Raw genomic sequence first — 115,343 nt, 5'->3', positions numbered from 1 at the left:
TAAAAATAACTCTTCTAAGTTCTCCTCCACACCATGAAATGAAACAATATCCAGACCATGAAGCATATCAATCATGCTTTTTATATCATGACCTACACAAACTTCACATGTAGCATCAGTTAATTTCTTTACCTGCGGATAGCTTAATAAGCGTTTTATATCTTCTTCGGTTCGTAAGGTCACATGAAACCGTTGCTTCTTTTCTCTCTGAAATGTTTTCATATCATTTTCTATAACGATACGACCATCCTTAATCATGGCTGCACGGTCGCAGGTTTTTTCCATCTCGCGGAACATATGTGAAGACATAAAGATTGTTTTACCACGTTGCTTCTCTTCTAAAACTAATTCTACAAACCTTTGTTGCATCAACGGATCCAAACCTGAAGTCGGTTCATCTAAAATATAAACCTGCGGGTCATGCATAAATGCAGCGACGATTCCTACTTTTTGCTTCATACCCTTTGACATTTTACGTATAGGTGTATCTGGATTAAATTCAAATCGCTCAATTAATTCTGACTTACGCCGCGTATCACCTATAGCTCTCATGCCGTCCATCATCATTAAAAATGAGGTACCGGTCATCCCTTCTATAAATGCAATTTCACCTGGTAAATATCCTACACTCCGTTTCACAGTTGTAGCATCATTCCAACAATCAAGCCCGCAAATCGTAGCTTTACCCGAATCAGCTTTCATAAATCCCATGAGATGTCTTATGGTTGTAGATTTCCCCGCCCCATTCGGACCTATAAAACCAAATACTTCGCCTTTTCTCACTTGCAAAGACACATCAAATATGCCTCTTCCATTTGAAAAGCTCCGCGTTACCTGTTCTAAAACAATCATGTCTTCACCCCCATTTTTGAAATAAAAATAAAAACTTATTTCAAAACTAATATACTCCTTTTCATCTTACATGTAAATAGGTTTTGAAATGAATGTTATAAAATATTTCAAAACATGGTACAATAAAAAGGGAGGTGACCGGATTGGACGGTTTTACAAAACGAACACAGCAAAAAATGGAACGCATTGAAAACGTAGCAGCCGCCATGCTTCCACTGCCGCTTGCAGACATTAAAATAGCCGACATTGCAAAGCAAGCCGGCGTATCTCAAGTAACTATTTATAATTATTATGGAAGCAAAGAAAAATTGTTACAGGTTGCAACAGAACGCGTCGTTGATCATCAATTACAACAATTTAAAGAAGTCATTACAGGGAGCCTCTCCTTTGAAGAGAAGTTAAAGCAAATTATTTTATTAAAAAAACAAAGCGCACATGTAATTGACTTACATACTTTCAACGAACTCATGCAGATGGACGATATATTTCGCGAAAAAATGTTAAAAAAACAGCAAGAGCAATCCATGCCACTTTTATTTCAACTCATTGCAGAAGGACGTGATAAGCAGCTTATTCGTCCCTCTGTACGTGATGAAACCTTATTATTTTATCTTAATATGATCTCACAGGTCTTTACCCAATTGGATACCATTCAAAAAATGCCTTCTCCTATAGAAACCTTAGTTGAAGACTTCTTAAATATGTTCTTTTACGGGATATTGCGACAAAGCGAGGGTTAACACCTCCTCGCCTTATCCTCCATAACCTGGCGAACCGGTTCCAAATCCTTTTTGTGCTGTTCCACCACTTGTACCATATTTAGTCCGGTACATAGAAGCTGCTGCTAAAGACGTAAAGAACAAACCATTGTGATGTACATAACTGTAATATGGAGAGGATTCGTCTTCACACACCTCAAAATCTTCTTCTATCTCATAATAACCACACGCTTCATATGAATCGGAGATACCTTCTTCTTCCTGCAATTCAGGTACTGGCTCAGTTTCTGTTATTGGCGCTGGCTCAATTGGTGTAGGTTCCTGTACTGGTGGTGCTGGCTCAATTGGTGTAGGTTCCTGTACTGGTGGTGCTGGCTCAATTGGTGTATACGGTTGTTGCACATATTCTGGTTGATTTTCTTCACTGCATGCACCCAAGGTCATTGCAGCAATTAAAACACCATACATGACGCGTTTTGTTTTCATAGCGCTGCCTCCATCTTAAATATATGTTCTATAGAAAGACTTCAAAACGCTCCTGTACTTGTTTCACCCTCTATAGCAAAACATGTAAAATCGGTATATACTTCAATTGGCTCAGTTTTTAATAATATAATCTCAGCTATGAGCCATCCTTTTTGTAGCCAATCTGTATGAGCGAAACGATAGCGGACTTTTACATTAGTGTACTGTTCCTGCTTCATTGCACTCATAACTTCTATGTCACTTGGTACCATTCCACATTCTTCATGTTCTAATAAGTAGTAAAACAAAAAGCTTTTTACTAAATGTTCCATTTTATTCCCTATTGGATACAGATATGCTTTGTTCTTTCGGTGTAACTCTGTGTACAATAAATAAGCTGATTCTATATTGGTTGCACAAGAAAACAAGCACTCTTGCTCCACAGCTATCCCTAAATGAATAAGGGTGCACACACCATATGTGCGAATGACAGGATCCTTCAAATTTAATGTTTCCATGAGCAATGCTTCTACTTCTTCCCTTGTACAATGTCCCATCATACGAATATACAAACATAATTCGGTTCGAACAGCCAAATAACTTGCACGCCATGCGTGATATACAAACACCTCAGAATAGGCCTCATTGTACTCCATAATACTGTAGAGAAGTTTCTTATACTTTTCATATATCTGATAACGTACTTCATGTTGTTGAATAGAAAAAGCACCTATTTCTAATGCTGCTTCAAGTAATTGATGAAAAGCAAAACTATAATAAGGATCATCTATATAAGATATACACATTGGAACTAATTCAGATAACCAAGACGGTTGCATCATAAGTTCAGAAACAGGCAAGCGGACCTGCTGTGTTGGAATATACATTTGTAGCATATAAAGCATGCTGCTTTTCGCTTTTTTGGGTCCTAGGCGGCAAGCATATAGCATGACTAAGTCTTGACCTGCGGAACTGAACCTTGGGTAGTATCTTGTAAGCAAAGGCAATAAAGCTTCATCTTCATACTGACAAACGAACTGCAATAATTGTGCACAAGGATCATCCCATTTTGCAACCGATTTGGGAAATGAGGATGCGGCTTCTTTTATAACACGCCGTAAAATGGACGTGTTTACAATAGCAAGATCGAGTCTTTGTATAGCCATTATGGCTTGTAATCTCACTTGTACATCTTCATTCTTCATTTTTTTTACAATGGTGCGTATTGCTTGCTGTATGCTGTTCATGAAGAATTCCTTTCTTATTTTAAGATAAAACCTACTTTGTTATTTCTAAATCATATCCTATATGTGCTTTATTTACCTATACAGAAGGAGCAAATATATTCATAGATTTTATCCAGAATCATTTTCTTAATTTTTACACGATTCCACCCTTTAATTATACAAAAAATGTATGATATATTCAATATTCCCATTAGTACTATACGAATATATAACATGTGTTATAAAATTTAAGTATGCTATTATTTTATCTCTCTTTATAACATAGCATTCATTATAAAGAACGAAAGTGAGGATTTATATTGAGGATTATACGGGTTATGACTACATTAGCTTTCTTTGGTATTATAGGGTGGATTGTATATTTTCTCTTCTTTGAAGAAATTGCAACAATGTCCACAAACACCCATTCCGTTGAAACCACCAAAAGCGTAAATGCAAATCAGGTTACACAAATAGAAGTACATACTGATTCAGCGGATATTCATATTACTCCTACAAGCAACCAGCAGCAAATTGTCGCCACTTTAACGGGGAAGATTTCCGATACACACAAAGATCGCTTCGCTATTCACATGTTGCCATCTGGTGATAAATTGCAGATAAATATTAAAGAAAAAAAGAAATGGGCCATTGGTTTTCACATAAACAATGTCCAAGTCGAATTGCAAATCCCACAAAAAATCTATGAGACCCTTACCCTCAAAACGAATAGCGGTGGCATACACGGCGACAGCTTACAGACAAAAAAACTCGTTGCGGTAACAAATACAGGTGCTGTTCGTATAAAAAATATTTCAGGGGAAACAATCAACCTTCAAACTAAACAAGGAGATCTCGCTTTAACGTCAGCACTTGTTACACACACAAAACTTGATACAAAATCAGGCGATATAATTGCTGACTTTATTCAGAATGAGAACATTCATATCTCATCTATATCAGGAGATATCAAACTTCGTGAAATCAAAGGCAGTACCGTAATCCAAACAAAATCTGGAGATACTCTGTTTAAGCAGCGAGAGTTAACTAACCCGATTAGTATCTATAGCGAAAGCGGTGATACAGAAATTGCAGCCACCAATGTTCCTGCCGTTCAATTTCGTGTTACAAGTAAATCCGGTACCTACAATGTACAAGGTTCTTCTCTTCAATACCAAGAACAAACTCCCCATCGCCTACGTGCAAGCGCAGGGGAAAATGGACCTGTCATTAAGATCAAGAGCGATTCCGGTAACTTCTTATTTCATTAATTTTGCCATATAACAAGTAGTGTTCTTACATATATACGGGGGAGGAAACGCTTCGTTAGCCTTATTAACGGAGCGTTTCTTCTACTTCATCCAATTGCTCACGCAGTTTTTTTACTTGATAAAACAAGCCAAATGCAACTAATAAAAACAGGATAATAGCTCCCATCATCACATACAGCTGCAATGCTTCCTTATCACCATTTGGAATAAGTAAGCCTGTCATCAAAATGGTACTTAGCGCTAACAAAACCTGAGCAAAACGGGTATAGTCATCTATTTTTTGACGCAATTGTTTCATTCCTAACACCACCTATATCGGTTCATATTGTTTTCCACACATGTAAACAGTCAAGAAGCAAGATACCGAGATAACTTACTTCATATTTATGGTCTGACTCGGTCATTTCTTCTCTATTATCCAGACTTTGCTAAAGTTCGTTGTTGATTTCCGTTAGGGGAATTCGCTTTCCGCAGGGGGTCAGGGAGACTCCATGAACAAGTGCCAATTAGCAACATTAGGCTTTAACACAGCCATTATCAAAAGAATGCTTGTTCTTCTATCTCTACTGTAACATACTCTACTATCCTTTTAATCAAGTAAATTCAACCAATATAACCAACTGTTTTCATAGAAATATTAGGACAACATATAATGCATAGAGGGGAGGAAAAAATGATGTACAACCATAGCAAACAGAAATTTAGAATGTATGTAATTCATTCCTCCAAACTAAAAACATTTTTCATCGTTGCTGTGGCTATCGGCACTGCTATTTACTATATACTTGCTCCCTATTTATCGATTGTATTTTTAGAGACTATTGGAAGCATAGTTATCATTAAAGGATATAAAAGATTACAAAAGCAAAAAAAAGACACCATTTAAGGTGTCTTTTCTGCTTATGACAATGCCTGCGTCAAATCTTCAATTAAATCTTCTCCGTCTTCAATTCCAATTGAGATTCGAATTAATGTATCCGTGATGCCAAGTTCGGCACGACGGTCTGCCGGAATAGACGCATGTGTCATTTTAGAAGGAACAGAAATTAAGCTTTCTACTGCTCCAAGACTCTCTGCCAACGTAAAGTACTGCAGACGTTCCATAAGATTTGTTAATGTTTCTTCGCTGTCTACATCAAAAGAAACGATAGCCCCAAATCCTTCTGCTTGTTTTTTAGCTACATCATGATTGGGATGATTTTCTATACCAGGATAGTATACCTTTGTTACTTTCGGATGATTTTGCAAGAATTTTACAATCGCATGTGCGTTTGCTTCATGCTCTTGCATACGTACACCCAGTGTTTTCAAACCGCGAAGCAACAACCAGCTATCTTGCGGCCCCAAAACGCCACCTGTAGAGTTTTGAACAAAATGAAGGTCTTGTGCCAATTCCTCGGAATTTACTACAACAACACCCGCTACAACGTCACTATGACCCCCCAGGTATTTTGTGGCGCTATGAAGAACGATGTCCGCTCCTAAAGAAATTGGTGTTTGCCAATATGGTGTCATAAATGTATTATCTACAATTGTTAGTAAATTGTGTGCCTTAGCAAGTGCAGACACTTCACCAATATCAGTGACTTTTAGCAATGGATTTGTCGGCGTCTCAATATAAATCGCTTTTGTGTTCGGACGAATGGCAGCTTCTACTTCAGCCAAGTTTGTTGTGTCAACAAAAGTATGCTCGATACCAAAACGATTTAATACTTTAGACATCACACGATATGTGCCGCCATATACATCATCTGTTAAAACAACATGATCACCGCTTGAAAATAGCATCATTACTGCCGTAATTGCTGCCATCCCAGAACCGAATGCAAAACCAGCATGACCGTTTTCAATGACTGCCATCATGTCTTCTAGTGCATTACGAGTTGGATTACCAGTACGAGAATATTCATAACCTTTATGTTTTCCAATCGCTTCTTGTTTATACGTACTCGTTTGGTAAATAGGTACTGTTACCGCACCCGTCAAAGGGTCTCCTATATGAATACCATGAATTAATTTTGTTTTTGCCTTCATTATTCCCACCCCTTATATATTCGTTTACTTAAATAACGTTCGCTACTGTCCGGGAAAATAGTCACAATATGTGTACCCGGCTTTGCCTGTTCTGCTTCTTGTAAACTGGCATGTAATGCAGCCCCGGAAGAACTTCCCACCAACAATCCTTCTTGCTGTGCTAGCTCCTTTACACGACGAAATGCATCTTTGTCTAATACAGTATGAATGCTATTAAAATATGATTGATCCATAAAAGGCGGCAAGAATTCCATACCAATTCCCTCTGTTGCATGCGAGCCAGGCTCTCCGCCGTTCAAGATGGACCCCTCAGGCTCGACAATCACTGTTTTTACATTGACATTTTTCTCTTTTAAATATTGAGCAGTTCCCATAAATGTACCACCTGTACCTGCGCCTGCAACAAAGATGTCTATTTTACCGTCTAAATCTCGCCACAATTCAGGTCCTAACGTATGATAATACGTGATTGGATTTGCGTCATTCGCAAATTGTTGCGGACAATATGAGTTCGGAATTTCCTGTAACAATTCCCTCGCTTTTGCGATTGCACCTGTCATCCCCTGCTCTGTTGGCGTATTAACGACAGTTGCACCTAATGCACGCATTAAGTCCTGCTTTTCCACACTAAACTTTTCCGGTACGCATACAAGCACGCGCAATCCATATTGTTGCGCCGCAAGCGCTAAACCAATTCCTGTATTACCAGCCGTTGGCTCAATGATTGTGCCACCTGGCGCAATAAGACCTTTTGCTAAAGCATCTTCAATCAAGTGCTTACCAAGTCGATCTTTTACACTACCGCCGGGATTAAAAAACTCAAGCTTTGCAAATAACCGCACATCCTTTGGGAGCGGAAAACTTGTAATCTCAACAAGCGGTGTATTACCAATTAACTCATGCACGTTTTTATACACCTTCATCTATTCAACCTCCATTATGAAGGAATTCCTCTTCCCGTAAAGAAGCAACTGCCAGACCTTTTCATGTGACAGTTGCTTCTCTCACTCTTACTTCAATTCGTTCAGCATGTTCACAATAAATGCCGTAGAATGGCGTGCTGCTTGATCTAGAAACTGATCAAAGGAAACATGTGATTCTTTTCCAGCAATATCGGACAGTGCACGGACAATGACAAACGGTACTTCATATTGATGACACACTTGTGCTACAGCTGCCGCTTCCATTTCAACAGCATATAAATCAGCAAACTTGCCGCGAATATAATCTACGCGCGCCGGATCATTCATAAAGGAGTCACCCGTTGCGATTGTTCCTTTTACAGCCTGCACACCGCTCATCTTCATGCAGCGCTCTGCAAGTGCTACAAGCTCTTCATCTGCTTTAAAGGCTGCTGGCATACCTGGAACTTGTCCGTATTCGTAATTAAAGGCAGTCACATCTACATCGTGATGACGTACTTCTGTAGAAATTACAACATCTCCTACATTCAACGCATGATGAAATCCGCCTGCTGAGCCTGTATTAATAATTTTTTCAGGTTGATAACGCTCAAGCAAAATTGTTGTAGACATTGCGGCATTTACTTTACCAATTCCAGACTTAAGCAATACCACTTCATGTTCTGCAAGCTGTCCCAATGTGAACTCGCATCCAGCTACAGTCTCTGTACGAGCACCTTCTAGCTGCTCACGTAAAATGCGTACTTCTTCTTCCATTGCTCCAATGACTGCAATTTTCAAAACGTAATCCCTCTTTCTTAGTTCTTTACAGCCTCCATCACCCAAACAAAATGATTATAACGTGTAAAGTTGACTGTAAAGCCATTATTTGTAAAGATAGCTTCCATAATCGGGATACGTGTATAGTATTCCGATTGCAAATCTTTTGCCAAATTATGATATCCCTTCGCAATTGCTTCTTCAACAGTCTTGTCAAATGCTTCTTGATTTATGAATATCGTATCGGCGAATACTATTTTACCACCTTTTCGAAGCATTTGCCCATACTTCTCTACAGCTGTATTCTTCTCTTCATCCACTAGATGGTGAAACGCATACGTACTTACAATTGTATCGACCTGTTCAGGTACATGAAAGTCTAAAAAATCACCTTCGCTTACAGAAACATGCTTCGGTAGCTTTTGTTTGGCGATTGCACGCATTTCTTTAGATGGCTCAATACCGTACACACGATGGCCTGCCTCTAATAATTTATTTGTTAAGTTTCCAGTGCCGACACCAAATTCTAATACTGTGCCTGTAGATTTTGCGACAACATCATTTAAAATTGCTTCATAATTAGAAAATACTTCTTTATATTCATCGTCTTCTCCCGCAACGAAAGAATCATAAGTATGTGCCCATTCATCAAATAGTTGATTAAACTCTGTTCCCATTATGCTAATTCCCCTTTTTCTTATCGGATTTATCAGTATAATATGCTGATTTGCTTCAAAAGTCAACTTATCCATACTATGAATTCTTTTCCAAATGAGAAAAGCTGAAACAGCTCGTTTAGTCCCAAAGAACAGAAGTTCTCTGAACCAAGGAGCTAGACAGTTTATACAAGTTCGTTGTGAATTTCCATTATAGGGATGGCTTTCTACGGGCGGTCAGGGACATTCGCTGTTTCCATAGGCGTCTCAATCCCTCTACTCTAATTAACTGAGTATCAGGCTTTAACACAGCCATTACATAAAAAAGACGAGCAAGTTAATATGCTCGTCTTACATTAATTTATGAACCAGTGTCGGTTGCCAACCTTGTCCTTCTACCCATTCAATATATACTTTGAATCTTTCTTTTGTATCCTTTGCCTGCACCGTTCCAATCGCTTTATTTGGACCATTATTGCCAAGGAACAAAATAGTTAATGTATCTGCAGGAATATCAAGCGCATAAGAAATGGCCTGGGTCATCTCTTTCCAGTCTTGAGAAGAAGAATCAAATTTGGTAACATGGGGCTCACTTTGTACAGTACCAATTGGCTTCCAAGAAGGATTTGTATATGCTTCTGCAACACCAGGACTTTGAGACTCAGGAACTTGTACCTTCTGATCTTCTACGACAGGTGCCGGATTTTCAGTTACTGTTTCTTTTGGCTTAGATTTAGAAGAACCCTCTTTTTTCGGTGCTTGTTCTTTCTTTGACTCTTCCTTCTTTGTTACCTCTTTTTTCGATGCTTGTTCTTTTGCCACCGGTGCGGCAAAAAAGATTTGATATGCAACTGTAACAGCTGCAAGCAACACAATTCCGATAAATATGTTTAAAAACCATGCTTTTCGGCGTTTTTGTCTTTTTGTTTGCAATCTTGAATTGTCTTCTAACTGCGGCATGTTTACAACCTCCATCAACAATCATTCAACGTTCATTGTAGCACTATTTTGAAAGAGGTTGAATAAAATTTTGTCGATTGTTATAAAACAAAAACATTTGTTACATACCCTTGTTAGCGATTGCTTCTACATAATCTGCAAATACTTTCCCTGCTAAATTGTCAACTTCGTTCGTATACAGTTCTACGCTCACCAGCGCATATCGAGGTGCTTCGTAAGGAAAATAACCTGCAAACCAACGATTTACATAATCATCATTCCCCGTTTCTGCAGTGCCACTCTTACCTGCGACTGTGACAGGAAGACTTTGGTATCGTTTACCCGTTCCTTTTGAGGAAGTAACAACACTTCGCAGAAGCTGCTGTAATTGTTCCATAACACGTTGACTCAATTGCGACTGTACTTCATGTACAGGAAATGCATGCATAACAGCGCCATTTTTATACTGAATTTCTTTAACGGCGGTTACCTCAATGGTCTGTCCCCCGCGTGCAATTGTTGCCATCATATTAGCGACTGCAAGCGGAGAAACCCGAACATTTTTTTGACCAATCGCAGTCTGTGCAATTGCCTTATTAATATGTTTGTCTGATTGCTCCTTCCAAATTTGCCTCGCTTCTTCCTCAGGAAATTGCTTAAATTCGGTAAAATGAAAGACATTTCCCTTCCATCCCACAGTTTGAGACAATCCTAGCATCTTCGCATATCTCTCTAGAACATCTTCGTCCTCTTTGATTAGTTCAGAAGCAATCTTTGCAAACGTATAGTTACAGCTCTGTGCAAAACTCTCTTTAAATGTTAACATCCCCATTTCGTGTTCTGGCGGACCTTCTCCATATAAATCCTGGTCACAATTAAACGCACCGCTTGTTTTTCTTTTATCAATTGCAGCAGCAGCTACTACAGTTTTAAAAACAGAACCCGGAATATGAGCAGAAAGCATTTGATTTTTAGCTCCTCTGGTATATGCGTGCTGAGAATATGTAGCAAGACTCGGTTTGCTTACCATTGCCAAAATTTCACCGCTTTGCACATCCAATAGAACAAGACCACCTTTTTTCATTCCAGAGTCATCTACTACTTTCTCAGCTAGTTGTTGTAATTCTTTATCTAAGGTTGTACGAATGACAAGCGGATAAAAGGGATTTGCCGTACTACTATACTTCACTGTTTTTCCAAACATCGGCTCACCTGTTCGATCCACATGATACAATAACTTTGACTCTCCGCTTGTTACTAAAAATTCATCAAAGGCACGCTGCAGCCCAGATATACCAATAGGAGTATGCGGCGATATAACCCCTTCCTGTATTTTATTTCCATATCGTGCCCGGACCTGCGTGTCATTTTGTCCTGTAATACCGATGAGATGGTCTGCAGTTACTGCTCCACCGGTTTTGGCGTAAACAGCAACTACCCCCGGTACTTTAAGATGATTTATATCCTCTACTTGCTTTGCAGATAACTGCAACACTTTTCCATTCTGCTTTAATATAACCGGCTTCTGTGTAAGTTGTAGCATAATGTGTTGAGGGGAAATATCTAAAATATGTGCCAATTGCTCTACTGGCCAATCTACATACTTTAGAAAAGGAAATAACACCACACTGCCATGCACATCGTCCACTAGATGTTTACCTGTTCGGTCCACAAAACTGCCTCTACCATCATGTATAGATACAGCATGTACACGTTGCATAACACTTTCTTCTAACAAATTTATATTCCGCTTAGAAAATGATTCCGTTTCAAATAACTGAATTTGCACCAGCCTCGCTAGCAAAAGCATCATTCCGCCTGCTATACAAATAAGAAATATATATATACGTTTTTTTTGCATATAAAACACCTCGTCAACAGTGTTGACGAGGTGTTTTATATTTCATACTTTTATTTTACAGAAACAATTTTTACTTTCATATCTCCGCCCGGTGTTTGTACTATTACTTCATCACCTATTTGTTTACCAAGAACACTTCTTGCAATTGGAGAATCATTGGAAATTTTACCTTCAAACGGATCTGCTTCCGCACTTCCCACAATTGTATATGTTTCTTCTTCTCCATCAGGTAACTCTACAAAAGTCACTGATTTACCAAGTGTTACAACAGAAGATGTTTCTGCATTTTCTTCAATAATAACCGCATTGCGAATCATGTTTTCAATTTGTGTTACACGACCCTCAACGAATGCTTGCTCATCTTTTGCTGCATCATACTCAGAGTTCTCAGAAAGATCGCCAAAGCTACGTGCAATTTTAATGCGCTCAACAACCTCTTTACGTCTTACCGTCTTTAAATATTCTAGTTCCTGTTCTAGTTTTTCTTTTCCTGCTTGTGTCATTGGATACGTTTTTTCCATTGCCATGTTTTCCACTCCTTTTATGTATGCCGATTCCTCGCACGGAGGAGTTGTTCCATATAAAGACATCCTCACCCGTTTCCGGGTGAGGCTTGTATGCTCCATTTTATTCGCTATACGGGAATGAAATCCCTTCTAATGGACGTCTTTTTCTATACTATTACAAAACTGTAATTTGTTCAAGGATTGTCCCAATTTTTGTTACCATTAAATCGATGGCAACATGATTTTGGCCACCTTCTGGGATAATAATATCCGCATATTTCTTGGATGGTTCAATAAATTGATTATGCATAGGACGTACAACATTCACATACTGTTCAATAACGGAGTCCATAGTGCGACCACGCTCTTCAATATCACGTTGCATCCGACGCAAAATGCGAATATCCGCATCTGTATCAACAAACAATTTAATGTCCATTAAATCACGCAGACGTTTATCCTCAAGTACAAGAATGCCTTCTAGAATAATAACATCCTTCGGTTCTACAGGAATTACTTCAGCAGAACGAGTATGAATTTTATAATCATATACAGGCTTTTCAATTGGTTTATATTGCAACAACTGTTTAATATGTTCAATTAATAAATCATTATCAAACGCTAACGGATGATCATAGTTGGTTTTTAATCTTTCTTCAAACGGCAAGTTACTTTGATCTTTATAATAATAATCCTGCTCCAGCATTAAAATGGAGTGGCCTTTGAATTGATCAAAAATGGCTTTTGTCACACTCGTTTTTCCCGAACCAGAACCTCCCGCGATCCCAATTACAACCGGTTTTTTCTTCCCCATTAATCGTACCACTCTTTCTTATTGAAATCTTTTTCTCATCATGTCATAAGGACGTACAGGACTCGCTACTTTTATCTTTACAATTTCAAGCGGGTGTCTTGCTGCATCTAGCTCTGTTCCTTCTTCATTCCAAATTGTTCCTACTGTTTGTGTAAAGTTATCCATATCCGGTCCGAAAAACTCTACTTCTTGTCCAGGTTTGAAGTGATTACGTTGCTGAATTGTTGCAATGCCTGTTTCTTCGTCGTAAGCCAGTACCAAACCTACAAAATCATATGTTGTCTTTTTGCTGTGCTTGCCGTACATTTGCTCTTCAAAGCCCGGTACACCTTCAAAGAATGCTGATGCTGTATCGCGGTTTGCGCACTTATCAAGCTCGGCAATCCACTCTTGCTTAAATACAAAGTTGTCAGGATCTGCACAGTATGCATCGATAACCTTACGGTATACACTTACCACTGTTGCAACGTAGTGAATGGATTTCATGCGCCCTTCAATCTTCAAACTATCCACGCCAATTTCAATCATTTTCGGAATAGACTCTACAAGTGTTAAATCCTTCGGGCTCATTGCAAACGGTGCATCACCTTCAGCAAACAGCGCTATTTCGGGCGCATTTTTATCTTGTGACAATGTTTGAATTAAATCATAGTCCCAGCGGCAAGATTGACAACACCCGCCACGGTTACTATCTCGTGCTGTCATATGGTTACTTAATGTACATCTACCAGAATACGCAATGCACATCGCACCATGAATGAAGGCTTCAATTTCAACATCTACTTTTTCTTTAATTTCTTTAATTTCTTCATAGCTTGTTTCTCGTGCTAATACAAGGCGATGCAAACCTTCTTCTTTCCAGTATTGTGCCGCTTTCCAGTTGGATAAGGATTGCTGGGTGCTCAAGTGAATTTCAATAGAAGGTGCAGCTTCTCGACATGTTTCAATAATAAGCGGATCTGCAACAATAATACCAGTTACACCAGCACGTTCAATACCTTGCAAGTACTCGCGCAAGCCGTCCATATTTTCATTATGTGCAAAAATGTTCGTTGTTACATATATTTTTGCGCCGTATTGCTTCGCAAATGCAACACCTTCTGCCATTTCCTCTAGGGTGAAATTATCAGCATTAGAACGCAGACCAAACTCTTGGCCCCCAATAAACACTGCATCTGCACCGTAGAGAACAGCAATTTTTAACTTTTCTAGATTGCCAGCAGGCGCCAACAATTCCGGCTTTTTCACAATAACACGTTTGCCGTCTACAACTTTTGATATCTCTCGTACAACTGTCATGCTATCGCCTCCTTAATATACTGTTTCCTTATAGAAAAAGCCTGTATCCAGCGGTCTGTTCACCGGTTGTAGCTCTTCAATTTCTTTATATAAACGATCTTTTACATCATAGTAAGCGTCACGATCTTCTACACATAAATCGATTGCTTGTCTGTATTTTTGAGTAACATCAATAATATAAGAAGCGCTTTTTAACACACCGTCAATTTTAAAAGAATCCACGCCTGCATCAATAAGTTCTTCTAATTCGTCAATGATACAAATATCATTTGGACTCATAATATGCGTACCATTCACATCTTCAAATACAGGATATTTGTTATTTCGCTCTTTGTCATACAAGAACATATTTTTTTCAAGTTTTTTCTTTTCAATTTCCATTTCGCGACCTTGGTATTCAAAATAGTTCCCAATTAAAGATCGCTTGGACTGGAACATGCATGTCATACCGTGCACTTGTACTTCAATTTCAACTTCTGCGTGCTCTTTAATTTCAAGAATAGCATCAAAGCTTAACTCACGCGCCAACACAGCACGCTTTGCGCCTTTACGGCCCCAATAATTACAAGTAAACCAATTTGTTGCTGTTGTTTCTGTATTCCAGTGCAATTTCATATCAGGTGCCACTTCACGCGCAGCCATCAACACAGCAGGATCACCAAATACAATTGCATCTGCACCCGCTTCTTTTACAAATGCGGCGTACTCTGTTAACGCTTCTACTTTCTCGTTATGAAATAATGCGTTCATCGCAACATATACTTTGACATTGTTTGCATGCGCTACTTCTACAGCACGCTTCACGTCTTCACGCGAAAATTCGCCTGCCAAACGAAGTCCAAATTGTTGTTCACCAATAATAATTGCATCTGCACCCGCTTTTGCTAATGCTTCTATATCTTCCACCTTAGTTGGTGTTACCAATAGTTCAGGTTTTTTCATTTGTGTTCACCTCTTTTTTTACTTACAGCTACACCATCGCCAATGGGAAAAATCGTCGTGTGATACCCAGGGTGAGCCATTAACCATTCATTATAGCTCTTTATCTTTTTCACTAAACTTCGCATCCGTTTGTTTTCAATAGTTTCTTCTGCTACAAGACCGCGAAACAACACATTATCAGTCAGAATAACACCGTCATCTGCAAGAAGCGGCTCATACATTTCAAAAAAGCGCTGATATTGACCTTTTGCAGCATCTATAAAAATAACATCGAACTTGCCGTATGCTTGCACTTGTTCCCCTGTTTCCAGTGCGTCACCAAACAAAAGGGATATAGAATTTGTTAAATTCGCTTTTTCTATATAAAATACAGCTTTATTGTACCGTTCTTCGTCGCGCTCAATCGTAACTACGCGCGCATCCGTTGCCTTTACCATACAAATGGCTGAATAACCAATCGCCGCGCCAATCTCTAAAATCGCTTTGGGCTGAATCAGTCGAAGCAACTGCAACATAAATTCCATGCCCAACTTGTCCATAATAGGAACGCCGTGCTCTGCTGCAAATTGTTCTATTTCTTGAAGCAACGCGTCGTCCTGCTTGACTAGCGAAAGCAGATATTCTTGTACTTTGTCCATATGAAGAAGTTCCTTTCATCAAGCATTACGTTTGCACACTATAAAGAAGCCCGGCAATTACTCCGGGCAATCTGAATTATACAGGCAAATGTACGATATGCAAAGATTATATCCTAGTTTTTAACCCGATATATTTTACCATATATAAATGAGAGATGCGAACTTTTTATTGCGCATCTCTTTGTATCAACGCTGTGACGTAATGTGTTTTTCTTTTAATGCATTGTGCTCCGCTAATGTTTTTGCGAAAAACACCTCTCCATTTAAAGCTGCCAAGAAATAATAATAATCTGTTTGTTCTGGATCAAGAGCGGCTTTCATAGAAGGCTCTCCGGCATTCGCAATAGGACCTACCGGTAATCCTGTTACGACGTATGTGTTATAAGGTGACGCTATCTTCAAATCACTGTACAAAACACGATCCTTATGTTTGCCAAGCGCATATAACACTGTTGGATCAGTTTGCAAAGGCATGTTTGCCTTTAAGCGATTATAAAAAACACTTGCGATTTTGCGGCGATCCGTCATTGCTGTTGCTTCCTCTTCAATTAGCGAGCTCATTGTTAGAAACTGATGCACATCAAAGCCTAACTTCTCAATTGCAGGCTTGTTTGCCGTTACGTATTGATTTGTTTTTTCAAGCATCGGTGCCACAATTTCTTGTAGCGTATTTTCTTTTTTATAGTACGAATATGTTGCCGGGTACAAATATCCTTCTAATTTATACGTGATAGCTGGGTTTTGTAGCTTATCGGTTATAAGCTGTGGATAGTTTTTTTGTAGTTCCGCCAGAAAATTCCCATCATTTAACTGTCTCAGTACCTCCTCTTCCTTAAGCTTAAATTCATTGGCAATGATTTTAACAATATCCTTTAGCTGTGAGCCTTCTGGAATGGTTATTTTATATCGCGCAGGATTATATACGCTTCCGCTTGTAATAATCGTCGCAATCTCTTTTACGCTCATGGAGGGACTCAATAAATAATTTCCTGCCTTTAAACCGTTTTGGAAATTTGCTTTTACATAATATTGAAACACGGTACCATTTTTAATAATTCCGTTTTTCTGAAGCAATTTACCAATTCCCGCTGTTGAAGTGCCCGATGGAATTTCAATTTCTTTTTTCTCCGCAGTATCAGCCACCGGCTTTAGGGCAGATGCAATGTATCCATAGCCACCGATTGCGATTGCAATAAGCAACACAATAATTATGGCAACAATTCTTCTTCGCTTTTTCTTTTTTGCTTGCTCGTTCCAACTCATCAAATACCATGCCCTCCTTTTCATTGGTCTTATTATACTACAACCAATCGACCGTTTTCGATATTATTCTACACCAAAGAATGATAAAGCTATCTTTTATACCATTTTAGCCGAGAAAACCCTACTTCAAGCAGTATTAGATTGTAGACCGTGTATTTTCATAACATATAAAAAAACGGACTGTTGTAACAGTCCGTCTCTCTTATAGCTCTTCTTCATCCATTAGTGTGTTAAATAGTTCTTGCACCATTTCCCACTCTTCTTCGTTTTCAATTGGAGCCAATCTTCCGCCTTCTTCATCATCCTCATCCGGCTCTACGATAGCAGCATCGTAAATTGGATCACCATCTTCGTCATATTCACCGATTGGCGAATACACGACATACATTTTGTTACCGAAGCGATCGGATTCAAATGTTGTAATGATGTCACATAAATGCTCGTTGCCATTTTCATCTACAATTGTAATTTGATTCTCATCCACGATATCGTGCTTGTCTGTCATTGTTCTTCACTCCTATTGTTTGCTGTCTAAGTAACCTTGTAAAATGACAACCGCTGCCATTTTATCAATTACTTGTTTGCGCTTTTTCCGGCTTACATCTGCAGAAATTAAGAATCTCTCTGCTGCCATAGTAGACAGACGCTCGTCCCACATGATGACTTCAAGACCGAATAATGCGCGCAGATCCTCAGCGAACTTTTGGCAAGCTTCGCCGCGAGGACCGATTGTGCCGTTCATATTTTTCGGCAACCCTACCACTATCTTATCCACATTGTACTGTTTTACTAACTCCGCAATACGATTAAATCCAAATTCATTACGCTCTTGATTGATTTTAATCGTTTCAATACCTTGAGCCGTCCAGCCCATTTCATCACTAACCGCAACGCCGACCGTTTTCGTGCCGACATCTAAACCAAGTATGCGCATGCTTAGTCCTCACGATGATGCTTTAAATACGACTTTACCAATTCTTCAATTAGTTCATCACGTTCAAGCTTACGGATATTGTTACGTGCGTCTTTATGACGAGGTATGTACGCAGGGTCGCCGCTCAATAAATAACCCACAATTTGATTGATGGGATTATAACCTTTTTCTTGAAGTGCATCATACACCGTAAATAATACTTCATTCACTTGGACACTTTGCTTTTCTTCTTGAAACGTAAACTTCATCGTTTTATCGAACTGGTCCATAGTAAGCACCTCGCTTTAAATAGGGATAGGGAGATTTCTCTCCCTATCATTGTACACCAAACTAGTCTTAATTTAAAACAGATTTAACATACTCGGTTGCATATGAAATCGCTTCATCTACTTTATTAGGGTCTTTTCCGCCCGCTTGTGCCATGTCCGGACGACCACCACCGCCGCCGCCGCAAATAGAAGCTGCGCCTTTTACAAGGTTCCCTGCATGGAATTTGCCCGTAAGATCCTTTGTAACACCCGCAAGCAAGTTTACTTTTCCTTCGTTAACAGCCGCAAGTAAAATAACGCCGGAACCGATTTTATTTTTCAAATCGTCCATCATCGTACGCAAGTTATTTACGTCCGCGACGTTCACCCTGCTTGCAAGAACACTTACGCCATCAACTACTTGTACTTGATCTGTTAAGTTACCTGCTTCAATGTTGCTTAGCTTCGCTGCCAAAGACTCGTTTTCTTTTTGCAGTTGTTTTACTTCCGCAAACAAGCCGTCTACTCTTGTTAAAATATCTTTCGTGTTCGTTTTCAACTTGCTTGCTGTTTCTTTCAGTAGCGAAACTTGACTGTTCATCATTTCATAAGCAGCCTTGCCTGTTACTGCCTCAATACGACGCGTACCTGCGCCAATACCTGATTCAGATACAATTTTAAAGATGCCAATAGACGATGTATTATCAACATGACAGCCACCGCAAAGCTCTAAGCTGTAGCCTCCAACTTGTACAACGCGAACGACATCTCCGTATTTTTCACCAAACAACGCCATTGCGCCCATCGCTTTGGCTTCTTCAATTGGCTTTTGAGAAATAGCAACCGGGATACTGTCCCAAATCTTTTCATTTACAATACGTTCAATTTTCTCAAGCTCTTCTGCTGTCACTTGACCAAAGTGAGAGAAGTCAAAGCGTAAGCGCTCAGATGTTACAAGGGAACCTGCTTGATTAACATGTGTACCTAGTACATCTTTTAACGCCTGATGTAAGATATGAGTTGCTGTATGGTTCTTAATTACGCTTGCACGATTTGGAGCATCAACCACAGCTGTTAGTGTTGCACCTTCTTGTAATGTACCTTCTAGTACAACCACTTTGTGCAGGTTTTGCCCGTTTGGCGCTTTTTGTACGTCCTTCACTGCAACCTTAACACCCTCAGCAATTAATTGACCTTCGTCTGCAATTTGACCGCCGCTCTCTGCATAAAACGGTGTGACATCCAAAATGAGTTGTGCCTCTTCACCCGCATTTACAACTTGTGCGTACTCGCCGTTTTGTAGCAATGCTACAACTGTGCTTGTTGCCTGCAATTCATTATATCCTACGAATTGGCTCTCCACTTTAATTTCACCGAGAATACCGCCTTGTACTTGCATGGAATCTACATCTTGACGAGCTGCTCTTGCGCGCTCGCGCTGCTGTTCCATCTCTGCTTCAAAGCCACTGTGATCTACTGTCATACCCGCTTCTTCCGCATACTCATCCGTTAACTCAATAGGGAAGCCGTATGTGTCATACAAGCGGAACGCATCTGCACCGGAAAGAACTGTACTACCTGTTGCTTTTGCCTTTTCAATGACTTGCGCCAAAATTGCTTCTCCTTCGTGAAGTGTTTCGTGGAAGCGCTCCTCCTCATTTTTAACAACGCGCTGAATGAATTCCGTCTTTTCTTTCACTTCCGGATAGAAGTCTTGCATAATCTCTCCAACAACCGGTACTAGCTCATACATGAAAGGACGATTCATATTTAATTTCTTTGCATATCGTACTGCACGGCGCAATAAACGACGCAGTACATAACCACGACCTTCATTAGAAGGTAGCGCTCCGTCTCCAACCGCAAACGTTACCGTACGAATATGGTCAGCAATTACTTTAAATGCTGTGTCTTTATCTACATCGCCATCGCGGTACTTCTCACCAGAAATTGATTCTGTCGCACCAATGATTGGCATAAACAAATCTGTATCAAAGTTTGTTGGTACATCTTGCACAACCGAAGCCATACGCTCAAGACCCATTCCTGTATCAATGTTTTTCTTTGGAAGCGGCGTATATGTACCGTCTGGATTATGATTGAATTGGGAGAATACTAAGTTCCATACTTCAAGATAACGCTCGTTTTCACCACCTGGATATAACTCTGGATCAGACGGATCGTTACCATAGGCTTCACCACGATCATAGAAAATCTCGGTATTTGGACCACTTGGACCTTCGCCGATATCCCAGAAATTTTCTTCTAAACGAACGATGCGCTCTTTTGGTACACCAATTTTTTCATTCCAAATTTGGAATGCTTCGTCATCTTCCGGATGAATCGTAACAGAAAGCTTTTCTTTATCAAAACCAATCCATTTTTCACTTGTTAAAAATTCCCAAGCCCATGTAATAGCCTCTTCTTTAAAATAATCACCAATCGAGAAGTTTCCCATCATTTCAAAGAATGTATGATGACGTGCTGTTTTTCCAACGTTTTCAATGTCATTTGTACGAATGGATTTTTGCGCATTTGTGATGCGCGGATTTGCTGGAATTACACGACCGTCAAAGTACTTTTTCAATGTTGCCACGCCGCTGTTAATCCATAGTAGAGACGGATCTTCATGTGGAATAAGAGACGCGCTCGGCTCTACAGCATGTCCTTTTTCTTGAAAAAAATCTAAAAACATTTGACGAATTTCTGCTGCTTTTAACTTCTTCATGTATACTTCCTCCTTATTTTTTAACAAATAAAAAACTCCCGCCCCCATAGCAGGGACGAGAGTATACTCGCGTTACCACCCTGATTATGGACCGGAGTCCATCACCTCAAGTTGCCGTAACGTGGCAAGACGGCAGGTGTTAGCTGCTCTCAGGATTAGCGTTCCGTCACTCTTCATCTGAAAGTCCTTTCAGCCTAAGGGACCTCTCTCTGGAAAATGGGCTGTGACGTACTCGATCCGTCATAGATTTATGTATTCAAGCGAATTATAGCCTACAATTTATAGCGTTGTCAACGCCTTGCCAGCAGGGTTTTAGAATGAATAATAATAGTGCGTAATACCGCAAGTACCGGCACCGCAAGCAGCAAGCCAGGCAGGCCGGCAATCTCACCGCCTACTAATAAAGCAAACATAATCACAACAGGATGCATCCGAAGCGATTTGCCCACGATATATGGCGATAATATATTACTTTCTAAGAACTGCAAAATAGCAAGCGCCACCCCGGCTTTAATTACCATGTTCACCGATACGGTGGCGGCAACAATAAGAGTTGGAATCGCTCCTAAAATAGGACCAAAGTACGGAATAATATCTGTAACACCTATCAAAATTCCAAGTAACAAGGGATATTTTAATCCAATAATCCAAAATGCAAATGCAGCAACTCCAGCCAATACAGCACATACAAATAGCTGACCACGAATATAGTTTCCCAATGATTTATCAATGTCATCTACAAGCTTCTTTCCCTCTACACACCACTTCCCCGGTACACACCGCCAAAAAAAGTGATACATGCGATCGTAGTCTTTAAGCAAGTAGAATACGATGAATGGAATAAGTACAATAATTAACAGAGAATCTAATATTCCCTGTGCTGTACTCATCATCCGATCCAAAAAAGATTGAAGCTTAGCTTCAACTCCAAGAAACGCCTCTCTTAGCTTATCTGTAACAAATTCTGGAAAATTAGCTGTTCTTGTTTCTACTTGTTTTGTCCAGCTTTCATACATATCGATAAATTGCGGGAAATTGCGGTTCATGTCCTTTAATTGAGAGATCGCTGCCGGAACACCTTTATATATTCCATAGCCTACCCCTCCAAAAAACAAAAGGTATATGAGTACAATAGCAAGAACCCGCGGCATTCCTCTCTTATGAAGCTTCTCCACAAGTGGATGCAATAAGTAAGCGATAAAATAAGCTGTTAAAAACGGAACCATCACCAATTTCATTAATTGTAAAATAGGAAGCCACATTGGCCTTAGCTTCCAAAATACAAGCAAGCATAAAAATAACAGCAAAAGCAGGGCCAAACGGTAAATCCAAATCAGCTTAATATTTTTCACCGCACATCCCTCCGTTTCTCTAGTTTGAGAAACATATGGGCTCTTTATGCAAATTCATTACATACAAGGTCTGTGTTAAAGTAAGAGGTTGATAATTGATCGTTGTTCATTAGAGGTGAGACGCCTGCGAGAAAAGTGAGTTAAAGGGAGACCTCGCAGGTGTCTAGCACCGAGGAGGCTCCATGACTGCCCACGAAAAGAGAACACCCGTAACCGACATTAACAAAGAACTTTAACAGAGCCAATACAATAAAAAACAGTACGGTAAACCGTACTGTTTTTTACAAATAGGATTTCATCATTTTCTTCGCTTTTTTCATGCTTTTATAAGAAAGCATATTATTTTTGCGTGCGTAATGATAAGCCGCGGCACCTAAACTAAATGCCAACAGTGAAGATTTCATGTTCATGCGTGTCACTCCTTACATGCTGATTGTTCTTTCATCATCATCAAACAAATCATCAAGCGAACTTAATGAACCATCCTCTTCAACTTGATGTGTAAAAATTTTCCCCTTTGTCACAGACAGCTCAATATAACAAGTCCAGCAATAAAATTGGTTCACGCCAATTTTACCGATATCCTTTCCTTTACAGTTTGGACATATTAACAAGGCGTAATCACTCCCGTACCTTTTTCTATTACGCCAGTATCGTCTAAACTGAAAGAGTTTAAACAAGGACTAAGAAATTTCTTCACTGTCCTTTTATAACTTATGCTATTTTATAAAAAATCATAAGGAGAAAGTTCTTCCACGTCATCTTCTTCCTTCAACACAGTCCGTTCTTTTAACCTCTCGCATAGCGTCGTTTGCCGCACCGCATCATCCATTCGATTAATGCCAGATTGAAAAGCATCCGGTTCACCGCATAAAATTAAAAATTTCTTACTGCGAGTAATTGCTGTATAAAGAAGGTTGCGACGTAACATACGGTAATAGCTTTTTACAACCGGCAAAATAACGATTGGAAACTCACTTCCTTGTGACTTATGGATGGAGCAGCAATACGCATGTGTAATTTGGTTAAAATCCGACTTCGTATACGTTACCTCAATACCGTCAAAGGACACGACAAGCATATCCTGTTGCTCTACATTTTCTTTTGCATAAAAGATAGATACGATTTCACCGATATCGCCGTTAAATACTTGACTTTCCGGCTGATTGACAAGTTGGAGTACTTTATCCCCAACACGATATACTACCTCACCAAAGATAATTTCTCGTCTTTTCTCACGAGCTGGATTAAACACTTCCTGAAGTGCCTGATTCAGCATATTAATACCTGCCGGACCACGATACATCGGCGCGAGCACTTGTATGTCTTTTGCTGTAAATCCTTTTGTTTGTGCATTCTCACATACTTTCTTAACCACATCAACAATTTGGCCGCCACTGCACATAATAAAAGAACGATCGCTTTTTTGCACAGCAATATCTTCCGGTACTTTCCCACCTTTAATGGTATGAGCAAGCTGAATCACGGATGACCCTTCCGCTTGTCTGTATATCTCCGTGAGTCGTACCGTTGGAATAATTTCCGCTGCTAGCAAATCCTTTAGCACTTGACCAGGTCCTACAGAAGGCAATTGATCTTCATCCCCAACAATAATAACCTGCATATCAGAAGGCAATGATTTAAACAACTGATTTGCAAGCCATATATCCACCATGGAAAATTCATCAATGATAAGCAGCTTTCCAGCTACTGGTTCATGCTCATTACGCTGAAAAGATCCTTCCGGCGTCCATCCAAGCAAGCGATGAATTGTACCTGCAGGCAATCCTGTCGCTTCACTCATGCGCTTTGCCGCGCGACCTGTCGGAGCTGTAAGCAAAATAGGAAACGGATTTTTTTCGTTATAATCTTTTGCATCTAAAGACAAACCATTCATCGCGGCGTACATTTCAACGATACCGTTAATTACTGTTGTTTTGCCTGTACCCGGTCCACCCGTTAAAATCATCACAGGATGCGTAAGCGCTGTTTGTACCCCTTCCCTTTGTCGCGATGCATACTGCACACCAAGCTTGTCTTCAATCGAGCCGAGCGTCATAAGAAAATCAGCTTCCGAAAAAGATTCTAGTTCTCCCTTTCCCATTAGCCGAAATAACGAAGTAACAAGTCCTTGCTCTGCATAATATAGCGATGATAGATATGCCCTATCTTGCTCAATAATGAGTTTGTCTTCTCCTTGTAAAAGTTCCAAACATTGCGTAATATCAGCCTCTGAAACAGTATGTTCATGATGATTTAGCAGTTCTATTGTTCGTCTGATTAGTTGCTCTTTTGTAATGTATACATGTCCTTCCTGCAAGGATACATTTTCTAAAGTAAATAAGCACCCCGCTCGAATTCGATCGGGATGGTTACCTGATATCCCAAAGGCTTTTCCAATTTCATCAGCACGTCCAAAGCCAATACCTTCAACATCTTCAATCAGCTGATATGGATTGCTGCGGATGATTTCTAATGTTTGCTCTTTATACTTCTGATAAATTTTAATTGTTAGTTTGGTGCCAAAACCATAACCGCCCAAAAAACTCATTACTTTTTCAAGCCCTTGATGCTCAAGAATTGTTTGATAAAGCTCCTGTGCTTTATCCTTCTTCACAATGCCGTCTAACACTGATGCATCGTCCAAGATTTTAGAAATTGCTTGTGAGCCGAGTTTTTCTACAATGCGTTCAGCCGTTTTTTTACCGATGCCTTTAAATAAATCACTAGATAAATACTGGACAATTCCATTCTTTGTTTGCGGAAGTTCTTTTTTAAACATTTCTACATGATACTGCATGCCATAACGATGATGGTCTTTAAATACACCGTTTAGTGTGAATATTTCTTCCTCATGCATGCGCGGAAAATAGCCAGTAATCAGAACTTCTTTTTCTTCGAATACTTCGTTCGTTTCTAGCACCTTCATGCGCACAACAGAATACAAATTGTCTTCGTTATGAAAAATCGTATGAAGGACTTGGCCTTTTATGTATTTGTGTTCCTCTTTAAACAAATCCATTGTGTCCTGCATACTTCACGCCCCTTTGCGGTTAGTCCTGCTCAAGCAAGCGAATACCGTTGCCCGCAAGAAAATGATCCGGTTGCAACTTAACAGCCTGTTTAAAGAATTCCAGCGCTTTTTCATTGTTTTCTTCAAATGCGTATGCAACACCAAGATTATATAGTGCATCTGTATGTGTCGGATCTAATTCCAGTACCTTTTCAAACACCGCTTTTGCTTCTTTCACATGCTCTAAACGCGCTAAACAAAGCCCATACTGAAATGCAGCCTCCGCATCGCTATCATTCAACTCCATCGCTCTTTGCAAATGCGGCAGTGCCATTAAATCCTTACCGAGCTCTACATAAGTAAATCCGAGCATAAAATAAACATCTCCAGATTGTAAACCACACTTCATGGCCTTTTCAAACATCACCTTGGCATCTTCGAACTGCTCCTGTTCATAACAAATCGTGCCTAAGCCGTAATACGCTGTTGCTAACGTATCATCTATCTCCAGTGCTTTTTTATAAAAGGTTACTGCCCGTTCTGCTTCTCCAAGAACATCCAACAAATTTGCAAAATTCACATAACCGAGCGGATTGTTCGGCTCTTCTTGAATCGCTTCTGTTAATAGCTGGGCCGCTTGCTCCCATTTTCCTTCCTGCATCATCGCAATGCCTTGTTCTAGCTTTGCCATACTTATCACCTCTTCATTAGACTCTATATTCATCATAAAAGAAACCTCGGCTCATGAAAAGTCCGAGGTTTCTAAATCACGCCAAGTAGGAAAGCTTATTTCCGGCGCGGAACACTTCATCAATCGTTCCCCCGCCCAAGCATACTTCGCCATCGTAAAACACAACAGCTTGTCCTGGTGTAAGTGCACGAATTGGCTCATCACAAAAAATGCGAACATTTCCACCTTCCATCACTTGTACCGTCACCTTGTTATCAGCTTGACGATAACGGAATTTTGCCGTACATGTAAATTCCGATACTTTTGGCTCATTTACCCAGCTTACATCGACTGCAACCACTTCATCACCGTATAGCAGCTCATTATGAAAGCCTTGTTCTACATATAAAATATTGTCTTGTAGGTTTTTACCAACAACAAACCACGGATCTCCATCACCACCGATACCAAGACCATGACGCTGTCCAATTGTATAATACATAAGACCATCATGCTTGCCTTTTACTTCACCGGACAATGTTTGCATCAATCCTGGCTGTGCTGGTAAATAGTTGCTTAAAAATTCTTTAAAGTTACGCTCACCGATAAAGCAAATGCCCGTACTATCCTTTTTCGTTGCCGTTGCAAGATTTGCTTCCTTGGCAATTTCACGAATTTGCGGTTTTGTTAAGTGTCCGAGCGGAAACATTGTTTTTGATAATTGCTTTTGATTTAATTGATTTAAGAAATAAGTTTGGTCTTTGTTGTCGTCAACGCCTCGCAGCATTTTATATACGCCGTCTTCGTAAACTACACGTGCATAATGACCTGTAGCTACATAATCAGCGCCCAGTGCCATCGCGTGATCCAAAAACGCTTTAAATTTAATTTCTTTATTGCACATCACATCTGGGTTTGGTGTACGTCCAGCTTTATACTCTTCCAAGAAGTACGTAAATACTTTATCCCAATACTGCTTCTCAAAGTTCACGGCATAATAAGGGATCCCAATTTGATTACATACTTGAATCACATCGTTATAATCTTCTGTTGCTGTGCAGAATCCATTTTCATCAGTGTCATCCCAGTTTTTCATAAACACACCGATTACTTCATAACCTTGTTGCTTAAGCAAAAGAGCCGCCACTGAAGAATCAACACCGCCTGACATGCCAATTACAACGCGTGTTTCATGAGGTTGTTTGTTCATCTTCTTCACCTCCGTTTATTAATTTTGTGCTAATCGCTTCACGATTTTCACAGTTTCGTACGCTGCTTTTTCGACCTGCTCTTTTGTATTGCCAAGACCAAAGCTAAATCGTACGGATGAACGTATTTTATCAGAGGATTTTCCAAACATCGCCACAAGAACATGTGATGGATCAATGGAACCAGCTGTACAGGCTGAACCGCTCGATACAGCAATTCCCGCTAAATCCATATTTACAAGAAACGACTCAATATGCATGCCTGTAAAGCTCACATTGAATACGTGTGACAAGCTGTTTTCTCCTCCGTTGACCTCAAATTCTATGCCTTCATTTACGAAGACAGATATCATTATATCCTTAAATAATCGGTATTGTTGATTTTTTTGCTCACGTGCTGCTTCTGCAAGCAAAATCGCTTGATGAAATCCAACAATACCAGGCACATTTTCTGTGCCTGCTCTTCTCTTACGCTCTTGCTCGCCTCCAATTAATAGAGGAGCAAATGCGACATGTTTAGCTGCATACAAAAAGCCTACACCTTTAGGACCGTTAATTTTATGAGAAGAAACGGACAGTAGATCAATTCCTAACTTCTTTACATCAATCTCCACTATACCATATGCTTGTACAGCATCCGTATGAAAATATGCTCTATGTTCCCGAAGCAACGCACCAATTTCTTCTATTGGCTGTACTGTACCTACTTCATTATTACCATACATAATTGAGACTAAAATCGTTTTTTCTGTCAATGCCTCTTGTACGTCTTGCACATTCACACGTCCAGTTTCATCAACCGGCAAATACGTTATCTCAAACCCCTCATGTTCAAGCATTTTACATGTATTTAAAATAGCATGGTGTTCAATTGCTGTTGTAATAATATGGTTGCCTCGCGCTTTGTTCGCACGAGCAACACCTAATAGTGCTAAATTATCGGCCTCTGTACCACCGCTTGTGAAAATAATTTCATTGGGCGTCGCACCAATACTGCTTGCACAAGCCCGTCTTGCTTCATCAACCGCATGTCGCGCTTGTCTGCCGTAAAAGTGGATACTCGAAGGATTACCGAACATCTCCATCATGTACGGAATCATATGTTCCACAACCTGTGGGTGCGTAGGAGATGTAGCTGCATGGTCTAAATATATACGCTCCATTCATACAGCTCCTTTCTTAAATATAAAACATATATCCATGTCCGTGCTCTTCATCATACTTCACTAAGTCTTCAAGTGTCGTGCTATCTAGTACTTCTTGTACCGCATCGCGAATACGCGTCCAAAGCTGTCTTTGTGCAGGACGTTCTTCTTCAATCCCCTCAACTACACTGATTGGTCCTTCTAATACACGAATTACATCTCCAGCTGTAATATTGGAAGGCGGATCAGCCAGTACATATCCGCCATAGGCGCCGCGTGTACTTTTCACAAGACGTGCGTTTCGCAGTGGTGAAATCAATTGCTCTAAGTAATGCTCAGACAATTCATGTGCCTGTGCTATAGATTTTAATGAAATGGGACCTTCCCCATACTTCTTTGCCAAATCAATCATAATTGTTAAGCCGTAGCGGCCTTTTGTTGAAATTTTCATCCAAGCACCTCTTTTCATTCTTACCTAAGTAAGCCTATAAGATTATATCATAAATTCACATGTGAAGAAATTTCATCTTGAAACGAGAACATGATACGATAAACACACAACACACACAGGAGAGATTGTATGAAACAACCACTTGCACATCGCATGAGACCAACAACAATTGAAGAAATAATTGGTCAGTCTCACCTCGTTGGAGAAGGCAAGCTTCTCCGCCGTATGGTGGAGGCTAAGCACCTGCAATCTATGATTTTATATGGGCCGCCGGGCACGGGAAAAACCTCTATTGCCCGTGCTATTGCCGGCAGTACCGGCACGCCGTTTCGGCTTTTAAACGCTGTTACACATAACAAGAAGGATATGGAGATTGTAGTTGAAGAGGCAAAGATGTCGCGTCATCTTATTTTAATTTTAGACGAAGTACATCGCCTTGATAAGGGCAAACAGGATTTTTTACTTCCGCATTTAGAAAGCGGATTACTTACAATGATCGGCGCTACGACAAGTAATCCTTTTCATTCTATCAACTCCGCGATTCGGAGTCGCTGCCAAATTTTTGAGTTACATGCATTAACAGAAGCAGATATTTTAATTGGCCTGACCCGGGCTCTTAGCACTCACGAAAAGGGACTGGCTTCTTTTGAAGCAGAAGTGACTAAAGACGCGCTACAACATTTTGCAAGAGCATCAGGCGGCGATCTCCGTTCTGCTTATAATGCGCTTGAGCTCGCGGTATTATCTACGTTACCTGTAGATGGCGTTAGAACCATTACACTTGAGATTGCTGAAGAATGCTTGCAAAAAAAGAGCTTTGTCCATGACAAAGACGGCGACTCTCATTATGATGTATTATCCGCTTTTCAAAAAAGTATTCGCGGCAGTGATGTAAACGCCGCTATTCATTACTTGGCACGCCTCATTGAAGCTGGTGATTTAACTAGCATTGCAAGACGGCTTCTTGTGATCGCCTATGAAGATATTGGTCTTGCAAGCCCGCAGGCTGGCCCTCGCACCCTTGCCGCAATTGAAGCAGCAGAGCGCGTCGGATTTCCTGAAGCACGTATTCCACTTGCCAATGCGGTTATAGAGCTTTGTCTCTCACCTAAATCTAACTCGGCTTATCAAGCCATTGATGCAGCACTTCATGATTTACGTACAATGCGTACAGGTGACGTGCCAAAACATTTAAAGGATGCACATTATAAAGGGGCACAAGCATTGGGGCGCGGTATCGGCTACTTATATCCGCATGATTATGAAAATGGCTGGGTAAAGCAGCAATATTTACCGGATCAAATTAAAAATAAAGAGTACTATACACCAAAACAAACCGGGAAATTCGAGCAGGCCCTCGCAGCTGTTTATCACAATCTGCAAAACTCAAAAAAATAGTATAAAATGATGCACATGGGAGACAATAAGCAAAAAACCATTGGGAGGCTTGCTATGAAAGTGCGTCAGGATGCCTGGACCCCGGAAAATGATTTACTTCTTGCAGAAACAGTATTGCGGCATATTCGAAGCGGCAGTACACAAATAAAAGCATTTGATGAAGTAGGAGATATACTAAATCGAACATCAGCTGCTTGTGGTTTCCGTTGGAATGCCGAGGTACGTAGCCGTTATGAAGAAGCAGTGCAGCTTGCCAAAAAACAGCGTAAGGAGGCAAAACGAGCACAGCTACAGCAGCCGCAAAAGAAGCTTATTACACCTCATTTAAGAGCAGAAGCCATTGAAGCTGAATTTTCAGAAGAACCACATGTCTCTTCTCTTTGTATGCAGGATGTAATCCACTTTTTGCAGCAATTTCAGCCAGATACAAAAGATATTATTAGACTGCAAACAGAAAACGATGTACTTCGCTGTGAAAATGAAGCTTTGCGAAAAAAACAACAGAATCTACAAAGAAAGCTAGAACAGTTGCAAAGTGAACAAGGAACAATTCAAGAAGACTATCAAAATCTCGTTCGAATTATGGATCGCGCTCGTAAAATGGTGTTATTTGATGAAATGGAAGAGCGAATTGCACCAATCTTCAAAATGGATAAAAACGGGAACTTAGAGATTATTTCACAGTGAGTAAAAGATATTTTCTAGGTGAGAAAGAAGAATGAGCAATGTGCAGTTGTAATCAGACCTAAGAGCGCCTCGTGCCTGATCCTACTAGGTGCATAAAGTAAGTCGTTTTTACTTTTCCACGGCTGTTATGTTAGTTACACGTATATATGATAAAAAACCTTCCGATCGGAAGGTTTTTTATCAATCCTGCCCTACTCGATTCACTTTTATATTCTTCAGTAGTTGACGGACAACATAGCTTGTCATAATGAGTCCAGCAACAGATGGAACGAAAGCATTGGAGGAAGGCGGAAGCTTTGCTTTGCGAATCTTTGCATTTTCATCTGGTACAATTTCTTTGCGAATTTCCTCACGAATTACAATTGGACTTTCGTCTGAGAACACAACCTTAACACCTTTTTTAATCCCTTCTTTACGAAGCCGTGTACGCACAACTTTTGCAATTGGATCAGTGTGTGTTTTAGAAATGTCTGCAATTTTAAAGCGGGTTGGATCCATTTTATTCGCAGCACCCATACTCGAAATAATTGGGATTTTACGGTGCAAGCATTCCTTAATCAAATGAATTTTGTAAGAGATGGTATCCGATGCATCAATAACAAAATCAAGACCATAAGAAAAGAATTGCTCATATGTTTCTTCTGTATAAAACATTTGAAGTGCAATGACTTCACAATCTGGATTAATATCAAGAATGCGTTGTTTCATAAGTTCAACTTTAGATTGCCCAACCGTCGACATAAGTGCATGTACCTGACGATTTATGTTAGTAATATCTACCACATCTTTATCAACAAGCACCAGTCTTCCTACACCAGAGCGCGCCAACGACTCTGCGGAGAAAGAACCAACACCGCCAATGCCAAGTACACCGACTGTACTATTTTTCAATATTTCAAGACCTTCCTTACCGAAGGCTAACTCATTACGTGAAAATTGATGTAGCATGCTTTCACTCTCCTACTGCAAATTAGTCCAATTTGTATTCTACCTTCTTTTCCTACTATTTGTATAGAAAAAATTATATTTTAAAGAAAAACCATATGAACATAGTATGTCCATATGGTCGTTACTTACATTTATTCTTTTGTAACTTTCAACTGTAAATGCAATTCATCCAGTTGTGCCGTAGCGACTTCACCTGGTGCATCCGTCAACAAGCAACTTGCACTCGCTGTTTTCGGGAATGCAATTGTATCACGAAGGTTTGTGCGACCCGCAAGCAGCATGACGAGGCGATCTAAACCAAGCGCGATTCCGCCATGCGGCGGTGTACCGTAGTCAAATGCTTCTAACAAGAAGCCAAACTGTTCTTGTGCTTCTTCTTGTGAGAAACCAAGTACACGGAACATTTTTTCTTGTACATCTCGCTCATAAATACGTAAAGAACCACCGCCTAATTCATAACCATTTAATACAAGGTCATATGCTTGTGCGCGCACTTGACTTGGATCTGTATCTAGAAGCGGCAAGTCTTCACGGAACGGCATCGTAAATGGATGATGCGCCGCGAAATAACGACCTTGTTCTTCATCGTACTCAAGAAGCGGCCAATCTGTCACCCATAAGAAGTTGTACTTGCTTTCATCAATAAGACCCAGCTCTTTACCCAGTTTTAAACGAAGTGCCCCTAAGCTATCCGCTACTACACTTTTCTTATCAGCTACGAATAGAAGTAAGTCTCCAACTTCTGCTTCTAACAAGCGAATGATTGTTGCACTGTCTTCTTCACCAAAAAACTTCGCAATTGGACCTTTCAGTCCATCAGCCTCTACTTTCAACCAAGCAAGACCTTTGGCACCATAAATTTTCACAAACTCAGTTAACGCATCAATGTCTTTACGGGAATACCTATCAGCAGCACCTTTGGCGTTGATTGCTTTTACTTGGCCACCTGCTTCTACCGCACTTGTGAATACCTTAAAGCCACAGTCCACCGCAAACTCAGATAAATTTGTCAGTTCCATTCCAAAGCGCGTATCCGGCTTGTCAGAACCATAACGGCTCATAGCCTCATCATATGTCATGCGCGGGAACGGCAGGATCACTTCTACACCTTTCGCATCACGCATAACACCGCTCATCATTCTTTCCATCATTTCAATAATTTCTTCTTGCGTTAAGAAGGATGTTTCAATATCGATTTGTGTAAATTCCGGCTGGCGATCCGCACGCAAGTCTTCGTCACGGAAACAACGAGCTACTTGATAGTAACGCTCGAAGCCGCCAACCATTAACAGTTGCTTAAAAATTTGCGGTGATTGCGGCAATGCGTAAAACTCACCTGAATGTACACGGCTTGGCACTAAGTAGTCACGAGCTCCTTCCGGTGTACTTTTTGTTAAAATCGGTGTTTCTACTTCAATAAACTGTTCTCCGTCCAAGAAATCACGCATTGCTTTCGTTACTTTATGACGAAGTTTAAACGTCTCCAACATCACCGGACGACGCAAATCTAAATAGCGATATTTTAAGCGCACATCTTCAGATACATCTGTTTTATCTGCAATTGTAAAAGGTGGCGTTTTTGCCGTATTTAAAATACGAACGTCTGTAGCTTGTACTTCAATGTACCCAGTTGCCAAGTTTTTGTTGATTTGTCCTTCTGCACGTTCAACAACTGTACCTTTTACATGCAACACATATTCATTACGAATTCCTTCAGCAAGCTTTAATGCTTCTGCTGATGTTTCAGGTGTAAATACAACCTGCACAATCCCTGTACGATCGCGCAAATCAATAAAGATAAGTCCACCTAGATCGCGGCGCTTTTGCACCCAGCCCTTTAGCTGTACTGTACTTCCTGCTTCTTGCAATGTTACTTCCCCACAATAATGCGTTCTCTCAGCCATGTTCTCTTCCCCCTTATTGTACTTTCTCTGCTATATAAGTAACGAATGTATCTAAGGCAACCTCTGTTTGGTCACCTGTACTCATATCTTTTACATTAATAACGCCTTGCTCTAGCTCGTTCTCTCCTAATACCGCTACATATTTTGCTTCTGAGCGATCTGCTGCTTTAAATTGGGCTTTAATCTTGCGATCTAGATAATCTTTCTCCGCATTCAAGCCAGCCTTGCGCAAATCATGTACAAGCTTTGTCGCTGCATCCTTCGCTCTTTCACCTAAAGCTACAACGAAGCAGTCCATCTCAAAGGAAACCGGCAACGTAACTTTCTCTGCTTCAAGCGCCATTAGTAAACGCTCAATACTCATAGCAAAGCCAATCCCCGGTGTTTCAGGTCCTCCAATTTCTTCAACAAGACCATTATAACGGCCGCCGCCGCTTAGCGTTGTGATTGCACCAAATCCCTCTGCCTCGCTCATGATTTCAAATACAGTGTGTTGGTAGTAATCCAAGCCTCGTACAAGATTCGGGTCCTTTTCAAACGGAATATCCATCATTGTCAGCAGCTCTTGTACTTTCTCGTAGTAAGCCTGTGAGCTTTCATTGAGATACGCTGTAATAGATGGTGCTGTACCCATCAATTCATGATTACGGTCTTTCTTACAATCCAAAATACGAAGCGGGTTTTTATGTAAACGTGATTGACAATCGCTACAAAACTCATCGATGCGTGGTGCAAAGTGACTTACGAGCGCTTCACGGTGCGCTTGACGACTCTCTTTATCTCCAAGACTGTTTAATACTAGCTTTACATCCTTCAATCCAAGACCTTTATAAAAATCCATTGCCAGTGCCATTACTTCTGCATCGATAGCTGGATCATTGCTGCCAAGCGCTTCAATACCAAATTGAACGAATTGACGGAAGCGACCGGATTGCGGCCTTTCATATCGGAACATTGGTCCAATATAAAATAACTTCGTTGGTTGGGTCGCATCGCCATACATTTTATTCTCAACATAGGAGCGTACAACAGCTGCTGTTCCTTCCGGACGAAGCGTTAGACTACGTTCACCGCGATCAGTGAAAGTGTACATCTCTTTTTGAACAATATCTGTTGTATCACCGACCCCTCGTAAAAATAAATCAGTATGCTCAAAAATTGGTGTGCGAATTTCTTTATAATTATAGCGGCGACAAATATCACGCGCCTGCTCCTCAATATACTGCCACAGCTCAACCGTGCCGGGACGTATATCCTGCGTTCCCCTTGGAATTTGAATCAACATAAACCTTCCTCCTTTTATTTAGAAAAGCGTAGATGGCTCGTTCAGCTCCATAGGGCTGAGGTTCTCTACCCATAAAGGCGCTTTTTGCCTTTTTGAAAAGAGGTTCTCCGCCCGGAGGAACTAGACGCCATAGCTAGATAAGAAAAGCGTAGACGATTCTAGATAAAGCTAGATACTCAAGTATACCTACTCTCTTTTCTCTATACACAAAAAACTCCCGTTCCTACTGTAACAGTAGGGACGAGAGTTTAATACCCGTGGTGCCACCCTAATTGAAGCATTACGCTTCCACTTTTTCAGTAACGCCTGAACGCGTTCTTCTCCTACTCATGTTCAGAGAGAAACCTCCGGAGTGTTCATTCGACAAGTCATCATGCAGAAACGCTTTCAGCCCAAGGCGTTTCTTCTCTTTTCATGTGCTTCTTGTGTACTGTGCTCCATCATCAGTTCAATATTTTGTTAGAAATATGAATTTGTTTACTAATATACGTTTCTTCACGTTGCTTGTCAAGACCGGTCCATATGTTTCTTTAGCTTTTTTACATCATGCAGAGAAATCCCAAACTCAGATGCCAACTCCATATACGTCATATCGCTTTCTTTTGCCAAAAAATCATGAAAACTCACATTAAAGAGCTGGTTTACACTGTTTGTTGCATAATTCATTTTGTTGTTCATTCTCATCAGGTTCATTCCTCACATTCTGTAGCAATCTGTTGATAGTGTTACCAGAATGGAGCGTTTGTATAACTAAACGAATACGAAAAAACTAAAGGACGAGCGTTTGCTCGTCCTTTAGTTACTTTCTACAATGAGTGTCACAGGGCCATCATTGATGAGTTGTACATCCATCATGGCACCAAACTTGCCGGTCTCCACATGAAGACCTTGCTTTTTAAGTTCCTCATTAAAAAAATCATACAGCGGTTTAGCATGCTCCGGCCTCGCAGCTTCCATGAAGTTTGGGCGCCGTCCCTTTCTACAGTCTCCGTACAAGGTAAATTGTGAAATAGATAAAATAGCCCCGCCTTTGTCTTTAACAGATGCATTCATCTTGCCACTCTCGTCTTCAAAAATACGTAAGTTTGCAATTTTTTCTGCCACATACGTTGCATCTTGTTCTTGATCTTCGTGCGTGATTCCCACTAAAAGTGTTAAGCCAAACGGAATACTTCCTACGATAGTTCCATCTACTGTTACAGATGCTTCTTTTGAACGTTGGACAACTACTCTCATTACAATCTCCTTTTAATGCATTAATCGGCGTACTGCATAAATATCATGCACACGTTTGATTCGTTCTACCACCTTCTGCAGATGATGAACATTTTGAATAGAAATAGACATATGAATGGTTGCCATTTTATTTCGATCACTTCTTCCGGAAACAGCCGATATATAGGTTTTCGTCTCATTCACAGCCTGCAGTACCTCATTAAGCAAACCACGGCGGTCATAACCGGAAATTTCAATATCCACATTATATTCTAATTCTTTTTGTGGATCATTTTCCCATTCTACATCCAACAGACGCTCTTTTGCTTCTTCCGTATGAATATTTACACAATCGGAACGGTGAATGGAAACACCTCTTCCTTTTGTGATATACCCGACAATATCATCACCAGGGACTGGGTTACAGCATTTCGAAACGCGAATTAACAAGTTGTCAACCCCGCTTACCTTAATGCCCGAATCGCGCCTGCGAATTTTCATCGGCTTGCGCACTTCGGTCATCGTCTCTTCTAGTAGCTGTTCTTCTTCTCGTTTTTTACGAAACTTATCTGTTAACCTCGTCACAATTTGTGCTGCCGTAATGCCGTTATATCCTACCGCAGCATACATTTCCTCATCATTCGGAAAATTAAATTTATCAGCTACACGCTTTAAATTATCTGCGCTTAATACTTCTTTTAAATCATAATCTAAGTTGCGCAATTCTTTTTCAATCAACTCTTTCCCTTTTTCAATGTTCTCTTCACGACGTTGCTTTTTAAAGAATTGGCGAATTTTATTTTTGGCATGAGAAGTTTGAGCAAGCTTGACCCAATCTTGGCTCGGTCCATACGAATGCTTAGATGTTAAGATTTCAACAATATCTCCTGTCTTTAGCTTATAATCGAGTGGTACCATTTTTCCGTTAATTTTAGCCCCGATTGTTTTACTGCCAATTTCAGAGTGAATGCGATACGCAAAGTCAATCGGAACAGAGCCTAACGGTAGCTCAATCACATCACCTTTTGGCGTAAAGACAAACACCATATCTGAAAACAAATCGATTTTTAAAGATTCCATAAATTCTTCCGCATTGGAAGCATCTTTTTGCCATTCTACAATTTGACGGAACCACGCCAACTTCTTCTCTAAAGGTGCATTTTCCGGTGCTGCTTCAGCTCCCTCTTTATAAGCCCAGTGCGCAGCAATTCCGTATTCGGCAATGCGATGCATTTCCTTCGTACGAATTTGCACCTCAAGAGGATCGCCCTTAGGACCAATCACCGTTGTATGCAAAGACTGGTACAAATTTGCTTTTGGCATTGCAATATAATCTTTGAAGCGACCTGGCATTGGTTTCCAACACGTGTGAATAATACCAAGAACAGCATAGCAATCTTTTATGCTATTCACGACAACACGAACTGCAAGAAGGTCATAAATTTCATTAAACTGCTTATTTTGTACGGCCATCTTTCGATAGATACTATAAATATGTTTAGGTCGACCTGACATATCTGAATGAATAGACACATCATCCAATTTGTCACGAATATCTTTCATTACTGTTTCTAGGTACTCTTCACGTTCCGCTCGCTTTCGCTTCATTAAGTTAACAATACGATAATACTGCTGGGGGTTAAGATAGCGTAATGACGTATCTTCAAGCTCCCATTTAATCGTGTTAATTCCAAGACGATGCGCAAGTGGTGCAAAAATCTCCAAAGTTTCCGTGGCAATTCGCTGTTGTTTTTCAAGGGGCAAATGTTTGAGTGTTCTCATGTTATGCAAACGGTCAGCTAACTTAATTAAAATGACGCGAATGTCTTTTGCCATCGCAACAAACATCTTACGGTGATTTTCTGCCTGTTGTTCTTCATGAGATTTATATTTAATTTTTCCCAGCTTCGTTACGCCATCTACCAGCATGGCAATCTCTTGATTAAATGCTTTTTCCATATCCTCCAGCGTTACATCAGTGTCCTCAACAACGTCATGAAGGAAGCCTGCTGATACTGTGGCTGGATCCATTTTTAAGTCAACAAGGATACCTGCAACTTGAATAGGATGAATAATATATGGTTCACCTGATTTTCTATATTGTTCACGATGTGCCTCGTACGCAAATTCATAGGCACGTTTCACAATCTCCGCGTCTTTATCTGTTAAGTACGTTCTTGCTTTTTCCAGCACCTGTTCTGCTGTAAGCACTTGTTCATTCGCCATGGAATCACCTTTTTATCATAATTAATCCTATTGCTTATAACTGTATTTCACCATTATAACGCAATTATGCATAATTGTGAAAAGGAAAGAAATTGTATTGCCGAAACCTTTTGTGCGTCCGGTTATACACACCGTCTAGAGAATAGCAATAACAACTATATAAACTCATTTACCGGTATGTGCTACTCTTTAGCACGAACCACAATCATCTCTTCTCTCCTACTTCCAATTTTTCATTCATACTAATAGGCTAGGTTAACGCTCTTTGTTAATTTTCGCTGCAGGGTTCGCTTGCCGCGAGCGGTCAGGGAGTCTCCTCAGCGCTACACGCTTGTGCGCTTGTTTCACAGAAGTCTCACCCCTTCACTCTAATTAACAAGTGCCAATAATCACTACCCTTTCTCACAGCCTATATAAAAAGAGCACTCTTATCGAGTACTCAATAAATGTTAGTATGTCATTAACGTTAATACGTCGTAATCACCAATTACCTTGCGACCATCTAAGTAAGACAACTCAACTAAGAATGCAATACCAGCAACAATGCCTCCAAGCTCTTCAACAAGCTTGATTGTTGCTTCAATTGTACCACCAGTTGCAAGTAAATCATCCGTAATTAAAACGCGCTGTCCCGGACGAATTGCATCTTTGTGAATGGTTAAAACGTCCTTACCATATTCTTTGCCGTAGTCGACTTTAATTACTTCGCGTGGCAATTTCCCTTCTTTACGTACAGGCGCAAAACCTACACCTAGCGCGTAAGAAACCGGACAGCCAATAATAAATCCGCGTGCCTCTGGTCCAACTACAAGGTCAATTTGCTTTTCTTTGGCAAATTCTACAATGCGGTCTGTTGCCGCTTTGTAAGCTGCACCGTCATTCATCAAAGGGGTGATGTCTTTAAATACAATCCCTTCTTTTGGATAATCCGGTACAATCGCAATATATTGTTTCAAGTCCATTACCTAAGTGCCTCCTCATGTGCAGAACCGTCTTTCATATGTTGAAACCACATTTTTAATTGTTGATACGTGGAATATACCAATTCTTTTTCAAGTTGTAATTGATTTACTTTTTCGCGATACGTTGCCGATTCTGTTAAATCTCGTTTTTGTGTTTGATGAGCAATAAAAATCACACCATCTTTTATTTTAACAAATTCTAATTCAAAAAACACCATTGTCATGAAATTTACTGTATCTTTTGACCAACCTTTATGCGCACACAGCTGTGCACCATGCTTTACAATTGAAAAAGGCGCTTGTTGACGAAGAAAAGAATAATACCATTTAAAATGTTCTCTTGTTGGAATTGTGCTGAAAGTATGCTGCATTTCTTGATAAAAAACCGCATAAATGCGTGCGGGAAAAGCATTTATAAACATTTGCCGTAAATGCTCGGTTGTAGGAGGCATATCTAATAAAATGACATAGTTGCCTTCCATATGCGACGATGCTTTAGCAGCGGGAATTAGATAATCTCTATATTCATCCACTGAAAACTTTTCAAGCGTTTCTGGACGAAAATAAACAATTTTTACTTTATTCTTTGGCAGCATAGCTATATGCTTTTCCACATTTCTCATGCTGCGCCAGTCAAATAGCTGCCAATCTGTTACAGCAATATCAGCAATCATAATTTGCGGCTTTCTTACATTGTTCCATTCATTAATAGACGCCTCTCCTACAATTGATACTTTTGAAATCGGCGATATTTCCTCCGCCGCCTGCCCAAATCCAAAGCCAACACCGTCAAGCTTTACTTCTTCATCCCTCATTGTCAGCTTTAAATGCGAACCATCTGCCCCGATTTGTCTGATACTTTCTAATGATGCGTCTTCTATGAGCAATCTCGGTTTGGGGTTTCCCACTCCAAATGGTGCCAGCATAGACATTTCTGCAATGGAAGACAGCGTGATATCACGCGGCTGACACGTTACGTCAATTGCAGTAACTGGCAGTAAATCTTCCGGCATTAACTGTATGTCAGCCAACTTATTAAGGCGTACCCGCAATTCATCAACATCCTCTAATTGCAATGTCATACCCGCAGCCATGGGATGACCACCAAAATGTGGGAGTATATCACGGCAATCGGAAAGATTTGCAAATAAATCAAAGCCTTCTATACTTCGAGCCGATCCTTTAGCAATTCCTTTATCACGATCGATACTCAGTATAATGGTTGGTCGATAAAAGCGCTCTACCAGCTTGGACGCCACAATACCTACAACGCCGGCATTCCACCCTTCACGAGCAATCACCAATACCTTATTTTGCTCTGGTGGGTACAGTTCCTCTACTTCTTGTATGGCTTCCTGTGCAATTTGTTTGACAATTTCTTGCCTGTGCTTATTTAATACATCAATCTCTTCTGCTAAGGCCTTTGCTTCCTCCATATCTTTTGTTAAAAGCAAATGAACCGCCGGTGCAGCGTCTTCTAGGCGTCCCACTGCATTAATGCGAGGACCAATCGTAAATCCAATGGTTTCTTCATTTGCTTCTTTTGGGTTGCTGTTTGCTAGTTGTAAAAGTGCAAGAAGCCCTGGTCTTTTCGTTTGACGTAGCTTTTCAATCCCGCGCTTTGCAAGCAAGCGATTTTCGCCGTGCAGGGGCACAAGGTCCGCAATTGTACCAATAACCGCAATTTCAAGCAAATGCTCCGGCACACGTCCTAACAACGCGTGTGCTACCTTAAACGCCACCCCCACGCCAGCTAGCTCTTTAAATGGATAATCATCGAGCTTCGGATGGATAATGGCATATGCGTCCGGAAGGTGCGGCGGCGGTTCATGGTGATCCGTAATAATAAGATCGATTCCAAGTTCTTTTGCCAAATTTGCTTCTTTTACTGCCGAAATTCCGGTGTCCACTGTGATAATAAGAGAAAAACCTGCCTCTTTTGCCCAGCGAAAGGCACCTTCGTTTGGTCCATATCCTTCTGTAAAACGATTCGGAATATAAAACTCGACCTGTGCACCGAGCTCTTGCAAGGCTTCATATAAAACCGTGGTACTGCTCACACCATCTGCATCATAATCACCAAATATCAAAACATGTTCTTTCTCTTTAATAGCTCTGTATATTCTATCTGTTACCTTTTTCATATCCTGTAGTAAAAAAGGATCATGAAAATCTTGCTTTTCTGTATACAAAAAATTGGTGATTGCAGTTTCTGTTTGTAATCCTCTGTGGACCAACAAAGCCGTAACAAAAGGTGTTAAACCGAGAGAATGTGAAAGGTTCTCGATAAGTTCCTCGTTACCAGTCTTTTGTCGCCAACGCGTTTTCGCTTGTAACAACGAAATCACCCCTTAACCAATTTATTATACTAAATTGGCCAAGACTTTTCTATTATTCTTCAGATGAATATGGGTTGATGTGCACAAATACATTTTGTACGTTCGCCTGTGTCATCAAAGCTTCTTTTACTCGTTTGCCAATACGATGTCCCTCTTCTACAGTAATATGAGGATCAACGGAAACTTTAATATCTACAATAACATAATGCCCATGTTCCCGTGCATACAAAGCGTCAACCTTTTTTACCCCTTCCACACCAGAAACAATCTGATACATAGGAGCGATATCTTCTTCGTGCAATACATGATCTAGTGTGCTATGAATGGCTTCCTTTCCAATTGACCAAGCCATTTTAATGACAAGCAAAGATACAAACAATCCAGCAACAGGGTCTGCATAAACCAGCCACGGTATACCAAACCGCCCACCAAGCATAGCTGCACCAATACCGACTAGTGCTGCTAAAGAAGAAAATACGTCTGAACGATGTTCATACGCATTAGCGATAATAGCAGCGCTATTGATCCGTTTTCCTAAGTTATATTTATAGCGAAACATCGCCTCTTTAATAAAGATAGAAAAAATAACCGTCAAGAGTGCGATAAACTTAGGAATTTCCACCTCTCCTTTAAATGCTTCAATAGACGACATAGCAATCTCAAAACCGACGATTGCTAGTAAAACGGCAACAATAATAGCGGAGATAGGTTCTGCTTTGCCGTGCCCGTACGGATGATCTTCATCCGGCGGTCGATTTGCGGCGCGAATACCAAATAAAACCGCTAAAGACCCAACAACATCAGAAGCAGAGTGAACTGCATCAGCAATTAAAGCTGTACTATTTCCCAAAAACCCCACAATCGCTTTAATTGCCGCTAAAATCACATTTCCAACAATCCCTACAATGGCACCAATTTGAGCTTGTTTTAACCGTTGTTGGTTTTCCATACTCAACTTCCCTTCTCTTCTGAACAGCTTTAAACGCTAATACTCTTTATATATTATGAAAAAACACTTGTTTTTAAGCAGAAAAGGATGCTCCGCTATGGAGCATCCTTTTTACACTTGTAATTCCGGTTTTGTTTCTTCTTCCTCTTTCTTTCCTTTGCCTTTCTTCAAACGACTCTTTTCTAAGAGCAGCCAAATTTGTGAAGCGACAAATACAGAAGAATAGGTTCCCACAATTAATCCGATAAACAAAGCGATTGAAAAGCCTCGTAATGAATCACTACCAAAAATCAACAAGGAAATAACAGGTAACAATACAGTTAATACAGTGTTTACAGAGCGTGCCAATGTTTGACGCACACTTAAGTTTACAATCTCCTCTAAATCCTGTATGGTGCGAATCTTGCGCTTTTTGTACAACTCACGGTTACGATCAAATGTAACAATAGAGTCATTAATAGAATAGCCCACAATTGTCAATACAGCCGCAATAAATGGTAAGTCCACCTCTAAACGCAACACACTAAATGCAGTAATGATAAAGAACGCATCATGTAACAAAGCAATAACGGCAGCTACGGCATACGTAAAACGGAAGCGTAAACTTACATATAGGATGATACCTACGGATGCAATCAGTACAGCAATAAGTGCATTTCGTGCTATTTCTTTTCCAATTGTAGGAGACACAGTACTCACACTTGGCTCATTACCATATTTATCCTTCAATTCACTCTTCACTTTTGCAATTTCGTCTTTCGTTAACACATCTTTCAAACGAACAGCAGCACTGTCATTGTTCGTCCCTGTTAACACGATGTCTTGCGCAACAATATCTAGAGCTTTTAAATCTGCCTTCAGCTCAGATACATTCATTACAGCATTGCTCTTTACATCAATACGAGAACCGCTAGAGAAATCGATGCCTAGGTTTAGTTTAAAGATAGACAATACAATGATACCTATTACAGTGAATACAATAGAAAACGTTAAAAACGATTTGCCCACTTTCACAAAGTCAATCTTATCAAACTTCGTCGGCGCATGTTCTACACCTTTTGAAATTGGAATAATATCTTTTGCTTTAACACCAAAATAACCAATTTTTTTATCAAAATAACGGCTGTTTACAAGAAGTCCGAGCATCAGTCTCGTTCCACCTACGTTTGTCGCAAAACCTACGATTAAGCTGACCATTAAACTTGTAGCAAAACCCTTTACGGCGCTTGTTCCAAAAATAAACAACACAATTGCTGCTAGCATCGTTGTGATGTGTGCATCTAGTACCGTTAAAAACGAATGGCGATTCCCCGCACGATATGCAGCCATCACAGATTTACCGATTTTTAGTTCATCTTTAAAGCGCTCATCCGTGATGATATTCGCATCTACAGCGATACCAACCCCTAGTACAAGTGCCGCAATGCCCGGCAATGTTAACACTGCGTTCATCCAATCAAAGATAAGTAAGGTCACATAAATATACATCAACAAGTTAATAACTGCGACAATCCCAGGTAGTCGATAGTACACAATCATAAACAAGAAGATAAGTGCAATACCGATGATACCTGCTAGGATTGTTTTTTGTAGCGCTGTTTCCCCAAACTTCGCCCCAACAGATGTAGAATACATTTCTTCTAGCTCGACTGGAAGCGCACCAGCATTTAACAGCTTCGCTAGATCTTTCGCTTCTTCCGGCGTAAAGTTACCTACAATCGACACTTCCGTTTGATTAAAGACTTGGTCTACACTTGCTGCGGATAGATATTTGGGATTTGGTTTTCCAGCTTCCGCTTTATAAGAATCTTTTCCTTCTTCAAAATCAAGCCAAATGACCATGAAATTCTCTGGCTTCATTGCCAATACCTTTTCAGTTACACTGCGAAACTTCTCTGCACTTTTTAGTGTTAGTCCCACACTTGGTCGATTTTGTTCGTCAAACGTTTGCTTCGCTCCATTTTCTTTTAAATCTGAACCGTCCATGAGCAAATTATCATTTACATCACGAAACGTTAATTTTGCCTGTGTAGATAGAACTTCCCGCGCCTTATTTTGATCTTTAACGCCTGCTAGTTGGACGCGAATACGGTCTGTTCCTTCAATTTGAATGTTTGGTTCGCTAACCCCTAGAACGTTGACACGATTTTCAAGGGCATGCACCGTGCTGACAAGCACATCACGTGTAATTTTGTCCCCTTCTTTAGCCGGCTTCACTTCATATAAAACTTCAAAGCCGCCGCGCAAATCGAGTCCGAGATTAATGTTTTGTGTGATATTCTTTGTTGTCGCACCCATCAATGCGCCCACTATTAGGACGATTAAAAAAAACGCGACAATTCTGCTGCTCCGCTTTGCCATGAGTATAGACTTCCTCCTTTTGTTTGTAACGAGCTGTAATTGTACATCATCAGTTGTTCTCGTATTCTTCAAAAGACCTGAGTGGTGCTTTATAGGCCTCCATTGTCAAATATGTCATATAGTCGCTTGATGAGAGCGCCAACACGTCGTTGACTAGTTGATATAATTTTATTTCTTCCGGTTGCTTCCACTTCTTACTCATTAAGCAATCCCATATTTCTTGCGCCGTTACCTGATCATAGCCTAATAACTTAAACTCATCCGCCTTGCTTTCAAGCACAACTTGAAGCTGTTCTCGATACGCATTCACAGGATGTTCCTTCACACCCATCCAGAATCCTCCTTCATTTTTGAGCGCTATACATATTTGCACGAGAATTTTTGAAAGGTTTTGAAAAAACCTTAGAAAAAAATGCTTGTACATATACTTGTCATGCTTGCCTTATGTATGTGCATATAGATTATTGTAAATCATTCTATGGCTTTTGAGAAGGTGGGAACGAAATGACAAAGCAGAGCTTTTTACGTGGCACGCTAATTTTAATAGCCGCCGGTTTAATTACAAGGGTGCTCGGCTTTATCAATCGAATTGTAATGGCGAGAATTCTTGGTGAAGAAGGTGTTGGCTTATACATGATGGCTGTACCGACTTTTATCTTAGCCATTACTGTCACACAAATGGGACTTCCTGTTGCCATTGCAAAGCTGGTTGCAGAAGCCGAGGCCTTACACGACAAAACACGTGTCAAAAAGATACTTGTTGTTTCTTTAAGCATTACATTATCACTTAGTTTTATTTTTACGATTGGGTTATTGTTCACTGCACCTATGCTATCTCAGAAGCTATTAACAGATTCTCGCACATTATATCCGCTTGTTGCCATCTTGCCGGTCGTTCCGGTCATTGCTGTATCATCTGTGCTACGGGGCTATTTCCAAGGAAAACAAAATATGAAACCGAGTGCTTACGCACAAGTAATTGAACAAGTTGTCCGTATTGCACTCATCGCCTTTTGTATTAAAATTTTTCTACCGTTCGGCATTGAGTATGCCGCTGCTGGCGCCATGGTATCGGCCGCAGCAGGAGAACTTGTTTCACTCTTATATATGCTGATTATCTTTCAGAAACAAAAAACATTTTCAGTACGTCATCGCTTTTTTACGACTGTAAAAGCAGGAAAAGACACATTGCATTCCCTAATGGGTATCGCCTTACCGACAACAGGTAGTCGAATCATTGGTTCTCTTTCCTATTTTTTAGAGCCCATCGCCGTCACACAAAGCTTAGCAATTGCTGGTGTAACAGCCGCAGTAGCTACCAAGCAGTATGGGGAATTGACTGGGTATGCATTGCCACTGTTATTTTTACCGTCTTTTATCACCTATGCTTTATCAACCTCACTTGTTCCTTCTGTGAGTGAAGCTGTTGCAAAAAAACAACCACATCTCGTTGAATATCGCCTACAACAAGCTCTTCGTCTTTCGTTTATATCAGGAGGGTGGTCGGTTGTAATTTTATATATCTTTGCATCTCCTATTTTGACGTTAATGTATGGAACGGATCATGCTGCACCGTTTATACAGCTATTAGCACCTTGTTTTATTTTTTATTACTTTCAAGGTCCTCTTACCTCGATGTTGCAGGCATTGGACTTAGCAAAAGCAGCCATGTTAAATAGCCTAGTTGGATCAGCAGTCAAAATTGCAGGTATCTTTTTGCTCGCCTCAAGAAGTGAATTTCAAATTATGGGCGTAGCACTTGCCATTGCTGCTGGTCTTGTGACGGTAACATTGCTCCATTATGCGACCGTCTTGAAGAAAATCACGTTTACCATCTATGCTCGTGACTATCTGTTGGGGGTAGCGGCCATCTTTATTGCCGGAATGGCAGGCCGCTTATCAGAGACACACCCAATATTTTCTTCCCTTGGGGTGCAAACGTTATTTTCTATTACATCTATCACACTTTTATATATAGTTTTACTACTTGTACTTGGATTAATCCGCAAAGAAGAGCTTGCTCGTATTCCATTCCTACATAAACTCATGAGAAAATAACACAGCCACGATGGCTGTGTTATTCGTCTTTTAGATCTACAAAAAATTCATCATTTTGTACCGTACAGTACGAAATTTGAGTAATATCTTTATAACCAAGCTCACGTAGCTTTTGGCGCAACCACAAGTTTGTTTTTCCTATTTTTTCTAAATGATCATCTTGAATTGTACCATCAATAATGAGAGGCAGCGCGAATACAGCTTTTGTATCTACGTTGCCTTTTTGCGGCTTCCTAAATACTGACAATTTGCCGGAAGGTTCTAAAATAGCATATTCCACATCTCGAATATCACCTATATCCTTTTCTCGGAGTTGCATAAGTAAATCATCAAAATTATAACGCTGTTTTCTCATTTGCACTTCATCAACTTTTCCGCCACGAATTAAAATAGACGGTTCTCCATCTAACATCTTGCGCGCTTTTTGGCTTTTAAGAGATAGAAAAGCTAACACAATTTGCAACACCATAAGTAGAATCATTGGTGTAAGTTGATGCACGATTGGCTTATCAGGTTTTTCAATTGCGACGACTGCCAGTTCACTCAACATTAAAAAAACAACTAAATCGAGAACGTTGAGTTCGCCAATTTCCCGCTTGCCCATTAAGCGAAAAATAATGATAATTACACCATACAATACGACTGTACGTATAGCAATCTCTAATAAGTCCACCGAGATCCCTCCGTAAATACAAATATACCTGTACTATAATGCCCATTTTCACATGAAACTATCACTTTACAGTTCGAATGTACAACAAATCATATGTACTTATATATCATACGCAAGCAGGAAAGTTTATTTCTACTTCTCTAGTCTAACTTGTACGTTTCAGAAATATGCTTGTATTAAGGAGGGGATAAAATGTCCGGAACGAAAAAACTATCCACAGCTGTTCTATTCGGTCTCAGTACAGTCCTTGTGCTTGCTGCCATCGCGAGCTTTGGAATTGCATTGCTGGCAAAGCTCACAAATATAAGTGATTCTTCTCTCGTTGTTATCATATTTATACTTGCTATCATCTCAATGCTTGCCTCAGGCTTTGTATCTGGCATGAAAGCAAAAATGAAAGGGTGGCTTGCAGGGGGCGCAACAGGTATTTTCTTTTCTTTATTTGTATTTCTTATTAATTATTTAGGTTATTCCCAAGGCCTCTCAAAAGAAAGCATGGTATACCATCTGGGGCTTATTGCGGCGAGCACAATCGGCGGTATCTTTGGTGTGAACACTGCTAATAAAAACTAAAAAGACTTGGCATATGCCAAGTCTCTTTAGTTTGTTACCGCTTCTTTCTTCGCCGTTACTTCACGGACTGCGTTGCGCTCAAATGTTAAATGAGAGCCATCACCTGTTTTAATCACAACTGTTGTATCAGAGACAGAATCAATTACACCGTGCAAGCCGCCAATTGTAATAATACGATCACCTTTTTGTAGACCGCTTTGCATAGCAGCAACTGCTTTTTGACGTTTTTGTTGCGGACGAATTAGCAAAAAATAAAATACCGCAAACATAAGAACCAATGGTAATACTTGTGTCACTAAAGCGTTCATGAGTATACCTCCTTATCTATTTAGAAATTCTTAGCGTTCGGTTTGTTAAAGCCATATTGCTCAAAAAACTCCTCACGGAAATCACCGAGACGATCTTCACGAATGGCCTGACGAACCTGCTCCATTAATTTTAGCAGAAAATGCAGGTTATGATAAGATGTTAAGCGAATTCCGAATGTTTCGTCACATTTTAACAAGTGGCGAATGTAAGCACGTGAATAGTTTTTACATGTATAGCAATCACATTTTGGATCTAGTGGTCCAAAATCTCTTGCATACTTCGCATTTTTAATTACGACACGCCCCTCACTTGTCATACATGTGCCGTTTCGTGCGATACGGGTTGGCAATACACAGTCGAACATATCAATACCACGAATGGCACCGTCAATTAAAGAATCAGGTGAGCCCACTCCCATTAAATAGCGCGGCTTATTCGTAGGTAACCAAGGCGTTGTGAAGTCCAGTACACGATTCATTACGTCCTTCGGCTCTCCTACTGACAATCCACCAACTGCATAGCCCGGGAAGTCCATAGACACCAAATCCTGCGCACTTTGGCGACGTAAATCCTCATATTCACCGCCTTGTACAATTCCAAACAGCCCTTGATCATGCGGTCGTTGGTGCGCCTTTAAGCAACGTTCTGCCCAGCGGCTCGTACGCTCCACGGAACGCTTCATATAGTCGTACTCAGCAGGGTACGGCGGACACTCATCAAATGCCATCATAATGTCGGAACCGAGGGCATTTTGAATTTCCATCGCCTTTTCAGGAGAAAGAAACAGCTTATCACCATTTAAATGGTTACGAAAGTGAACGCCTTCTTCTTCAATGCGACGAAATTCACTCAAGCTAAATACTTGAAAGCCACCAGAATCTGTTAGGATTGCGCGATCCCAGTTCATAAATTTATGAAGACCACCTGCTTCACGAACAATTTCATGACCCGGACGAAGCCATAGGTGATACGTATTACTTAAAATAATGCCCGCATCCATTGCTTTTAGTTCTTCCGGTGCCATTGTTTTGACTGTTGCTAAAGTTCCAACCGGCATAAATACTGGTGTTTCAAAGGAACCATGCGGTGTATGAACACGACCAAGACGCGCTCCCGTTTGTTTACAAGTTTTAATTAATTCATATGTGATTGCCATAAGAGAAACTCCTTTCTTATGCTGCTTATAAAATCAGCATTGCATCTCCAAAACTGAAGAAGCGGTATTTTTCACGAACTGCTTCATTGTAGGCATGAAGTACATGCTCTCTTCCAGCTAAAGCACTAACAAGCATAATTAACGTAGATTTTGGCAAGTGAAAATTTGTAATCATACCGTCAGTGGCTTTAAAGGTGTACCCAGGATAGATAAAAATACTCGTCCAGCCTGATGCTGCCTGGAACGTACCATCTTCCGCCGCAATGGTTTCGAGTGTACGTGTTGATGTAGTTCCTACCGTGATGATGCGACCGCCTTCTTCTCTTGTGCGATTTAATAAAGCAGCCGTCTCTTCAGACATATAATAATATTCCGCATGCATATCATGCTCTTCAATATTATCCACTGAAACCGGTCTGAATGTACCAAGACCTACATGCAAAGTAATAAAAGCAATATGTACACCCTTTGCACGCAGCTCGTCTAAAATAGCATTTGTAAAGTGTAACCCAGCAGTTGGTGCGGCAGCAGAACCAACTTCACGAGCAAATACTGTTTGATATCGATCACGGTCATCTAATGTCTCCTTAATATACGGAGGCAGTGGCATTTCACCAAGCTCGTCCAAAATTTCATAAAAAATACCCTCGTAGGAAAACTTCAGCTTGCGTCCGCCTTGTTCACTTATACCAATGCACTCTGCACGAAGCTTGCCTTCACCAAAGGAAAGAACCGTTCCTTCCTTCACACGTTTTGCCGGTTTTACAAGCGTTTCCCAGCAATCATTCTCTTCTTGCTTTAAAAGTAGCACTTCGATATGAGCACCCGTATCATCTTTTACCCCATGCAAACGTGCAGGCATCACCTTCGTTTCATTTAAAACGAGTGTATCCCCCGCTTTAAAATAAGAGGTAATATCGTAAAAATACTTATGAGAAATTTCTCCTGTTTCACGGTTTAACACCATCAATCTGGAACTTTCTCGGTTTTCAAGGGGAGTTTGTGCAATTAACTCCTCTGGCAAATGAAAATCAAAGTCATTAATGTTCATAATTTCACCTGTTTCATTTCTCATGTAAATTTAATTGCTGTTTAGTCAACTTAATTCTATCGAAACTTGCTTAATATATACAAAATGAGAGATATCACAACACTGAGAACAATTGAAGTTACAATTGGAAAGTAAAAGGTTACATTACCTTTTTTAATTAAAATATCACCTGGAATCTTACCAATAAAACGCCACAATAAGCCCATGACAATAAAGACAATACCTACTGTTAGAAACAGCTTTGACATGTCCATTATTGCGGCACCTCTATTCCGAAATGTTGATACGCAAGCGGCGTTGCAATACGGCCGCGTGGTGTACGTTGCAAAAAGCCTATTTGCAATAAATACGGTTCATATACATCTTCAATTGTATGGGCTTCTTCTCCGATGGTCGCCGCGACGGTTTCTAGGCCGACGGGGCCGCCTCGGAATTTTTCAATAATCCCGAGCATGAGCTTATGATCAATATGATCGAGTCCTAAACGGTCCACCTGAAGCAATTCAAGTGCTGTACGTGTAATATCAATTGTAATTGTTCCATTTCCGCGTACCTGCGCAAAGTCGCGAACACGCCGCAATAAGCGGTTGGCGATACGAGGCGTTCCGCGTGCGCGTTTCGCAATTTCGACTGCCGCATTTCGATCAATTTCAATCGCAAATACTTCGGCTGTTCTTGTTACAATATCTGAAAGTTGATCAGTTCCGTAATATTCTAAACGCGCCAATACACCAAAACGATCTCGCAGCGGTGACGAAAGTGCACCAGCTCGTGTAGTCGCACCAACAAGCGTAAAAGGTGGCAGATCCAATCGAACCGACTTAGCAGTAGGCCCTTTACCAATTACAATATCTAAACAAAAATCTTCCATTGCCGGATACAACACTTCCTCTACTGACCGCGGCAAACGATGAATTTCATCAATAAACAGCACATCCCCAGGCTGCAAAGCTGTCAGCACGGCTGCCAAGTCCCCCGCACGCTCTATAGCAGGACCTGAGGTAGTTCGAAGATTCACTCCCATTTCATTAGCAATAATCGAAGCTAATGTCGTTTTCCCAAGCCCTGGTGGCCCGTACAAAAGCACATGATCTAGCGTTTCTTCCCTAAGCTTAGCTGCTTCTATAAAAATCTCAAGATTATGTTTTACTTTCTCCTGACCGATATACTGCCGCAGGGTTTGGGGACGGAGTGAATATTCAAAATCCACGTCCTCGTATATCGACTCTCCTGAAACAAGACGTTCATCCATGCTACTCACCTCTTACCGTTTAATAGAAGTTGCAACGCCTTTTTGATATATTGATCGGTAGATAACGCTTCTTTGATAAGATCAGGGACAACACGAGCAATTTCTCTTTCTGCATAACCAAGAGCCTTTAATGCCTCAAGTGCTTCATCCAGTTCTACAGATACACGCTCAGACTTTTCAAATGCATCCGGCGCAGAAAATAAGTCAGGCAACGCATCAGGGACAAGATCATTCAGCTTGCCTTTTAAATCTAAAATCATTTGCCGCGCTGTCTTTTTCCCCACTCCAGGGAACTTAACCAAAAATTTCTCGTCTTCTTGCTCGACAGCCTGTACAACTTGTTTCGTTTGTCCCGCTGCTAAAATAGCAAGCGCTCCCTTTGGTCCAATTCCAGACACACTAATCAGTTTCATAAACAGCGCACGCTCTTCTCGCGATTGAAATCCATATAGTGCAAGAATATCTTCTCTTACATATTGATATGTATATACGCGAATTTGTTGTTCACTTTTACGGAACATATAAGGGTTAGGTGTTAATAACTGATAACCAATTCCATTATGGTCCAAAACAATATATTCTGGCCCTACAAACTCAACACTACCTGTGATATATTCAAACAACCTAAGCTCTCTCCCTTTTTAGTCATGTATTCCATTTTACCACAAGGAAGCCGTACAAAAAAGAATGAGACTAGCCTTGGCTAGTCCTTTTTCATAGAATAGGGTTTCATCGTTTTAATTACTTCTTCATATTGCTTTTTCGACTTGACACGAATACCACGTTCTAATTTCTCTCTTTGGTAGCTCTTCAGCTTCTCCATATCAATCTGAAAAAACGAATGAATAGCATTTTTTTCATCGGGTATACCTTTAAAGATCTGTAAAATACCTTCCTTGGAAACGCCAAAATAACCACTTGTCTTAAGTAAAGGAGATATATCGTTCACACGCTTTTGCAGTACAATTTGCACGTCATCTCGATCTACTAATTGCCAATTTTTATAGCGGCGCAATGAATCTTCGAGACTCACCGTATCCACGCGAAACATCTCTTCACTTACTTCCCCGTCCAAATATGTGCGTTGTAAGATAATAGTTACAGTAGGTTTCTTAGTCGGTCCAACCATGTCGTTCGGAATTTTTGCTTCATACGAAGTAGGAATTAATAAGCCCGTAAAAGAGCAGCACACAAACGCGGTTAAGATTGCCTTCACTAGGAAGCTCATTGCCTTCACCTCTTTGCACATGGTAACTTCTGTTAGATAGGATTTCCTAAACTTCAAAAAATTATCCTTATCTATTATTAAGAAAAAGCTTTGTTTCGTGAACAGTCAATACAAGTGGTGGTATTAATACAGAAAATGCTCGTTTAAACACAGAATTCGTTCCTACTTCTCCAATACCGTAAAACAAATAATCCTCACTCAGTGCCTGAAGCAACAAGCCTCGTAATTCTTTTTCACGAAATACACCATTGGTAATCCACTTCGCCAATGTACTGTAAATTAAATGATCACGTAATTCTGCATCAGTTGATCCAATAGCATCTAACATCCATTGTGCGTATGGATACGCATCTACATCTTCCGGCACAGCATAATGATTTTCCTGAATAGCCTGCAGTTCTCTTTTTAACTCCTGTTCGTTTGTCATATGTATCCATCCCCCTACATTTCTTAATATAATTGTACCATGTCTTTACATGACAAAGGGAGAAGCATAATGCTTCTCCCTTTGCTTTTTTAGCGTGTCATACGATTGTAATCGGAACGTACAGAACGGAACATATCTTCTAAATCTTTGTTCATATCGTTTGTCATCGTACCATCACGCAAATTAGTATTCATTTTGTTCACGCGGTTGTACATACTTTCGCTTACTGTAACTTGTACGTTTCTTCCCTTTGCATATGGCATTGCTACTTGACGGATTTTATCTTTGAGTTTACCTTCACTCATTGTTCCGTCAGACTTAACGGCAACTAACACATCATTTCCATATACAACGGTTGAGACACGATCGATTTCATGTAATCGCTTTACACGATTGGTAATTTTTTCAGAAGTTGCGCCGTCTCCGTTTGTATAATATCCATTCATAGTAACATTACGTGTAGAATAGGAGTTATCAAGGTGATTGTGAAAATTCCGGTCACCATAGTAATTATATCCCACTTTGTCTTTGTTTTTATGAATTTTTTGGTTTATCTTTGTATACTTTACATTGCCGTAATGATCTGTTTTTGGCTCACGATATGCTACACGATTCATGTTTAAATCGCTATAACGGTCCGTAATGCTGGCTGGCCTTGGAGCATATCCATAAGAGTTTGGATAATTACCAAAGCCATAATAAGACGTACGCTCATACGCAAAATCATCTGCTGTTTGTTCTTTATATCGTTCCATAGCGGTGTCTTTTTTATCTGTATTACAAGCTGCCAAGACGCCCACCGCCAACAACGAAGTTGTCACAATCTTAAGTTTCTTGTTCAATACAAAGACCCCCTCTGCAAAATCGAGCCAAGAAAATGGCTCTGTATTAGCTTGCGCTTTAGAAGGGGTTTTAATCTGTCAGTATTTAACTTGATTTGCACGTTGTAACAACTGTCTTAAACATGATGTACGCTTTTCATAATGCTCTATGGTGAACGTAATGATTTTTTCTTCAAATAATGTTTTCGTTTCTTCAGGCAATAATATGAAGTACTGCCACTCTCGTAACAGGTCTTCTGGAAATATCAAGCCCAGTAAAAATACTTTTATATTCATAAAAGTATACTCTTTGTATTCTTCACAAATCGCTTCATAATCCCAGCTCAAATTAGGCATCAAGGCATGAAAATACTTAATATAATCATATATACAGGGTCCGTAGCTTACACAATCAAAATCAATTAGGTAAACCTGGTCTGCTTTAATAAAATTATGCGGTACTACATCACCGTGGAGAACGCATGATGATAAACGACGTATATCTTCCATACATAATTCTCGTAGCGCAGTATATGCCCAACCTAAGATATCATTTACAACTTCCGACCCTACATATCCTGAAATTTCATCTCGAGAATGAAAAAACGTTCGCAAACGCTTCTCCCATTTCGCAAGCCAATCCAGCTTAGGTACCATAGAACGTATATGCTGCGGCAACAACTTTGCATATTGATGATATTTCGTTAACACTCGAAGTCCCGCAAACCGATTGTCTTTTTGTGAAAGCGTAAATAATTCTGTATGACCAATATAATCCATCACTAACCAATATACACCTGAGAAAGGTATATATAATACATTAGACACAAAGGGCCGTATACATGTTGTTTGAGAAAAGCCGACCTGTTGTAGCTCGCTTAACAACAAAGACTGTTGGTGGACTTTATATATATCTTTGTAACCCTTTACAATATATATATGTTCTTCTGTATACACCATATATACAAACGCCTTAAGCTGCACAATACGGTAAACCGGCATATATGTGCGTAAGAATGAAAAAAGGCGCGCGGTAAACGCATCGCCTTTTTCTTGTTCATTCTGTATCATCGTCCGCGCTTGGCACACCAAACATTGCAGCTTGATCCGGGCGATAATACGGCGCCATCGGTTGCGGTGCGTACGGTACATATGGCATAGACTGATAATACGGTGCCTGTTGCGGGTTGAATGGATAATATGGTCCACCTGACATTGGTGGAGGTGCATACGGATAACTTGATTGCTGATCGTCGCATCCGCAATCCCCTTGTGCCTGTGGTGGATAGTTATCCATTCCAGGTGCAGCGTTTGGCATATACAATGATGATGACTCATAAGGCGCATGATGATTTGGTTGCATTAAGGAAGATGACTCTTGCATCACACCTTGCACATATTCCGGATATGGCATCGGATATTGCGGCGCAGGTGGCATGTATGGCATCATACCTTGCGGTGGATACTGCGGCGCATAAGGCATTGGCGGCATATATGGCATCATCCCCTGCGGTGCATATGGCGGCGGGTATGGTGTAGGCGGCATATACGGCATCATACCTTGTGGCGGATACTGCGGCGCGTAAGGCATTGGCGACATATCGTATGGCATTGGGTATGGATTCATATCGTATGGCATCATCGGCGAACCATATTGCGGATAACCTGGATTCATATACATACCAGGATCAACAGGCGGCATATTATTATAAGACGAATACGGTTGTTGCACATCCATTTGCCCCATTACACCGGGGATTGCTTCTGGAGCCGGTGGTGCTACCGGTTCGTTCATAACCGGCATCGTTTTATCTGTAACAGGCGCAGTAAAGTTTGGCGCATTCATAATTGGCATTGCTTTGTTTGCTGCTGGTGCTGTAAAGCTCGGTGTCTCCATCATTGGCATTGCTTTGTTTGCTGCCGGTGCTGTAAAGCTCGGTGCCTCCATCATTGGCATTGCTTTGTTTGCTGCCGGTGCTGTAAAGCTCGGTACCTCCATCAGCGGCGTTGCTTTGTTTGCTGCTGGTGCTGTAAAGCTCGGTGCCTCCATCATTGGCATTGCTTTGTTTGCTGCTGGTGCTGTATTTTGGTTATCTTTTGCAGCTTGCACAGCATCTTTTTTTGCTTCAAAGGCTGGTGCCACAACGTTATCCTTTTGTGCAGCAGGTGCTATCGTATTGTCTTTGTTTGCCGGCTTTGTTGCGATAGGCTCTGTTTTAGTTGCCGGTACTTTAAACTCGTTTGCCATATTAAAGGTCTTAGATGGTGGCTGCGGTGGTTGCGGTAAAATGTTGACGGAAAACTTCGTTACATCTTTAAGAGGAGATTCCGGCTTTTGTGCTGGTTTAGCAGCAATTGGTGCCTCTGGCTTTTGTGCTGGCTTCGCAGCAATCGGCGCTTCTGGTTTTTGTACAGTTGGTGTCACCGGCTTTTCTTTTTGCGGAGTTGTTATCTGCGTTTCTTTTTGCACTGTCTGTAACTGTGTTTCCTTTTGCTTACTCATTGGCATTTGCATAGCTGGTTGTTCAGAAGCTGGGCCAGTTTGGGCCTGCTGTTCATCTTCGTCCAAAATTGTTAAATTTTGTGATTGAGCTGGTATTGTCTGCTTCACATACTCTTTTGGAGGTGCTGATCCTCCTCCGGCGTATTTGGCACTAGTCGATGGTACTTTAATCTTCATGCCAGGCATAATTAAGTCCGGATTACTCAGTTGTGCATTAGCTTGCTTTAACGTTTCTGAGTCTACCCCATATTTTTTCGCAATCTTCCACAGGGTATCTCCTTTTTGTACGATGTGAATTTTCACATTTTCCCCCTCCTGTACGACTTCTCTATGATAGAAACGGTATGTTCAGGCAAGTTGCTACTTCATCACAATGTATGCGCGGAGAAATACATTTATGTACATGTGAAATGAGAAAGGACGAAAAAGCATGAAATGAACGAAATAAAAAAGGTAGCAAACATTTCGCTACCTTTAAGAGATGATTATGCGCGGGCCAACATACGATTAAGTGCCAATGTTGCTTCTGCTGCAATTGTCTGATCTACCTTAATAATATTGACTTCCTCACCTTTTTCTAAAGACTCTAATGCCCATAACAAATGCGGTAAATCAATTCTGTTCATCGTTAAACACGGACACATGTATGGGTTTAGAGATACAATATGCTTATCAGGATGCTGCGCAATCATGCGTTTGACTAAGTTCATTTCAGTTCCTATTGCCCACTTGCTACCCGCCGGTGCCTTTTCAATGGTTTCAATAATATATTTCGTTGAACCTGCATCATCTGAGGCTGCTACAACTTCTCGGCAACATTCTGGATGAACAATGATGCGCATATCAGGATGCTGTTTACGTATATTTTCAATATTATGCACTGTGAAATTTTGATGAACTGAGCAATGCCCCTTCCACAGAATTACCTTAATATCTGCAAGGTTTCCTTCATACTCTAGCGTATCTGTTTGCGGATCCCACACCGCCATATGCGCAAGTGGTATCCCTAAATCATACGCAGTATTACGTCCTAGATGTTGATCTGGTAAAAAGAAAATGCGTTCCTTTTGTGTAAAAGCCCATTCAACCATTGCTTTGGCATTAGATGATGTAACTGTCGCGCCCCCGTTGCGGCCACAAAATGCTTTAATAGCAGCTGTTGAGTTTACGTATGTTAATGGAAGCATCGTATCGCCAAACAGTTGCTGCAATTTCAGCCAAGCTCTTTCTGTTTGCTCAATATCAGCCATATCAGCCATAGAACAACCTGCACGCATATCAGGTAATATGACAACCTGTTCATCTGTTGTTAAAATATCTGCTGTTTCTGCCATAAAATGAACACCGCAAAATACGATATATTTGGCTTTTTTATTTTGCGCAGCAACTTGTGCTAATTGTAAGGAGTCGCCTGTCGCATCTGAAAAAATAACCACTTCATCTTTTTGATAATGGTGTCCTGGGATAAATAATGTTTCACCGAAATGTTCTTTAATCTCTGAAACGCGCGCTTCCATTTCTTCTCTCGTCATTTGGCTATACCTTTGTGGCAATGTGACTTGCACACCCTGAGCCAACTCTAAAATGTTCATAGTCATATCCCCTTTTATACCTCAATATTAAAACTAATATCTAGCGCTTTTACAGAATGTGTTAGCATGCCTAGAGAAATATAATCCACACCCGTACTACCGTAATCCTTTAGGTTTTGCAGTGTAATACCGCCTGACGCCTCAGTTATGATATTTGACGGAACAAGCTCACACAGCGTACGTACTTCTTCCGGTGTACGATTGTCAAACATAATAATATCCGCACCTGCTTGAACCGCTTCAAGCACCTGCTCCTTCGTTTCCGTTTCCACCTCTACCTTTACCATGTGACCTAGCTCTTTCTTTACAACTTCCACTGCTTTTGTAATGGAACCGGCAAATGCAATATGATTGTCTTTAATCATCACACCATCATATAAACCAAAGCGATGATTAAAGCCTCCTCCACACGTGACTGCATACTTGTCAAATATTCGTAATCCCGGCAACGTTTTACGTGTATCGCAAATACGAGTGTGTTTGCTATCTAAAGCTTGAACTGCCTTTTGTGTAATCGTAGCAATACCACTCATTCGTTGCAGCAGGTTTAAAATTACACGTTCTCCTGTCAATAATGTTCGAATTGGTCCATGTACAACAGCAATAACATCACCATACTCTACTCTTTCCCGGTCTTGTTTATGTAACTCCACAACAACATCATCACTTAACAATTTTAATCCCGTAGCAATAATCTCCACGCCAGCTAGTATGCCTTCGTCTTTTATCAAAAAGGTTCCCTTTGCTTGCAACTCTTCGGGAAAGATAAGATCTGTTGTGACATCTCTCTCTCCAATATCTTCTACAAAAAACTGCTCTAATGCTTGTTTTAGCTTAATCGTATTCATATCTGTACGCTCCTTTTAGATTGTGACATGAAGCTCAGACGCCTCTCGATGAGGAAAATCCTTTCTGAAATGACCGCCAATACTGTTTCTTCTGTTTAAAGCTGCGGTAACAATGAGCCATGCCACTAGTAACATATTTTTCATTTTCATTTGCTCGTTTGTAGGCTCTATAGCATTCTCTGTATGAGCTGTATATTGGTTCAACCATCGCTGCGCATGCTGTAACCCTTCTTCTGTTCGGACGATACCTGCATAAGTCATCATCATATGTTGAAGTTCTTCTTGCTTTGGAAAAAGGGTATTACAATACAAGACCTCTTTATGAATAGGTAAAGAAAATGGTTCTTCTTGTTTTTGCAGAAGATATTTACCTAGACGTCCTCCAAATACAAGACCTTCAAGCAAGGAGTTGCTAGCTAAACGATTTGCCCCATGAACCCCATTACAAGCAACCTCACCTACAGCATATAAGCCTGGAACACTTGTTTCTCCATCCAAATTGGTAGCTATCCCCCCCATATGAAAATGGGCACCTGGTACAACAGGAATTTTTCCGTGAGCAATACACACACCATACTCGTCACAAAGTGCAGAAATACTTGGAAACCGCTCTACAAATCCAGCAACCGGTGTAATGTCCAGATATACCTTTTCACCTTGTAGCATCTGTTCGTGTATAGCTCTTGATACAACATCTCGCGGAGACAAGTCACCTTGTGCATAGCGTTTCATGAATTGCTCTCCTTTACTATTACGTAGCACCGCTCCTTCACCCCGAACAGCTTCGGAAATTAATCCTTTACAAGCTCCGTCTACATACAGCATGGTTGGATGGAACTGAACAAACTCTAAGTCCGCCAACTTTGCGCCGGCCCGATAAGCCATGGCAATACCGTCTCCTGTAATGGTGTTTTGATTAGAACTGAATGCATACAATGCACCTATTCCTCCCGTTGCCAAAACAGTATGAGGTGCATAATAATAAGTGACCTGCTGATTGTCTCTTGTGATAATTCCTTTACATATCCCCTCTTCTATGATTAAATCCAATACCATTTCGTGCTCAATAATAGTGACATGTTTTTTAACTTTCTCCAGCATATGCTCTAGTAGATATTTCCCCGTCGCATCACCGCCTGCATGCAAAATACGCCTTTTCCCGTGCGCACCTTCACGACCTAAGCTTAAACCGCTTTCATCCTGATCAAATAGCATACCTTCTCGAAGCAACTTCCGAATCTCACTTGAACCTTGCTGCACGAGATAAGAAACAGCTTCAGGATTATTATGATAACAGCCGGCTTCCATTGTATCTTGATAGTGATAGCACCAATGATCGTCTAGTGCAATCGCTGCTGCAATCCCCCCCTGCGCCATATATGAATTATTATCCTTTATGCTTCTTTTTGTGATAATTATCACATTCTTTTGCTGACAAAGTTTTTCTGCGGTACAAAGAGCCGCAAGTCCGCTTCCTACAATGACAACATCTGCGTTAGGCATATAAGTGCCCCCTATTAATCATAATTTAACATTGCCTGCACATTTTAAATGTCTTGACACCTATATTTACATATATTTAAACTGATGACAAGACATTTTTTTATGAATCTACCGATCAGGAAAAAAGTGTAAGTGTATATACTAAGAAACAAACGAGTTATGATACACTATATAGATATAATATAGGTGTCCTGCAGATAAAAAAGAAAAACAAGTATACATGTAACCATCTGTCATATCATGCTACATTGTTGTCCAAGGCACGAGCCTTTTATTTATACTGTTCTTTTGTCAAACTTTAATATATCAAGGGGAATATGCTATGATTTATTTAGATTATGCAGCCACAACACCGATGAGCGATGCAGCTTTGCAGACCTTCTTACATGCATCCAAGCAGTATTTTGGAAATGAGCAAAGTTTGCATGATATCGGTTCCAATGCTTCTGTTTTACTCAACGTTTGCAGACAAACGTTAGCAAACCTATTTGGTGGTAAAGAACAAGGCGTCTACTTTACAAGCGGCGGTTCAGAAGCAAATTACCTTGCGCTACATTCGTTGATTATTGCACATCAGCATAAGGGTAAGCATATCATCACTACTCCTATTGAGCATGCATCCATTCGCAATTATTTTCACGAGCTTACGAAAAAAGGATTCACCGTCACATACGTGCCTGTTGATAAACATGGAATCGTACTAATACAAGAGTTACAGAAAGCAATTCGTCCTGACACAATCTTAGCAAGCATTCAACATGGTAATTCTGAAATTGGGACAATACAGGATATCCGCGCAATTGGTCACTTGTTACGTGAGCATGATATTCTATTTCATACGGACTGTGTGCAAACCTTTGGAAAAATTCCAATTCATGTACAAGATATGTGCATTGACAGCTTATCTATTTCTGCCCATAAATTATACGGTCCAAAAGGAGTAGGGGCTTGTTATATCAATCCGCGTGTTCGTTGGCAACCTATTTTTACAGGTACCTCTCATGAAGGAGGGTTTCGCCCTGGTACAGTGAATGTTCCCGGTATCGCAGCTTTTTTAACAGCTGCTCAGGATGTCATAGAGGCTCAAACAAAAGAGACTACAAGACTATACACACTGCGTGACTTTTTCTTGCAAGGATTGACAAATATTACACACCCAATCCATATAGAAGGCCATCCATCCGCCAGCTTACCTCACATCGCAGCAGCAAGAATACAAGGTATTGAAGGACAATACACGATGCTTGCGTGCAACCGGCACGGTATTGCAATTTCAGTAGGCAGTGCCTGTCAAATTGGCAAACAAGAACCTTCTAAAACCTTGCTTGCAGTTGGAAGAACAGCAGAAGAAGCAAAACAATATATTCGATTTTCGTTCGGAAAGCATACAACAAAAGAAGAATTAAAGACCACACTGCATATTTTACAAACCATGATTGATGAGTATAAAGGAGTCGTTTCGCAATGACAGATCAAGATAAAAAGAAAATTTTAGGAGAGGAACGTAGATCGCTTATTTTACAGTGGCTAGTGGAAGCAACGCGTCCTTTATCAGGAAGTGAGCTGTCAAAAAAGACAAATGTAAGTCGTCAAGTAATTGTCCAAGATATTTCCCTGTTAAAAGCGCGAAATGAACCAATTATGGCTACAGCACAAGGATACGTGTATTTGAAACCTATTTCTAAGCTACCAAAATATGAACGTGTAATTGCTTGTAATCATACGCCAGAGCAAGTAAGTGAAGAGTTGTCACTTTTAGTAGATCACGGTGTTACTATTAAAGATGTAAAAGTAGAGCATCCAGTATATGGAGATATAACAGCACCAATTATGGTAAGCAATCGTTATGAAATTGGACAGTATTTAAACAAAATCGCGGAAACAAATGCCTCCTACTTGTCCCAGCTTACAGGCGGCGTTCATCTGCATACAATTGAAGCAGATACGGAGGACAAGCTGGATGCTGCTTGCGAGGCACTCGCTTTCGCCGGTTTCTTGATTTCCTGATTCACTCGAAAAAAGGTGCAGCAATTGCTGCGCCTTTTTAAAATCGAAAGCACGAATACGTTCCCAATAAAGTAACAGAGCAGCCCAATGCTTCTAGCTCCATCTTCGCGCCGTTCTGTAATACTTCTGCATAACTTCCCTCCACATCAATTAAGAAAAAATATCTCCCGAGTCCTGTTTTCATAGGACGTGATTCAATTTTAGAAAGATTTAGCTTGCGCCATGCAAAAGCCGCTAGAACCTGGTAAAGAGCCCCGGCATAATCGGATGGCATCGTTATCATCCAGGTTGTTTTTTCCCCATAAGGCTTGTGTTTTGCAGGTAAATATGACTGCTGTTTATGCAATACGATAAACTTTGTATGATTATTCTGATGCGTGTGGATATCTTGTCTCACAACAGATAATCCGTATTTCTCTGCCGCAGCCTCGTTAGCAATTGCCGCAATATGCTGCTCTGGGTTTTCATGCACAAATTTTGCGGCTGCACTTGTTGAAGTCATGTCCTCTGTACGCACACCCTTTAGTTCACTGTTGAGAAACTTATGACATTGCGCAATTGCATGTGGATGAGAATATACAGCACGTACTTGCTTCCATGTCTCTGCTCGGTCAGGATGCACGAGTAGGTGTTGCCGAACAGGCACGGTAATTTCGCCTACAATCGTCAATGGTTGCTCATGAATTAAGTAATCAATCGTAATATTAACCGAGCCTTCAATCGCATTCTCCAGCGGGACAACCGCATAATCAATCTCCCCGTTCGCTGCCGCGTCTATACAGTCAGGAATGGTCGCATAAGGCACACGTATTTCATTTGGAAAAAAATGATTTACCGCCATATGCGTAAACGTTGCCTCCGGTCCTAAATAACCAATTTTATTGCTCATATCCTCACCTCTTTTATATATCTTTTATTTATAACATGTCACATACGTTTTCGCTATATATTTTAGAATATTCAAACAAAAAGAACGAACATTTACCAAATCGCATCTCTTTATTTCTTTCCCTATTATTCCTATACGTATAAAAAGGATGATATTGCAGGTGATCTCTCTCAATATCCGAGAACAACGTAACCTACTCACCACTTAGATTCTCTTGAAGTGGGAGACTTCTTTCGGAATTACGTTAAAATATCGTTATATTCTCTATTCCTTATTCTATTATAATGGAAATTTAAGCAACCAAAGGTTTTATTGTGCACAACATACAAAAAAGCTGCCAAATTTGGCAGCTTAATCAATAAATTCAAATTCATATTCCATAATTTTAACAATATCGCCATCTTTCGCACCGCGTTCACGAAGTGCTTCATCGATACCCATACCGCGCATTTGACGCGCAAAACGACGTACAGATTCCTCACGGCTGAAATCTGTCATCTTAAATAGCTTTTCAATCTCGCCGCCGGATACAACGAAGGAGCCATCACTTTCACGAGAAATAAAGAAGTTACGCTCATCTTTTTCAAATTTGTACATAACGCGCGCAGAACCTTCTTCCACTTCATGAAGCGGGAATTCAGGTGTGGTCTCTAACAAATCAGCTACTGTAAACAACAGGTCACGTAGGCCTTGTCTGGTAACTGCAGAAATTGGAAAGACTTTTACATCTGGTCCTACTTTGGACTTAAAAATTTCCAAATTCTCCTCTGCCTCTGGAATATCCATTTTGTTCGCTACCACAATTTGTGGGCGCTCTGTTAAACGGAGATTATATTCTTTTAACTCATTATTAATAGTAATGTAATCTTCGTACGGGTCACGTCCCTCCATACCGGACATATCAATCACATGAACAATTACGCGTGTACGCTCAATATGACGAAGGAATTGATGGCCAAGCCCCACACCTTCATGCGCACCTTCAATTAATCCTGGTAAGTCAGCCATAACAAAGCCTCTACCGTCTTCTGTTTCTACCATACCAAGATTAGGAACAATTGTTGTAAAATGATATGCTGCGATTTTGGGACGAGCAGCTGAAACAACTGATAGCAAAGTAGACTTACCTACACTTGGGAAACCTACCAAGCCAACATCGGCAAGCACCTTTAACTCTAGAATGACATCGCGCTCTTGCCCTGGCTCTCCATTTTCAGCAAGCTCTGGGGCTGGATTTGATGGTGACACAAAACGGCTATTACCACGACCACCGCGACCACCACGTGCGATAATGGCTTCTTGACCATGTGTTACCAAATCAGCAATCACTTGGCCAGTAGCTGCATCAGTTACCACCGTTCCTGGTGGAACCTTAACAATCATATCTTCCGCATTTTTACCATGCTGTCCTTTACTCATACCGTGCTCTCCGCGCGGCGCTTTAAAATGACGTTGATAACGGAAATCCATCAATGTGCGCAAGCCTTCATCTACTACAAAAATAACATTGGCACCTTTTCCACCATCTCCGCCTGCCGGACCGCCGTTTGGCACATATTTTTCACGACGAAAGGCAACCATTCCGTTTCCGCCGTCTCCGCCTTTGACGTATACCTTGACCTGATCTACGAACATTATTTCACCCCTCTTTGGTTAGTTGTATTTCAATTGATATCTCTTCTGGTGCAATATGAGAAGAAACAATATTATTACTTCTGTGTATAACCCAGTTTTTTATTTCATCTATATTTTCTAGTTTGCCACGAAAATCAAAAAAGAAACGAGCAAACCGGTCATCCTGCTCAATTGTAATACATAAGTGATTCTCTGCATGCACATCAACTACTTGATGAAGCATGCTAAAAAAATGTAGTGTCCATGTATACATTACTTCATCATACTTCGTTAGTGTATGTACATCACCCAGCACTTCATATTCTAAGTTGCAAGGTGGATGACTCCATGTATATGTTAATAATAATTCTGTGAATAGAGGCATTTTTACATTCATAAGACGTGACTCTTGTTGTGCTTCCCCTACAAATTCATGAATGAGCTCTTGTACTCGTGCTTCGTTTCCAAGAGAAAGGTGAGCTTTAATCAATTGCAGACGATTCAGCCAATCATGACGTGAATGCCGCAAAGCGTCAACAACCGTCCATTGTGTTTTCATCTGAATACCCCTTTAATATAGAAAAGCTCTAACCTGCACTCAGGTTAGAGCTTTCCGTGAGTTTCATTATGCTTCTTGAGCAACAGGATATACACTCACTTGCTTACGGTCACGACCAAGACGCTCAAAGCGTACAACGCCGTCAACCTTCGCGTATAGAGTATCGTCACCACCGCGGCCAACGTTTACTCCAGGATAAATTTTCGTACCGCGTTGACGGTAAAGGATAGAGCCACCAGATACGAATTGACCATCTGCACGCTTAGCGCCTAGACGCTTCGCAATAGAGTCACGACCGTTCTTTGTGCTACCTACACCTTTTTTGGATGCGAAAAACTGAAGATCTAATCTTAACATAGTTTACACCTCCTGCATGATTTCTTTTATGCGAATGTACTTACCATAGTCCATTTCGATTGTTCGTAGCGAAACTAGCATACCTTCAAGAAGCAACTGCGTTTTTTGAAACGTTTCATTATCCAATTCAGGCAATCTATACGTTAAAAAACCACCGTTTTTTCCAAGGTTGATGTTCGCCTGCACATGACAAAGTGCTTCAATCGAATTGATGGAACCGAACACAACTGCTGATACGCCGGCACAGACCAAGTCTTTACCATGCTCTGCAAAGTTGGCATGTCCCGTCATTTCAAACGATTGAATGCCTAATGATGTGCGATGTATCGTAACTTTAATCATTTCAACCTTACGCGTTGATTGCTTCAACTACAAGCTTTGTGTATGGCTGACGATGACCTTGCTTACGACGGTTGTTCTTTTTAGCTTTGTATTTGAAAACAATGATCTTTTTAGCGCGACCTTGTTTTTCAACTTTCGCAGTAACAGTTGCACCTGCTACAAGCGGGCTACCAACTTTAACATCTTCGCCGCCTACAAAAAGAACTTTGTCGAAAGTAACTGTGTCACCAGCTTGTGCATCAAGCTTTTCTACATAGATTACTTGACCTGCTTCAACCTTGATTTGTTTACCACCAGTTTCGATAATTGCGTACATAATTGCACCTCCTCATAATTTATAAGACACGCCATAGACAGGCAGAGCTATGTCATTTAAAACCTGTTATGTGCGGTTGCAGCGTATAGCCAATTAGGTGCTATAAACCATAACAAAAAGATGTTATCATGAACAAACCGCAATGTCAATAACGGTTATTGGTTTTTCAGTCGTAAAACCTCTTCTTTTGTCCCGAGATGACGAATGGTAAAACCATGTGTCATACGAGTCGTAAAATGTACATCTAGTACGCTCTGAAGTGTTTGAAACACTTCTTGTATATGAGTATTTGCCTCTACTAACGCTGCCTCATAATCGCTGCCACGATATTGTAACAACTCTCGTTCTAGCTTATATGCAGCTGTTTGCGCAGACATGACAAACCCTTCTTTACAACAATCACAAGTTGCAAGCAAATAATCACGTAACGATTTTCGCTTTCTTCTTCTCGTCATCTCTAGTATACCAAGCGCTGTAAAAGAGAATACTTTTGTAATTGCACCATCTTTCAAAAGTTCATCCCTAAGTACCTGTTTTACCTGTTCTTGATGATGCTTCTCTTTCATATTAATAAAATCCACAGCAATCATACCGCCGATATCACGCAGGCGAAGTTGCCTTGCAATCTCTTTTGCTGCGTATATATTTGTCTGTAAATTCGTATCTTCTTGCCTGCCTTTTCCAATGAATTTTCCCGTGTTTACATCAATGACTGTCATTGTTTCGGTTTGCTCAATGAGTATATATGCACCATTATCCAGCCAAACAATCTTTTTTAATGCTTTTTCGATTTCACTCTCAATATGATAAGCAGAAAACAATGATTCCTTGCCGCGATAAAGAGTTGTTATATCGCTTTTTGTTTTAGTCTGAATCAATTGCTGCATCTCGATATGGTCCGTTACGATATGAGAAATGGTATGAAGCGGAATTTCATGAAGAATTCTGTCTAAAAAAGACTTAGCTTGATGCAATAACATAGGTGGAGATCCGTTTGTTGCACATATGGCTTTGTATAACGCTTGCAGTTGCTTCATCTCTTTCTCAATAATTGATAAATCCGCATTTTCACAGGCGGAACGAAAAATAAAACCACCGCTCATTCCATTACCTAATTCTCGCAGCGCCAGTTTGCGCTCTTGTTCTTGAATATTGCGGGACACCGCAGACATATTTTCATGCGGCAAATACACAGTATATACACCTGATATTTCGATTTTAGCTGTTAGTTTCGGGCCTTTTGTGTCGATAGCCTCCTTTACAACTTGAATGACTACAGCTTGTCCTTGATGAACGAGCTCATGAATCTGTTTTTCTTCTCCCCCAGGAATAGCGCTTTTGTGTAAATATCCCTGCTTGTCTAATCCTACATCAACAAAAGCAGCATCCATTCCAGGCAGCACTTTCGTCACTCTTCCTATGTATATATTACCGACAGGATTTTCTTCTCCTGGCCGCTCCATAAATACTTCTACAACACGGTTATTTTCTACAACAGCAACACGCTTCTCTGTTCCTACTGCATTTACGTATAATGTTCTCAAATCTGATAGCCTCACTTTTATCTCGGTGTACTTAAGATACAAAAAGGCTAGTGCCGATGTCAACACTAGCCAATTAACTCTCCAATGGAAGAGGTAATCCGTTTTTCAGTAAAATACGCATATAATAATTCATTTTCATCAAGTGTAAACTGTTCCCGCCGCCCTTTGATTACCACTGAGTGCTTATAGCCACGACGAAACTGTTCAAAAATCGTATATAAGGGCATCGTTTCATTGACGGTAATTACATTGATCTTCTCAATGGCACGCTTACCTCCATAGTAGCGATCCAGTAAAAAACGCATAAACGCATATTTCCGTTGTTTCCACTCGAGATAAATTGAAGTAGCGAGAAAACATAGCATTATCCACATGGTAAGGTTCAGTGTATTGAGAACTAAGCTACCAAGCGCAATCAGAAAAAAGAAAGCACTGGATGCCAACAACATGCGACGGTGCGCTTCAAGGAACGGCCATTTGGTGGAGAAAACATTGAACATAATCTTACCTCCATCAAGCGGCCAAATTGGCAATAGATTAAATACCAACAAACTGATATTGCTCCAAAAAAAGGTTGTATATAAATAAGAAGATAGCATCCCCATCTCATATAAAGCATAAGCCGCTCCCATCATCCACACGTGTTGTATGGGACCGGCAGCTATGACTACCAACTCTTCTTTTAGCGACTTATTTCCATGCTCTTCAAGTTCTGCGACACCGCCAAACGGCAACAATTGAATTTGTTTAATACGCCACCGGTAATGAGCGGCTGCAAACGCATGACCTAGCTCATGAATAAAAACGATGCTAAACAGAATTAAGATTTCTCTAAAGTGTGCAGTTATGACTCCAACAGCAATAAGCACCCAGAACAGAGGGTGAATGGATAGTTTTGTGAACACATCCATGTATCTATTCAAATGAAATCACCTCAATTGGATCTACAAACACATTACCTTTTTTAAACGCAAAATAAAATTGTCCATTTTTACCGTCCGCACTATTTTGCACCACGCCAATTTTTTGCTCTTTCTTGACATAGCCGTATAAGGTTACAGAAACCTCCGCTAAATTACCGTACCAGGATTCCGTACCATCCGTATGTTGAATGATAACTGTATTCCCTAAGTCCTGCTTTGTCCCTACAAAAATAGCAACTCCCTCATTCACTGCATCCACAGTTGCATTTACATTTGTTTGAAACAGTACACCTTGCCCATTTGTTTTAAAATTTTGCAATACTTTTCCTGATGCCGGAACTGCATACGTATTTTTGACTTTATCTACTTTTTGAGAAGATGGAAGCAGTGTTAATGGCTTACCAAATTGCTTTTCATACCAATTGGTAACGGTCGCAAACTGAAACTCCTGTTGCATAACTGTTTGCGCTGCGGAACGCACAGGCTCAAGTGCAGCGGAGGGCTTTTTAAAAGCAACCGCAAGAAGAAGAACCAAACAGGCAGCGCAAAGTGTTTTCAATAAGAATACTTCTTTTCGGAACAACGGGTGTACTGTGCGTTCTTCCTCTTCAAAAATAACAGGTGCTGTATACTCTTCATCTGGTAGCAAGAACACATCTGCATCTTTTTCATATGTCTGCTTTTGCTGCGCTGCCTTACGTTTGGCAATACGCTTACGAATTTCATCCACACGCCGTTTTTTCAAGACACCTTCTCCTCTCTTTCGTCTGTACGCATACTTATCCGTACTCTCATACACGCTTACCACGATGCCAACACGCAACTTGTACTCTAATATGTATGAGTTGTCCTATGGAGATAGACCAGAAAAGCGCAAGCCTATGTTCTTCATAAGCTTAGGGATTTCGTTATACAAAAAGCACTTCATCAAATGATGAAGTGCTTAACGGAAACCAAAGAATTTTTTTACTTTTGAAAGTACATTTCCTTTTTCTGTTCCTAAGTTTTGTAAAGGAATCTCTTCGCCAAGAAGCCTTCTCGCAATATTGCGATACGCTAAAGAAGCTTTACCGTTTGGATGTAAAGCCACAGGCTCTCCCGTATTTGTAGCTCTAATTACCGCATCGTCATCTTCTACAACACCGATTAGTTCAATAGAAAGTGTTCTTGCAATATCATCTACACTTAATGTTTCTTCTTGTTTTAACATATGGCTACGCACGCGATTAATAATGAGCTTTGGCGGTTCGATATCTTCTTGCTCCAATAAACCAATAATGCGGTCTGCATCACGCATAGAAGAAACTTCAGGCGTTGTCACTACAATTGCTTTATCAGCTCCCGCAACAGCATTTTTAAATCCTTGCTCGATACCCGCTGGACAGTCAATTAATATATAATCAAAGTCTTGTCGTAATTCTTGAATAATTGCTTTCATTTGTTCCGGTGTGACCGCTGATTTATCTCTAGTTTGCGCAGCAGGTAATAAATATAGTTCTTCAAAGCGCTTGTCTTTAATCAGTGCCTGCGGCAAGCGACAGCGTCCCTCCACTACATCCACCAAATCGAATACGATGCGGTTCTCTAGTCCCATGACAACGTCCAGGTTGCGCAGACCGATGTCTGTGTCTATTAAGCAGACCTTTTTCTCAGATAAAGCCAGAGCTGTCCCAAGATTTGCGGAGGTAGTTGTTTTGCCGACTCCGCCTTTTCCAGATGTAATAACAATTGCCTCTCCCACAGCTATACAATTCCCCTTTCTAGCCTTGTTAAATTAGGTCTGAGATGAGTGAGAAGTTGAATGCGGTCCACAACAATTTGCTTGTCTTGATTTATATAAGCACATTCCATGGTATGCCCATCCCCTTTTGCATCAGGCGCCCTATTCACAATATCACCAATTTTAAGTTGCATCGGATTCATAAGCGAAGCTGCAATAATTGCTTCGTCATTGCCACGAGATCCGGCATGGGCAATACCACGGAGCGCTCCAATAATGAAAATGTTCCCACCAGCAATAACAGTACCACCGGGATTCACATCTCCAATCAATAATAAGTCTCCCTTTACCTCCAAGCATTGACCAGAGCGGATAATTTTTGTTACAGATACAATCTCTGTCTCACTTTTCCATTGGATTGCCTGCTCTTTTGTCATCACATTGCTTTCAATGGTATCTACAACTAAATTCTTTTTATTACGGATGAGAGTTCGAAGCATTTCCTCCTGCTTGGTTGTCACATAACGATTCCCCACCCTAACTTGAACTTCAATAAGCGAACGATCATCGCTATCGTAGTAACTTGTCGAAAGTTTTTCATCGATTTCTTGTAACAATTCCTCAAATGAACAAGCATCATCCAAATGCAACGTCAATCCGTCTTTTGTTCCTTTAATAGTTACGTATTGTTGCTTCACTAAAACTCACCCCATCGATTCAATTCGACATAAAGACAAAAAATCCTCTTTATTTTTCTTCTGTAACCGCAAGAAGTTTTAATAAATATTTTCGTAGCGGAATGCAGAAAAGGATGAGGAAAATTAAATTCAATAACAATGTTGGCAATAAACGCTGCATGGTGAACAGTCCCAATGATAAATGGGCCCTTCCTAAAAGGGATAAGAAACCGTACACATAGTACTCAAGCGCTGTTGTACCTAGCAATACCAGAATTGACACAATGAATACGTTTATCTGCAAAATACGCATTGCGTTGAAAACAATATAAACTAAAATGGGGTACGCAAATAAATATATCCCAATCAATTCTGTATACACCATATCAAATAGAAATCCGAAGATAAGCGCAAAATATATCCCTTTTCCGGAGTTATAGTAAATTGTGATAAACACCAGTACTGCAAATAAAAAATGCGGCGCGGCGATTGTATCTTTTTTAAATAAATCGGTCGGTATAACTGAGGAAAACAAACTTTCTAAAATAAAAATCAGCAACAAAAAGAGAGGAAGAATAAACTTTTGCATCGTACTCCTCCCTTTATCGCAATTCTTCCTGCGCCGCAAGCATGGTACGTCTCGCCACAATGACATTATTTACATCATTGAGATTTGCCGCAGGCTTTACATACGCAGTTTGGGTTAACCCATATTCATCGGGTTTTGCATCTATTACTGTTCCAATTACAAGTCCATTTGGAAAAATGCCGCCAAGTCCTGATGTTACCACGATTTGATCTTTTTTAATAACCGCATCTGATGGAATTTTGGTGAAGATAAGTGCTTGTTTATTTTTGTCATATCCTTCAATCAAACCAAAAATAGTTGTATCCTCTTGCACAAACGCAGAAATACGATTGGTTCGATTCAATGAACTAAGCAGCTCTACGGTAGCTGTAAATTGCGAAACACTCTTTACCTTTCCAATCAAACCTTTATCAGTAATCACTGCCATATCTTTTTTTACGCCTTGTTGGGCACCTTTATCAATAGAAACCAAATCGTACCACTTATCCGGATTTCGTCCGATCACTGTCGCATGAAGCGGATCGAATTGACGAAGAGATTGCGCTTTCCCTAGAATCGCACGAAATTCTTCATTCTCCTTTGTCAACTCTCCTACTCTTGAAGAAAGTTCGGCATATTTATCCAGCTTTGCCTTTAGTACTTTATTTTCTTCATATGTACGCTTTAAGTCTTCAATATCTTGAAATAAGCCCGCCACAGCTTGTGCGGGCTTATTCAACACTCGTTCTACGACACCAACAGCATCTTTAATAAACTGCTCCGGCCAAGTGAGTTTTTGGCGTTCCTTTAAAGAAATCCCAATTAACGTTACAAGTAGAATAATACTAACCAGTAATACAATTAAACGTTTATTGAAGAAAAACTGCGGCACGCCTACACCCTCTTAAATCAGCTTAATTTTGTTTTGAATAAATCAATGTTATCAAGCGCTTTTCCTGTTCCGATTGCTACGCAATCCAAAGGATTTTCCGCAACTAATACAGGCATATTTGTTTCTTCACTGATTACCTTATCTAAGTTACGAAGCAATGCACCACCGCCAGTTAATACAATACCACGGTCCATAATATCCGCTGCTAGCTCAGGTGGTGTTTTTTCTAATGTATTCTTCACAGACTCCACAATTGCAACTACCGTGTCACGCAGTGCCTCTGCCACTTCTTCTGGTTGAATTAAAACAGTTTTTGGCAGACCTGTAATTAAGTCACGTCCACGGATTTCCATCGGCTCAATACCTTCTGGGCTTCCTGCAGATCCAATTTCTAATTTTAATGCTTCGGCTGTACGTTCACCAATCATTAAGTTATAGTTTTTCTTAATGTATTGGATAATGGACTCGTCCATTTCATCTCCAGCCACACGAATAGATTGGCTTGTTACGATACCGCCAAGAGAGATAATAGCAACTTCTGTTGTACCACCACCGATATCTACAACCATGCTACCTGTTGGCTCCCATACAGGTAGATTTGCGCCAATTGCAGCTGCAAACGGCTCTTCAATCGGATATGCATCACGTGCACCCGCTTGACGTGTTGCATCAATAACAGCGCGCTTTTCTACCGCCGTAATACCCGATGGTACACATACCATAACGTATGGCTTACGTGAGAAAAAGCCATTCGATTTTTGTGCTTGCTTAATATAATATTTCATCATGGTAGCCGTTGTTTCATAGTCAGCAATAACACCATCACGCATCGGGCGCAGTGCCACTACATTTCCTGGTGTACGACCAATCATCTTTTTCGCATCGTTACCAACCGCCACAATTTGCTTTGTGTCTGTTTGCATAGCCACAACTGATGGCTCACGCACTACAACACCTTTTCCTTTCACATATACAAGCGTATTTGCAGTACCTAAATCTATTCCAAGGTCACGAGTAAAACCGCCAAATCCCAACATATTCTGTATCTTCCTTTCTAAAACGAAAATACTTTGCTTTTATTTAAAAAACAAAACGTTTCAACATTTCACTTATCTTATTGTTAGCTAAAGCCTATAAAAAACTCATAAAACACATTATAAAACAAAATGAAACAAATGAATAGTATTAAATATAACCTTTTTCCTTTAAGCTGACAAATTTATGTTCGCCAATAATGATATGATCAAGTAACTCTACCCCCATAATCTTACCACATTCAGTTAAACGTTTGGTAACCTCGATATCTTCTCGGCTTGGCGAGGGGTCGCCGGATGGATGATTATGAAGGCATATTAAAGAAGCCGCCGAACGGCGCAATGCTTCGCGGAAGACTTCGCGCGGATGTACGATGGAGGCATTTAAACTACCGATAAACACCGTTTGTCGATGGATAATTTGGTTTTTGGTGTTTAAATATAGACAAACAAAGTGCTCCTGCTGTAAAAACCGCATTTCTTCCATCATATACTTGGCACAATCTTCTGGATTTCGGATACTATAACGCTGTTTATATTCAAGTCGTACCATTCTGCGCCCAAGCTCAAAAGCAGCCATAATTTGAACCGCTTTTGCTGTACCAATACCATGAATTTCAGTAATTTCTTCCACTGTTGCGTCTTTTAACAATCTCAATCCGTCAAAATGATGTAAAATTCGATTTGCTAATGTCAGAACACTTTCCTCTTTTGAACCCGTTCTTAGCAAAATAGCAAGCAGTTCTGTATTAGATAAACTGCTTGCTCCTTCTGTTAGCATTCGTTCACGTGGCTGATCTTCTCGCACCATGTCACGAATACCGCTCATATAAAAAACCTCTGTAGCTCTCTTGCTACGCGAGCAATCGGTAAACCAACAACTGAATAGTAATCCCCGGCAATTTTTCGTACCAATACAGCGCCTCTTCCTTGGATTCCATAGCTTCCTGCTTTATCAAACGGCTCTCCGGTTTGCAGATAAGCCGTGATATCTTCTTCTGTTAGCTCATAAAACGTCACTTCTGTACGTTCGTAGAATGTTGTCGCTTTTTCCCGGGAAACAATTGCAACACCTGTGAACACCTCATGTGTCCTGCCGGATAACCGCCGCAGGGTTGCAGCCGCATCTTGTCTATTCTCAGGCTTCCCAAGCACCTGTCCGTCAATTACCACAACTGTGTCCGCACCTAATACAATGGCATCCTTCATGTTACGAGCTACATCATGAGCTTTTTGGAGTGCAAGCGACATTACAATGTCCTCAGGCAAGCTTGTTTCATCCACAACTTCTTCCACCTTGCTAGCACAAACCTCAAAAGGGATATCTAAAAGGGAAAGCAACTCGTTACGACGGGGAGAACCAGATGCCAATATTATTGGTTTCAATGTTATCACCTTTCTTTCTTTTCGTTTTAGAAGGAAGATATCGTCATCGTATCAAAATTTCTATCCTGTCACAATGTTGGAAAAATGTCTTTTTTCTCTTCCGTAAACATAAAAAAGAGAAGAATACTCCCTTCTTCTCCTACACGTTTTCACCAATATACACTTATGTGGTCGTAACAATGGTCTCGTATGCGAGTAGACCATCCAATAAAAGTTGTTGCAGCTTAACCAAGGTAGCTGCTTCTTGCTTTTGGCGGTAGCTTTTTAGTGTATCAAACGCCAACGAAGTGTACGTTGTAAGCTTTTTAAGTTCATCATCTTCAATGCTTTTTTCCTGCTTTTTTATAGTATCTATCTCTTTTTCAAGTTTTTTCCACGTTGCCTCATCTACCTTTCCGGTCGTAAAGCACTGAGACGCTTGTTGTAAGAGAGCATTTAGCGCTTGATTTGCCTTAATAATAACTGTAGCTTGTTTTTCATATGTTTTTGGTACGTTTTTTGCTTCAATGAGCCATGGCTTGTACAAACCTTTTATATTTTCCTTTTGTCCAATTCCTTTGGCTGTTACCTCACTGTCTGCAACGGATACGAATACAAAAAACTTAGCACCGGACGCTCGTAAAACCGCTGGAATACCTTGTTTTTTCCAATCTGACACGGCTGTATTTCCCTGCTCTTTCGTCGAAAAGGCCGCAGCTTGCATCACATGCGCTTGTACAGGTGTTAACTCTTGTACAGAAGTTTGTAAAGCGCCAGAAGAGGGTGCAGATGTTGTAACCGGGGCTGAAGCCACTTTTTTTGATGCGACCTCGCCACTGCCCATCACTTGCAGTACGGTTACGCCAAAGCCTGTCCCAATTAAAACCGCAGACCCTACGGTTAACAGTAATTTTTTATGAGGTACAATTCGTTTTTTTGAAATTGGCGCCTCATATTCTCCTCGAAACGGCAGCACATTATCGACCGCAGACGACAAGGTTGCGGCACTACCTTTTTCCATGTAATTCGCTTCTGTTCCATTGACTTTAATCGATATTTTCGGAGACTGCTTGTCCACAACCCCATCCCCTTTCTATCCAAATCGTAACATGTCTCCCTTGAGAAATAACATGAGATTTGTCGGTAAGAGTTCGTCATTTTCCCTTATATCTCATGTATATTCGGCTAGAAGGAGTTGTAGAACTGTCGAACTGTCTTCTTTACCGTGACCGCCAATATTTTCGCACCTCTGCGATAAAGTAGAGAGAACCTGTTATTACAAATACGTCTTCTTGCGTCAAGCGACCATATACTTCTTCAATGGCCTCTTTCCAGTTATGATAGATAATTGGCTGTTTACTGTATACAGCCAGCAGTTCAGGGCTTGCAGCACGCGGAAAGTCAAATGTCGTAAAAATCATTTGATTTGCGATGCCTTCAAGCGCTGCAATCATGCCCTCAACCTGCTTATCCCCCAAAGCGGTAAATAAAACTGTGATACGCCGGTCACCATAATGTGTTTCTAATGTCTTGACCAGACCGTTTACACCTTCCGGATTGTGGGCACCATCAAGAATCACATCTGGTTTAGAGGCAACAATTTCAAAACGTCCCAGCCAAAACGCTTGACGTAGTCCTTTTTCTATATGCTGATTTGTAATATTAAATCGGTGGTGATCGCGTAAGTATAATACACCTCGCAATGCTAAGGAAGCGTTATGTACTTGATGCTCTCCCTTCATAGAAATAATCAGTCTTTCCCATGAGTCTTTTTCACTTGTAAACGAAAACACTTCTCCTTCTTCAGAAGAAGCAATGTATCGGCTGGTAAAATCGGTATGTAGCTGATATACCGGTGCTTTCTGACTAGATGCTTCCGCCAGAATAACTTCTACAGCCTCTGGCTGTGAAACACCTGTAATAACAGGGACGCTTTGTTTAATAATGCCGGCCTTTTCTCCTGCAATTGCCGCGAGTGTTTCACCAAGGATATGCATATGATCGTGACCAATCGTTGTGATAACACTAAGCAACGGATGGACAACGTTGGTTGAATCATAACGGCCTCCAAGTCCTGTTTCTAGCAGCACTACATCACAAGCTTGAACAAATCCAAAATAGTAAAAAGCCATTACCGTAATAATTTCAAACTCGGTTGCCGCTCCTAGATTTGTTTGCTCTAACTTGTCCACAGCTGGCTTCACCATCTGTACCAAATAAGTGATATCCTCATCAGAAATCGGTGTGCCATTTACACTAATCCGTTCGTTAAATGTTTCGATGTAAGGTGAAGTAAACGTCCCAATTGTATAACCAGCTTCCTGCAAAATTGTACGCATATAAGTAACAGTAGAGCCTTTACCATTCGTACCAGCAATGTGAACACATGCTATTTTTTTGTGCGGATTTCCAAGCTCATTCAGCATCCATTCCATTCGTTCTAGCCCAGGTTTAATACCAAATTGCAGGCGACTGTGAATCCAGTCGAGCGCTTCTTTATATGTACGCATAAAAAGTCCCCCCTATAAAAAAACCCAACAAGGGCTGTTCAGCTTCTGAACCTATTATATCCTTGTTGGGCTATGCTATTATTTCTTGATTTCCGCTAAGCGTGCACGAACCGCTTCACGTTTTTCCATGTAGTCTTGCTGCTTCTTACGTTCTTCTTCGATTACATGAGCCGGTGCTTTCTTCACAAAGCCTTCATTACCAAGCTTTTTCTCAACACGTTCCACTTCGCTATCTAGCTTTTTCAACTCTTTCTCCAAACGGCTGATTTCTTCGTCTAAATTCAGTAAGCCTTCTAGCGGTAAGAACAACTCTGCTCCTGTCACAACAGCTGTCATTGCTTTTTCCGGCGCCTGTATATTCGTTGCAATTGTTAAATCGCTTGGATTACAGAAGCGCTCAATATATGCACTGTTTGCTTGCAAGCTCGCAAGGATTTCTCCATCCTTTGCCTTGATTTGCATCTGAATCTTTTTGCTAAGCGGTGTGTTTACTTCCGCACGAATGTTACGAACAGAGCGAATAATCTCCACAAGAAGATGCATTTCTTCCGCAGCTTTGCTATCAGCTAAATCTTCACGTACTGTCGGCCACTTTGCAACCGTAATGGATTCGCCTTCATGTGGAAGGTGCTGCCAAATTTCTTCTGTTACGAACGGCATAAATGGATGTAACAACTTCATTGTGCTTTCCAACACATATGCGAGTACCGAGCGTGTTGTGTGCTTAGCGGCTTCATCTTCCCCGTAAAGAGGTAGCTTTGCCATTTCAATGTACCAATCACAGAAATCGTCCCAAATGAAGTTATATAGTGCACGACCTACTTCACCAAGCTCGTATTTATCAAGGTTCTTTGTTACGTTTTCAATTGTCTCATTCAAGCGAGTCAAAATCCATTTATCCGCAACAGACTTTTCACCTGTCAAATCGATATCTTCATGCTTCATTTCACCTAAGTTCATCAATACAAAGCGAGAAGCATTCCAAATCTTATTGATAAAGTTCCATGTAGATTCTACCTTTTCCATACTAAAGCGTAAATCTTGCCCTGGCGCACTTCCTGTAGATAAGAAATAACGCAGTGAATCCGCACCGTACTGTGCAATAACATCCATTGGATCTACACCGTTACCAAGAGATTTACTCATTTTACGCCCCTGTGCATCACGAACAAGTCCATGAATCAATACATCCTTAAATGGGCGCTGTCCTGTAAATTCTAAACCTTGGAAAATCATGCGAGATACCCAGAAGAAGATAATGTCATATCCTGTTACTAATACATCAGTTGAATAGTAGCGTTTGAAATCTGTAGCATCTACGTCCGGCCAGCCAAGAGTTGAGAATGGCCACAGCGCTGAGCTAAACCATGTATCTAATACATCATTATCCTGTTCCCAATTTTCAATATCAACCGGCGGTTTTTCATCTACATACACTTCGCCAGTTTCTTTATGATACCAAGCTGGAATACGGTGTCCCCACCAAAGCTGACGAGAAATACACCAGTCACGAATGTTTTCCATCCAGCGCAGATATGTTTTCTCAAAACGTTCTGGAACAAAGGAAACTTTTTCTTCTTGTTCTTGAAGTGCAATGGCTGCATCCGCAAGAGGCTGCATTTTCACAAACCATTGTGTGGACAAATATGGCTCGACAACTGCATCACTGCGCTCGCTGTGGCCTACAGAGTGCATATGCTCTTCAATTTTGATTAGTACGCCTTGCTCTTGTAAATCTTTTACAATCTGCTTGCGACAAGCAAATCGATCCATTCCCTCGTATTTGCCTGCTTTCTCGTTCATTGTACCATCTTCATTCATCACAAGAATGCGCGGTAAGTTATGACGGTTTCCGATTTCAAAGTCGTTCGGATCATGTGCTGGCGTAATTTTAACAGCACCAGAACCAAATTCTTTATCTACGTATTCATCTCCAATAATTGGAATCTCACGACCGATGATTGGTAGAATTGCTGTTTTCCCAATTAAATGCTGATAGCGTTCATCTTCCGGATGCACCGCAATTGCTGTATCTCCTAGCATAGTCTCAGGACGCGTTGTGGCAACTTCGATGTAACCGGAACCATCCGCAAGAGGATAACGCATATGATAGAACGCACCCTGTACGTCTTTATAAATAACTTCAATATCAGATAATGCTGTTTTGGTGGCCGGATCCCAGTTGATAATATATTCACCGCGGTAAATGAGACCTTTTTTGTACAGTTCAACAAATACACGTTTTACAGCGTCAGATAGACCTTCATCCAGTGTAAAACGCTCACGAGAATAGTCTAAGCCCAGACCTAGCTTTTCCCACTGCGCACGAATGTGAGAAGCATATTCCTCTTTCCATTCCCACGCTTTTTCTAAGAATTTCTCACGACCTAGGTCATAGCGGCTCAAGCCTTCTTCACGAAGCTTTGCTTCTACCTTCGCCTGCGTTGCAATGCCCGCATGATCCATACCAGGTAGCCATAATACATCGTAACCTTGCATACGCTTCGCACGTGTAAGAATATCTTGTAATGTTGTATCCCACGCATGTCCTAAATGGAGTTTACCTGTTACGTTCGGCGGTGGAATCACAATTGTGTAAGGTTGTTTCTCCGCCTCACCCTTTGCTTCAAAGTATTTGCCCTCTAGCCACCATTTATAGCGACCTTCCTCGACGGACAAATGGTCGTATTTTGTTGGTAAGTTTTTTTCCGTCATATCATTTCCTCCTTTAAAAATGGCTCTGTGAAAGTTCTTTGTTGATCTCTGCTACAAGTGAAAGCCTCCTCGACGTTACGTACCTGCATAATTTCCCTTCGATTCGCTTTTGTCCCTCTTTCACTCCAATTAACAAGTGCTGATTATCAACATCACGCTTTGACACAGCCTTAAAAATAAAAAAACTCCACTCATCCCTTATAAAAGGACGAATGGAGTTATATTCGCGGTACCACCTTTTTTTGCAGACTACGCCTGCACACTCAAATACGTAACGGGTTACACCGGCTTCTCCTACTGCAAGTTCAAAGAAGCTGCTCAAGGGCGACCTTCAAGTGCTGTCATTTGAAAAACCTCCCACCAATGGTTTCTCTCTCTGAAAAACGCAAACACACTCTACTCTTCCCTGTCTAAGCATTTCATATGATATACACTATAGTCTAAAAAAGAAAAGCTTAATCGTCAATAAGGTTAGCCAAGTTTTTTATAATATATGCATAGGAAAGAAAAATGATTATGTTTACACCCTAAGAAAGAAAACAACGTATTGTTTTATTGCTGAGATTGTTGGGCTTGCTGCTCTGCTGCTTGAATTTGTGAAACAAAAAACTCAGTATTGTTGATAAGCCAATGCACTTGTTGCAGTTGGGTGACAGATTCACGTTCGTTGCGATCATTGCGACTCGGCTGTGCCGCATAGGTAGCTACTTGCTTGGTAAATAAACGAGGATATGCTAAATAGGCCAACATCAACTTTTTTTCTTCAGATGTGAATGGAAAGTTTTTTTGATAGACTTGAAACCATTCGTATCTGTCATTACGTGCAATTGGATACGTTTGAAACGAGCGAGAGTAAAATTGGACAAGGTCTTGAACAGGTGTGGAAAATTGAGATCTTTCTAAACTGATAAAATATCCGTTTCGTTCATGATCAAATAAAAAATGATTCATGGACAAATTACCATGAATTAGTGCAATACGTGTAGTCTCCTGCTCCTTCATAGCTTCATGCCATTCTTCAAGCTTTTTGGAGGCAAATTCATGCGCACGTATGGCCTGATGAAAATACGTACAGTATTGCAACTCAAACGGAGACATATACCATCTGCTCTCGCAATTTACCACAAACTCTTCCAGTGCATTTCGTTCTCTTTCCCAAAGTCCTGATAAAGTATCGTAATGATTATCAAGCACGTCCTCTGTCAACTTTTCTTCGCGCAATGTTTTTTGATGCATACTTGCCAAGGTTTGAAACATTTTATGATACTCATCATTTTCTTCGCCCTGCGCATGTGCTTCAAGCCATGGCATCAAATAGTATCGATATTCAGAATCCGATAAAATATACTCGCCAACTCCGTTATGATAAATAGGAGCAAAATTGGTGAAGCCCTTCTCCGCCAAGAGTTGCAAATGCTGCATAAAATTACTTCGTTCCAGCCTCGCCGGTTCCAGCTTTTTCAAAGCATATGCTCCCTGGCTCGTATGCACCTTAACCACACTGCCATGCTCTTCTATATGCTCTGCCTGCAACCGATAAGATTGCAGCAGCGGCTCATATCGTTCTCGCACCGTTCGTTCCATAGAGACAACCCTTTCTCGTAAAAATAAAAAGAGGTGAGGAAGAAAATTCTTCACTCACACTGCTCTTTTACGACTTCGCTTTTGGCTTGACTATCGGAATGTATAAAATCTTTCCTTCCTGCAAATATCCTTCGTCAATTTGGTTGACACGTGTTAATTGTTGAGAAGTGATATTATATTTTTCAGCAATCGATTCGGTTGTGTCACCTTGCTGAACAAAGTACATCCGCATTTTTGTAAACTCTTCGTCACGCTCTTTTGTGAATAACTTTGTTAAATACAGTGCATTTTCGTCACGCTGAGAATATTCATAAGTTTCTTCTTCCTCCCTAAATTTCTGAAAAGAAAAGGTGGCGGGTACTTCTTCTGCTGGCGGTTTTTTTGCTTCTAATTGAAACGGCTCTAATGTTAGCTCTTTAAAATGAGGTGCCTCGTATACTTCATCTTCCTCACGTGCATCCTCATTATAATAAGCATCCCACTCATTCTCTTGAGATTCATCGTAATGCACCTCTATTTCATCTCGATCACAAAGACCACCGATTGCAATATCTGCGATAAGCTGTAAACAGCCACGTTCAGGTAACTCATAATCAAATGATTCAATCATCACATATAAGTCCGCTGCATCCCTGACACGTTCACGAGGAATCGAAACTTCGAGCGGAAAAGCATGAGAGATTTCATTAACACCGTCTTCTCTTGTAAAAATTGCATCTACTGTATGAACTGGCGATAAATCGCGTAAAGAAAATCCTTCTTCCTCCGGCTCAGGTACATATTCACCTGTTAATTGTAGCTCTCCTCTTACCACTACCTCATAATCCTTCTCCTGCACAGAAATATCTGGATCTAACGAAATGGAAATTAACTCCGCTACTTCCTGTCCTTTTTTAAACCATATAGACTCCTTTAACGAAAAGCGCAATGATGTTTGATTATCCAACGTCACTTGCGTTTCCCCCTCTCAACACAGTATATGACATTACAGATTATGTGCGGGGGCGATCATTTATGAATGAAAATAAAAAACGAGGGTGTCGACACCCTCGTTTTTTATTTAAGCTTAGAAAATGCAATTTCCGCAGCAGCAATTGTTTTTTCAATATCTTCATCGCTATGTGCAGTTGATAGAAACAAACCTTCAAATTGAGATGGTGGTAAAAATACCCCTTGCTCAATCATTTCACGATAATATGTCGCAAAATAAGCAAGATTGGATGTTTTGGCCGTTTCATAGTTAATCACTTTCTCGTCTGTAAAGAACAAGCCCACCATGGAACCTGCGCGATTTACACAATGCGGAATGCCGTGCTTTTTCGCCGCAGCTTTCAAGCCTTCTTCTAGTTTCATTGCTTTACGTTCAAACTCTTCGTAGGATTCCGGAGAAAGCTGCACAAGCGTTTCATATCCGGCCGTCATTGCTAATGGATTTCCAGATAACGTACCAGCTTGATAAATAGGTCCACTTGGCGCAACCTGCGCCATAATTTCCGCCTTGCCTCCATATGCACCTACAGGCAAACCACCGCCAATTACTTTACCAAGACATGTTAAATCCGGAATCACGTTAAAATAGCCTTGACCGCAGTGATAGCCAACACGAAAGCCAGTCATCACCTCATCAAAAATTAACAGTGCCCCGTATTCAGATGTAATCGTACGAAGACCTTCTAAGAAACCTGGAAGCGGTGGTACTACACCCATATTGCCTGCTACTGGTTCTACGATTATCGCAGCAATATCGTCACCGAACTGTTCAAATGCAACACGCACGCTTTCTAAGTCATTATATGGCACTGTGATGGTATTACGAGCCACTCCTTCCGGAACACCCGGACTGTCAGGCAAACCCAGTGTCGCAACACCAGAGCCCGCTTTAATCAGTAAAGAATCACCATGTCCATGATAGCAGCCTTCAAATTTTAAAATCTTATTTCGCCCTGTGTAGCCGCGTGCCAAGCGAAGCGCGCTCATTGTCGCTTCTGTACCTGAGTTTACCATGCGCACAACCTCTACAGATGGAACACGTTCAATCACCAATTTGGCTAATTCGTTCTCAATTTCAGTTGGTGCACCAAAGCTTGTACCTTTTTCCGCAACTTGTTTTAGACCTTCGACTACTCTGTCGTTAGCGTGACCGTGAATAAGCGGACCCCAAGATAATACATAATCAATATATTCATTGCCATCAATATCGTATACTTTTGAGCCTTTGCCATGGTCCATAAAAATGGGGTTCATCCCTACAGATTTAAACGCGCGCACAGGACTATTTACACCGCCTGGCATCATTTGCTTTGCTTCTTCAAATGCTTGAATTGATTTCTCGAAACTTCTCATTACATTTCCTCCTCAAGCCATCTTGCAGCATCTTTTGCGAAGTATGTTAAAATTAAGTCCGCTCCGGCACGCTTCATGCTTAGTAATTGTTCCAATACGATTTCCTTTTCATTAATCCAGCCGTTTTGTGCAGCAGCCTTGACCATAGAATACTCGCCGCTCACATTATAAGCAACCACCGGCAAGTTGAAGTTATTTTTCACATCGCGAATAATATCTAGATAAGAAAGCGCTGGCTTTACCATTAAGAAGTCGGCGCCTTCTTCTACATCAGATTCCGCTTCTCGAAGTGCCTCTAAACGGTTTGCTGGATCCATTTGATATGCTTTACGATCACCAAACTTAGGTGAGCTGTGTGCTGCATCGCGGAACGGACCGTAATGAGCAGAAGAATATTTAACCGCATAAGACATGATAGGAATATGCGTAAAGCCGTTTTCATCAAGCGCATGGCGAATTGCGGCTACGAAACCGTCCATCATATTAGAAGGTGCAATAATGTCTGCTCCGGCTTGTGCCTGACTTACAGCTGTTTTAGCTAGCAGTTCAAGCGATTCATCATTTAGAATAACACCATCTTCTACAACGCCGCAATGACCGTGGGATGTATATTGACATAAACACGTGTCAGCTATTACAACCATCTCAGGAAAGCTCTCTTTAATCAAAGTAATCGCACGTTGTACAATGCCATGGCTGCAATAAGCCGATGAGCCAGCTTCGTCCTTTTCTGCCGGTACACCAAATACGATAACGGACTTAATACCTAAATCAACTACTTCTTGTATATCAGCATGTAACAAATCTAATGAGATTTGCTCCACACCCGGCATAGATTTGACAGGGTTACGTTTATTTTCCCCTTCCACCACAAAAATCGGGTAAATGAAATCTTCTTTATGTAAAAAGGTTTCACGTACAAGTGCGCGCATCCCTGCAGATTGACGCAATCTTCGGTGACGGTTGAATTGTAATTGCTTCATACTTCTTCGACTCCTTTTTCTTCTTTTTCCACTATACACTGAAGCAACGCAGCTATTGTGTACGTATTAGGCATTACCACAGTTTTAAAATAGGGAAGTGCCTCTCGCTTCGTAACAGGACCTATACATCCTATCGTACATGTTTTTAACCAGTTCTTCCACTCTGTACCCGCAAGCAAAGTTACAAACCCCTGCACAGTAGAAGGACTTGTAAATAAAACGACGTCGACTCCCTCTGAAACTGCTTGTATCAGCGCCGGGCGCATGTGCCGATTAATTTCTGTTTTATATACGATTATATCTTGTACAAATACGCCTTGAGAACGCAATGTGGTCGAAATCACATCTCGTGCTCGATCTCCTTTCGGGAACAATACACGCTGGCTGTTCTTTACAACCTGTGAAAATTCTATAGCAAATACTTCTCCCACATAGGCACTTGGCATAAAAGAAGCATGATAGCCCATTTCTTCTAAAGCCAGCTTTGTTTTCTCTCCCACAACAGCAATACGAACATGAATAGGTAATGTATAGGACGAAAAAAAACACCGCACAGCATTTTTGCTCGTAAAAATAACCCAATCGTAAGTAGCAAGGGAAAGATCTATCGTTGCTTTCGGAACAATATGAAGAAGCGGCACAGAGATTGGTATACCTCCGAACGACATAATAGCTTCCTCCACCTCTCTCATTTGTCCCTTTGCCCGTAGTGAAAGAACTTTCTTACCAGCGAGACGTTTCACTGTTGTTCCTTCGCTTCTAAAATGAGTTCTTTTGCACCTTTTGCAATTAAGCGATTCGCAGCTTCTGTCCCTACTTTATCCGGCTCAGTACCTCGTACAGTCTCTTTCAGTAAAATCGAACCATCCTTTGAACCAACAAGTGCTGTCAGCTCGATTTCTCCTTCTTTCATTACGGCATAACCAGCAATCGGTACTTGGCAACCACCTTCTAAACGATGTAAAAATTCACGCTCAGCAGCAACTGTTTGCTCTGTAATTACATCATTAAATAAACGAAGTGCCGACAACAGCTCTTCATCATCAGCGCGACATTCAATGGATAAAGCACCTTGACCAACAGCTGGCACGCATTGATCTGTCTCCAAATAACCTGTAATTACATCTTCGGCCCAGCCCATGCGCTTTAAACCAGCTGCCGCAAGAATAATGGCATCATAATCTTCTTCCTGTAGCTTGCGAATACGTGTGTCGATATTTCCACGAATCCATTTGATTTGCAAATCGGGGCGTTCAGCCAACAATTGCGAACTGCGACGTAAACTACTTGTCCCAATTACGGCACCTGCTGGTAAGTCCGAAAGAGATTTACCGTTTTTTGTAATAAATACATCGCGTGGATCTACTCGCTTTGGCACACAACCAATTGTTAGACCGTCCGGCAATACAGCCGGCATATCCTTCATGCTGTGCACAGCCATATCAATTTCCTTATCCAGCATAGCCTGTTCGATTTCCTTTACAAACAAACCCTTTCCGCCCACTTTTGACAGAGTAACATCAAGAATGACGTCTCCCTTTGTAACAATTTCTTTGACTTCAAATTCAAAAGGTAAGCCGCATTGTTTTAACTGTTCAATCACCCAATTTGTTTGTGTTAAAGCTAATTTACTCTTTCTTGAACCTACAATAATTTTACGCATACGTGACCTCTCTCGTTTGTTACTTCTCTTTCATTGTTCATTCTACATACCGATGTTCGCTTATAAGTTCCAAAAATGAAACGAAGATAAGCTACTGAGTAAAAAGATGTTAATAAGTAATGTTAAAAAAGCACCTACATTCCAATGTGCAATTTGCTTTCCCTGCAATTTCCCAGAGGTATACAGATATAAACCTGTACAATATACAATAAATACAACAAAAGACCCAATTACCTTAGGGTCATACCAGTGAAAATTTTCAAGCTTTGTGTAAGCCCATATGCAGCCAAGTAAAATGGCAAACAAAAAGAATGGTGCTGCAAATATATTTAAAACATAAGATAACGTATTTAGTTTAGGTAGGTTTCCTAAGCGTCGCAAACGAACCGTCCATTTCTTTTGCTTTAATAGTCGATACTGCAACAAGTACATGAGTGAGAAAATAAATGAAACTGTAAATGTTGCATACGATAAAAACGCCATCCCAACATGTACGTACACTAGCTCTGAAACTAAACGATTTGCAAGAACAGGCGGTGTTTTACCAAATGGTGTAAAAATGGAAAGCGCGCTAATGCTAAACGCCAGTACATTCGTAAAAAACACCAAAAAATCAATGCGCTGCAACCGATTTAAGATAAGAGATAGCGTTATTAACAGCCATACATAAAAATAGACACCTGACACAAGTGTGAGAATCGGATTAGCATGCGTTTCGACAGCACGAATGCACATAAATACCGTTTGTAGCAACCATACAATAGCAAGCAACCAAAAAGCTGTTCGATTTGCTTTTTGATTGCTTTGTAAAAAATCAATACAATACAAACTCACACTGCATGCATAAAGGATGATCGCTACATGATAAATAATACTGTTATTAAGCAGTTCCATACCTGTTATAAGGGACGCGCGGATAATGCCGGAACTGCATGTACTTGCTCTACTTTAGATGCTTGCTGATTTACATCTAAATTAAATATTTTTGCGAACAGTTCCAAGTGTTCCTTTGCATCAGGCTCCGCCGCCAATTCCTTTGCCATTAAAATAGGATCTTTCAACATTTGATTGATAATACTTTTTGTATGCTTGCTGATAAGTTTACGCTCTCGCTCTGTTAAATTCGGCATTTTCCGCTCTAAGCTTTTCATTGTTTCACTTTGAATAGATAGTGCTTTCTCTCTTAGCTGCGAGATAAGTGGTACAACACCAAGCGTGTTCATCCAGGCTTTAAATAGGACAATCTCCTCTTCAATCATAAGACCTATTTTTTCCGCCTCACGTAAACGCTCTTCTTTATTTGCTTCCACAATGCCTTGCAAATCATCAATATCATATAAAAAGACTGATTCCAACTCCGCAATTTCCGGTGATAAATCACGCGGAACAGCAATATCCACCATAAAAATTGGACGACCACGGCGCATCTTTTCTACTTTTATCATCATATCTTTTGTTACGACATACTCTGAAGCACCAGTGGAGCTAATTAAAATATCTGCTTCCACTAAGGCGCATTGTAATTCGTGTAATGATTTGGCTTGCCCCATATACTTCTTTGCCATCGCTTCCGCTTTTTCAAACGTGCGATTCATCACGGTCACTTGTCCTACACCGTTTCCGTATAGGTTTTGCAGTGCCAACTCCCCCATCTTGCCAGCACCTAAAATAAGAACATGACAATCTTGTAGGCTACCGAAAATCTTTTTGGCAAGTTCAACAGCTGCATAGCTTACAGAAACGGCATTTCCACCAATTGTTGTTTCTGAATGGGCACGTTTAGCTAACGTAATAGCTTGCTTAAACAACTCATTAAACACGGTTCCTGTTGTTTGACCTTGAGCTTGTAAAAAGCTCGTACGAATTTGTCCTAGAATTTGCGTTTCACCAATCACCATAGAATCCAAACCACTTGTAACTCGGAACAAGTGCTCAATTGCCCCATCTTCCTCCCATATGGACAAGTAAGAAGAAAACGCATCTATCGGGAGCTGAAACCACTCAGATAAAAACTTTTTAATATAATATCGACCTGTATGCAGTTGGTCGACCACTGCATAGACTTCCGTTCGATTGCATGTCGATATAATAATATTTTCCAATATACTCTTTTGTTGCTGCAGCTGCAGCATCGCTTGCTCCAAATCTGTCGGTTGAAATGAAAGCTTTTCGCGAATCTCTACAGGGGCAGTTCGATAGTTAACACCCACTACTAGAATATGCACTTTACGTGCCCCCCTTCATTCTTATCCAAATACATATTGAGTGCTTTGCGCAAACAAATAACTGTATCTATAATACACAGCTATATTCACATTTGTTTTCCTATTTCTCGTACTTCATCCTACATGTATATAATGTTAATGATAGTACATCCCACTTGTTTTAAATCTGACAATAATGTGAACATCTGTATATGTGCTAAAAAAGTCCCATCCCCATATAATATGACTTTTTCGTTCGAACATAGACTCTATCTTGTACGTTATCAAAAAAATGATAGTGAAGCAAGCAATGCAATCTATATTCCCTTAAAATAACCCTTCCTTTATTTTCCCATTATATCAATTTTTAAACCGCTTTCATATATAAATCTTTCTCCATTTTCTCTAATTAATAATTGCCTATTGTAAATATTAAGCTGTAACACAGCTAACATAAAAAAACACGTGAATCAAACTCACGTGTTTTTTGTATTAGTAAAATAATGAATAGCTGACCAGGCCTCATCTTTTCCAAGACCTGTTTCAGAAGAAAATAACACGAGACGATCTCCCGGCTCAATTTCAAGTTTTTCTTTTACTACCTTAAGATGTTTATCCCATTTTCCTTTTGGAATCTTATCAGCCTTTGTCGCAACGATAATAACCGGGATTTCATAATGCTTTAAAAAATCGTACATCATGACATCATCTGCAGTCGGTGGGTGACGTAAATCAACGATAAGAACAACCGCCTTTAATTGTTCTCTTGATGTAAAATACGTCTCAATCATTTTCCCCCAAGCTTCACGCTCTTTTTTTGACACCTTTGCGTATCCATAGCCAGGAACATCGACAAAGTGCATCATCTCATTGATGATATAAAAGTTTAAAGTTTGTGTTTTTCCAGGCTTGGAGGAGATACGCGCCAGTCCTTTTCGATTTAGCATCTTATTAATGAACGACGACTTTCCTACATTTGAGCGACCGGCAAGCGCAATTTCCGGCATATCCTCTTGTGGGTATTGTGCCGGCTTTACGGCGCTAATTACAATTTCTGATTTTGTTACTTTCATTCCTTCACTCCTACTAAAGCGTGCGCAAGCACTTCATCGAGATGAGAAACCGGGACAAATGTAATGTTCTCCTTTACACTATCCGGAATGTCATCTAAATCCTTCTCATTTTCTGCTGGCATAATGACCTTTTTTAAGCCAGCGCGATGTGCACTTAGAGATTTTTCTTTTAGACCGCCGATTGGAAGAACGCGCCCACGTAGTGTAATTTCTCCGGTCATCCCTACTTCTTTACTTACAGCCTTACCTGTTAAAGCGGAAATGAGTGCTGTCGCCATGGTAATACCAGCTGACGGGCCATCTTTTGGAACCGCTCCCTCCGGTACATGAATATGAATATCATTCTTCTCGTGAAATTCTGGATCAATGTCCAGCTCACTCGCTCGGGATCGAATGTAACTAAATGCTGCTTGCGCAGACTCCTTCATCACATCACCTAATTTCCCCGTTAAAATCAACTTACCTTTACCGGGATATAGAGACACTTCAATCGGGAGCGTATCACCGCCAACGGATGTGTATGCCAACCCTGTTGCTACCCCAACTTGATCATGCGCTTCTGCTTGCCCGTAGCGGTACTTCTTCTTGCCTAAAAACTCTTCAATATTTTTATCAGTTACAACGACTTTCTTCTTAGCTTCTGTAACTAGAATACGCGCCGCTTTTCGACATATCGTTGCGACTTGTCTTTCTAAGGCACGAACACCCGCTTCTCTTGTATAATAACGAACAAGTGCAACTAAACCATCTTCACGGATTTGTAGCTTTGATTTCCCAAGGCCATGTTCTTTCATTTGCTTTGGAACTAAGTGATCACGCGCAATATGTATTTTTTCAATTTCGGTATAACCTGCAATATTAATAATCTCCATACGGTCAAGAAGTGGTCCTGGAATCGTAGCCAATGTGTTGGCTGTTGCGATGAACATCACCTTGGATAAATCGTAAGGTTCTTCAATATAATGATCACTAAAATTTCGGTTTTGCTCAGGATCTAATACCTCTAGCAATGCCGCAGACGGATCACCGCGGAAGTCATTGGACATTTTATCAATTTCATCTAGTAAGAATACCGGGTTAATTGTTTTGGCCTTTTTCATACCTTGGATAATCCGTCCAGGCATAGCACCAATGTAAGTGCGTCGATGACCGCGTACCTCCGATTCATCGCGTACACCACCGAGTGAAACCCGTACAAAATTTCTACCAAGCGATGTCGCAATTGAACGAGCCAGTGATGTTTTACCAACGCCAGGCGGTCCTACAAGACAAAGAATTGGTCCTTTTAATGAGCGTGTGAGCTGCTGAACAGCCAAATACTCCAATACGCGTTCCTTTACCTTTTCTAATCCGAAATGGTCTTTGTTTAAAATCTCTTCTGCACGTACAACGTCTAGAATATCTTCTGTTGCTTCTGTCCAAGGCAATGTTAATAGCCAATCTATATAATTTCGAATAACACCGCTCTCTGCCGAACTAGAAGGCAATTTCTCATACCGACCCAATTCACGTAGCGCCACATCTTTTGTTTCTTGAGGCATGCCCGACTGTTCAATTTTAGTACGCAGCTCTTCAACTTCACCGGTTTTCCCCTCTTTATCGCCAAGCTCTTTTTGAATAGCTTTCATTTGCTCGCGTAGAAAATACTCCTTTTGCGTACGCTCCATGGATTTTTTCACACGCTGACTAATGGTTTTCTCCAAATCGAGCAACTCTTTTTCGTCTTGAATAAATGAAATAATTTTACGCAAACGCTCTTTTGCATCTAAAATTTCCAGCACGTCTTGCTTTTCTTTAATTTTAAGCGGTAAATGAGAGGCAATTAAGTCCGCCAAACGTCCCGGTTCCATTATATCCACCACTGTTGCAAACGTTTCATTGGATATTTTTTTGGACACTTTAATATATTGCTCAAAATCTTGTGTTAGTGTGCGCATGAGTGCTTTCTCTTCCAAGTCATGCGCTTCCTTATCTTTTAATACTTGTATGTTCACATTTACTACATCTTCTTGCTCCTGCAGATGTAAAAGCTCTGCTCTATGTAATCCTTCCACAAGCACTCGAACGGTACCATTTGGTAGCTTTAACGTTTGTTTTATCTTTGCTAATGTACCGATTGTATATAAATCCTCTGCAGTCGGTTGATCGACATTCACATCTTTTTGTGTGGCCAAAAAGATAAGATTTTCATCAAGTGCCGCATTCTCAATTGCTCGTATCGACTTTTCACGTCCCACATCAAGATGTAACACCATTGTCGGATACACGAGAATACCTCGTAGTGGCAGGAGGGGAACGATTTTTTCGCTCTGGTTCATTTGATTATGGCACCTCCATTTTATAGTCTGTTCACCTATTGTATATTACAAAAGAACATTTATGCAATCGCGGTGAATTATTGAAATGGTTCCTATGAGTTATATTACCCAATTCTGTTATGTATTTTTAAAGAATACTCTTTTAAGAACCGCTTTTGATTTGTATGTGAATGTTAGAAAAACAAAGCTGTCCCATTTTGGGACAGCTTTGTTTTTCTTATCCAGACTGTGACTCTTCTTCAAAATGAGCATGCTCCTGTATTTGTTCCGCAATCGCTAACTTCAGTACATCCTGAAGATGACGGACCGGAACAATGTCGATGTCTGTTATTGAATATAAAATAGGTTGCATATTTTCAGCAGGAATAATGACGGTGTTGGCACCGGCTTTCTTTGCTGCTTTAATTTTCGCATACACACCACCCACAGGCTTGACTTCTCCTTGAATACTAATTTCCCCGGTCATTGCCACATCATTGCGTACATATCGTCCATGCACCGCAGAATAGACACCCGTTGCAATTGCAATTCCTGCAGAGGGACCATCAACCGGTGCCCCGCCTGGAAAATTAATATGAATGTCATATCCGGATGGAAGAAGGTTAAAGGAGCGCAATACAGTAATTACATTGTCCACAGAAGCTTTGGCCATACTTTTACGGCGAATGGATTTTCCTTGCCCCCCAAGACTTTCTTCTTCTACAATACCGGTAATCACAACATCGCCCTTTCCCTCCACTTGCATTGCTGTGACCTCGAGCTCCAGTAAAGCCCCCGTGTTTGGACCATATACAGCTAGACCATTGACAAGACCAATCTTAGGAATTGGATAAATACGCTTCTCATACTTTGGTGTTAACTGACTAGAATGGATTACCCATTCAATGTCTGCATCATGAATGTCAGTTCTATTTTCGTTAATTGCCATACCTGCTGCAATTTGTACCAAATTAATAGCTTCACGGCCGTTACGTGCATATTTCCCAATTAATGCTACACCTTTCTCTCCGATTGCAAGTTCCACCTTATGAGCGGCGTTGCGAGCCACTCGTTCAATTTCCTCTGTGTCCAACTCTCGAAAAAATATTTCAAGACAACGTGAGCGAATGGCGGGCGGAATGTCTTCTGGAGAACGTGTCGTAGCTCCAACAAGCCGAAAATCAGCTGGAAGCCCGTTTTGAAAAATATCATGAATATAGGTAGGAATAAAGGTATTCTCTTCGCTATAATAGGCGCTCTCTAAAAACACTTTCCTATCTTCAAGTACCTTGAGCATTTTATTCATTTGAATCGGATGCAGTTCACCAATTTCATCTATAAACAAAATCCCTCCGTGCGCATCCGTAACCGCCCCTTTTTTGGGCTGCGGGATGCCAGCCTGCCCCATGGCACCGGCTCCTTGATAAATCGGGTCATGCACTGAGCCGATAAGCGGGTCTGCAATGCCTCGTTCATCAAAACGAGCTGTTGTCGCATCCAGTTCGATAAAAACAGCAGATGGACGAAAAGGGGATTTCTCATTTTTGCGCGCCTCTTCTAACACAAGACGAGCTGCCGCCGTTTTTCCAACTCCCGGCGGACCATATATAATGACATGTTGCGGATTAGGACCACATAGCGCTGCCTGTAATGATTTAATGCCATCTTGTTGCCCTACAATATCTGCAAATGTAGCAGGGCGAACTTTTTCGGCTAGTGGTTCTGTTAAGGAGATAGAGCGCATTTTCCGCAGCTGCTCCATTTCTTTCTTAGATTCTTTATCAATCGATATTTTCTGTGTTCGCTGATTGCGTAGCAAATGCCAAAAATATAAGCCGACGATTACGCCGAACACCAATTGAACGAGTAAAATAATATTCGTCCAGCTCATGTAAATCCCTCCCAGTTCATTGATACTTTGTAGTATCGCCGAGTCGAAAGAGCCCTAAACATAAAAGAAACAGCAATTCCTTAGGAATTGCTGTTTCTTTTGGTTACGCTGACGTTTTGGTTCCTTGCTCAAGCACTGTACCATCTTGCAATACAAGCTTTGGAGGAGCGCCGTCTGCAACTGTCTCTTTTGAAATGATGCATGTCTCAATATCCTCACGAGAAGGAAGCTCAAACATCACATCCAGCATCATGCCTTCAATAATAGAGCGAAGACCACGTGCTCCTGTTTTACGCTCAATCGCCTTTTTCGCGATTTCAAGAAGCGCACCTTCTTCAAACTCAAGCTTTACATCGTCAAGCTCAAGCAGCTTTTGATATTGTTTCACAAGTGCGTTTTTCGGCTTTGTCAAAATTTCAACAAGCGCTTCCTCGTCTAATTGCTCTAAGTTAGCAATTACCGGCAAACGACCAATGAACTCAGGGATTAAACCGAACTTCAGTAAATCTTCCGGTAGAACATGGGATAACACTTTGTCATCCTCAATGTTGCGCTTCCCGTCTGTTCCGAATCCAATCACCTTTTTACCTAGACGGCGTTTGATGATTTGCTCAATACCATCGAATGCCCCGCCACAAATAAACAAAATATTTGTTGTGTCAATTTGAATAAACTCCTGATGTGGGTGCTTACGTCCGCCTTGCGGTGGAACGCTCGCTACTGTACCTTCAAGAATTTTCAAAAGCGCTTGCTGTACACCTTCGCCTGAAACATCACGCGTAATAGAAGGGTTTTCGGATTTACGAGCTACCTTATCAATTTCATCGATATAGATAATACCCTTTTCCGCTTTTTCCACATCGTAATCAGCAGCTTGAATCAGTTTAAGAAGAATGTTTTCCACATCTTCTCCAACATAACCAGCTTCTGTTAAAGATGTTGCATCCGCAATCGCAAACGGCACATTTAAAATACGTGCCAAAGTTTGCGCAAGCAATGTTTTACCGCTTCCTGTCGGACCAATCATTGCAATATTACTTTTAGAAAGCTCTACATCGTCAATTTTGCTGTTGGAGTTAATACGTTTATAGTGGTTATATACCGCTACAGCCAAAGCTTTTTTCGCATTATCTTGCCCGATGACATATTCATCAAGGATTTCACGAATTTCCATTGGTTTTGGAACATCCTTCAATTCTACTTCATCATCTTTTGCAAGCTCCTCATGCACGATTTCTGTACAAAGCTCAATACACTCATCACAAATATAAACTCCAGGCCCCGCCACAAGCTTACGGACCTGCGTTTGCGTTTTACCGCAAAAAGAACATTTCAATTGCCCTTTTTCATCATTAAACTTGAACATATTTTCACACCCCTTAAAAGTGCTAGAAACCTTACACACTATGTAAATGAAATTATTACCGTATGTAAATACATATTATGTCACTATGTTGGATTAAATACAAATGATATGGTCGCTTATGTATATATTCTAAATCATTTTAATTTTTAGAATACATATATTCTGCTTGCATGAGCTTATTTCCTGCACAATTATTTAATCGTTTTATAAAACAAGGCACGATCCAGCATCGCGCCCTGTTTTATCATATTACTTGCTGTTTTCTACTAAGAATTCAATAGCTTTACGGATTTTAAGATCTTCTTTTAGGCCTTCTAGGCTGCCAAGAGCTTGCTTTACAGCATCAACTGGCATGTTGTACATTTCAGCCATTTTGTTTACTTCTTCGTTTGCTTCTTCATCTGTAGCTTCAATGCCTTCAGCTTCAATGATTGCTTCTAATACAAGATTTGTTTTTACGCGAGGTGCTGCTTCTTCTTTCATTTGCTCTTTCAGCTTCGCTTCATCTTGTCCCGTGAATTGGAAGTAAAGCTCCATGCTCATACCTTGCGCTTGTAGACGTTGGTCGAATTCACGAACCATACGATTAAGCTCAGTTTCAATCATTGCTTCTGGAATTTCAACTTCAGCGTTTGCTACAGCTTTTTCTACCGCATCGTTGCGAAGTTTGTTTTCTGCTTCATTTTTCTTGCTTTCTTCAAGATCTGCGCGAAGTTTTGCTTTTAACTCATCTAGAGTTGCTACTTCTTCGTTCACATCTTTAGCGAACTCATCGTCTAAAGCAGGAACTTGCTTTGCTTTGATTTCGTGAACAGTCACTTTGAATACTGCAGGTTTACCTTTAAGTTCTTCTGCATGGTACTCTTCAGGGAATGTTACTTCGATGTCTTTAGACTCGCCAGCTTTTAGACCAACCAGCTGCTCTTCAAAACCTGGGATGAAAGAACCAGATCCGATCTCAAGAGAGTAGTTCTCAGCTTTGCCGCCTTCGAATGCTTCACCGTTTACGAAACCTTCAAAATCGATGATAGCTGTATCGCCGTTTTCTACTGCGCCATCTTCTTTTACAACAAGCTCAGCGTTGCGCTCTTGTAAAGTTTTCAATTCGTTTGCTACATCCTCATCTGTTACAGCAGTTTCCATTTTTTCAAGTTCAAGACCTTTGTATTCACCAAGCTTTACTTCTGGCTTAACTGTTACTTTCGCAGTGAAAATAAGGTTTTTGCCTTTTTCCATTTGCTCGATGTTGATTTCAGGTTGCGCAACAGGGAAGATACCTGTTTCGTCAATTGCTTGTGTGTATGCACGTGGCAAGATGAAGTCTAATGCATCTTGGTAAAGAGATTCTACACCGTATTTCTTTTCGAACAATACGCGTGGCATTTTTCCTTTACGGAATCCAGGCTCATTGATGCGGTTTACAACTTTTTTAAATGCCGCGTCCAAACCCTTCGTTACTTCTTGTGCCTCAACCTCTACAGTTAAGACACCTACGCTACCTTCTAACTTTTCCCATTTTACAGCCATTTATTCTTTCCCTCCATGTAAATAAAAGTAAACTTACACAAACCGGTGCAGTTTGTGATCTAGCATTTTGCAGGTTCTTTCCCCACCGCAGCGGGGCATATTACCCGTTCATGCGTGATAAGCTATAAATACTCGGTATGTAATCCGAGAATCATACAATATGATGAGAGACTCCCTCTGTGCGGGGCAAATTACACCTTCTGCAACCCTTTTATTATAGCATACAAATTCTCTGTTTCAACAATCACGCCATTCTTTTTCGTCACAGCGGTAAAAATCCTTCAGTTTCAATACGGAGCAGCATGTGCTGCGCTTCTTCTAAAAGTTGCTGAAACACAGCATTTTCTTCTTCATGTCCGGTATCTGCTTCATGCATTGCAAATCTATCGTTTCCAATCATTTCTAGGGCCACAGCCCATAATTTCGGGTCATTCGGCTGCATAGAAAGCGGAAATACAAGTGTCTGCAACTGCAACCAATAGGCAGATAACGCTTCAAGCAAGGTAGGATTTTCCTGACTCAAACGATTATCTAATTCTTGTAAAACAGCCTTCGTAAACGCCATTTCATTAACTTCAAGCAGCTCGGACGGCACCACTCGCTCGCTTAAGCCATACTTACTAACTGTCACCGCCTCTTCTATCTCATGCTCCTTCAGTAAATGCAGTACTGCCGTTTTGACGTATGGGTGCTTGTGCGTATCAGATAAAAATGTTTTTAGAAAAGGAAACGCATATACCGTTCCTTGTTGTTTTAACGTTTGCAACGCTTGTAACTGTGCAACGACATCTGTGCCTGCAAAGATTGTTTTGAATTCATGGTTCATGTCCTTTGACGGTTGTTGCTGCATCTTTTGAGCAAATGACACTAAACTTTCTAACTTCTTTCGCTGCTCTTCTTGCATAGGATACCCGTGTATTTGTTTTGCCATTTGAGAGATTCCTGTATAGTCATTCAGTTGCACAAGAATGCTCATATACATATCCAATACATTCACATCAAACGTATCTTGATTAGCAAGCAATTCTTTGCAACGCACTCTGGCTTCTTTCCATTCACCCGTCTCCATTAAGCATACTACTGCACCAAATTCAGTACGTTCGTCATGCATATCGTGTGCGCGCATTTGATCAAAATAAGCAAGTGCTTCGCTAAAATCTTTAGACTGCAATGCCTGGAAACCATTCTCTTTCAAACGAGCTGCTAAATTAGGAAATAATACAACTGTTTCTTCATTTTTCATTACTTCGGCCTCTTCCGTTAACCATTATCAAATAGTGTTGATTAAGAGGATACAGGACGATTTTAACTATATGTAAACACTGTGGTGCGCTTGCCCTATAAACAGCAGCGCAGCCCAAGCATCGACCTGAATTCAATTTCCCTCTCATTCCTATCATCTGCTTCTAGCATAGTAAAACCATAGATAGATTGCAAATGTAGATAAGCAGGATAAGACATGATAAACTTTGCGCTTTTCCTACACAAAAATCAGGTGCCAAAGCATCTAGTTTCCAATCTTGTATGTTTTCAATTCTTAGGAATGCATCCTAAGCATGTACCAGTGCAACAACCGTCTTCTTCAGTTTGTTAGAAAACATAAGTTATTTTGTTTATTGCTTAATGAATGTATATATGTTCAACTCGTTTTCCTGACAGGAAACAACATCTCCAGAACGTCCCATTACGTGTATATGTTTTTACAAGGCACGTGCAGCCAAACATCGCTCGTTCTTCTCTATTACTCCCCAAAATAAGGTTCGTTTTTAATCGTAACTAATGTAAAAAATACATGAAATCTCTTCTATGCTAAAGATATCATTTGAATTAAATTGATTGTTTTTGAATATTTTTGATTGATTTATGAAAAGGCTTTCGTTATGATTAAACCATAAGGAGGTGATTACTTGTTAACACCAGAACGTCAACAAGTGATTCTAGATTTAGTGAAAAAAAAAGGAATTGTAAAACTTCAAGAGCTTATAGATGCAACAAGTTCTTCGGAGTCCACAATAAGACGTGATCTCATTCAACTAGAGGAGAAAAATTGCCTAAAGCGTGTACATGGCGGTGCTGCTTCGCTACAAGGAAAGAGAAAAGAACCCAGCATGACAGAAAAATCCTCCAAAAACATTCACGAAAAGCGTTTAATCAGTCAACATGCAGCATCTCTTGTGGAAGATGGGGATTGTATTTATCTAGATGCAGGTAGCACCACATACGAAATGATTCCATATTTGGAAGGAAAGCATATTACGGTTGTGACGAATGGACTTATGCATATTGAAGCATTATTCCAAGCAAACATACACGCCTATCTACTGGGCGGTATGATGAAAAATAACACTCGTGCCTTAATTGGCAGCGCCGCACTTGATGCATTGCTACGATATAGATTTGATATTTGCTTCTTAGGTGTAAACGGAATTCACGCGACCTTTGGTTACACTACACCAGATCCGGAAGAAGCAATGCTGAAAAAAACCGCATTACAGCTATCGAAATTGTCCTATGTACTAGCTGATGCAAGTAAATTTTCCGAGGTATCTTTTACAAAAATAGAAGAGCTTAACGCTGCTTCTATTATTACCACAAATATAGAGGAGCACGAGATTGCGCAATTTACGCGCAAAACAGATGTAAAGGTTGTGACAGCATGATATATACAGTAACGTTAAATCCCTCTATTGATTATGTAGTAGAAGTGCCAGATTTTGCTTTAAATGGAGTAAATCGTACTGAAAAAGAGGTGAAATATCCTGGCGGGAAAGGAATTAATGTCTCTCGCGTTCTCCAAAGACTTAATGTTCCATCAAAAGCACTCGGCTTTATAGGAGGATTTACAGGAAGTTTCATTAAAGAGAAATTGGAAACAGAAGGAGTTACAACACAATTCATAGAAGTCGCTGGCGATTCTCGTATTAACATTAAGTTAAAAACAGATACAGAGACGGAGATAAATGGCACTGGGCCAACTATTCCAACAAATAAACTACAACAATTAATAGAGCAAATTAACACTCTACAAAAAGGCGACACATTGGTTCTAGCTGGTAGCATCCCAAATTCTCTGCCAGAAAATCTATATGAAACATTAACAAAAATCGGTACCAATCGTGGTATTCGTGTTGCAGTCGATGCAAGCAAAAAAATATTACTCGATGTAGTTTGCCATAAACCTTTTGTTGTAAAGCCGAATCATCATGAACTCGGAGAACTATTCAATACAGAAATAAACAGTGTTACAGATGCGGTTCAATATGGACGAAAACTGGCTGAAATGGGAGCTCAGCATGTAATCGTATCTATGGCCGGTGACGGTGCAGTTCTCCTTACAGAAAACGAAACATATTTTGCAACAGTTCCAAAGGGTAATGTTATCAATTCGGTAGGCGCAGGCGATTCACTTGTTGCAGGCTTTTTAGGCAGGTACGTACAAACGCAAAATATTTTGGAAGCGTTTCGGTATGGGGTAGCAACTGGTAGCGCAACAGCTTTTTCTTCCGATTTGACAACACGCGATACAATTGAAAGACTGTTACCTCAAGTGAAAGTAACTGTCTTATAAAGAGAGAGGGGTAAGCCATGAAAATTACAGAATTGCTACAAAGAGATACTATTATCTTGTCTTTACAAGCCTCTTCTAAGCAGGAAGCAATCGAGGAGCTGGTTGAAAAACTTTGGCAAGCAGGTCGATTACAAGATAAAGAAAGATTTACAGAAGCAATTTTAGCGCGCGAAGCGCAAAGCACAACTGGCATCGGCGAAGGAATTGCAATTCCGCACGCTAAAACACAAGCAGTAAAACTGCCAGCCATTTGCTTTGCAAAATCTGTATCCGGCGTTCCATATGAGTCTTTAGACAGTCAGCCTGCTCATTTATTTTTCATGATTGCAGCAAGTGAAGGCGCAAATCAAGCACACCTAGAAACACTTTCACGATTATCCTCCTTTTTAATGGATACTGAATTTCGTTCTAACCTTTTGAAAGCGCAAACAGAGGAAGAAGTATTAACACTCATAGATGAAAAAGAAAAGCAAATCGAGAGCGAAGAGCAACCGAGTGCAGCAAAACAAGGCTCTATCCTTGCTGTTACCGCTTGCCCAACTGGTATTGCTCATACATACATGGCTGCGGATGCCTTAAAAGCAAAAGCGAAGGAACTCGGCGTAAACATCAAAGTCGAGACAAACGGTTCCACAGGTGTAAAAAACGAATTAACAGCAACAGACATCCAAAATGCCACAGCCATTATTGTCGCAGCTGACAAGCAGGTGGAGATGGAGCGCTTTAAAGGAAAGCACGTCATACAAGTACCGGTAGCGGCAGGGATTCGAAAATCAGAAGAGCTCATTAAGCGCGCCTTAAAACAGGATGGTCCTGTATACCAAGGAAACGGTAGCAAGACAGCAACTAAAGATACACGCGTCGGTTTTTATAAATATCTTATGAACGGTGTGTCTAACATGCTTCCATTCGTCGTGAGCGGTGGTATATTAATAGCCTTGGCATTCGCATTTGGCGGCATTAAAGCAGAAGGTCCTATCGCTTCACTTCTGATGGAAATTGGCGGCGGCAAAGGCGCATTCTTCTTTATCGTACCTGTATTAGCTGGTTTTATTGCGAGCAGCATTGCTGATCGTCCTGGCTTCGCACCCGGCATGGTCGGTGGCTATCTAGCAGCACAGGCAGGAGCAGGGTTTCTCGGTGGATTAATCGCTGGCTTCTTGGCAGGTTATATTGTCGTGTTACTTAAAAAAGTATTCCAAGCTCTACCACAGCAACTTGAAGGGATTAAACCGGTCTTATTATATCCTTTATTCGGCGTATTGCTTACAGGTTTAATTATGATTTTAGTTGTAAATGATCCAGTTGTTGCGTTAAATAAAGGCATGACAAGTTGGTTAAATGGTCTTAGTGGTGCAAATGCAGTCTTATTAGGTATCATTCTAGGAGGAATGATGGCTATCGATATGGGTGGGCCCATTAATAAAGCAGCCTTCACATTTGGTCTAGCGGCCATCGAGGCGCAAAATTTTGGCCCGCACGCCGCTGTTATGGCAGGAGGTATGGTACCACCGCTTGGTATCGCACTAGCAACAACCTTCTTTAAAACAAAGTTCTCGGACACAGAACGAAAATCTGGTATCACTAACTACATTATGGGCTTATCCTTTATTACAGAAGGCGCCATTCCATTTGCAGCAGCTGATCCACTGCGTGTTATTATCAGTTGCATTCTTGGTTCAGCTGTTGCAGGAGGCATCACAATGGCAGCGGGCATCACATTGCCCGCACCGCATGGCGGCTTGTTCGTAGTTCCGTTGGTGAATAAGCCTCTTCTATATATTGCAGCAATTCTAATCGGTTCCATCGTGACCGCTGTTGTGCTCGGTGTGTGGAAAAAACGAAATGAAGCATAAAAAACTGCGCTTGCATAGACAAGCGCAGTTTTTTTATGAAATCTCACGATAATTACAAAATACAACCTGTATTGTTGTGCGTTCGTACATATAAAAAACCTCGTCACTATATAGTAACGAGATTTTCAGTAACGTCCCAGGAGAGATTCGAACTCCCGACCGACGGCTTAGAAGGCCGTTGCTCTATCCAGCTGAGCTACTGGGAGGAATACTGTCCCTTATCAGCCAAACAACAGGCATATCAAAGGTTAACACAGATTAATTTTTCACTGTCTGTCTACAATGTATTTATAGTAGGGATTAGTACAATTCCCTAACAAAGTTCTATTACCTTATATCAACAGAATAACTCAGTTCCTGACTAAATATCAAGGATTATCCTCTAATTCAAGTTGCAAATTTATAGCTTATTGGAGAAACAGTTCCAACCTGTTATCTAGACATACAGCAGGTATAGTCAAAGTAAAAAAAGTATGCTTACTCCTTTTCCTTCACAAAGATAAGGCATTTACTAAAATACAAACATGGTTAAAAGGCATATCAGATTATTAATACATTTAAATTTTAGGAATATAAAAGGAGAGGTATTAAGTTGCCTCTCCTGTTTCATTAATTATTAATGATATTGAAACCATGCAAACCAATTATTGTTTTTATCTTTTACAATGTAAAGCTCCCCTAATGATGCACTTTGAGCAGGAAGTAGTCTTGGAAACCTTAACCTAACAAACCATGAATGATCTGCTACTTCCTTTCCACAAAAGTTTATTGCCATTTTGTAATAATTCTCCTCAAAACCTGTAAGACTTGGCATAGGTTCAATAATTTCAATTTTCCATTCTTTATATTCAGGGCTTGCCCCATATACTTTTGGAATTATTTCATTCAAGGCTTTCACAAGTTCATCTTTATCTTTATCAGTAGTCCTTACAAGGTTTTCAGATTTAGGGCATTCTGAACCAAGTATGTCCCCTAAGGATACTGTTGGAAACATAAAAATAAATAAAATAAAGAGCAAGAGTATTTTTCTCATATTTTCACCTCTAAATTATTCTGTCTTTAACTTAGAAAATTATGAGAAGTTTTACATCTGCCCTAAAAATAAACAACTACCTATCTAAACTTGTGTATGATGATTCTCTTTCTAAATTTTGTAAATTGACTTAAAATGCAAAATCCTAAAACAACACCAAGTAGATTTAGAATAATATCATCAATATCAAAAACACCTAACAAAGTAAAATATTGAACAAACTCTATTGTCAGGATACCAATAAAAGATGCTAGGATTAACTGTTTAATCCCCCCTATCTTAGTAAAGATAAGTGGAAGTAGAATTCCTAAAGGCATAAACAATAAAACATTGCCAAAAGTATTATAAAACCAAGTATTGAAATTATAATGATGAAAATTGGTTAAATAAGTCCCTATGGTTTCAAAAGGGATTAAATTGTGTGATACATCATCATAATTCCCTAAAAGCCTTTCTGGAAAAGAAACACCAACACCAATAAAACTAAATTTCAAGACTAAGGTAATGTAAAAACAAAAAAGAATAATAATGTATTTATTGCTAACAAGCTTCAAGACACACACCTCCCTAAAGAGAGGTATATGTCCAAGACCTAGTAATTATTCAATTGCTGAGTTAAGCATTGATTTTTTTATCTTTGTTAAATAAATTGTCCAACATCTCAGGTTCAGTGTTAAGCATATCCATAAACAAATTATATGCCTTTGGATTAAATGATCCTTTTAATATGCTCTTTATATGGACATAAGGGATAGTATAGCCTATTGGAGTTTTTCTAATTTCAGAAACTGTGAGACCTTTGACATAATGGAGAAACAAAATAGCTCCTAGTATTTCTCCTGTGTAACCCTTGCTTTCTGTATTAATTCTCAGGAGGTTATAAGACTTCTGACTAAATACAGGAGCTTGATTCTCTGAGACTCTCCAAGTATTAAACAGATAATTAATACTCATTTGACTTTCTCCTCCTTTAGAGTAACCCCTCATTTTTCAAATCTCTTAAAAGAGGCATTATGTCTTGCCTTAAATGCTCTAGCTTGTTAATTTCTAATCCCATCTGACTTAGATGAACTCTCTTTCCTGATGGAGCATTAAAGAACCTATCTGCTGTAGAAACCAATTTCCTATCAGTCATGATACTCTTTACCATTGCAAAAGAACCATTGATACTCATCATAATTTCTTTTAACTCTGCTATGTCTGCCTCTATTGATTTAGGGCTTGTCTCAGCAATGAAAACATATTTTAAGTTATTAAATATCTGCCTAGACTGAACATACTTATCAAAGAAAGTTTCTACTAGTTTACTCAGTTCCTGATTAGACTTGTTAGCCATTGCTACAGCAGATGCCTCCTCTAATGTAATCTCTTGAGTTAGCTCTGTAATTGTAATGATTGCTTTTTTGACAGTTTCTTTATCAGTGGCAGTTGCTTTTGCCTCCTCAGCCTCAGTCAATCTATCTTTTAATGATTTTATATATTCATTATCCTTTTTCTCCTGCTCCTCTAGCTCCTCTAAATATGTCTCTATTTCCTGTCTTGAAGTTTTTAGCTCATCAAGTTTAGCAGCCATATTCTTTTTTACAATTGGTTTATTAATCTCTGTTCTCATTTTAAATTCCCCCAAATAATTTATTAGTCAATTTCAATTGCATCTAATTCCTGGTACTCCCTAGAAAGCTCATCTTCTCCTGAGTACACCTCATAATCCAGATAACAGTTGATTGGATGATAAAGATAAAATTCCTGACCATCTTTTTTCCTTAGCTTTATTGCCTCCAAGAGCTTTTTATTTAGATAAACATTGCTTAACAAAAACTTATGAACTACAACACCTACTTGCTGTCTTGAAAGTCCTACTAGATTTCCAATGCTCTCCTGTGAAATCCAAGCATAACCATCTTTATCAGTATGAGATGCAATAACAAGTAATACTTTTAATGCTGAGGGATGAAGTTTGGACAGTCCTCCTTGAGCAATAAAGTCTTTGTCTAATGATAGATAAACTTTTTTATCAATTTCATCAGTAGCAAAATTGTAAGATTCTTTTACTGACAGATGAACAAATGGCTCTTGTTCTAAATCAGTATTAGAAAGCCTTTCACTCAGCAGAGTCTTTCCTTGTTGAATGGTATCTCTAGGAATATGTTTTGAGTTTTTTTCATTCACTGCATTCATTTACTTACCTCCTATTAATATTGTTGTTACTCATATTGATACAAAGTTGTATTGAATAGTTGTACTATCCATCCTTTACAACCTTTAAAATCTTTCTCTGCTTTCATGTCTTTCAGTTCTTTAGTGTTAAGTAGACATTCCCCCTTAAAATGTTAGACAGTTAGAATTGATTGACTGCCCATAACTATAATTAGATGAGAAATGGAAACTGTGACATAAGATATTCCTTCCCTCCAACCTTTATTTAGATGATTAAATTTTGCTGTGACAGGCTTTACAATTTCTTACTAAACAACCTGCTCACAAAACTATCATTAGAAATTCAATGCAGAACTGTGACAGATTGTAATGAATATATATGGAATCCCTTTTTCATTTATGGAGTAAGTAAACAAGAGGAATGTTAGGGGAATGCCTTACCTAGAGAGAAAATTGAAATTATTGACTAAGGCAATTTACAGGAATGGATAAGCTGGTCTTGGATTTTCTATAAAGTAGGAATGTTGTTATATCAATGTTTCTAACCATGCAACATCCAAGAAATGCAGAGTATCTCAATTCATAAAAATATTTAAAGTTTGTATTTTCCACAGATCACAGGGAGAAGACCACTTAAAAAAGAAAAAAAAAGAGCATCACATTGGATGCCCTTAAATAATCCCCTTCTCTTTTGCTATATTGTACAGGGATGCTCTACTAATTTTAGTTATCTCACATATTTCTTTTACAGTCTTACCATTTGTTGCTCTGTTTGCAAACAACTCTAAAGCATGGACTAGAGCAGGATTTTTATCTGTGTATTTCTTAGGCTTACCCTTGTACTTACCTTGAGTCTTAGCTATTGCAATACCTTCTCTTTGTCTCTCAAGTATCATTTCTCTCTCCCACTCAGCTACAGAGAGCAGTATATTCCTCAGGAGCTTTGAGGTAGCTGTACCATCAAACAATCCCATATTAAGTACATGGAGCTTTATTCCCTTCTCTGCTAATTCATCTATAAGCTGTATGCCTTCCTTAACATTCCTAGCTATCCTATCTAACTTTGTTATCACAAGGGTATCTCCAACATCTAGAATACTCAGGAGAGACTGTAAGCCATCCCTTTTAGTATTTCTACCTGTTGCTTTATCTTTGAAAATCTCAGATACTCCAGCCTCTTTTAAAGCCTGTATCTGTACCTCAAGACTTTGCTCTGCTGTTGAAACTCTTGCATATCCATACTGTTTAGCCATATATGTATCCTCCTGATGTATGCAGATAATTAAATAGACATTTAAAATAGACACTAGAAACTCAGTATAATTCAGAGTAATTATTTTGTCTAATTAAGGTAGAGTCTAAATAGACACTAGATGTTATAGGGGGGTACAGGGGGGGACTAGGGGGTATGGAGCAGGGGGAGAAGTGCCTGATAAATATCTAAAATGAAAAATACTTTATATGTAAATATATACCAATTTATACTTTCTTTAATATAGGTAACAGTAAAATTAAAGAAGAGGTAAAGGAGGCAGATAAAATGAGGAAAAAAGTTAATTTATTAATTACAGGTATTATCTTTTTCTTACTTATGATACCTTACCAGATAGAAGCAAGCCCAATAAATTTAGATAATAAGCTATTGCAAGATACTTTACTAACTACACTTTCACCTTATATATCAGATCAAATAAATAATTATTATGGTGAATACAAACAATTTGGTTTATTTGATGCTGAAATTTTAAGTATTAACAGGGAAAGTGAGGGTGGCTATAGCTTTAAAGTAAAAGTCCAAGTTGAGACTTTTGAACATGCTCACAATCCCCCTTATGGGAAAGAAACTATAACTTTTGAAATAAATCCTGCTGGAGTAAAGGCTATTGACTTTATTCATGAGGGAGATAAAGATGAGGAAAAAGTTAAAAAATTCTATCAGGATACAATAACAGATATTATAAAATCATTTAATTTAAAATTAGATACTTATTTGCCTTATACCTATAACCAATTGTTATATAAATCAGAAAAGCAAAAGGAGTACAAACAACTCTCAGACATTGTAGAAAAAATTAGTGCCAACATTCCATACGCTGACATTAAACCACCTTTAAAGAATGTCATTAAACCAGTTACTTTTATTAAGGATAACAAAGGATATATTCTTTTTAAAAGAGCAAATGGTACAAATGAGGTTTATACACTGGAAAAGAAAGATGGTACTTGGCAAGTTATAGATAAAAAAAGTAAGCAAGGGAAAAAAATGAAAAAAGAATTAATTTGGTACATGTAAAATTTAAAAATAACCAACTAGACAAAGAGGCAGAGTTTTCAGCTCTGTCTTTTCTGTATGCAAACAAAGAAATCCCCCTGCTAAAACAGCAGGAGGAGATACCTTTTATAAAAAATCCCTCAGATTATCAGCAACTTCCTCAACATCTAAATCTAGATACTGAGTTGTAACAGCTAAATTAGAGTGTCCAAGAGCCTTAGATATTAATGCTAAGTTAGCTCCTTTATCTAATAAGCTCTTTGCATAACCCCTTCTAAGAGCATGAGGATTAATGTTATTTAATCCATATCTTTTAGAGTATTTGTGGAGCTGCTTAGATATAGCATTATTAGTTGACTTTGTATCTAATGATGTCCCTTTATAGCTAATAAACAGATAAGAGTTTTTCTGCCCATAATACTCCCTTATTTTGTTATTTTGCATTATAAGAACTTTCATCAGATGCAATAACTCATCATCAAGAGGTAACTTTAACAGCTTGTGGTTTTTTAATATTGTTCCATCCATACATAATAGCTTATTCTCAAAATCAATATGTTTCTCTTGGAGTTGTCCCAGAGTATTTATTCTAACCCCTGTTCTATAAAGAGTGAGAACTGCCACAGCATCCCTCAAACCTATAAAGGTATTTAAGTCTAACAAAGAGAGTAAAACCATTACATCATCTTTCTTAGCACCTTTCTTGACCTGTTTATCAACTTTAATGTTAATGCCATGCCAAAACTTTGATTGTACCCATCCATTATTAAAACACTTGCCTAGAATAGCCTTGAGGCATTTTAGCCTAGTCAGTTTAGTCTGATTGGATACATCCATTGAATTGAGCCATGAGTATATAGTATCTGTTGTTATTTGCTCAAGATATTTTACATTTGTGGCTTTCCTAAACTGTACCATGTAGTTTAAATAGTCAGTAATAGTTCTTTCTCTGTATCCACTAACTTTCATTTGCTGAATGATAATTTCAATAACACTGTCTAAATCTCTGCCTTCTTCCTTTACAGCTACTGTTGTATGAGCTGAGGATGTTCCTGAGTACTTAGACTGCCCAGATGGCTTAGTCTCTGCTCCTGATCCTATGCCATGCTTAAACAGGTTAATATCTGCTCCTACATCAAAAATACCTTTTTTCTTTGTCATGCTATCTCCTCCAGTAAAATTAACTTGGAGGCAATAGAAAATTGTAGGGATAAAAAAAGAGATGCTCCCACAGTGTTATAATCTGTGTTAGCATCCCTTATCTGTCAAAACCCCTGTCATATCAAAGGTTAAACTGTTATGTAATGGCGTCCCAGGAGAGATTCGAACTCCCGACCGACGGCTTAGAAGGCCGTTGCTCTATCCTGCTGAGCTACTGGGACATGGAGCGGGTGATGGGAATCGAACCCACGCTATCAGCTTGGAAGGCTGAAGTTCTACCATTAAACTACACCCGCATGTGTTTTACATGATGTCGTATCGACATTCTTTATTATATTCTTATAACATATTGAAGTCAACACGTTTTTTCATTTTTATTAGAAAAAGTAGCCAAAAATTTAATGTTGACAGATTCTCTTTAAAAGTCGCCAAATTACTGCGGCCATTGCTTACTTTCTTATAAAAGAGAGGGCTGTTCGCCCTCTTATTGTAATACAAATGATTCTTTTGCCACTTCTTTGCCGCTTAACTCATAAAAAATGACGGTTGCTTGTTTGTTTTGCACATCTAAGAGTGCATAAGTGCGCTCCCTCCGGCCGCGCGGCAGCAATATGCTGCCGGGATTAATCAACAACACATCCTCAATTAGTTCCGCACCCATGATGTGAGAATGACCAAAACAGGCAACCTGCGCTCCCGCTTCCTTTGCTTTATACCAGATCTTCTGCAGTGTCATTTTCACATTGTATAGATGGCCATGCGTTACAAAAATAGATAAACCATTCACTTTTTCTACATAATTAGTAGGATATGCCGATTCAAAATCGCAGTTACCTTTCACAACAGAATAGCCTGCAAGTGCCGGATGTGCAGCGGGCAACTCCGAGTCACCACAATGAATATATACATCCACGGCATGTCGGTTGTATAATTCCTGTAACTCTCCTGTCATGCCATGACTATCGCTAACAATCAGTACCTTACAGTTCATCATCTAAAAACCACTCCGGAATTTTTTCCTCTAGCTTGCGAAGCGCTCGTCCGCGGTGACTAATTGTATTTTTTTGCTCAGATGATAACTCGGCCATCGCAGCTTTATACTCTTCCACATAAAAGATAGGATCATAACCGAAACCGTTCATGCCGCGCGGCTGTTCCAAAATAGTGCCTTCACAAGTACCGTTCACAATCACAGGCTTTTTGTTTTCATCTGCAAAAGCAACTGCGAGAGCACAATAAAAGCGTGCTTTTCTCTTATCTTTCGGTACACCTGTAAGCTCATCCAGTACCTTCTCAATGTTCTTTTGGTCGTCCTTTGGCTCTCCTGCATAGCGCGCAGAATATACACCTGGCTTACCTAACAACGCATCAACAATGAGTCCTGAATCGTCCGCAATAACTGTATGCCCTAGCTGCTTACATAACGCTTCGGCTTTCAAAATCGCGTTCGCTTCAAACGTCTCACCTGTTTCTTCTACCTCTTCAATATGAGGAAAATCATGCAGTGACTTTACACGCAATCCATAGCGAGAAAACAACAGCTCAAAATCGCGTACCTTGCCCATATTTTTTGTTGCGATTACCACATCCTTCATTGCGCTTTCATCCTTTCATCCATTTGTTCTGCAATTTCACCCAGTGCTTCTTGCTGAATGGCTACCAGCTTATGTATACCATGTTCGGCCATCTCAAGAAGCGCAGCCATTTCTTCTTTACTGAATGTTGCTTCTTCACCTGTTCCTTGTACTTCCACAAAGTGCCCTTTTCCTGTCATGATAATATTCATATCCACATTGGCTGCAGAATCTTCCATATAATTCAAGTCAAGTACAACACCATGCTCATCAATGATACCAACAGATGTCGCAGCTAAATAATCTTTAACCGGAATGTGCGTCAGCTTTCCGTTTTCTACAAGCTTTTGAAACGCCAATACCATTGCAACAAACGCTCCAGTAATTGAAGCTGTTCTCGTACCGCCATCCGCTTGAATGACATCACAATCAATCCACACGGTCTTCTCACCGAGTGCTTCCAAATCTACTACGGCGCGCAGTGCACGGCCAATCAGACGCTGAATTTCCATTGTGCGGCCGGACACCTTTCCTTTGCTAGATTCCCGAATAGTGCGTTGCTCTGTCGCGCGAGGTAGCATCGCGTATTCCGCCGTAATCCAACCCTTTCCCTCTCCACGCATAAACGATGGTACCCGATCATCGATGCTTGCAGCACAGATTACCTTCGTATCGCCTACCTCAATTAGAACCGAACCTTCCGGGTGCTTTAAATAATTTGTTTGAATATGTATACGTCGCAGCTCATTGTTTTGACGTCCGTCCACTCTCATATAAACCCCTCCTACCCTGTAGTATGACCAAAAAAGTGATTATGAATGGAAAAAAGAAGAAGGAATCCTTCTTCTTTTTAAGTATAGCAAAATATATTCATTAGAAACTACCTGTGTTCACATTTTGCGGTCTTGTTACAGGCGCAGTTAGCTTTTCTCCGTTTTCCTTTACAATATTCCCCTTACCATCCACCTGAATCGCTACCCCTTCCACACCCTTTTGTTCCGTCAAAGACAATACGAGCGCCTGCAGTACATGATTTGAAATCATGCTTTTCTTAGTATCACCGTATATATTTTGATTAAAGTTTAGCGTTACCTTACCACCCTCGAGCTTCGGTGGTGTTAACACCTTAACCCCAGCATTAAAATCGCTTGAAAGCTGGGATTTATAAGAAGGACCTTTTACAAGTTCATTTACTACTGCCATTACTTCGCCCTCTTTTGTAGCCGTTTCTTTATTATTTGCGATACGTCGTGTAACTGGTACATAGTATGTTTGCTTATTGTTTTGAGCTACAAAATATAGCGTAACTGGCTTTGTATTCATAACATCAAGTACTTGTCGATCATCAAAATTAATACCATCAGCACGGCTCAACCCTTCTCCGATTGGTGTTTTATCCACAGGCATCATCGCCAAGTCTTGACCGTCTATCCGAATTTTAACGCGCTGCACATCTTTAAATTGCGTGAGTGTCCAAGTAATCGCCTCAACAATGCGGCGCTCTTCTTCTTTTTTATACTTTTTAAATTCGGCGGAGAAATCCGCAATCGCGGTTCCATCTTTAATGTCTACACCATTCACAGTTGTATTTGCTGGCAATACCGCTTGAAAACCGTTCGGCAGTAAATTCGTAACAGGACCGTCTTTGACTAGGTATTCTAAAGACTGCTTAATAACTGCATTGTCCTTGGCATCCGGAAGAGCCAATGCTTGCGGTACCACAAAGCCGTTTTTGTCAACCAGGTAGAGCTCCCGTTTTGCTGCCTCTATCTTTTTCTCACCGGATTGCTTCGCCTGTTCTTCCTTTGTATATGTTACATTTTTCGGCGGATCAATCTGTTCTTTCTTTTGTTCTCCAAACATGCCGCAGCCGGTCAACAATACAGAACTCGCGACAGCACAAGCAACCCACTTCGTTGTTTTTTGCATAACATTCCCCTCCTGAGATGGTTTGTACTATCATGTATACAGGCTATGTATTGTAATTAGACCAGCTTGACCAAAAAATTATTTACTAACGAAAAAACCGCACTGCACAAGGCAGCACGGTTTGTATATACGTACATCTATTACAGTCATGATCTCTTCTTACAACGTAATATGTTTTACATTTTCAATTGGCTGACCAAACCAACTAGATGCAATTTCTTTAAATTTCTCAACAGAACCTGTCGTTAAAAACAAATGCTCTCCGTCTTCTTCTATATTTAGCATTTGATTATGATATAAAATAGTACTTACTTCACGTGCTGTTTCATCACCAGAACTAATTAACTTTACACAATCTCCCATCACCTGCTGGATAACCGGTCCTAAAATAGGATAATGCGTACAGCCTAATATAAGTGTATCAATATTCGTTTCTTTCAGTGGTTGCAGTGTCTCAGCAACAACAGCTCGCGCATGCACGCTATTATACTCACCATTTTCAACGAGCGGTACAAACGGCGGACAAGCCAATCCTTCCACTTCTACACGATTATTAATAGAACGCAATGCGTCTGTATATGCACCGCTTTCAATCGTTCCAATTGTTCCAATCACACCGACCTGGTAATTGCGCGTCACCTTGAGTGCGGTGCGCGCACCTGGATGAATGACACCAACAACCGGAATTGATAAACGCTCCTGCATTTCTTTTAATACAACGGAAGTCGCCGTGTTACATGCGATGACTAACATCTTTATATCTTGAGACAATAAATAATCTGTCATTTCCCACGTAAATGTACGCACTTCTTCCTGCGGACGTGGACCGTATGGACAGCGAGCCGTATCTCCCACATAAATAATTCGTTCCTTCGGCAGCTGGCGAATAATCTCTCTTGCAACTGTCAATCCGCCAACTCCGGAATCCAACACACCTATTGCCTTATTCAAAACATCGCCCCATTTTCTGTCTGTACTAGCAGCCTATTGCGATGCGAGTACATCGCAATTCAATATCCTATTTTGCTCCTTTTCTACTGAATTTGCAAGAGTTTACAAACAAAAAGCCGACTTTCAAGGTGAAAGTCGGCTTTTCTCTTATAGTTCAAGCTCTCCCATACGAAGAAGCTCTACTACTGCTTGAGAGCGCCCCTTTACTCCAAGCTTTTGCATTGCATTGCTAATGTGGTTCCGGACTGTCTTCTCACTGATGAACAATTCGCCGGCGATTTCCTTCGTCGTTTTATCTTGCACAAGCAGCTCGAATACTTCCCTCTCACGTTTCGTAAGTAACGGTTTAGATCCAAAGTCTTTTTCCTTCAACTGTATAACCCTCCTTGCCTGCCCTGAGCCAAATTGGGATTTGGGTATTCATTTAGTCTTTGTATTGTATGAACACATGTGACTCGTGGTGCATGCATCACGACAGTTTTTTTGGGAGGGCGAAGGGTACTTGTTCCTGTTATGTATAAGGGCTTTAGGCTAGTTTATGCGGGGGTGGTACCTGATCTTAGATTTACCCTCTCCCGTGCTCCGCGAAACGCTCTTGCGGGACACCTAAACTCTAATTTCCGCTCTCTCGTGCTCCGCGAGACGCTCTTGCGGGACACCTAAACTCTAATTTCCGCTCTCTCGTGCTCCGCGAA

111 protein-coding genes, 3 tRNA genes, 2 pseudogenes and 4 other annotated features (1 of these 120 running past the window's edge) are annotated in these 115,343 nt (G+C 40.3%); of the genes and pseudogenes, 13 read left to right on the top strand and 103 right to left on the bottom strand.

What is annotated here, in order from left to right; all coding sequences use genetic code 11:
* Positions 1-852: the 5' portion of an ABC transporter ATP-binding protein gene (locus EEJ45_RS03005; RefSeq protein WP_124563311.1), read on the bottom strand. The gene continues 30 nt to the left of window position 1, outside the view; the window shows 852 of its 882 coding nt (coding positions 1-852); it begins with the start codon at positions 850-852; the stop codon falls past the left edge of the window.
* A gap of 143 nt (positions 853-995) precedes the next feature.
* Here EEJ45_RS03005 and EEJ45_RS03000 point away from each other — a divergent pair, with 143 nt between their 5' ends.
* Complete coding sequence (locus tag EEJ45_RS03000; RefSeq protein WP_124563310.1) at positions 996-1,592, top strand: TetR/AcrR family transcriptional regulator; 597 nt, start codon at positions 996-998, stop codon at positions 1,590-1,592.
* 12 nt (positions 1,593-1,604) lie between these two features.
* On the opposite strand, the gene EEJ45_RS02995 is transcribed toward EEJ45_RS03000, so the two are convergent.
* The gene (locus EEJ45_RS02995) at positions 1,605-2,057 is read right to left on the bottom strand and encodes a hypothetical protein (RefSeq protein ID WP_124563309.1); all 453 of its coding nucleotides are present in this window, start codon (positions 2,055-2,057) and stop codon (positions 1,605-1,607) included.
* Positions 2,058-2,098: 41 nt separating this feature from the next.
* Complete coding sequence (locus tag EEJ45_RS02990; RefSeq protein WP_124563308.1) at positions 2,099-3,283, bottom strand: hypothetical protein; 1,185 nt, start codon at positions 3,281-3,283, stop codon at positions 2,099-2,101.
* Between the two features lie 317 nt (positions 3,284-3,600).
* On the opposite strand from EEJ45_RS02990, the gene EEJ45_RS02985 reads away from it, so the two are divergent.
* The gene (locus EEJ45_RS02985) at positions 3,601-4,533 is read left to right on the top strand and encodes a DUF4097 family beta strand repeat-containing protein (RefSeq protein WP_124563307.1); all 933 of its coding nucleotides are present in this window, start codon (positions 3,601-3,603) and stop codon (positions 4,531-4,533) included.
* 64 nt (positions 4,534-4,597) lie between these two features.
* Here EEJ45_RS02985 and EEJ45_RS02980 read toward each other — a convergent pair whose 3' ends face one another.
* Entirely contained in the window at positions 4,598-4,831 is a 234-nt protein-coding gene (locus EEJ45_RS02980; RefSeq protein WP_124563306.1) for a YrhC family protein, read from the bottom strand.
* Between the two features lie 375 nt (positions 4,832-5,206).
* On the opposite strand from EEJ45_RS02980, the gene EEJ45_RS02975 reads away from it, so the two are divergent.
* Entirely contained in the window at positions 5,207-5,419 is a 213-nt protein-coding gene (locus EEJ45_RS02975; protein ID WP_124563305.1) for a hypothetical protein, read from the top strand.
* Positions 5,420-5,433: 14 nt separating this feature from the next.
* Here the strand turns inward: EEJ45_RS02975 and EEJ45_RS02970 are convergent, their stop codons facing one another.
* The 24 genes from EEJ45_RS02970 to cymR all read right to left on the bottom strand — a co-directional run bounded on the left by EEJ45_RS02970 (position 5,434) and on the right by cymR (position 28,916).
* A complete protein-coding gene (locus tag EEJ45_RS02970; protein ID WP_124563304.1) occupies positions 5,434-6,567 on the bottom strand; it encodes a bifunctional cystathionine gamma-lyase/homocysteine desulfhydrase in 1,134 nt (377 codons plus the stop codon).
* Positions 6,567-7,490, bottom strand: a complete 924-nt coding sequence (locus EEJ45_RS02965; protein ID WP_124563303.1) for a PLP-dependent cysteine synthase family protein — start codon at positions 7,488-7,490, stop codon at positions 6,567-6,569. Before EEJ45_RS02965 ends, EEJ45_RS02970 begins: the two co-directional genes overlap by 1 nt.
* An 87-nt stretch (positions 7,491-7,577) precedes the next feature.
* Positions 7,578-8,270, bottom strand: coding sequence for a 5'-methylthioadenosine/S-adenosylhomocysteine nucleosidase (gene mtnN, locus EEJ45_RS02960; RefSeq protein ID WP_124563302.1), 693 nt, complete (start codon positions 8,268-8,270; stop codon positions 7,578-7,580).
* Between the two features lie 17 nt (positions 8,271-8,287).
* Positions 8,288-8,926: a class I SAM-dependent methyltransferase gene (locus EEJ45_RS02955; protein WP_124563301.1), complete on the bottom strand. Its 639-nt coding sequence runs from the start codon at positions 8,924-8,926 to the stop codon at positions 8,288-8,290.
* Between the two features lie 330 nt (positions 8,927-9,256).
* Entirely contained in the window at positions 9,257-9,865 is a 609-nt protein-coding gene (locus EEJ45_RS02950; protein WP_164464185.1) for a YrrS family protein, read from the bottom strand.
* 100 nt (positions 9,866-9,965) lie between these two features.
* Positions 9,966-11,705, bottom strand: a complete 1,740-nt coding sequence (locus EEJ45_RS02945) for a peptidoglycan D,D-transpeptidase FtsI family protein (RefSeq protein ID WP_124563299.1) — start codon at positions 11,703-11,705, stop codon at positions 9,966-9,968.
* Positions 11,706-11,755: 50 nt separating this feature from the next.
* A complete protein-coding gene (gene greA, locus EEJ45_RS02940) occupies positions 11,756-12,232 on the bottom strand; it encodes a transcription elongation factor GreA (RefSeq protein WP_124563298.1) in 477 nt (158 codons plus the stop codon).
* A 154-nt stretch (positions 12,233-12,386) separates the two neighbouring features.
* Positions 12,387-13,025 carry a uridine kinase gene (gene udk / locus EEJ45_RS02935; RefSeq protein WP_124563297.1) on the bottom strand — a complete coding sequence of 213 codons (639 nt, stop codon included), beginning with the start codon at positions 13,023-13,025 and terminating at the stop codon, positions 12,387-12,389.
* A gap of 18 nt (positions 13,026-13,043) precedes the next feature.
* The gene (locus tag EEJ45_RS02930; RefSeq protein WP_124563296.1) at positions 13,044-14,324 is read right to left on the bottom strand and encodes a peptidase U32 family protein; all 1,281 of its coding nucleotides are present in this window, start codon (positions 14,322-14,324) and stop codon (positions 13,044-13,046) included.
* Between the two features lie 12 nt (positions 14,325-14,336).
* Complete coding sequence (locus tag EEJ45_RS02925; protein ID WP_124563295.1) at positions 14,337-15,266, bottom strand: peptidase U32 family protein; 930 nt, start codon at positions 15,264-15,266, stop codon at positions 14,337-14,339.
* Positions 15,263-15,904 carry an O-methyltransferase gene (locus tag EEJ45_RS02920; protein WP_124563294.1) on the bottom strand — a complete coding sequence of 214 codons (642 nt, stop codon included), beginning with the start codon at positions 15,902-15,904 and terminating at the stop codon, positions 15,263-15,265. Before EEJ45_RS02920 ends, EEJ45_RS02925 begins: the two co-directional genes overlap by 4 nt.
* Before the next feature lie 186 nt (positions 15,905-16,090).
* Entirely contained in the window at positions 16,091-17,167 is a 1,077-nt protein-coding gene (gene mltG, locus EEJ45_RS02915; RefSeq protein WP_124563541.1) for an endolytic transglycosylase MltG, read from the bottom strand.
* Between the two features lie 202 nt (positions 17,168-17,369).
* Positions 17,370-17,651 (bottom strand): DUF1292 domain-containing protein, encoded by a 282-nt coding sequence (locus tag EEJ45_RS02910; RefSeq protein ID WP_124563540.1) that lies wholly within the window; start codon positions 17,649-17,651, stop codon positions 17,370-17,372.
* A gap of 33 nt (positions 17,652-17,684) precedes the next feature.
* Positions 17,685-18,101 (bottom strand): Holliday junction resolvase RuvX, encoded by a 417-nt coding sequence (gene ruvX, locus EEJ45_RS02905; RefSeq protein ID WP_124563293.1) that lies wholly within the window; start codon positions 18,099-18,101, stop codon positions 17,685-17,687.
* A gap of 2 nt (positions 18,102-18,103) precedes the next feature.
* Positions 18,104-18,370 (bottom strand): IreB family regulatory phosphoprotein, encoded by a 267-nt coding sequence (locus EEJ45_RS02900; RefSeq protein WP_124563292.1) that lies wholly within the window; start codon positions 18,368-18,370, stop codon positions 18,104-18,106.
* 67 nt (positions 18,371-18,437) lie between these two features.
* Positions 18,438-21,077, bottom strand: a complete 2,640-nt coding sequence (gene alaS / locus EEJ45_RS02895) for an alanine--tRNA ligase (RefSeq protein WP_124563291.1) — start codon at positions 21,075-21,077, stop codon at positions 18,438-18,440.
* A gap of 48 nt (positions 21,078-21,125) precedes the next feature.
* Positions 21,126-21,330: a binding site (T-box leader), on the bottom strand.
* Between the two features lie 37 nt (positions 21,331-21,367).
* Positions 21,368-22,429 (bottom strand): AI-2E family transporter, encoded by a 1,062-nt coding sequence (locus EEJ45_RS02890; protein WP_124563290.1) that lies wholly within the window; start codon positions 22,427-22,429, stop codon positions 21,368-21,370.
* A gap of 281 nt (positions 22,430-22,710) precedes the next feature.
* The gene (locus EEJ45_RS02885) at positions 22,711-22,839 is read right to left on the bottom strand and encodes a DUF3918 family protein (RefSeq protein WP_124563289.1); all 129 of its coding nucleotides are present in this window, start codon (positions 22,837-22,839) and stop codon (positions 22,711-22,713) included.
* Positions 22,840-22,851: 12 nt separating this feature from the next.
* On the bottom strand, positions 22,852-23,043 hold the full coding sequence (locus tag EEJ45_RS02880; protein WP_124563288.1) for a hypothetical protein: 192 nt from the start codon (positions 23,041-23,043) through the stop codon (positions 22,852-22,854).
* Between the two features lie 110 nt (positions 23,044-23,153).
* The gene (gene recD2 / locus EEJ45_RS02875) at positions 23,154-25,463 is read right to left on the bottom strand and encodes an SF1B family DNA helicase RecD2 (protein WP_245999816.1); all 2,310 of its coding nucleotides are present in this window, start codon (positions 25,461-25,463) and stop codon (positions 23,154-23,156) included.
* Positions 25,464-25,482: 19 nt separating this feature from the next.
* Positions 25,483-26,133 (bottom strand): tetratricopeptide repeat protein, encoded by a 651-nt coding sequence (locus tag EEJ45_RS02870; protein ID WP_124563287.1) that lies wholly within the window; start codon positions 26,131-26,133, stop codon positions 25,483-25,485.
* Between the two features lie 76 nt (positions 26,134-26,209).
* Positions 26,210-27,322, bottom strand: coding sequence for a tRNA 2-thiouridine(34) synthase MnmA (gene mnmA, locus EEJ45_RS02865; RefSeq protein ID WP_124563286.1), 1,113 nt, complete (start codon positions 27,320-27,322; stop codon positions 26,210-26,212).
* 18 nt (positions 27,323-27,340) lie between these two features.
* The gene (locus tag EEJ45_RS02860; protein ID WP_124563285.1) at positions 27,341-28,483 is read right to left on the bottom strand and encodes a cysteine desulfurase family protein; all 1,143 of its coding nucleotides are present in this window, start codon (positions 28,481-28,483) and stop codon (positions 27,341-27,343) included.
* 16 nt (positions 28,484-28,499) lie between these two features.
* On the bottom strand, positions 28,500-28,916 hold the full coding sequence (gene cymR / locus EEJ45_RS02855) for a cysteine metabolism transcriptional regulator CymR (RefSeq protein ID WP_124563284.1): 417 nt from the start codon (positions 28,914-28,916) through the stop codon (positions 28,500-28,502).
* Between the two features lie 129 nt (positions 28,917-29,045).
* Between cymR and EEJ45_RS02850 the strand changes: the two genes are divergently transcribed.
* Both EEJ45_RS02850 and EEJ45_RS02845 read left to right on the top strand, forming a co-directional pair.
* Positions 29,046-30,314 (top strand): replication-associated recombination protein A, encoded by a 1,269-nt coding sequence (locus tag EEJ45_RS02850; RefSeq protein ID WP_124563283.1) that lies wholly within the window; start codon positions 29,046-29,048, stop codon positions 30,312-30,314.
* A gap of 54 nt (positions 30,315-30,368) precedes the next feature.
* Entirely contained in the window at positions 30,369-31,001 is a 633-nt protein-coding gene (locus EEJ45_RS02845; protein ID WP_124563282.1) for an RsfA family transcriptional regulator, read from the top strand.
* A gap of 180 nt (positions 31,002-31,181) precedes the next feature.
* On the opposite strand, the gene EEJ45_RS02840 is transcribed toward EEJ45_RS02845, so the two are convergent.
* The 11 genes from EEJ45_RS02840 to EEJ45_RS02795 all read right to left on the bottom strand — a co-directional run bounded on the left by EEJ45_RS02840 (position 31,182) and on the right by EEJ45_RS02795 (position 45,521).
* Positions 31,182-31,949, bottom strand: coding sequence for a tRNA threonylcarbamoyladenosine dehydratase (locus EEJ45_RS02840; RefSeq protein WP_124563281.1), 768 nt, complete (start codon positions 31,947-31,949; stop codon positions 31,182-31,184).
* A 131-nt stretch (positions 31,950-32,080) separates the two neighbouring features.
* Positions 32,081-33,853: an aspartate--tRNA ligase gene (aspS, locus tag EEJ45_RS02835; protein ID WP_124563280.1), complete on the bottom strand. Its 1,773-nt coding sequence runs from the start codon at positions 33,851-33,853 to the stop codon at positions 32,081-32,083.
* A gap of 13 nt (positions 33,854-33,866) precedes the next feature.
* Entirely contained in the window at positions 33,867-35,138 is a 1,272-nt protein-coding gene (gene hisS / locus EEJ45_RS02830; RefSeq protein ID WP_124563279.1) for a histidine--tRNA ligase, read from the bottom strand.
* Positions 35,139-35,371: 233 nt separating this feature from the next.
* Positions 35,372-35,591, bottom strand: a binding site (T-box leader).
* Between the two features lie 54 nt (positions 35,592-35,645).
* Positions 35,646-35,822, bottom strand: coding sequence for a hypothetical protein (locus EEJ45_RS18290; RefSeq protein WP_164464184.1), 177 nt, complete (start codon positions 35,820-35,822; stop codon positions 35,646-35,648).
* Positions 35,823-35,933: 111 nt separating this feature from the next.
* Positions 35,934-36,374, bottom strand: a complete 441-nt coding sequence (dtd, locus tag EEJ45_RS02825; protein WP_124563278.1) for a D-aminoacyl-tRNA deacylase — start codon at positions 36,372-36,374, stop codon at positions 35,934-35,936.
* A gap of 12 nt (positions 36,375-36,386) precedes the next feature.
* On the bottom strand, positions 36,387-38,579 hold the full coding sequence (locus EEJ45_RS02820; RefSeq protein WP_124563277.1) for a RelA/SpoT family protein: 2,193 nt from the start codon (positions 38,577-38,579) through the stop codon (positions 36,387-36,389).
* A 449-nt stretch (positions 38,580-39,028) separates the two neighbouring features.
* The gene (locus EEJ45_RS02815; protein ID WP_124563276.1) at positions 39,029-39,541 is read right to left on the bottom strand and encodes an adenine phosphoribosyltransferase; all 513 of its coding nucleotides are present in this window, start codon (positions 39,539-39,541) and stop codon (positions 39,029-39,031) included.
* A complete protein-coding gene (gene recJ / locus EEJ45_RS02810) occupies positions 39,541-41,880 on the bottom strand; it encodes a single-stranded-DNA-specific exonuclease RecJ (protein WP_124563275.1) in 2,340 nt (779 codons plus the stop codon). Before recJ ends, EEJ45_RS02815 begins: the two co-directional genes overlap by 1 nt.
* A gap of 52 nt (positions 41,881-41,932) precedes the next feature.
* The gene (locus EEJ45_RS02805; protein WP_124563274.1) at positions 41,933-42,829 is read right to left on the bottom strand and encodes a cation diffusion facilitator family transporter; all 897 of its coding nucleotides are present in this window, start codon (positions 42,827-42,829) and stop codon (positions 41,933-41,935) included.
* Between the two features lie 111 nt (positions 42,830-42,940).
* Entirely contained in the window at positions 42,941-45,190 is a 2,250-nt protein-coding gene (secDF, locus tag EEJ45_RS02800; protein WP_124563273.1) for a protein translocase subunit SecDF, read from the bottom strand.
* Between the two features lie 49 nt (positions 45,191-45,239).
* Complete coding sequence (locus tag EEJ45_RS02795) at positions 45,240-45,521, bottom strand: post-transcriptional regulator (protein ID WP_124563272.1); 282 nt, start codon at positions 45,519-45,521, stop codon at positions 45,240-45,242.
* Positions 45,522-45,694: 173 nt separating this feature from the next.
* Here EEJ45_RS02795 and spoVB point away from each other — a divergent pair, with 173 nt between their 5' ends.
* Positions 45,695-47,248 carry a stage V sporulation protein B gene (spoVB, locus tag EEJ45_RS02790; protein ID WP_124563271.1) on the top strand — a complete coding sequence of 518 codons (1,554 nt, stop codon included), beginning with the start codon at positions 45,695-45,697 and terminating at the stop codon, positions 47,246-47,248.
* Between the two features lie 19 nt (positions 47,249-47,267).
* Here the strand turns inward: spoVB and EEJ45_RS02785 are convergent, their stop codons facing one another.
* Positions 47,268-47,921, bottom strand: coding sequence for a DUF421 domain-containing protein (locus tag EEJ45_RS02785; protein ID WP_124563270.1), 654 nt, complete (start codon positions 47,919-47,921; stop codon positions 47,268-47,270).
* 192 nt (positions 47,922-48,113) lie between these two features.
* On the opposite strand from EEJ45_RS02785, the gene EEJ45_RS02780 reads away from it, so the two are divergent.
* Complete coding sequence (locus EEJ45_RS02780) at positions 48,114-48,494, top strand: TIGR04086 family membrane protein (protein WP_124563269.1); 381 nt, start codon at positions 48,114-48,116, stop codon at positions 48,492-48,494.
* A gap of 26 nt (positions 48,495-48,520) precedes the next feature.
* Here the strand turns inward: EEJ45_RS02780 and yajC are convergent, their stop codons facing one another.
* From yajC to nadB, 14 genes and pseudogenes are all read right to left on the bottom strand, one after another.
* A complete protein-coding gene (gene yajC / locus EEJ45_RS02775; protein ID WP_124563268.1) occupies positions 48,521-48,802 on the bottom strand; it encodes a preprotein translocase subunit YajC in 282 nt (93 codons plus the stop codon).
* Positions 48,803-48,822: 20 nt separating this feature from the next.
* Entirely contained in the window at positions 48,823-49,959 is a 1,137-nt protein-coding gene (tgt, locus tag EEJ45_RS02770; RefSeq protein ID WP_124563267.1) for a tRNA guanosine(34) transglycosylase Tgt, read from the bottom strand.
* A gap of 25 nt (positions 49,960-49,984) precedes the next feature.
* Entirely contained in the window at positions 49,985-51,010 is a 1,026-nt protein-coding gene (gene queA / locus EEJ45_RS02765; RefSeq protein WP_124563266.1) for a tRNA preQ1(34) S-adenosylmethionine ribosyltransferase-isomerase QueA, read from the bottom strand.
* Between the two features lie 56 nt (positions 51,011-51,066).
* Entirely contained in the window at positions 51,067-51,267 is a 201-nt protein-coding gene (locus tag EEJ45_RS02760) for a DUF2905 domain-containing protein (RefSeq protein WP_187695344.1), read from the bottom strand.
* The gene (ruvB, locus tag EEJ45_RS02755; RefSeq protein WP_124563265.1) at positions 51,264-52,262 is read right to left on the bottom strand and encodes a Holliday junction branch migration DNA helicase RuvB; all 999 of its coding nucleotides are present in this window, start codon (positions 52,260-52,262) and stop codon (positions 51,264-51,266) included. Before ruvB ends, EEJ45_RS02760 begins: the two co-directional genes overlap by 4 nt.
* A 5-nt stretch (positions 52,263-52,267) precedes the next feature.
* Positions 52,268-52,885 carry a Holliday junction branch migration protein RuvA gene (gene ruvA, locus EEJ45_RS02750; RefSeq protein WP_124563264.1) on the bottom strand — a complete coding sequence of 206 codons (618 nt, stop codon included), beginning with the start codon at positions 52,883-52,885 and terminating at the stop codon, positions 52,268-52,270.
* A gap of 80 nt (positions 52,886-52,965) precedes the next feature.
* Positions 52,966-53,490, bottom strand: coding sequence for a BofC C-terminal domain-containing protein (locus tag EEJ45_RS02745; protein ID WP_124563263.1), 525 nt, complete (start codon positions 53,488-53,490; stop codon positions 52,966-52,968).
* A 76-nt stretch (positions 53,491-53,566) separates the two neighbouring features.
* Positions 53,567-53,917, bottom strand: a pseudogene (locus EEJ45_RS02740) (DUF2785 domain-containing protein); the annotation flags it as partial.
* Positions 53,918-54,006: 89 nt separating this feature from the next.
* On the bottom strand, positions 54,007-54,759 hold the full coding sequence (locus tag EEJ45_RS02735) for a YhcN/YlaJ family sporulation lipoprotein (RefSeq protein WP_124563262.1): 753 nt from the start codon (positions 54,757-54,759) through the stop codon (positions 54,007-54,009).
* 78 nt (positions 54,760-54,837) lie between these two features.
* Positions 54,838-55,809 carry a phosphotransferase gene (locus tag EEJ45_RS02730; protein WP_164464183.1) on the bottom strand — a complete coding sequence of 324 codons (972 nt, stop codon included), beginning with the start codon at positions 55,807-55,809 and terminating at the stop codon, positions 54,838-54,840.
* A complete protein-coding gene (safA, locus tag EEJ45_RS02725; RefSeq protein ID WP_124563260.1) occupies positions 55,796-57,544 on the bottom strand; it encodes a SafA/ExsA family spore coat assembly protein in 1,749 nt (582 codons plus the stop codon). The genes EEJ45_RS02730 and safA overlap by 14 nt, the downstream gene beginning before the upstream one ends.
* Positions 57,545-57,726: 182 nt before the next feature.
* Complete coding sequence (nadA, locus tag EEJ45_RS02720; RefSeq protein ID WP_124563259.1) at positions 57,727-58,833, bottom strand: quinolinate synthase NadA; 1,107 nt, start codon at positions 58,831-58,833, stop codon at positions 57,727-57,729.
* 14 nt (positions 58,834-58,847) lie between these two features.
* On the bottom strand, positions 58,848-59,681 hold the full coding sequence (gene nadC, locus EEJ45_RS02715) for a carboxylating nicotinate-nucleotide diphosphorylase (protein WP_124563258.1): 834 nt from the start codon (positions 59,679-59,681) through the stop codon (positions 58,848-58,850).
* 15 nt (positions 59,682-59,696) lie between these two features.
* Positions 59,697-61,184, bottom strand: coding sequence for an L-aspartate oxidase (nadB, locus tag EEJ45_RS02710; protein WP_124563257.1), 1,488 nt, complete (start codon positions 61,182-61,184; stop codon positions 59,697-59,699).
* A 322-nt stretch (positions 61,185-61,506) separates the two neighbouring features.
* Between nadB and EEJ45_RS02705 the strand changes: the two genes are divergently transcribed.
* The gene (locus EEJ45_RS02705) at positions 61,507-62,652 is read left to right on the top strand and encodes an IscS subfamily cysteine desulfurase (RefSeq protein WP_124563256.1); all 1,146 of its coding nucleotides are present in this window, start codon (positions 61,507-61,509) and stop codon (positions 62,650-62,652) included.
* Complete coding sequence (locus EEJ45_RS02700; RefSeq protein WP_124563255.1) at positions 62,649-63,191, top strand: transcription repressor NadR; 543 nt, start codon at positions 62,649-62,651, stop codon at positions 63,189-63,191. Before EEJ45_RS02705 ends, EEJ45_RS02700 begins: the two co-directional genes overlap by 4 nt.
* Positions 63,192-63,228: 37 nt before the next feature.
* On the opposite strand, the gene pheA is transcribed toward EEJ45_RS02700, so the two are convergent.
* The 33 genes and pseudogenes from pheA to EEJ45_RS02535 form a co-directional block, all read right to left on the bottom strand.
* Positions 63,229-64,080: a prephenate dehydratase gene (pheA, locus tag EEJ45_RS02695; protein ID WP_124563254.1), complete on the bottom strand. Its 852-nt coding sequence runs from the start codon at positions 64,078-64,080 to the stop codon at positions 63,229-63,231.
* A gap of 351 nt (positions 64,081-64,431) precedes the next feature.
* Positions 64,432-65,715: a GTPase ObgE gene (obgE, locus tag EEJ45_RS02690; protein WP_124563253.1), complete on the bottom strand. Its 1,284-nt coding sequence runs from the start codon at positions 65,713-65,715 to the stop codon at positions 64,432-64,434.
* Between the two features lie 4 nt (positions 65,716-65,719).
* Positions 65,720-66,253, bottom strand: coding sequence for a Spo0B C-terminal domain-containing protein (locus tag EEJ45_RS02685; RefSeq protein ID WP_124563252.1), 534 nt, complete (start codon positions 66,251-66,253; stop codon positions 65,720-65,722).
* A 66-nt stretch (positions 66,254-66,319) separates the two neighbouring features.
* On the bottom strand, positions 66,320-66,610 hold the full coding sequence (rpmA, locus tag EEJ45_RS02680; protein ID WP_124563251.1) for a 50S ribosomal protein L27: 291 nt from the start codon (positions 66,608-66,610) through the stop codon (positions 66,320-66,322).
* A 3-nt stretch (positions 66,611-66,613) separates the two neighbouring features.
* Positions 66,614-66,952, bottom strand: a complete 339-nt coding sequence (locus EEJ45_RS02675) for a ribosomal-processing cysteine protease Prp (protein ID WP_124563250.1) — start codon at positions 66,950-66,952, stop codon at positions 66,614-66,616.
* A gap of 7 nt (positions 66,953-66,959) precedes the next feature.
* A complete protein-coding gene (gene rplU / locus EEJ45_RS02670) occupies positions 66,960-67,268 on the bottom strand; it encodes a 50S ribosomal protein L21 (protein WP_124563249.1) in 309 nt (102 codons plus the stop codon).
* A gap of 14 nt (positions 67,269-67,282) precedes the next feature.
* Positions 67,283-67,356: a sequence feature (ribosomal protein L21 leader region), on the bottom strand.
* A gap of 67 nt (positions 67,357-67,423) precedes the next feature.
* A complete protein-coding gene (locus tag EEJ45_RS02665; protein ID WP_124563248.1) occupies positions 67,424-68,812 on the bottom strand; it encodes an Rne/Rng family ribonuclease in 1,389 nt (462 codons plus the stop codon).
* Between the two features lie 65 nt (positions 68,813-68,877).
* The gene (locus tag EEJ45_RS02660; RefSeq protein WP_124563247.1) at positions 68,878-69,735 is read right to left on the bottom strand and encodes a M50 family metallopeptidase; all 858 of its coding nucleotides are present in this window, start codon (positions 69,733-69,735) and stop codon (positions 68,878-68,880) included.
* Positions 69,728-70,480, bottom strand: a complete 753-nt coding sequence (locus EEJ45_RS02655) for a M23 family metallopeptidase (RefSeq protein ID WP_124563246.1) — start codon at positions 70,478-70,480, stop codon at positions 69,728-69,730. The genes EEJ45_RS02660 and EEJ45_RS02655 overlap by 8 nt, the downstream gene beginning before the upstream one ends.
* Positions 70,481-70,678: 198 nt before the next feature.
* The gene (gene minD, locus EEJ45_RS02650; RefSeq protein WP_124563245.1) at positions 70,679-71,476 is read right to left on the bottom strand and encodes a septum site-determining protein MinD; all 798 of its coding nucleotides are present in this window, start codon (positions 71,474-71,476) and stop codon (positions 70,679-70,681) included.
* A gap of 2 nt (positions 71,477-71,478) precedes the next feature.
* Entirely contained in the window at positions 71,479-72,153 is a 675-nt protein-coding gene (gene minC / locus EEJ45_RS02645; RefSeq protein ID WP_124563244.1) for a septum site-determining protein MinC, read from the bottom strand.
* Positions 72,153-72,721, bottom strand: a pseudogene (gene mreD / locus EEJ45_RS02640) (rod shape-determining protein MreD). The gene minC and the pseudogene mreD overlap by 1 nt, the downstream one beginning before the upstream one ends.
* A gap of 13 nt (positions 72,722-72,734) precedes the next feature.
* Entirely contained in the window at positions 72,735-73,592 is an 858-nt protein-coding gene (gene mreC / locus EEJ45_RS02635; RefSeq protein WP_124563242.1) for a rod shape-determining protein MreC, read from the bottom strand.
* A 17-nt stretch (positions 73,593-73,609) separates the two neighbouring features.
* On the bottom strand, positions 73,610-74,629 hold the full coding sequence (gene mreB / locus EEJ45_RS02630; RefSeq protein WP_124563241.1) for a cell shape-determining protein MreB: 1,020 nt from the start codon (positions 74,627-74,629) through the stop codon (positions 73,610-73,612).
* Positions 74,630-74,777: 148 nt separating this feature from the next.
* Complete coding sequence (gene radC / locus EEJ45_RS02625; RefSeq protein WP_124563240.1) at positions 74,778-75,455, bottom strand: RadC family protein; 678 nt, start codon at positions 75,453-75,455, stop codon at positions 74,778-74,780.
* Positions 75,452-76,012: a Maf family protein gene (locus tag EEJ45_RS02620; protein ID WP_124563239.1), complete on the bottom strand. Its 561-nt coding sequence runs from the start codon at positions 76,010-76,012 to the stop codon at positions 75,452-75,454. The genes radC and EEJ45_RS02620 overlap by 4 nt, the downstream gene beginning before the upstream one ends.
* A 163-nt stretch (positions 76,013-76,175) precedes the next feature.
* Entirely contained in the window at positions 76,176-77,069 is an 894-nt protein-coding gene (locus EEJ45_RS02615) for a hypothetical protein (RefSeq protein WP_124563238.1), read from the bottom strand.
* Positions 77,070-77,211: 142 nt separating this feature from the next.
* Positions 77,212-78,501: a bifunctional folylpolyglutamate synthase/dihydrofolate synthase gene (locus EEJ45_RS02610; protein WP_124563237.1), complete on the bottom strand. Its 1,290-nt coding sequence runs from the start codon at positions 78,499-78,501 to the stop codon at positions 77,212-77,214.
* A 78-nt stretch (positions 78,502-78,579) separates the two neighbouring features.
* A complete protein-coding gene (locus tag EEJ45_RS02605) occupies positions 78,580-81,216 on the bottom strand; it encodes a valine--tRNA ligase (protein ID WP_124563236.1) in 2,637 nt (878 codons plus the stop codon).
* A 201-nt stretch (positions 81,217-81,417) separates the two neighbouring features.
* Positions 81,418-81,638 (bottom strand) — a binding site (T-box leader).
* A 130-nt stretch (positions 81,639-81,768) separates the two neighbouring features.
* The gene (ysxE, locus tag EEJ45_RS02600; protein ID WP_124563235.1) at positions 81,769-82,800 is read right to left on the bottom strand and encodes a spore coat protein YsxE; all 1,032 of its coding nucleotides are present in this window, start codon (positions 82,798-82,800) and stop codon (positions 81,769-81,771) included.
* A 67-nt stretch (positions 82,801-82,867) separates the two neighbouring features.
* Complete coding sequence (gene spoVID, locus EEJ45_RS02595) at positions 82,868-83,746, bottom strand: stage VI sporulation protein D (RefSeq protein ID WP_380018267.1); 879 nt, start codon at positions 83,744-83,746, stop codon at positions 82,868-82,870.
* Between the two features lie 110 nt (positions 83,747-83,856).
* Positions 83,857-85,143 carry a glutamate-1-semialdehyde 2,1-aminomutase gene (gene hemL / locus EEJ45_RS02590; protein ID WP_124563233.1) on the bottom strand — a complete coding sequence of 429 codons (1,287 nt, stop codon included), beginning with the start codon at positions 85,141-85,143 and terminating at the stop codon, positions 83,857-83,859.
* On the bottom strand, positions 85,143-86,126 hold the full coding sequence (hemB, locus tag EEJ45_RS02585) for a porphobilinogen synthase (protein WP_124563232.1): 984 nt from the start codon (positions 86,124-86,126) through the stop codon (positions 85,143-85,145). Before hemB ends, hemL begins: the two co-directional genes overlap by 1 nt.
* Entirely contained in the window at positions 86,123-86,869 is a 747-nt protein-coding gene (locus EEJ45_RS02580; RefSeq protein WP_124563231.1) for a uroporphyrinogen-III synthase, read from the bottom strand. The genes hemB and EEJ45_RS02580 overlap by 4 nt, the downstream gene beginning before the upstream one ends.
* Positions 86,866-87,789 carry a hydroxymethylbilane synthase gene (gene hemC, locus EEJ45_RS02575; protein WP_124563230.1) on the bottom strand — a complete coding sequence of 308 codons (924 nt, stop codon included), beginning with the start codon at positions 87,787-87,789 and terminating at the stop codon, positions 86,866-86,868. Before hemC ends, EEJ45_RS02580 begins: the two co-directional genes overlap by 4 nt.
* 60 nt (positions 87,790-87,849) lie before the next feature.
* Positions 87,850-88,683: a cytochrome c biogenesis protein gene (locus EEJ45_RS02570; protein ID WP_124563229.1), complete on the bottom strand. Its 834-nt coding sequence runs from the start codon at positions 88,681-88,683 to the stop codon at positions 87,850-87,852.
* A 5-nt stretch (positions 88,684-88,688) separates the two neighbouring features.
* Positions 88,689-90,014 (bottom strand): glutamyl-tRNA reductase, encoded by a 1,326-nt coding sequence (gene hemA / locus EEJ45_RS02565; protein WP_124563228.1) that lies wholly within the window; start codon positions 90,012-90,014, stop codon positions 88,689-88,691.
* Between the two features lie 455 nt (positions 90,015-90,469).
* Positions 90,470-91,066, bottom strand: coding sequence for a ribosome biogenesis GTP-binding protein YihA/YsxC (gene yihA / locus EEJ45_RS02560; RefSeq protein WP_124563227.1), 597 nt, complete (start codon positions 91,064-91,066; stop codon positions 90,470-90,472).
* The gene (gene lon, locus EEJ45_RS02555) at positions 91,063-93,384 is read right to left on the bottom strand and encodes an endopeptidase La (RefSeq protein ID WP_124563226.1); all 2,322 of its coding nucleotides are present in this window, start codon (positions 93,382-93,384) and stop codon (positions 91,063-91,065) included. Before lon ends, yihA begins: the two co-directional genes overlap by 4 nt.
* A 217-nt stretch (positions 93,385-93,601) precedes the next feature.
* The gene (gene lonB / locus EEJ45_RS02550; RefSeq protein ID WP_124563225.1) at positions 93,602-95,254 is read right to left on the bottom strand and encodes an ATP-dependent protease LonB; all 1,653 of its coding nucleotides are present in this window, start codon (positions 95,252-95,254) and stop codon (positions 93,602-93,604) included.
* A 103-nt stretch (positions 95,255-95,357) separates the two neighbouring features.
* On the bottom strand, positions 95,358-96,620 hold the full coding sequence (gene clpX, locus EEJ45_RS02545) for an ATP-dependent protease ATP-binding subunit ClpX (RefSeq protein ID WP_124563224.1): 1,263 nt from the start codon (positions 96,618-96,620) through the stop codon (positions 95,358-95,360).
* Between the two features lie 249 nt (positions 96,621-96,869).
* Positions 96,870-98,147 carry a trigger factor gene (tig, locus tag EEJ45_RS02540; protein ID WP_124563223.1) on the bottom strand — a complete coding sequence of 426 codons (1,278 nt, stop codon included), beginning with the start codon at positions 98,145-98,147 and terminating at the stop codon, positions 96,870-96,872.
* 262 nt (positions 98,148-98,409) lie between these two features.
* The gene (locus EEJ45_RS02535; RefSeq protein WP_124563222.1) at positions 98,410-99,390 is read right to left on the bottom strand and encodes a tetratricopeptide repeat protein; all 981 of its coding nucleotides are present in this window, start codon (positions 99,388-99,390) and stop codon (positions 98,410-98,412) included.
* Positions 99,391-100,054: 664 nt separating this feature from the next.
* On the opposite strand from EEJ45_RS02535, the gene EEJ45_RS02530 reads away from it, so the two are divergent.
* From EEJ45_RS02530 to EEJ45_RS02520, 3 genes are read left to right on the top strand one after another with little or no spacing between them, the layout of a single operon-like run.
* Positions 100,055-100,807, top strand: coding sequence for a DeoR/GlpR family DNA-binding transcription regulator (locus tag EEJ45_RS02530; protein WP_124563221.1), 753 nt, complete (start codon positions 100,055-100,057; stop codon positions 100,805-100,807).
* Positions 100,804-101,715 (top strand): 1-phosphofructokinase, encoded by a 912-nt coding sequence (gene pfkB / locus EEJ45_RS02525; RefSeq protein WP_124563220.1) that lies wholly within the window; start codon positions 100,804-100,806, stop codon positions 101,713-101,715. Before EEJ45_RS02530 ends, pfkB begins: the two co-directional genes overlap by 4 nt.
* 17 nt (positions 101,716-101,732) lie before the next feature.
* Positions 101,733-103,571 carry a PTS fructose transporter subunit IIABC gene (locus EEJ45_RS02520; RefSeq protein ID WP_124563219.1) on the top strand — a complete coding sequence of 613 codons (1,839 nt, stop codon included), beginning with the start codon at positions 101,733-101,735 and terminating at the stop codon, positions 103,569-103,571.
* Positions 103,572-103,703: 132 nt separating this feature from the next.
* Here EEJ45_RS02520 and EEJ45_RS02515 read toward each other — a convergent pair.
* The 7 genes from EEJ45_RS02515 to EEJ45_RS02485 form a co-directional block, all read right to left on the bottom strand.
* Positions 103,704-103,776 (bottom strand) — tRNA-Arg (locus EEJ45_RS02515).
* A gap of 411 nt (positions 103,777-104,187) precedes the next feature.
* On the bottom strand, positions 104,188-104,604 hold the full coding sequence (locus EEJ45_RS02510) for a hypothetical protein (protein WP_124563218.1): 417 nt from the start codon (positions 104,602-104,604) through the stop codon (positions 104,188-104,190).
* An 80-nt stretch (positions 104,605-104,684) separates the two neighbouring features.
* Positions 104,685-105,158 carry a VanZ family protein gene (locus EEJ45_RS02505; RefSeq protein ID WP_164464182.1) on the bottom strand — a complete coding sequence of 158 codons (474 nt, stop codon included), beginning with the start codon at positions 105,156-105,158 and terminating at the stop codon, positions 104,685-104,687.
* Between the two features lie 61 nt (positions 105,159-105,219).
* Positions 105,220-105,558: a hypothetical protein gene (locus EEJ45_RS02500; protein ID WP_124563216.1), complete on the bottom strand. Its 339-nt coding sequence runs from the start codon at positions 105,556-105,558 to the stop codon at positions 105,220-105,222.
* A gap of 16 nt (positions 105,559-105,574) precedes the next feature.
* Complete coding sequence (locus tag EEJ45_RS02495) at positions 105,575-106,216, bottom strand: hypothetical protein (protein ID WP_124563215.1); 642 nt, start codon at positions 106,214-106,216, stop codon at positions 105,575-105,577.
* A gap of 23 nt (positions 106,217-106,239) precedes the next feature.
* A complete protein-coding gene (locus EEJ45_RS02490; RefSeq protein WP_124563214.1) occupies positions 106,240-106,782 on the bottom strand; it encodes a helix-turn-helix domain-containing protein in 543 nt (180 codons plus the stop codon).
* Positions 106,783-107,432: 650 nt separating this feature from the next.
* Positions 107,433-108,014 (bottom strand): recombinase family protein, encoded by a 582-nt coding sequence (locus tag EEJ45_RS02485; RefSeq protein ID WP_124563213.1) that lies wholly within the window; start codon positions 108,012-108,014, stop codon positions 107,433-107,435.
* Between the two features lie 287 nt (positions 108,015-108,301).
* Here EEJ45_RS02485 and EEJ45_RS02480 point away from each other — a divergent pair, with 287 nt between their 5' ends.
* Positions 108,302-109,054: a DUF3888 domain-containing protein gene (locus EEJ45_RS02480; protein WP_124563212.1), complete on the top strand. Its 753-nt coding sequence runs from the start codon at positions 108,302-108,304 to the stop codon at positions 109,052-109,054.
* Between the two features lie 105 nt (positions 109,055-109,159).
* On the opposite strand, the gene EEJ45_RS02475 is transcribed toward EEJ45_RS02480, so the two are convergent.
* The 9 genes from EEJ45_RS02475 to gerE all read right to left on the bottom strand — a co-directional run bounded on the left by EEJ45_RS02475 (position 109,160) and on the right by gerE (position 115,020).
* Positions 109,160-110,194 (bottom strand): tyrosine-type recombinase/integrase, encoded by a 1,035-nt coding sequence (locus EEJ45_RS02475; RefSeq protein WP_124563211.1) that lies wholly within the window; start codon positions 110,192-110,194, stop codon positions 109,160-109,162.
* A gap of 144 nt (positions 110,195-110,338) precedes the next feature.
* Positions 110,339-110,415: transfer RNA gene (locus EEJ45_RS02470), tRNA-Arg, on the bottom strand.
* 1 nt (position 110,416) lies between these two features.
* Positions 110,417-110,490: transfer RNA gene (locus tag EEJ45_RS02465), tRNA-Gly, on the bottom strand.
* 188 nt (positions 110,491-110,678) lie between these two features.
* Positions 110,679-111,188, bottom strand: coding sequence for a metallophosphoesterase (locus EEJ45_RS02460; RefSeq protein ID WP_124563210.1), 510 nt, complete (start codon positions 111,186-111,188; stop codon positions 110,679-110,681).
* The gene (locus tag EEJ45_RS02455; protein ID WP_124563209.1) at positions 111,175-111,789 is read right to left on the bottom strand and encodes an XTP/dITP diphosphatase; all 615 of its coding nucleotides are present in this window, start codon (positions 111,787-111,789) and stop codon (positions 111,175-111,177) included. Before EEJ45_RS02455 ends, EEJ45_RS02460 begins: the two co-directional genes overlap by 14 nt.
* Entirely contained in the window at positions 111,786-112,541 is a 756-nt protein-coding gene (gene rph, locus EEJ45_RS02450; RefSeq protein WP_124563208.1) for a ribonuclease PH, read from the bottom strand. The genes EEJ45_RS02455 and rph overlap by 4 nt, the downstream gene beginning before the upstream one ends.
* A 100-nt stretch (positions 112,542-112,641) precedes the next feature.
* A complete protein-coding gene (locus EEJ45_RS02445) occupies positions 112,642-113,697 on the bottom strand; it encodes a GerMN domain-containing protein (protein WP_124563207.1) in 1,056 nt (351 codons plus the stop codon).
* A gap of 159 nt (positions 113,698-113,856) precedes the next feature.
* Entirely contained in the window at positions 113,857-114,648 is a 792-nt protein-coding gene (gene racE, locus EEJ45_RS02440; RefSeq protein WP_124563206.1) for a glutamate racemase, read from the bottom strand.
* 147 nt (positions 114,649-114,795) lie between these two features.
* Positions 114,796-115,020 carry a spore germination transcription factor GerE gene (gerE, locus tag EEJ45_RS02435; RefSeq protein WP_028402973.1) on the bottom strand — a complete coding sequence of 75 codons (225 nt, stop codon included), beginning with the start codon at positions 115,018-115,020 and terminating at the stop codon, positions 114,796-114,798.
* Between the last annotated feature and the right edge of the window lie 323 nt (positions 115,021-115,343).

The sequence above is a fragment of the Ectobacillus antri genome, from assembly GCF_003852715.1.
Lineage (GTDB): Bacteria > Bacillota > Bacilli > Bacillales > Bacillaceae_G > Ectobacillus > Ectobacillus antri.
This window is presented reverse-complemented; position numbering and strand designations above follow the sequence as displayed.

Bases quoted from the DNA above. Each gene is read 5' to 3' on its own strand.
- EEJ45_RS02995 (WP_124563309.1), bottom strand. From the start codon at position 2,057: ATGAAAACAAAACGCGTCATGTATGGTGTTTTAATTGCTGCAATGACC.
- EEJ45_RS02990 (WP_124563308.1), bottom strand. From the start codon at position 3,283: ATGAACAGCATACAGCAAGCAATACGCACCATTGTAAAAAAAATGAAG.
- EEJ45_RS02985 (WP_124563307.1), top strand. From the start codon at position 3,601: ATGACTACATTAGCTTTCTTTGGTATTATAGGGTGGATTGTATATTTT.
- EEJ45_RS02980 (WP_124563306.1), bottom strand. From the start codon at position 4,831: ATGAAACAATTGCGTCAAAAAATAGATGACTATACCCGTTTTGCTCAG.
- EEJ45_RS02975 (WP_124563305.1), top strand. From the start codon at position 5,207: ATGATGTACAACCATAGCAAACAGAAATTTAGAATGTATGTAATTCAT.
- EEJ45_RS02970 (WP_124563304.1), bottom strand. From the start codon at position 6,567: ATGAAGGCAAAAACAAAATTAATTCATGGTATTCATATAGGAGACCCT.
- EEJ45_RS02965 (WP_124563303.1), bottom strand. From the start codon at position 7,490: ATGAAGGTGTATAAAAACGTGCATGAGTTAATTGGTAATACACCGCTT.
- EEJ45_RS02955 (WP_124563301.1), bottom strand. From the start codon at position 8,926: ATGGGAACAGAGTTTAATCAACTATTTGATGAATGGGCACATACTTAT.
- EEJ45_RS02950 (WP_164464185.1), bottom strand. From the start codon at position 9,865: ATGCCGCAGTTAGAAGACAATTCAAGATTGCAAACAAAAAGACAAAAA.
- EEJ45_RS02945 (WP_124563299.1), bottom strand. From the start codon at position 11,705: ATGCAAAAAAAACGTATATATATATTTCTTATTTGTATAGCAGGCGGA.
- greA (WP_124563298.1), bottom strand. From the start codon at position 12,232: ATGGCAATGGAAAAAACGTATCCAATGACACAAGCAGGAAAAGAAAAA.
- udk (WP_124563297.1), bottom strand. From the start codon at position 13,025: ATGGGGAAGAAAAAACCGGTTGTAATTGGGATCGCGGGAGGTTCTGGT.
- EEJ45_RS02930 (WP_124563296.1), bottom strand. From the start codon at position 14,324: ATGACAGTTGTACGAGAGATATCAAAAGTTGTAGACGGCAAACGTGTT.
- EEJ45_RS02925 (WP_124563295.1), bottom strand. From the start codon at position 15,266: ATGAAAAAACCTGAACTATTGGTAACACCAACTAAGGTGGAAGATATA.
- EEJ45_RS02920 (WP_124563294.1), bottom strand. From the start codon at position 15,904: ATGGACAAAGTACAAGAATATCTGCTTTCGCTAGTCAAGCAGGACGAC.
- mltG (WP_124563541.1), bottom strand. From the start codon at position 17,167: ATGAGTTGGAACGAGCAAGCAAAAAAGAAAAAGCGAAGAAGAATTGTT.
- ruvX (WP_124563293.1), bottom strand. From the start codon at position 18,101: ATGCGCATACTTGGTTTAGATGTCGGCACGAAAACGGTCGGCGTTGCG.
- EEJ45_RS02900 (WP_124563292.1), bottom strand. From the start codon at position 18,370: ATGGACCAGTTCGATAAAACGATGAAGTTTACGTTTCAAGAAGAAAAG.
- alaS (WP_124563291.1), bottom strand. From the start codon at position 21,077: ATGAAGAAGTTAAAAGCAGCAGAAATTCGTCAAATGTTTTTAGATTTT.
- EEJ45_RS02885 (WP_124563289.1), bottom strand. From the start codon at position 22,839: ATGAACATGAAATCTTCACTGTTGGCATTTAGTTTAGGTGCCGCGGCT.
- recD2 (WP_245999816.1), bottom strand. From the start codon at position 25,463: ATGCAGGACACAATGGATTTGTTTAAAGAGGAACACAAATACATAAAA.
- EEJ45_RS02870 (WP_124563287.1), bottom strand. From the start codon at position 26,133: ATGGCAAAGCTAGAACAAGGCATTGCGATGATGCAGGAAGGAAAATGG.
- mnmA (WP_124563286.1), bottom strand. From the start codon at position 27,322: ATGAACAAACAACCTCATGAAACACGCGTTGTAATTGGCATGTCAGGC.
- EEJ45_RS02860 (WP_124563285.1), bottom strand. From the start codon at position 28,483: ATGGAGCGTATATATTTAGACCATGCAGCTACATCTCCTACGCACCCA.
- cymR (WP_124563284.1), bottom strand. From the start codon at position 28,916: ATGAAAATTTCAACAAAAGGCCGCTACGGCTTAACAATTATGATTGAT.
- EEJ45_RS02850 (WP_124563283.1), top strand. From the start codon at position 29,046: ATGAAACAACCACTTGCACATCGCATGAGACCAACAACAATTGAAGAA.
- EEJ45_RS02845 (WP_124563282.1), top strand. From the start codon at position 30,369: ATGAAAGTGCGTCAGGATGCCTGGACCCCGGAAAATGATTTACTTCTT.
- EEJ45_RS02840 (WP_124563281.1), bottom strand. From the start codon at position 31,949: ATGCTACATCAATTTTCACGTAATGAGTTAGCCTTCGGTAAGGAAGGT.
- aspS (WP_124563280.1), bottom strand. From the start codon at position 33,853: ATGGCTGAGAGAACGCATTATTGTGGGGAAGTAACATTGCAAGAAGCA.
- hisS (WP_124563279.1), bottom strand. From the start codon at position 35,138: ATGTTGATTCAAATTCCAAGGGGAACGCAGGATATACGTCCCGGCACG.
- EEJ45_RS18290 (WP_164464184.1), bottom strand. From the start codon at position 35,822: ATGAGAATGAACAACAAAATGAATTATGCAACAAACAGTGTAAACCAG.
- dtd (WP_124563278.1), bottom strand. From the start codon at position 36,374: ATGAGAGTAGTTGTCCAACGTTCAAAAGAAGCATCTGTAACAGTAGAT.
- EEJ45_RS02820 (WP_124563277.1), bottom strand. From the start codon at position 38,579: ATGGCGAATGAACAAGTGCTTACAGCAGAACAGGTGCTGGAAAAAGCA.
- EEJ45_RS02815 (WP_124563276.1), bottom strand. From the start codon at position 39,541: ATGGACTTGAAACAATATATTGCGATTGTACCGGATTATCCAAAAGAA.
- EEJ45_RS02805 (WP_124563274.1), bottom strand. From the start codon at position 42,829: ATGGAAAACCAACAACGGTTAAAACAAGCTCAAATTGGTGCCATTGTA.
- secDF (WP_124563273.1), bottom strand. From the start codon at position 45,190: ATGGCAAAGCGGAGCAGCAGAATTGTCGCGTTTTTTTTAATCGTCCTA.
- EEJ45_RS02795 (WP_124563272.1), bottom strand. From the start codon at position 45,521: ATGGGTGTGAAGGAACATCCTGTGAATGCGTATCGAGAACAGCTTCAA.
- spoVB (WP_124563271.1), top strand. From the start codon at position 45,695: ATGACAAAGCAGAGCTTTTTACGTGGCACGCTAATTTTAATAGCCGCC.
- EEJ45_RS02780 (WP_124563269.1), top strand. From the start codon at position 48,114: ATGTCCGGAACGAAAAAACTATCCACAGCTGTTCTATTCGGTCTCAGT.
- yajC (WP_124563268.1), bottom strand. From the start codon at position 48,802: ATGAACGCTTTAGTGACACAAGTATTACCATTGGTTCTTATGTTTGCG.
- tgt (WP_124563267.1), bottom strand. From the start codon at position 49,959: ATGGCAATCACATATGAATTAATTAAAACTTGTAAACAAACGGGAGCG.
- queA (WP_124563266.1), bottom strand. From the start codon at position 51,010: ATGAACATTAATGACTTTGATTTTCATTTGCCAGAGGAGTTAATTGCA.
- ruvB (WP_124563265.1), bottom strand. From the start codon at position 52,262: ATGGATGAACGTCTTGTTTCAGGAGAGTCGATATACGAGGACGTGGAT.
- EEJ45_RS02745 (WP_124563263.1), bottom strand. From the start codon at position 53,490: ATGAGCTTCCTAGTGAAGGCAATCTTAACCGCGTTTGTGTGCTGCTCT.
- EEJ45_RS02730 (WP_164464183.1), bottom strand. From the start codon at position 55,809: ATGATACAGAATGAACAAGAAAAAGGCGATGCGTTTACCGCGCGCCTT.
- nadA (WP_124563259.1), bottom strand. From the start codon at position 58,833: ATGAACATTTTAGAGTTGGCTCAGGGTGTGCAAGTCACATTGCCACAA.
- nadC (WP_124563258.1), bottom strand. From the start codon at position 59,681: ATGAATACGATTAAGCTAAAACAAGCATTAGAGCAGTTTTTTGTAGAA.
- nadB (WP_124563257.1), bottom strand. From the start codon at position 61,184: ATGCCTAACGCAGATGTTGTCATTGTAGGAAGCGGACTTGCGGCTCTT.
- EEJ45_RS02705 (WP_124563256.1), top strand. From the start codon at position 61,507: ATGATTTATTTAGATTATGCAGCCACAACACCGATGAGCGATGCAGCT.
- EEJ45_RS02700 (WP_124563255.1), top strand. From the start codon at position 62,649: ATGACAGATCAAGATAAAAAGAAAATTTTAGGAGAGGAACGTAGATCG.
- pheA (WP_124563254.1), bottom strand. From the start codon at position 64,080: ATGAGCAATAAAATTGGTTATTTAGGACCGGAGGCAACGTTTACGCAT.
- obgE (WP_124563253.1), bottom strand. From the start codon at position 65,715: ATGTTCGTAGATCAGGTCAAGGTATACGTCAAAGGCGGAGACGGCGGA.
- EEJ45_RS02685 (WP_124563252.1), bottom strand. From the start codon at position 66,253: ATGAAAACACAATGGACGGTTGTTGACGCTTTGCGGCATTCACGTCAT.
- rpmA (WP_124563251.1), bottom strand. From the start codon at position 66,610: ATGTTAAGATTAGATCTTCAGTTTTTCGCATCCAAAAAAGGTGTAGGT.
- EEJ45_RS02675 (WP_124563250.1), bottom strand. From the start codon at position 66,952: ATGATTAAAGTTACGATACATCGCACATCATTAGGCATTCAATCGTTT.
- rplU (WP_124563249.1), bottom strand. From the start codon at position 67,268: ATGTACGCAATTATCGAAACTGGTGGTAAACAAATCAAGGTTGAAGCA.
- mreB (WP_124563241.1), bottom strand. From the start codon at position 74,629: ATGTTGGGATTTGGCGGTTTTACTCGTGACCTTGGAATAGATTTAGGT.
- radC (WP_124563240.1), bottom strand. From the start codon at position 75,455: ATGAGCGGTATTCGTGACATGGTGCGAGAAGATCAGCCACGTGAACGA.
- EEJ45_RS02610 (WP_124563237.1), bottom strand. From the start codon at position 78,501: ATGCGTACATATAAAGAAGCGCTCGACTGGATTCACAGTCGCCTGCAA.
- EEJ45_RS02605 (WP_124563236.1), bottom strand. From the start codon at position 81,216: ATGACGGAAAAAAACTTACCAACAAAATACGACCATTTGTCCGTCGAG.
- ysxE (WP_124563235.1), bottom strand. From the start codon at position 82,800: ATGGAACGAACGGTGCGAGAACGATATGAGCCGCTGCTGCAATCTTAT.
- hemL (WP_124563233.1), bottom strand. From the start codon at position 85,143: ATGAGAAGTTTCGAGAAATCAATTCAAGCATTTGAAGAAGCAAAGCAA.
- hemB (WP_124563232.1), bottom strand. From the start codon at position 86,126: ATGAAGCAATTACAATTCAACCGTCACCGAAGATTGCGTCAATCTGCA.
- hemC (WP_124563230.1), bottom strand. From the start codon at position 87,789: ATGCGTAAAATTATTGTAGGTTCAAGAAAGAGTAAATTAGCTTTAACA.
- EEJ45_RS02570 (WP_124563229.1), bottom strand. From the start codon at position 88,683: ATGGAACTGCTTAATAACAGTATTATTTATCATGTAGCGATCATCCTT.
- yihA (WP_124563227.1), bottom strand. From the start codon at position 91,066: ATGAAAGTAACAAAATCAGAAATTGTAATTAGCGCCGTAAAGCCGGCA.
- lon (WP_124563226.1), bottom strand. From the start codon at position 93,384: ATGAACCAGAGCGAAAAAATCGTTCCCCTCCTGCCACTACGAGGTATT.
- lonB (WP_124563225.1), bottom strand. From the start codon at position 95,254: ATGAGCTGGACGAATATTATTTTACTCGTTCAATTGGTGTTCGGCGTA.
- clpX (WP_124563224.1), bottom strand. From the start codon at position 96,620: ATGTTCAAGTTTAATGATGAAAAAGGGCAATTGAAATGTTCTTTTTGC.
- tig (WP_124563223.1), bottom strand. From the start codon at position 98,147: ATGGCTGTAAAATGGGAAAAGTTAGAAGGTAGCGTAGGTGTCTTAACT.
- EEJ45_RS02535 (WP_124563222.1), bottom strand. From the start codon at position 99,390: ATGAAAAATGAAGAAACAGTTGTATTATTTCCTAATTTAGCAGCTCGT.
- pfkB (WP_124563220.1), top strand. From the start codon at position 100,804: ATGATATATACAGTAACGTTAAATCCCTCTATTGATTATGTAGTAGAA.
- EEJ45_RS02520 (WP_124563219.1), top strand. From the start codon at position 101,733: ATGAAAATTACAGAATTGCTACAAAGAGATACTATTATCTTGTCTTTA.
- EEJ45_RS02510 (WP_124563218.1), bottom strand. From the start codon at position 104,604: ATGAGAAAAATACTCTTGCTCTTTATTTTATTTATTTTTATGTTTCCA.
- EEJ45_RS02500 (WP_124563216.1), bottom strand. From the start codon at position 105,558: ATGAGTATTAATTATCTGTTTAATACTTGGAGAGTCTCAGAGAATCAA.
- EEJ45_RS02495 (WP_124563215.1), bottom strand. From the start codon at position 106,216: ATGAGAACAGAGATTAATAAACCAATTGTAAAAAAGAATATGGCTGCT.
- EEJ45_RS02490 (WP_124563214.1), bottom strand. From the start codon at position 106,782: ATGAATGCAGTGAATGAAAAAAACTCAAAACATATTCCTAGAGATACC.
- EEJ45_RS02485 (WP_124563213.1), bottom strand. From the start codon at position 108,014: ATGGCTAAACAGTATGGATATGCAAGAGTTTCAACAGCAGAGCAAAGT.
- EEJ45_RS02480 (WP_124563212.1), top strand. From the start codon at position 108,302: ATGAGGAAAAAAGTTAATTTATTAATTACAGGTATTATCTTTTTCTTA.
- EEJ45_RS02475 (WP_124563211.1), bottom strand. From the start codon at position 110,194: ATGACAAAGAAAAAAGGTATTTTTGATGTAGGAGCAGATATTAACCTG.
- EEJ45_RS02460 (WP_124563210.1), bottom strand. From the start codon at position 111,188: ATGATGAACTGTAAGGTACTGATTGTTAGCGATAGTCATGGCATGACA.
- EEJ45_RS02455 (WP_124563209.1), bottom strand. From the start codon at position 111,789: ATGAAGGATGTGGTAATCGCAACAAAAAATATGGGCAAGGTACGCGAT.
- rph (WP_124563208.1), bottom strand. From the start codon at position 112,541: ATGAGAGTGGACGGACGTCAAAACAATGAGCTGCGACGTATACATATT.
- EEJ45_RS02445 (WP_124563207.1), bottom strand. From the start codon at position 113,697: ATGCAAAAAACAACGAAGTGGGTTGCTTGTGCTGTCGCGAGTTCTGTA.